This window comes from Glycomyces sp. MUSA5-2, from assembly GCF_037034145.1.
Taxonomy (GTDB): domain Bacteria; phylum Actinomycetota; class Actinomycetes; order Mycobacteriales; family Micromonosporaceae; genus Glycomyces; species Glycomyces artemisiae.
Genome location: NZ_JBAGKG010000008.1, coordinates 1 through 112,236, shown reverse-complemented (window position 1 = coordinate 112,236; position 112,236 = coordinate 1). Strand labels below are relative to the sequence as shown.

The 112,236-nt window shown below is 72.5% G+C and carries 107 protein-coding genes and 1 pseudogene (1 of these 108 only partly in view); 52 read left to right on the top strand and 56 right to left on the bottom strand.

The annotated features are described in order from the left end of the window. The 3 genes in view from WA640_RS22835 to WA640_RS22825 are tightly spaced (each overlapping or abutting the next) and all read left to right on the top strand, a layout consistent with a single transcriptional unit that may run on beyond the window. On the top strand, positions 1-340 hold the 3' end of the coding sequence (locus WA640_RS22835; protein WP_335990818.1) for a CPBP family intramembrane glutamic endopeptidase. It extends 497 nt beyond the left edge of the window; the window shows 340 of its 837 coding nt (coding positions 498-837); its start codon lies off the left edge, out of view; the stop codon is at positions 338-340. Next, the gene (locus tag WA640_RS22830) at positions 340-1,479 is read left to right on the top strand and encodes a sensor histidine kinase (protein WP_335990968.1); all 1,140 of its coding nucleotides are present in this window, start codon (positions 340-342) and stop codon (positions 1,477-1,479) included. Before WA640_RS22835 ends, WA640_RS22830 begins: the two co-directional genes overlap by 1 nt. Beyond that, entirely contained in the window at positions 1,476-2,132 is a 657-nt protein-coding gene (locus tag WA640_RS22825; RefSeq protein WP_335990816.1) for a response regulator transcription factor, read from the top strand. Before WA640_RS22830 ends, WA640_RS22825 begins: the two co-directional genes overlap by 4 nt. A 5-nt stretch (positions 2,133-2,137) precedes the next feature. Here WA640_RS22825 and WA640_RS22820 read toward each other — a convergent pair whose 3' ends face one another. Next, entirely contained in the window at positions 2,138-2,698 is a 561-nt protein-coding gene (locus WA640_RS22820; RefSeq protein ID WP_335990814.1) for an NUDIX domain-containing protein, read from the bottom strand. A gap of 155 nt (positions 2,699-2,853) precedes the next feature. Here WA640_RS22820 and WA640_RS22815 point away from each other — a divergent pair, with 155 nt between their 5' ends. Then, a complete protein-coding gene (locus WA640_RS22815; RefSeq protein ID WP_335990812.1) occupies positions 2,854-4,818 on the top strand; it encodes an ABC1 kinase family protein in 1,965 nt (654 codons plus the stop codon). Between the two features lie 39 nt (positions 4,819-4,857). Here WA640_RS22815 and WA640_RS22810 read toward each other — a convergent pair whose 3' ends face one another. From WA640_RS22810 to WA640_RS22795, 4 genes are all read right to left on the bottom strand, one after another. Next, positions 4,858-5,298 (bottom strand): SRPBCC family protein, encoded by a 441-nt coding sequence (locus WA640_RS22810; protein ID WP_335990811.1) that lies wholly within the window; start codon positions 5,296-5,298, stop codon positions 4,858-4,860. 4 nt (positions 5,299-5,302) lie between these two features. After that, a complete protein-coding gene (locus WA640_RS22805) occupies positions 5,303-5,671 on the bottom strand; it encodes an ArsR/SmtB family transcription factor (RefSeq protein ID WP_335990809.1) in 369 nt (122 codons plus the stop codon). Further along, the gene (locus WA640_RS22800; RefSeq protein ID WP_335990808.1) at positions 5,668-6,129 is read right to left on the bottom strand and encodes an SRPBCC domain-containing protein; all 462 of its coding nucleotides are present in this window, start codon (positions 6,127-6,129) and stop codon (positions 5,668-5,670) included. Before WA640_RS22800 ends, WA640_RS22805 begins: the two co-directional genes overlap by 4 nt. A gap of 92 nt (positions 6,130-6,221) precedes the next feature. Next, entirely contained in the window at positions 6,222-6,767 is a 546-nt protein-coding gene (locus tag WA640_RS22795) for a hypothetical protein (RefSeq protein WP_335990806.1), read from the bottom strand. Between the two features lie 59 nt (positions 6,768-6,826). Between WA640_RS22795 and WA640_RS22790 the strand changes: the two genes are divergently transcribed. Together WA640_RS22790 and WA640_RS22785 are read left to right on the top strand one after the other, a co-directional pair. Beyond that, positions 6,827-7,678, top strand: a complete 852-nt coding sequence (locus WA640_RS22790; RefSeq protein WP_335990804.1) for a class I SAM-dependent methyltransferase — start codon at positions 6,827-6,829, stop codon at positions 7,676-7,678. A gap of 23 nt (positions 7,679-7,701) precedes the next feature. Then, positions 7,702-8,679, top strand: coding sequence for a DMT family transporter (locus tag WA640_RS22785; RefSeq protein WP_335990803.1), 978 nt, complete (start codon positions 7,702-7,704; stop codon positions 8,677-8,679). Here WA640_RS22785 and WA640_RS22780 read toward each other — a convergent pair. The 18 genes from WA640_RS22780 to WA640_RS22695 all read right to left on the bottom strand — a co-directional run bounded on the left by WA640_RS22780 (position 8,622) and on the right by WA640_RS22695 (position 28,312). Continuing rightward, positions 8,622-9,032, bottom strand: a complete 411-nt coding sequence (locus WA640_RS22780; protein ID WP_335990802.1) for a VOC family protein — start codon at positions 9,030-9,032, stop codon at positions 8,622-8,624. The genes WA640_RS22785 and WA640_RS22780 overlap by 58 nt on opposite strands. A 49-nt stretch (positions 9,033-9,081) precedes the next feature. Further along, on the bottom strand, positions 9,082-9,828 hold the full coding sequence (locus WA640_RS22775) for an AraC family transcriptional regulator (RefSeq protein WP_335990800.1): 747 nt from the start codon (positions 9,826-9,828) through the stop codon (positions 9,082-9,084). 23 nt (positions 9,829-9,851) lie between these two features. After that, positions 9,852-10,370, bottom strand: coding sequence for an acyl-CoA thioesterase (locus tag WA640_RS22770; RefSeq protein WP_106366209.1), 519 nt, complete (start codon positions 10,368-10,370; stop codon positions 9,852-9,854). A gap of 52 nt (positions 10,371-10,422) precedes the next feature. After that, a complete protein-coding gene (locus tag WA640_RS22765) occupies positions 10,423-11,895 on the bottom strand; it encodes an aldehyde dehydrogenase (NADP(+)) (protein WP_335990796.1) in 1,473 nt (490 codons plus the stop codon). Positions 11,896-11,903: 8 nt separating this feature from the next. Beyond that, positions 11,904-12,905 carry a proline racemase family protein gene (locus WA640_RS22760; protein WP_335990794.1) on the bottom strand — a complete coding sequence of 334 codons (1,002 nt, stop codon included), beginning with the start codon at positions 12,903-12,905 and terminating at the stop codon, positions 11,904-11,906. A 59-nt stretch (positions 12,906-12,964) separates the two neighbouring features. Beyond that, positions 12,965-13,882 (bottom strand): dihydrodipicolinate synthase family protein, encoded by a 918-nt coding sequence (locus WA640_RS22755; RefSeq protein WP_335990792.1) that lies wholly within the window; start codon positions 13,880-13,882, stop codon positions 12,965-12,967. After that, on the bottom strand, positions 13,875-15,269 hold the full coding sequence (locus WA640_RS22750; protein ID WP_335990791.1) for an FAD-dependent oxidoreductase: 1,395 nt from the start codon (positions 15,267-15,269) through the stop codon (positions 13,875-13,877). Before WA640_RS22750 ends, WA640_RS22755 begins: the two co-directional genes overlap by 8 nt. Continuing rightward, positions 15,266-15,595: a (2Fe-2S)-binding protein gene (locus tag WA640_RS22745; RefSeq protein ID WP_335990790.1), complete on the bottom strand. Its 330-nt coding sequence runs from the start codon at positions 15,593-15,595 to the stop codon at positions 15,266-15,268. Before WA640_RS22745 ends, WA640_RS22750 begins: the two co-directional genes overlap by 4 nt. After that, entirely contained in the window at positions 15,592-16,776 is a 1,185-nt protein-coding gene (locus WA640_RS22740) for an NAD(P)/FAD-dependent oxidoreductase (protein WP_335990789.1), read from the bottom strand. The genes WA640_RS22745 and WA640_RS22740 overlap by 4 nt, the downstream gene beginning before the upstream one ends. A gap of 96 nt (positions 16,777-16,872) precedes the next feature. Then, positions 16,873-17,550 carry a GntR family transcriptional regulator gene (locus WA640_RS22735; RefSeq protein ID WP_335990788.1) on the bottom strand — a complete coding sequence of 226 codons (678 nt, stop codon included), beginning with the start codon at positions 17,548-17,550 and terminating at the stop codon, positions 16,873-16,875. A 76-nt stretch (positions 17,551-17,626) separates the two neighbouring features. Then, positions 17,627-20,284 (bottom strand): beta-L-arabinofuranosidase domain-containing protein, encoded by a 2,658-nt coding sequence (locus tag WA640_RS22730; RefSeq protein WP_335990786.1) that lies wholly within the window; start codon positions 20,282-20,284, stop codon positions 17,627-17,629. Further along, positions 20,281-21,681 (bottom strand): aminopeptidase P family protein, encoded by a 1,401-nt coding sequence (locus WA640_RS22725; RefSeq protein ID WP_335990784.1) that lies wholly within the window; start codon positions 21,679-21,681, stop codon positions 20,281-20,283. The genes WA640_RS22730 and WA640_RS22725 overlap by 4 nt, the downstream gene beginning before the upstream one ends. Then, complete coding sequence (locus WA640_RS22720; RefSeq protein WP_335990783.1) at positions 21,678-22,967, bottom strand: alpha/beta fold hydrolase; 1,290 nt, start codon at positions 22,965-22,967, stop codon at positions 21,678-21,680. The genes WA640_RS22725 and WA640_RS22720 overlap by 4 nt, the downstream gene beginning before the upstream one ends. Then, entirely contained in the window at positions 22,964-23,821 is an 858-nt protein-coding gene (locus WA640_RS22715) for an ATP-binding cassette domain-containing protein (RefSeq protein ID WP_106366220.1), read from the bottom strand. The genes WA640_RS22720 and WA640_RS22715 overlap by 4 nt, the downstream gene beginning before the upstream one ends. After that, positions 23,818-24,654 carry an ABC transporter ATP-binding protein gene (locus WA640_RS22710; RefSeq protein WP_335990782.1) on the bottom strand — a complete coding sequence of 279 codons (837 nt, stop codon included), beginning with the start codon at positions 24,652-24,654 and terminating at the stop codon, positions 23,818-23,820. Before WA640_RS22710 ends, WA640_RS22715 begins: the two co-directional genes overlap by 4 nt. After that, positions 24,651-25,649, bottom strand: coding sequence for an ABC transporter permease (locus WA640_RS22705; RefSeq protein WP_335990781.1), 999 nt, complete (start codon positions 25,647-25,649; stop codon positions 24,651-24,653). Before WA640_RS22705 ends, WA640_RS22710 begins: the two co-directional genes overlap by 4 nt. Further along, complete coding sequence (locus tag WA640_RS22700; protein ID WP_335990779.1) at positions 25,646-26,620, bottom strand: ABC transporter permease; 975 nt, start codon at positions 26,618-26,620, stop codon at positions 25,646-25,648. Before WA640_RS22700 ends, WA640_RS22705 begins: the two co-directional genes overlap by 4 nt. A 6-nt stretch (positions 26,621-26,626) precedes the next feature. Further along, the gene (locus WA640_RS22695; RefSeq protein ID WP_335990778.1) at positions 26,627-28,312 is read right to left on the bottom strand and encodes an ABC transporter substrate-binding protein; all 1,686 of its coding nucleotides are present in this window, start codon (positions 28,310-28,312) and stop codon (positions 26,627-26,629) included. 277 nt (positions 28,313-28,589) lie between these two features. Between WA640_RS22695 and WA640_RS22690 the strand changes: the two genes are divergently transcribed. Next, complete coding sequence (locus tag WA640_RS22690; RefSeq protein ID WP_335990777.1) at positions 28,590-30,719, top strand: alpha-galactosidase; 2,130 nt, start codon at positions 28,590-28,592, stop codon at positions 30,717-30,719. On the opposite strand, the gene WA640_RS22685 is transcribed toward WA640_RS22690, so the two are convergent. After that, on the bottom strand, positions 30,716-31,327 hold the full coding sequence (locus WA640_RS22685) for a TetR/AcrR family transcriptional regulator C-terminal ligand-binding domain-containing protein (RefSeq protein WP_335990774.1): 612 nt from the start codon (positions 31,325-31,327) through the stop codon (positions 30,716-30,718). The two genes, WA640_RS22690 and WA640_RS22685, sit on opposite strands and share 4 nt — an antisense overlap. A gap of 89 nt (positions 31,328-31,416) precedes the next feature. On the opposite strand from WA640_RS22685, the gene WA640_RS22680 reads away from it, so the two are divergent. After that, positions 31,417-32,451, top strand: coding sequence for an aldo/keto reductase (locus WA640_RS22680; protein WP_335990771.1), 1,035 nt, complete (start codon positions 31,417-31,419; stop codon positions 32,449-32,451). A 41-nt stretch (positions 32,452-32,492) separates the two neighbouring features. Here WA640_RS22680 and WA640_RS22675 read toward each other — a convergent pair whose 3' ends face one another. From WA640_RS22675 to WA640_RS22665, 3 genes are all read right to left on the bottom strand, one after another. Then, entirely contained in the window at positions 32,493-33,872 is a 1,380-nt protein-coding gene (locus WA640_RS22675) for a cellulase family glycosylhydrolase (RefSeq protein ID WP_335990769.1), read from the bottom strand. 83 nt (positions 33,873-33,955) lie between these two features. After that, on the bottom strand, positions 33,956-34,957 hold the full coding sequence (locus WA640_RS22670) for a HEAT repeat domain-containing protein (protein ID WP_335990767.1): 1,002 nt from the start codon (positions 34,955-34,957) through the stop codon (positions 33,956-33,958). Further along, positions 34,957-35,607, bottom strand: coding sequence for a HEAT repeat domain-containing protein (locus WA640_RS22665; protein WP_335990765.1), 651 nt, complete (start codon positions 35,605-35,607; stop codon positions 34,957-34,959). Before WA640_RS22665 ends, WA640_RS22670 begins: the two co-directional genes overlap by 1 nt. A 142-nt stretch (positions 35,608-35,749) precedes the next feature. Between WA640_RS22665 and WA640_RS22660 the strand changes: the two genes are divergently transcribed. From WA640_RS22660 to WA640_RS22650, 3 genes are read left to right on the top strand one after another with little or no spacing between them, the layout of a single operon-like run. Then, positions 35,750-37,114, top strand: a complete 1,365-nt coding sequence (locus WA640_RS22660) for an MFS transporter (RefSeq protein WP_335990763.1) — start codon at positions 35,750-35,752, stop codon at positions 37,112-37,114. Between the two features lie 33 nt (positions 37,115-37,147). Beyond that, the gene (locus WA640_RS22655) at positions 37,148-37,696 is read left to right on the top strand and encodes a Chromate resistance protein ChrB (protein WP_335990761.1); all 549 of its coding nucleotides are present in this window, start codon (positions 37,148-37,150) and stop codon (positions 37,694-37,696) included. Further along, positions 37,696-38,856, top strand: a complete 1,161-nt coding sequence (locus tag WA640_RS22650; RefSeq protein WP_335990759.1) for an MFS transporter — start codon at positions 37,696-37,698, stop codon at positions 38,854-38,856. The genes WA640_RS22655 and WA640_RS22650 overlap by 1 nt, the downstream gene beginning before the upstream one ends. 3 nt (positions 38,857-38,859) lie before the next feature. On the opposite strand, the gene WA640_RS22645 is transcribed toward WA640_RS22650, so the two are convergent. Beyond that, a complete protein-coding gene (locus WA640_RS22645) occupies positions 38,860-40,218 on the bottom strand; it encodes a UDP-N-acetylmuramoyl-tripeptide--D-alanyl-D-alanine ligase (protein ID WP_335990757.1) in 1,359 nt (452 codons plus the stop codon). A 117-nt stretch (positions 40,219-40,335) separates the two neighbouring features. Here WA640_RS22645 and WA640_RS22640 point away from each other — a divergent pair, with 117 nt between their 5' ends. The 4 genes from WA640_RS22640 to WA640_RS22625 are packed head-to-tail and all read left to right on the top strand — an operon-like array spanning position 40,336 to position 43,385. Continuing rightward, a complete protein-coding gene (locus WA640_RS22640; RefSeq protein ID WP_335990754.1) occupies positions 40,336-41,310 on the top strand; it encodes an NAD(P)-dependent oxidoreductase in 975 nt (324 codons plus the stop codon). Then, the gene (vanA, locus tag WA640_RS22635; RefSeq protein WP_335990752.1) at positions 41,303-42,340 is read left to right on the top strand and encodes a D-alanine--(R)-lactate ligase; all 1,038 of its coding nucleotides are present in this window, start codon (positions 41,303-41,305) and stop codon (positions 42,338-42,340) included. The genes WA640_RS22640 and vanA overlap by 8 nt, the downstream gene beginning before the upstream one ends. Continuing rightward, on the top strand, positions 42,337-42,957 hold the full coding sequence (gene vanX, locus WA640_RS22630) for a D-Ala-D-Ala dipeptidase VanX (RefSeq protein ID WP_335990750.1): 621 nt from the start codon (positions 42,337-42,339) through the stop codon (positions 42,955-42,957). The genes vanA and vanX overlap by 4 nt, the downstream gene beginning before the upstream one ends. Further along, a complete protein-coding gene (locus WA640_RS22625; RefSeq protein WP_335990748.1) occupies positions 42,951-43,385 on the top strand; it encodes a GNAT family N-acetyltransferase in 435 nt (144 codons plus the stop codon). The genes vanX and WA640_RS22625 overlap by 7 nt, the downstream gene beginning before the upstream one ends. Here the strand turns inward: WA640_RS22625 and WA640_RS22620 are convergent. Then, positions 43,365-44,480, bottom strand: coding sequence for a sensor histidine kinase (locus WA640_RS22620; protein WP_335990746.1), 1,116 nt, complete (start codon positions 44,478-44,480; stop codon positions 43,365-43,367). The genes WA640_RS22625 and WA640_RS22620 overlap by 21 nt on opposite strands. Beyond that, a complete protein-coding gene (locus WA640_RS22615; RefSeq protein ID WP_106366239.1) occupies positions 44,473-45,144 on the bottom strand; it encodes a response regulator transcription factor in 672 nt (223 codons plus the stop codon). The genes WA640_RS22620 and WA640_RS22615 overlap by 8 nt, the downstream gene beginning before the upstream one ends. 91 nt (positions 45,145-45,235) lie before the next feature. Here WA640_RS22615 and WA640_RS22610 point away from each other — a divergent pair, with 91 nt between their 5' ends. Continuing rightward, positions 45,236-45,724, top strand: coding sequence for a D-alanyl-D-alanine carboxypeptidase family protein (locus tag WA640_RS22610; RefSeq protein ID WP_245889081.1), 489 nt, complete (start codon positions 45,236-45,238; stop codon positions 45,722-45,724). A 3-nt stretch (positions 45,725-45,727) separates the two neighbouring features. Here WA640_RS22610 and WA640_RS22605 read toward each other — a convergent pair whose 3' ends face one another. After that, on the bottom strand, positions 45,728-47,074 hold the full coding sequence (locus WA640_RS22605; protein WP_335990741.1) for an MFS transporter: 1,347 nt from the start codon (positions 47,072-47,074) through the stop codon (positions 45,728-45,730). Positions 47,075-47,155: 81 nt separating this feature from the next. Between WA640_RS22605 and WA640_RS22600 the strand changes: the two genes are divergently transcribed. Continuing rightward, positions 47,156-47,677 (top strand): winged helix-turn-helix transcriptional regulator, encoded by a 522-nt coding sequence (locus WA640_RS22600; protein ID WP_335990739.1) that lies wholly within the window; start codon positions 47,156-47,158, stop codon positions 47,675-47,677. Here WA640_RS22600 and WA640_RS22595 read toward each other — a convergent pair. Continuing rightward, on the bottom strand, positions 47,668-48,612 hold the full coding sequence (locus WA640_RS22595) for a helix-turn-helix transcriptional regulator (RefSeq protein ID WP_335990737.1): 945 nt from the start codon (positions 48,610-48,612) through the stop codon (positions 47,668-47,670). The two genes, WA640_RS22600 and WA640_RS22595, sit on opposite strands and share 10 nt — an antisense overlap. Positions 48,613-48,719: 107 nt before the next feature. On the opposite strand from WA640_RS22595, the gene WA640_RS22590 reads away from it, so the two are divergent. The 7 genes from WA640_RS22590 (at position 48,720) to WA640_RS22560 (ending at position 54,508) form a co-directional block, all read left to right on the top strand. Continuing rightward, the gene (locus tag WA640_RS22590; RefSeq protein ID WP_335990735.1) at positions 48,720-49,115 is read left to right on the top strand and encodes a RidA family protein; all 396 of its coding nucleotides are present in this window, start codon (positions 48,720-48,722) and stop codon (positions 49,113-49,115) included. Positions 49,116-49,203: 88 nt separating this feature from the next. Beyond that, on the top strand, positions 49,204-49,443 hold the full coding sequence (locus WA640_RS22585) for a hypothetical protein (protein ID WP_146148210.1): 240 nt from the start codon (positions 49,204-49,206) through the stop codon (positions 49,441-49,443). A gap of 133 nt (positions 49,444-49,576) precedes the next feature. Further along, entirely contained in the window at positions 49,577-50,608 is a 1,032-nt protein-coding gene (locus tag WA640_RS22580) for a FecCD family ABC transporter permease (RefSeq protein WP_335990731.1), read from the top strand. Continuing rightward, entirely contained in the window at positions 50,605-51,720 is a 1,116-nt protein-coding gene (locus WA640_RS22575; protein WP_335990728.1) for a FecCD family ABC transporter permease, read from the top strand. Before WA640_RS22580 ends, WA640_RS22575 begins: the two co-directional genes overlap by 4 nt. Continuing rightward, positions 51,635-52,576: an ABC transporter substrate-binding protein gene (locus tag WA640_RS22570; protein WP_335990727.1), complete on the top strand. Its 942-nt coding sequence runs from the start codon at positions 51,635-51,637 to the stop codon at positions 52,574-52,576. The genes WA640_RS22575 and WA640_RS22570 overlap by 86 nt, the downstream gene beginning before the upstream one ends. A gap of 103 nt (positions 52,577-52,679) precedes the next feature. Further along, complete coding sequence (locus WA640_RS22565; RefSeq protein ID WP_106366252.1) at positions 52,680-53,150, top strand: hypothetical protein; 471 nt, start codon at positions 52,680-52,682, stop codon at positions 53,148-53,150. A 149-nt stretch (positions 53,151-53,299) separates the two neighbouring features. Further along, positions 53,300-54,508, top strand: coding sequence for an RNA-guided endonuclease InsQ/TnpB family protein (locus tag WA640_RS22560; RefSeq protein ID WP_335990726.1), 1,209 nt, complete (start codon positions 53,300-53,302; stop codon positions 54,506-54,508). Between the two features lie 26 nt (positions 54,509-54,534). On the opposite strand, the gene WA640_RS22555 is transcribed toward WA640_RS22560, so the two are convergent. From WA640_RS22555 to WA640_RS22470, 18 genes are all read right to left on the bottom strand, one after another. Further along, positions 54,535-55,389, bottom strand: coding sequence for a hypothetical protein (locus WA640_RS22555; protein ID WP_335990723.1), 855 nt, complete (start codon positions 55,387-55,389; stop codon positions 54,535-54,537). A gap of 21 nt (positions 55,390-55,410) precedes the next feature. Next, a complete protein-coding gene (mnhG, locus tag WA640_RS22550) occupies positions 55,411-55,809 on the bottom strand; it encodes a monovalent cation/H(+) antiporter subunit G (RefSeq protein ID WP_335990721.1) in 399 nt (132 codons plus the stop codon). Beyond that, positions 55,806-56,069 carry a monovalent cation/H+ antiporter complex subunit F gene (locus WA640_RS22545; RefSeq protein ID WP_106366255.1) on the bottom strand — a complete coding sequence of 88 codons (264 nt, stop codon included), beginning with the start codon at positions 56,067-56,069 and terminating at the stop codon, positions 55,806-55,808. The genes mnhG and WA640_RS22545 overlap by 4 nt, the downstream gene beginning before the upstream one ends. Beyond that, positions 56,066-56,650: a Na+/H+ antiporter subunit E gene (locus WA640_RS22540; RefSeq protein ID WP_335990718.1), complete on the bottom strand. Its 585-nt coding sequence runs from the start codon at positions 56,648-56,650 to the stop codon at positions 56,066-56,068. The genes WA640_RS22545 and WA640_RS22540 overlap by 4 nt, the downstream gene beginning before the upstream one ends. Then, on the bottom strand, positions 56,647-58,170 hold the full coding sequence (locus WA640_RS22535) for a Na+/H+ antiporter subunit D (protein WP_106366257.1): 1,524 nt from the start codon (positions 58,168-58,170) through the stop codon (positions 56,647-56,649). Before WA640_RS22535 ends, WA640_RS22540 begins: the two co-directional genes overlap by 4 nt. Then, positions 58,167-58,610, bottom strand: a complete 444-nt coding sequence (locus WA640_RS22530; protein WP_335990715.1) for a Na(+)/H(+) antiporter subunit C — start codon at positions 58,608-58,610, stop codon at positions 58,167-58,169. The genes WA640_RS22535 and WA640_RS22530 overlap by 4 nt, the downstream gene beginning before the upstream one ends. Next, positions 58,607-61,441, bottom strand: a complete 2,835-nt coding sequence (locus WA640_RS22525) for a Na+/H+ antiporter subunit A (protein WP_335990713.1) — start codon at positions 61,439-61,441, stop codon at positions 58,607-58,609. Before WA640_RS22525 ends, WA640_RS22530 begins: the two co-directional genes overlap by 4 nt. Positions 61,442-61,649: 208 nt before the next feature. After that, the gene (locus WA640_RS22520) at positions 61,650-62,081 is read right to left on the bottom strand and encodes a universal stress protein (protein WP_335990712.1); all 432 of its coding nucleotides are present in this window, start codon (positions 62,079-62,081) and stop codon (positions 61,650-61,652) included. 67 nt (positions 62,082-62,148) lie between these two features. Beyond that, positions 62,149-63,177 carry an LLM class flavin-dependent oxidoreductase gene (locus WA640_RS22515; protein WP_335990710.1) on the bottom strand — a complete coding sequence of 343 codons (1,029 nt, stop codon included), beginning with the start codon at positions 63,175-63,177 and terminating at the stop codon, positions 62,149-62,151. 2 nt (positions 63,178-63,179) lie between these two features. Beyond that, the gene (locus WA640_RS22510) at positions 63,180-64,211 is read right to left on the bottom strand and encodes an aldo/keto reductase (protein ID WP_335990709.1); all 1,032 of its coding nucleotides are present in this window, start codon (positions 64,209-64,211) and stop codon (positions 63,180-63,182) included. Positions 64,212-64,233: 22 nt separating this feature from the next. Continuing rightward, a complete protein-coding gene (locus tag WA640_RS22505; RefSeq protein ID WP_335990707.1) occupies positions 64,234-65,445 on the bottom strand; it encodes a hypothetical protein in 1,212 nt (403 codons plus the stop codon). Positions 65,446-65,482: 37 nt separating this feature from the next. After that, complete coding sequence (locus WA640_RS22500) at positions 65,483-66,385, bottom strand: LLM class flavin-dependent oxidoreductase (RefSeq protein WP_335990705.1); 903 nt, start codon at positions 66,383-66,385, stop codon at positions 65,483-65,485. After that, positions 66,382-67,623, bottom strand: a complete 1,242-nt coding sequence (locus WA640_RS22495; protein WP_335990703.1) for an LLM class flavin-dependent oxidoreductase — start codon at positions 67,621-67,623, stop codon at positions 66,382-66,384. The genes WA640_RS22500 and WA640_RS22495 overlap by 4 nt, the downstream gene beginning before the upstream one ends. Positions 67,624-67,633: 10 nt before the next feature. Beyond that, positions 67,634-69,256 (bottom strand): ABC transporter ATP-binding protein, encoded by a 1,623-nt coding sequence (locus tag WA640_RS22490; RefSeq protein ID WP_335990701.1) that lies wholly within the window; start codon positions 69,254-69,256, stop codon positions 67,634-67,636. Then, positions 69,253-70,086 (bottom strand): ABC transporter permease, encoded by an 834-nt coding sequence (locus WA640_RS22485; protein WP_335990699.1) that lies wholly within the window; start codon positions 70,084-70,086, stop codon positions 69,253-69,255. The genes WA640_RS22490 and WA640_RS22485 overlap by 4 nt, the downstream gene beginning before the upstream one ends. Further along, on the bottom strand, positions 70,083-71,033 hold the full coding sequence (locus WA640_RS22480) for an ABC transporter permease (protein WP_335990698.1): 951 nt from the start codon (positions 71,031-71,033) through the stop codon (positions 70,083-70,085). Before WA640_RS22480 ends, WA640_RS22485 begins: the two co-directional genes overlap by 4 nt. 54 nt (positions 71,034-71,087) lie before the next feature. Beyond that, positions 71,088-72,800 (bottom strand): ABC transporter substrate-binding protein, encoded by a 1,713-nt coding sequence (locus WA640_RS22475; protein ID WP_335990697.1) that lies wholly within the window; start codon positions 72,798-72,800, stop codon positions 71,088-71,090. Positions 72,801-72,962: 162 nt separating this feature from the next. Further along, on the bottom strand, positions 72,963-73,868 hold the full coding sequence (locus WA640_RS22470; protein WP_335990696.1) for a LysR family transcriptional regulator: 906 nt from the start codon (positions 73,866-73,868) through the stop codon (positions 72,963-72,965). Between the two features lie 132 nt (positions 73,869-74,000). On the opposite strand from WA640_RS22470, the gene WA640_RS22465 reads away from it, so the two are divergent. The 11 genes from WA640_RS22465 to WA640_RS22415 are packed head-to-tail and all read left to right on the top strand — an operon-like array spanning position 74,001 to position 83,629. Beyond that, on the top strand, positions 74,001-75,233 hold the full coding sequence (locus WA640_RS22465) for an acyl-CoA dehydrogenase family protein (RefSeq protein WP_335990695.1): 1,233 nt from the start codon (positions 74,001-74,003) through the stop codon (positions 75,231-75,233). Between the two features lie 45 nt (positions 75,234-75,278). Next, entirely contained in the window at positions 75,279-76,385 is a 1,107-nt protein-coding gene (gene sfnG / locus WA640_RS22460; protein ID WP_335990692.1) for a dimethylsulfone monooxygenase SfnG, read from the top strand. After that, positions 76,382-77,575: an SfnB family sulfur acquisition oxidoreductase gene (locus WA640_RS22455; protein WP_335990690.1), complete on the top strand. Its 1,194-nt coding sequence runs from the start codon at positions 76,382-76,384 to the stop codon at positions 77,573-77,575. The genes sfnG and WA640_RS22455 overlap by 4 nt, the downstream gene beginning before the upstream one ends. 11 nt (positions 77,576-77,586) lie before the next feature. Beyond that, positions 77,587-78,720: an LLM class flavin-dependent oxidoreductase gene (locus WA640_RS22450; RefSeq protein WP_335990689.1), complete on the top strand. Its 1,134-nt coding sequence runs from the start codon at positions 77,587-77,589 to the stop codon at positions 78,718-78,720. A 23-nt stretch (positions 78,721-78,743) separates the two neighbouring features. Further along, positions 78,744-79,238, top strand: a complete 495-nt coding sequence (locus tag WA640_RS22445; protein ID WP_335990688.1) for a flavin reductase family protein — start codon at positions 78,744-78,746, stop codon at positions 79,236-79,238. A 40-nt stretch (positions 79,239-79,278) separates the two neighbouring features. After that, positions 79,279-79,863 (top strand): sugar O-acetyltransferase, encoded by a 585-nt coding sequence (locus WA640_RS22440; protein ID WP_335990687.1) that lies wholly within the window; start codon positions 79,279-79,281, stop codon positions 79,861-79,863. After that, on the top strand, positions 79,856-80,410 hold the full coding sequence (locus WA640_RS22435) for a TetR/AcrR family transcriptional regulator (protein ID WP_335990685.1): 555 nt from the start codon (positions 79,856-79,858) through the stop codon (positions 80,408-80,410). Before WA640_RS22440 ends, WA640_RS22435 begins: the two co-directional genes overlap by 8 nt. A 13-nt stretch (positions 80,411-80,423) precedes the next feature. Further along, positions 80,424-81,401: a phosphotransferase family protein gene (locus WA640_RS22430; protein WP_335990684.1), complete on the top strand. Its 978-nt coding sequence runs from the start codon at positions 80,424-80,426 to the stop codon at positions 81,399-81,401. Next, a complete protein-coding gene (locus tag WA640_RS22425) occupies positions 81,398-82,741 on the top strand; it encodes an MATE family efflux transporter (RefSeq protein WP_335990683.1) in 1,344 nt (447 codons plus the stop codon). The genes WA640_RS22430 and WA640_RS22425 overlap by 4 nt, the downstream gene beginning before the upstream one ends. Positions 82,742-82,799: 58 nt before the next feature. Beyond that, entirely contained in the window at positions 82,800-83,222 is a 423-nt protein-coding gene (locus WA640_RS22420) for a hypothetical protein (protein ID WP_335990682.1), read from the top strand. Then, entirely contained in the window at positions 83,219-83,629 is a 411-nt protein-coding gene (locus WA640_RS22415; protein ID WP_335990681.1) for a hypothetical protein, read from the top strand. The genes WA640_RS22420 and WA640_RS22415 overlap by 4 nt, the downstream gene beginning before the upstream one ends. A gap of 47 nt (positions 83,630-83,676) precedes the next feature. On the opposite strand, the gene WA640_RS22410 is transcribed toward WA640_RS22415, so the two are convergent. Together WA640_RS22410 and WA640_RS22405 are read right to left on the bottom strand one after the other, a co-directional pair. Then, a complete protein-coding gene (locus WA640_RS22410) occupies positions 83,677-84,159 on the bottom strand; it encodes a hypothetical protein (RefSeq protein ID WP_335990680.1) in 483 nt (160 codons plus the stop codon). Between the two features lie 99 nt (positions 84,160-84,258). Beyond that, the gene (locus WA640_RS22405; RefSeq protein ID WP_335990679.1) at positions 84,259-84,831 is read right to left on the bottom strand and encodes a PadR family transcriptional regulator; all 573 of its coding nucleotides are present in this window, start codon (positions 84,829-84,831) and stop codon (positions 84,259-84,261) included. A gap of 145 nt (positions 84,832-84,976) precedes the next feature. Here WA640_RS22405 and WA640_RS22400 point away from each other — a divergent pair, with 145 nt between their 5' ends. The 3 genes from WA640_RS22400 (at position 84,977) to WA640_RS22390 (ending at position 88,485) form a co-directional block, all read left to right on the top strand. Then, positions 84,977-85,837 carry an SDR family NAD(P)-dependent oxidoreductase gene (locus tag WA640_RS22400; RefSeq protein ID WP_335990678.1) on the top strand — a complete coding sequence of 287 codons (861 nt, stop codon included), beginning with the start codon at positions 84,977-84,979 and terminating at the stop codon, positions 85,835-85,837. A 123-nt stretch (positions 85,838-85,960) separates the two neighbouring features. After that, positions 85,961-87,748 (top strand): hypothetical protein, encoded by a 1,788-nt coding sequence (locus WA640_RS22395; protein WP_335990676.1) that lies wholly within the window; start codon positions 85,961-85,963, stop codon positions 87,746-87,748. Between the two features lie 38 nt (positions 87,749-87,786). Further along, entirely contained in the window at positions 87,787-88,485 is a 699-nt protein-coding gene (locus WA640_RS22390; protein WP_335990675.1) for a hypothetical protein, read from the top strand. Positions 88,486-88,488: 3 nt separating this feature from the next. Here WA640_RS22390 and WA640_RS22385 read toward each other — a convergent pair whose 3' ends face one another. Beyond that, the gene (locus tag WA640_RS22385; protein ID WP_335990673.1) at positions 88,489-88,677 is read right to left on the bottom strand and encodes a YbdD/YjiX family protein; all 189 of its coding nucleotides are present in this window, start codon (positions 88,675-88,677) and stop codon (positions 88,489-88,491) included. Further along, positions 88,674-90,818, bottom strand: a complete 2,145-nt coding sequence (locus tag WA640_RS22380; RefSeq protein ID WP_335990671.1) for a carbon starvation CstA family protein — start codon at positions 90,816-90,818, stop codon at positions 88,674-88,676. The genes WA640_RS22385 and WA640_RS22380 overlap by 4 nt, the downstream gene beginning before the upstream one ends. A gap of 342 nt (positions 90,819-91,160) precedes the next feature. Here WA640_RS22380 and WA640_RS22375 point away from each other — a divergent pair, with 342 nt between their 5' ends. The 6 genes from WA640_RS22375 (at position 91,161) to WA640_RS22350 (ending at position 100,432) form a co-directional block, all read left to right on the top strand. Continuing rightward, entirely contained in the window at positions 91,161-91,820 is a 660-nt protein-coding gene (locus WA640_RS22375) for a hypothetical protein (RefSeq protein ID WP_335990669.1), read from the top strand. Positions 91,821-91,829: 9 nt separating this feature from the next. Continuing rightward, a complete protein-coding gene (locus WA640_RS22370; RefSeq protein ID WP_335990666.1) occupies positions 91,830-92,594 on the top strand; it encodes a hypothetical protein in 765 nt (254 codons plus the stop codon). Positions 92,595-92,852: 258 nt separating this feature from the next. After that, positions 92,853-95,603: an AfsR/SARP family transcriptional regulator gene (locus WA640_RS22365; RefSeq protein WP_335990665.1), complete on the top strand. Its 2,751-nt coding sequence runs from the start codon at positions 92,853-92,855 to the stop codon at positions 95,601-95,603. A 74-nt stretch (positions 95,604-95,677) separates the two neighbouring features. Beyond that, positions 95,678-97,060 carry a 3' terminal RNA ribose 2'-O-methyltransferase Hen1 gene (locus tag WA640_RS22360; RefSeq protein WP_335990664.1) on the top strand — a complete coding sequence of 461 codons (1,383 nt, stop codon included), beginning with the start codon at positions 95,678-95,680 and terminating at the stop codon, positions 97,058-97,060. A gap of 7 nt (positions 97,061-97,067) precedes the next feature. Then, entirely contained in the window at positions 97,068-99,620 is a 2,553-nt protein-coding gene (locus WA640_RS22355) for a polynucleotide kinase-phosphatase (RefSeq protein ID WP_335990662.1), read from the top strand. Positions 99,621-99,631: 11 nt separating this feature from the next. Continuing rightward, positions 99,632-100,432, top strand: a complete 801-nt coding sequence (locus WA640_RS22350; RefSeq protein WP_335990660.1) for a nucleotidyltransferase domain-containing protein — start codon at positions 99,632-99,634, stop codon at positions 100,430-100,432. On the opposite strand, the gene WA640_RS22345 is transcribed toward WA640_RS22350, so the two are convergent. After that, positions 100,404-100,952 carry a hypothetical protein gene (locus tag WA640_RS22345; RefSeq protein WP_335990658.1) on the bottom strand — a complete coding sequence of 183 codons (549 nt, stop codon included), beginning with the start codon at positions 100,950-100,952 and terminating at the stop codon, positions 100,404-100,406. The genes WA640_RS22350 and WA640_RS22345 overlap by 29 nt on opposite strands. Positions 100,953-101,083: 131 nt before the next feature. Here WA640_RS22345 and WA640_RS28910 point away from each other — a divergent pair. Together WA640_RS28910 and WA640_RS22335 are read left to right on the top strand one after the other, a co-directional pair. Next, positions 101,084-101,719 (top strand): annotated as a pseudogene (locus WA640_RS28910) (alpha-ketoglutarate-dependent dioxygenase AlkB family protein); the annotation flags it as partial. Between the two features lie 849 nt (positions 101,720-102,568). Beyond that, a complete protein-coding gene (locus tag WA640_RS22335; RefSeq protein ID WP_335990655.1) occupies positions 102,569-103,483 on the top strand; it encodes an EamA family transporter in 915 nt (304 codons plus the stop codon). 1 nt (position 103,484) lies between these two features. Here WA640_RS22335 and WA640_RS22330 read toward each other — a convergent pair whose 3' ends face one another. Further along, positions 103,485-104,069: a DJ-1/PfpI family protein gene (locus WA640_RS22330; protein WP_335990654.1), complete on the bottom strand. Its 585-nt coding sequence runs from the start codon at positions 104,067-104,069 to the stop codon at positions 103,485-103,487. Positions 104,070-104,167: 98 nt separating this feature from the next. Between WA640_RS22330 and WA640_RS22325 the strand changes: the two genes are divergently transcribed. The 6 genes from WA640_RS22325 to WA640_RS22300 all read left to right on the top strand — a co-directional run bounded on the left by WA640_RS22325 (position 104,168) and on the right by WA640_RS22300 (position 112,217). Continuing rightward, positions 104,168-105,139: a GlxA family transcriptional regulator gene (locus WA640_RS22325; RefSeq protein WP_335990653.1), complete on the top strand. Its 972-nt coding sequence runs from the start codon at positions 104,168-104,170 to the stop codon at positions 105,137-105,139. 99 nt (positions 105,140-105,238) lie between these two features. Beyond that, positions 105,239-105,598: an ArsR/SmtB family transcription factor gene (locus tag WA640_RS22320; protein ID WP_106366295.1), complete on the top strand. Its 360-nt coding sequence runs from the start codon at positions 105,239-105,241 to the stop codon at positions 105,596-105,598. A gap of 84 nt (positions 105,599-105,682) precedes the next feature. Next, entirely contained in the window at positions 105,683-106,933 is a 1,251-nt protein-coding gene (locus tag WA640_RS22315) for an MFS transporter (RefSeq protein WP_335990651.1), read from the top strand. A 164-nt stretch (positions 106,934-107,097) separates the two neighbouring features. Then, positions 107,098-107,844, top strand: a complete 747-nt coding sequence (locus tag WA640_RS22310; protein WP_335990650.1) for a hypothetical protein — start codon at positions 107,098-107,100, stop codon at positions 107,842-107,844. Positions 107,845-108,035: 191 nt separating this feature from the next. Next, positions 108,036-110,069 (top strand): glycoside hydrolase family 36 protein, encoded by a 2,034-nt coding sequence (locus tag WA640_RS22305; RefSeq protein WP_335990649.1) that lies wholly within the window; start codon positions 108,036-108,038, stop codon positions 110,067-110,069. Positions 110,070-110,105: 36 nt separating this feature from the next. Then, on the top strand, positions 110,106-112,217 hold the full coding sequence (locus WA640_RS22300) for a beta-galactosidase (RefSeq protein WP_335990647.1): 2,112 nt from the start codon (positions 110,106-110,108) through the stop codon (positions 112,215-112,217). Positions 112,218-112,236: the final 19 nt, after the last annotated feature.

The window sequence follows — 112,236 nt, the reverse complement described above, 5'->3', positions numbered from 1 at the left end:
CGCGATCGAGGCGGGCGGGATGCTCGGCGCGGCGTACATCGCCACGCGGCGACTGTGGCTGCCTATCGGGCTCCACTTCGGATGGAACATCGCGGCGTCGGCGATCTTCAGCACCGAGGTCTCGGGGAACGGGACCCCGCAGGGGCTCCTGGACGCCGCGACCTCCGGCCCGATCGCGATCAGCGGCGGCGACTTCGGCCCCGAGGGCAGCGGGTACGCGGTGTTCGCGGGCACGGTGCTCACCATCGTGTTCCTGTGGATCGCGAAGCGCCGCGGCACCATCGTGCCGATGCGCCGCCGCGACCGCGCCCAGGCCGCCGCCGCTACACTGCCCCGGTGATGCGATCCCTCCCGGACCGGTGGCGCCGCCTCGACGTCGCGGTCCGGGACCTCCCCCTCGGGCTGCTGCTGGCGGCCCTGTCGTTCCTCCCGGTGCTCCGCGGCCACGAGACGCAGGTCGGCGACCTGCCGGGCCGGCCGCTCGACACGCTCGGGTTCGCGATCCTCGCGCTCGAATGCCTGCCCCTCGCTCTGCGCAGGCGCCTGCCGGGCGTGAGTCTCGGGCTGGTCGCGCTCGGGTTCGTCCTCGCGTCGCTCGGGAGCTACCACACGGTCGCGGGCACGGCCCTGGCGATCGCGCTGCTGAGCGCGGGCGCGCATCTGGAGCGGTTCCGGCGCACCGCGATCGGGGTGCTCACGATCGTCTACGTGGCCCTGGCGTTCGCGCTCGCGGGGCTCGGGTCGACCGAGGGCGTCGGCGGGTTCGCGACGTTCTACGTGATGCTGGCGGTGACGTGGGGCGTCGGGGCGTGGCTGCGGTCGACGCGGGCGGCCGAGGCCGAGCGGCGCCGCCATGTCGCGGCGGAGACGCGGGCCGCGGAGCGGACGCGGATCGCGCGAGAGCTCCACGACGTGGTCACGCACCACGTGACCGCGATGGTCGTGCAGGCGGAGGCGGCCCGGTACCTCACGGCCGCACCGGAACGCCTCGACCAGGCGCTCGAAGCGGTCGGCGAGACCGGCCGCCGCGCCGTCACCGACCTGCGGCACCTCCTCGACCTCCTCGAACCGGGCCGCGGGGCCGAGCCGCGCACGCCGCCCGTGGGCAGGCTCCTCACGCTCGTGGAGCAGACGCGGCAGGCCGGGCAGCCGGTCGAGTTCACCGAGGAGGGCACGCCCGCGGCGTCCACCGGCAGCGCCGACCTCGTCGCGTATCGGATCGTCCAAGAGGGATTGACGAACGCGCTCAAGCACGCCCGCAGCAGCCCGACGCGGGTCCTGGTGCGCCACCGGGACAGCGACATCACGGTGGAGGTGGCGACGGGCCGGTCCGGTCCGGGCCCGGCCGCGCAAGGCTCCGGGCGGGGTCTGGCGGGGCTGCGGGAGCGGGTGGACCTCCTCGGCGGGGACTTCGACGCGGGCGAGACCGAGGGCGGGTTCGCGATCCGGGCGCGCATCCCGGCAAGGGGCGCTTCGTGACCGCGCCGATCCGGGTCCTCGTGTGCGACGACCAGATGCTCATCCGCACCGGCCTGGTCACGATCATCGACGCGCAGCCGGACCTGGCGGTCGCGGGCGAGTGCGGCGACGGGCAGTCCGCGGTGGACCTGGCGCGGCGGCTGCGGCCCGACGTGGTCCTCATGGACGTGCGCATGCCCGTCCTCGACGGCATCGAGGCGACCAGGCTCCTCGCGGGCGCGGCGGTCGAGGACCCGGTCAAGGTCCTGGTGGTGACCACGTTCAACCTCGACGAGTACGTGTACGAGGCCCTGCGGGCGGGCGCGAGCGGGTTCCTCCTCAAGGACGCCCCGCCCGCCCAACTGCTGCAAGGCATCCGGACCGTCGCCACTGGCGCGGCCCTCCTCGACCCGGAGGTGACCCGCGCGCTCGTCGGCAGGTACGCGGCCCGCATCCGCCCCGCAGGCGGGCCCGCGGACATCCCGCTGACCCCGCGCGAGCTGGAGGTGCTGCGGCTCATCGCCGACGGCCGCTCCAACAGCGAGATCGCCGCGGCCCTGGTCATCAGCCCCGAGACGGTGAAGACGTTCGTCTCCCGCATCCTCGCCAAGCTCGGCCTGCGCGACCGCGTGCAGGCCGTGGTCTACGCCTACCGGCACGGCCTCGCCGCCTGAAGCGGCTACCAGCGGATGTGGATCGGGGTCTGCGGAGGCCCTTCGGCGAGCAACCGGCGCACCAGGTCGGGCAGGCCGCGCGGGAGGATGCGCACCGGGGCGGCGTCCATGGCGTCGGGGTCGAGCCACGCGTGCGGCGTGGCCGCCGGGGTGCGGGCGGCGTCGGTGCGCAGCAGGAAGAATACGTCGTCGGCGGCGACGAACTCGCCCGTCGCGATGCGCTGCTGGAGGCTGTAGCAGGTGGCGACCGGGGTGCCGAGTTCGCTTGGGGCCGTCTGGAAATCGAGTTCCTCGGCGAGCTCGCGGGCGGCGGCCTCGGCGGGGGTCTCTCCGGGTTCGATCGCGCCGCCGGGGGTGTGGAAGTAGCGGTCGCCGACGTCGCGGATCTTCGCGGGCCGGTCCAGGAGCAGCACGCGGCCGTGGTGGTCGAGGAGCACGGCGCGGGCGGTCTTGCGGCGGATCGTGGTGCGGCCGCCGGACTCGGTCTCGACCGGGGCACTGTATTCCAAGGCGCGATCCGGTGCGGGTTCGGCCGCGGTCGGTCGCGGCACTTCTGCGATGGTCATGGGACTCAGCGTAAACGCGGTGTCCGACATGCGCTTGTTCGAACCGCGGCGTCCGATTGCGCGGGGTCCGCGACACGCGGCGCGCGGCGGCACTCGATGGACCGTCCGGCGTAGCCTGTGCTGTCGAGCACCGTCCCGTCCGGAAAGGCCGATCCATGAGCGAGTTCCTGCTGTCGGTGTTCGGCGTCGCGTTCAACACCGCGGCGGTCGCGTACGTCGCGACCCGGCTGCTCGACGTGCGGTACACGCTGTGGCGCCTGGTCGTGGTCTCGGTGTGCGGCTACGGCGTCATGCAGTACGGGCTCCTCCCGTCCCTCCTGGCGCCCTTCCGGTTCCGCGAGCCCACCGCGGAAGAGATGCCAGGGACGTTCGCGGTGTGGGTCCTCGCGCTCGTCACCGCGCCCGTGATCGCGATGATCCTGCTGGTGATCTGGGAGGCCGTGATCCCCACGGGCGCGGTGCCGCCCGCGCGCACCTGGTTCAAGGGACTGCGCACCCGGACGCGGCGGACCCGCCGGTACCTCCAGATCCTCGCCATCGCGGCCCGCCACGGCCTCATCGGGCTGCTGCGCGGCAGGCGGCTGGCGGCCCAGGATGCCGAGATGGCGCGGGCGCTGCGGCGCGCGCTCGACGACGCCGGCGTCACGTTCGTGAAGCTCGGGCAGATCCTCTCGACCCGCCGCGACCTCCTTCCGGCCGTGTACATCGCGGAGCTGTCGAAGCTCCAGGACCAGGCCGCGCCGGTCCCCGGGACGAGCGCCGTGCGCCTGGTCGAGGCCGCCGCGGGGGCGCCGATCGGCGAGGTGTTCGCGGAGTTCGACCCCGAACCCGTTGCGGCGGCGTCGATCGCGCAGGTCCACACCGCGGTCCTCCACGGCGGCGAGGCCGTCGTGGTGAAGGTGCGGCGGCCCGGCGCTGACGTCACCGTGGAGCGCGACCTCGACATCATCCGGCGCCTCGCGCGCAGCCTCGACCGCCACACTTCCTGGGGCCGTTCGATGGACGTGCTCGGGCTGGCCGCCGGGTTCGCCGAGGCGCTCCGCGAGGAGGTCGACTTCACCGTGGAGGCCCGCAACCTCGCGCAGGTCGCCGCCGCGCACGACCGGCGGCAGGCGGAGGTGCGGGTGCCGCGGCCCTACGCGGACCTCTCCGACGAGCAGGTGCTCGTCATGGAGCGCCTGCCGGGCGTCCCGCTCGCTTCTGCGTCGCTCGCGGACCGGGGCCTCGACGGGCGCGTACTGGCCGCAGCACTCCTGCGGGAGCTGCTGGACGAGATCATGGTCGACGGGATCTTCCACGCCGACCCGCACCCGGGGAACCTCATGCTCCTGGACGACGACCGGATCGGCCTCATCGACTACGGGTCGGTCGGGCGCCTCGACCGGGAGCTGCGCGCCTCGTTCGAGGCGATCCTCCAGGCCGTGGACCGCCAGGACGGGCCCGCGCTCGCCGACGCCCTCGTCGGCGTCTCCAGCCGCCCCGACGAGCTCGACCAGACCGGGTTCGAGCGGGCCCTCGGCTCGTTCATGGCCCGCCACCTCGTGCCCGGCGCGGCCCCGGGCATCCGCATGTTCACCGAGCTGTTCCGCATCATCGCCAAGTACCGCATCGTGATCCCGCCCGAGCTCGCCGCCGTGTTCCGCACGCTCGCCACCCTCGAAGGGTGCCTCACCGCGATCGACCCGGGCTTCGACCTCATCGCCGAAGCCCGCGACGTCGGCCAGCGCTACGCCGAGCGGCGCCTGCGCCCCGCCGCAGTGCAGGACCTCGTCATCGAGGAGGTCCACGACCTGCTCCCGGTGCTGCGGAAGCTCCCGCGGCGGTTCGACCGGCTCCTGGCGTCCGTCGAGTCGGGGCAGCTGTCGGTGAACTTCCGGCTCTTCGCGAAGTCGGAGGACCGCCGCACGGTGACCGCGTGGCTGCACCAGGTGCTCCTGACGGTCCTCGCGGCGGCCTCCGGGGTGATGGCGGTGATGCTGCTGGGCAACGAGTCCGGGCCGATGCTGACCGCGACGTTCACACTGTTCCAATTCTTCGGGCTCTCGCTGCTGCTCATCGCGTCGGTGATGGCGCTGCGGGTGCTGGCGGACATCTTCACGAAGCGCTCGCGCGAGGACTAGGCCCCTCCCGCGGACGGGAGGGGCCGGCCGGGCGGGCGGTCACCAGTTGTCGTTCTGGACGTCGTGCGGGGCGGGGTCGCCCTTGCCGTGCTCGACGAGCGCCTTGAGGCTCAGGAGGAACACGGCCCACTTGGTGGAGCAGTGGTGCATGAACTCGATCGGCTCGGCCCAGCCCTCGTGCTTGAACAGGACGATCCCCCAGCCGTTCTCGTCGCGCAGGTCCCAGTGGACGCGGGTGCCGATCCACTCGGGGGTCCCGCCGACCACCTCCCAGAGGACGCGCTTGCCGGGCTCGGATTCGAGGACGCGCATGTCGAAGCCGCCTGCGGGGAAGCGGAAGGCGATCACGCCGCCGGGCTCGGTGGAGCCGGTGGTGTCCTCGGTCCACCAGCCGCGCAGGCCGTCGATCGTGGCGAGGGCCTCGTAGACGTCGTCGGCGGTGCGGCCTTCGGCGGCGATGCGGTGCAGGATGTCGACCATGGTCTTACTCCTTTTCGGTGCGTTCGGTTTCGGTGTCGGGTTCGCCGGTGCGCTGGATGGTCTCGGCGATGCGCTTGATGCGGTCGAGTCGCGAGTCCCATGCGGAGCCCACGGCGTTGAGCTGGGCGACGGCGCGCGCGAGCTGCGCTTCGTCGACGCGGTAGCGGCGTTCGCGGCCCGCGGCGGCGCCGTGCACGAGGCCGGCCCTGTCGAGGACGGCGAGGTGCTTGGCGACGGCCTGGCGGGTCACCGGGAGCTGCTCGCTGAGGCTGGTGGCGGTGCCGGAGCCCTCGGCGAGGAGCCGGTCGATCATGCGGCGGCGGGTCGGGTCGCCGACCGCCGACCACAGGTCGTCGTCGACGGCGGTGCTCATCGCGCGGCCTTCGCAACCGCCGCGGGCAGCCGCGGGACGAAGAAGTCCCAGCCCCGGACGTGGGCCGCGTACTCCTCGGCGGCGACGGCCTCGGCCCAGCCGCGCTCGCGGAAACCGGTCTCGGTCATGCGCAGGAGGGTCCCGGCGCCGACGGGTTCGAGCTCGAACGTGACGAGGAACGAGTTCCCCTTCGCGGCCTCCTCGCCTTCGGCGTGCGTCCACCGGAACGCGAACATCCGCGGCGGTGCTGCGTCCACCACCGTGAACTGCTCCCACTGCACGGTCCCGTCGCCCTGCCGGAATCCGATCCGCCCGGCCTTCCCGGGGACCGCCTCGTATTCGGCCTCGTCGGGCCACCAGTCCTTCACGTGCTCGGGGTCGCTGACCACCTGGAAGACGACCTCCGGCGTCGCGTCGATCCGGATCTCCCGCTCGATCGTGCCGTACTCCTCGTTCATGTCCTTCTCCTAACGTGCAACCTTTGGTTGCCTTTCAAGATAGCAGGGGTTCGCACAACGCGCAACGTTTTGTTGCATATTTTTCGCGAGGGCTACTTCCGCGGGTGGTCCGCGGTGCACCAGACCTCGGCGTCGGCGATGAACGCGCTGGACATCGGCCCGGCCTCGTCCACCCGCGGCCCGCCGGGCAGCGGCTCGCCGCCGACGGCGATCACCGCCTCGCGGCACGGGATCCAGACCGTCGAGAGGATATGCGGGACCCCGCCCAGGTCGTAGTCGTCCTTGCGGGTCAGGTACCGCTCGATCGGCCCGGAGATCGCGACCGACACGTCGTCGGCCGCGGCCGTCAGGCCCGTGGCGAGGTCGAGGTCGAAGGACACCTCGGCCGTCGTGAACTCCGGCTCCGACCAGGCGATGTCCCCGGTCAGCTTGATGTACCGGTTGAACTCCGTCCCCAGCCAGCGCCCCAGCTCCGGGTCGGGCCCGATGATCCGAACCCGGCCGGGCACGGCGAGCACCAGCGCGTGCCCGGGGCCGCGCACCGACCAGTCCACCCGCCACACCGAGGCGTACGCGACCGCCCGCCCGCCGTCGAACACCGTCGCGCACGGGTTGGCGCCCATGAGAAGCAGGGTCATGGGGCCACGATAGACCGGGCGGCCGGCCAGCACGCGCCCGCTTCAGTAGGGTGGCCGTTGTGGCGAATGAATCGATGCGGCAGAACTGGACCGACGGGGCCTCCTGGTGGGTGAAGAACGAGGCGGTGTTCGACGCGGTGTTCGCGCCGGTGACCGCCGCGATCATGGAGCGGGCGCGGCCGGAGGCCGGGCAGCGGGTACTCGACGTGGGCTGCGGGAGCGGGACGCTGCTGGAGCGGAGCGTCGCGGCCGGGGCTTCGGCTGCGGGCGTTGACATCTCGGAGGGGATGGCCGCGGCGGCGAGGCGGCGCGTGCCCGAGGCGGCCGTGGTCGTCGCCGACGCGCAGACCGCCGACCTCCTCGCCGAACTCCCCGGCGACCCGTTCGACCTGGTCGTCTCCCGGTTCGGGGTCATGTTCTTCGACGACCCCGAGGCCGCGTTCGCGAATATCCGCAAGGCGACCGCGCCCGGGGCGCGGCTCGTGTTCGCGTGCTGGCGGAGCGCGGCCGAGAACCCCATGTTCGGCATGGGGTCGAGCGTCCTCAGCGCGCGGCTCGACCCGCCGCCCGGACCCGAGGAGCCCGGCGCGCCCGGGCCGACCGCGTTCGCCGACCGCGAGCGGCTCGCCGCGATCCTCGAAGACGCCGGATGGGTGCCGCGGATCGAGGCGTTCGACTTCACGGTCGACTACGGCTACAACGGGACCGACGGCGTCGAGGAACGGCTCACCAGCGTCGAGAGCGGCGGCGTCGGGCGCATGGCCCGCGAGCAGCTGGTCCCCCGCATCGGCGAGGACGGCTGGGCCGCGCTCCTCGACGAGGTGCGCTCCGAGCTGCGGCGCCACCTCGTGGACGGCGTGCTGCGCTTCCCCGGCGCCGTGTGGCTGGTCGACGCGGTCAACCCCGACTGAACCTGCGATGAGAGCCGAACCCCTTGAGCACCAATAGACCCACGTGGGTCGCCGTCGCGGCCCTCGTCGGCGCGACCTTGTTCTGGGCCGGGAACTACGTGATCGGCCAGCGCGCCGTCGAGGCGATCGACCCGCTCAGCCTGGTGCTGCTGCGCTGGGCGCTCGCGTTCGTGCCGCTGCTGGTGATCGCGCAGCTCGTGGAGCGGCCGCGCTGGCGGGAGGTCGCGCGGGCGTGGCCGTGGCTGCTCGCGTTGAGCGCCTTCGGGATCGTGGGCTACAACCTGCCGCTGTACGCGGCGCTGGAGCACACCGACGCGTTCAGCGCGTCGCTGGTGAACGCGTTCAATCCGGCGCTCATCACGCTCGCGGCGGCGGTGTTCCTGTGCGAGCGGCTGACGCCGCTGTCGGTGGGCGGGGTGCTCATCGCGCTCGCGGGGGTGCTCGTGGTGCTCAGCGACGGGGACCTGGGATCGCTGTTCCACGGCGGGTTCGGGACCGGCGAGCTGCTCATGCTGGTGGCGATCACCGCGTGGACGGCGTACACGGTCCTGGGGCGGCGGGCGCCGCGGCTGCCGCCGGTGACGTCGACCGCGGTCCAGTCGGGGGTGGCGGTGGTCGTACTGGCGCCGTTCAGCCTTGCGTCGGGCGGGCCGGCATGGCCGGGGACGGGGGCGGCGCTGGGGTCGCTGGTGTTCATCGTGGTGTTCCCGTCGGTGCTGTCGTACCTGCTGTGGAACCATGCGCTGACGGTGGTCCCGCCGGGCCGGGCGGGCGTGTTCCTCAACCTGATCACGGTGTTCACGGCGGTGTTCACGATCCTCGCGGGCGAGCCGTGGACGGCGGCGCAGGTGGCGGGCGGCGCGGTCGTCATCGGCGGCGTGGTGCTCACCAACTGGAAGGCGTTCCGCGGGACCGGGGCGGACTCCGGTCCCGCCGCGGGTCGCTACTCGGGCTCGCCGGGCATCGCGGAGGGGTCGAAGGCGAGGAGCTCCCACGAGTGACCGTCGGGGTCGTCGACGGCGCGGTTGTAGAGCCAGCCCATGTCCTGGGCGGGGCGCGGCTCGGTGCCGCCCGCGGCGAGCGCGGCCTCGACGAGCCGGTCGACCTCCGCCTTGGACTCGACGCTGAGGGCGTTGATGACCTCGACCGGGCCAGAGGCGATCTCGCGCTTGGTGAACCCGGAGAACTGCTCGTGGGTCATGAGCTGCAAGGCGATCGCGTCGCTGAGGACGACCTGCGCGGAGGTCTCGTCGGTGAACTGCGGGTTGAGGGTGCCGCCGAGGGCGAGGTAGAACGCCTTGGACGCTTCGAGGTCGGCGGCGGGGAGGTTGAGGTAGATCTGGGTGAACGCCATGACGGCCTCCTTGACTCGTTTCGGCCGGTCGTTCCGGCCTGATACGAATCTAAGGCCGCACCTGGGCGCCCGTCTTGTACAGAAGCGACAGCATCTCGTCGGGGTCGGGTTTCTGGAGCTGGGTGGCCTTGCGGCCGACGAAGCGGGTCATGGACCGGGCGAGGTGGGGCTGGTCGTGGTAGCCGACGAGGTGGACGACCTCGGCCGCGGGAGTGCCCGCCTGGAGGAGCATCGCGGCCTGGCGGGCGCGCTCGATCTGGCGGATGGCCCCTTGGGTGAGGCCGGTGGCGGCGGCGACGCGGCGCTGCACGGACCGGGGCGTGACCAGCAGGGGCGTGTCCCCGGCGAGGACGTCGGCGACGAGCGGGTCGCGCACGAGGAGCCCGGCGCGGACGAGCCGTTCGGCGAAGGTCTCGGCGTTCCCGTAGGCGGGGATCTCCCATTCGGCGCCTTCGAGGACGAACGTGCGGTCGGTGGCGTGCGGGCTGTCGACGCTGGTGTCGACGAGGGCGCCGACGGGAAGGTGCCGCAGGTGGGCGCCGTGGCTGAAGATCATGCCGATGGCGCCGTCCATGCCGCCGCCCATGGGGACGACGGTGGGGCGGGTCTCGGGGCCGCGCACGGACACGCTGGTGACGCCCTCGGCGGTCCACGCGATGAGCTCCCAGTTGGAGTTCGCGACGGACACCATGCGGGTGGGCGCGGGCGCGCCGGGTTCCACCCGGTAGACGCGCTCGACGTACGGGGAGTCCGAGGGCCGGTGTTCGAGCCCGGGGATCGGCGGGTCCTGAGCCACGTTCCCGATGCTACCGGCGTTCGTCAGCTCCCGTTGATGCGCGAGGCGGCGGTCAGGTCGAGGAGCCACTGCGGGACCTCGGAGTCCGGGAAGCCGCCCGCGAGCGCCTCCAGCTCGTCGTGCTCGACGGACCCTCCGCCGCGCTTGAGGAAGCGGGTGCGCACGTACGCCTGGGCGTAGAGGGTGTCGCCGGAGCGGAAGGTCTGCTCGATGTAGCCCCAGCGGTCGTCGAAGCCGAGCACGCGGGTGTGGACCTCGAACCGCTGCCACGGCTGGAGGGACTTGCGGTAGGTGATGGTCTGCCCGGCGACCACCGGGTACCAGCCCGCGTCCCGCATCTTCTTGAGGAACCCGGCGCGGTGCATGAGGTCGAGGCGGCCCACGTCCATGATCGTCAGGTACCGGCCGTTGGTCATGTGCCCCAAGGGGTCGAGGTCCGTGGGGACGACCCGGAACGGCGTCACGGCGGTGTCCCACAGCCCGATCGGCCCCCGGCGGCGGGCGCGCAGCCACAGGTTCAGCAGCCGGAAGTACAGGTTCACGAGCGCACCGCCGTCGAGAGGAGGACCGATAAGTTACCCGAGGGTAGCAAAGCTAGATCGCACGGTCGCCCCAGGCGGCGGATTCGCCCGCGGGGGCGACGGCCTGCGGGACCCGCCACGGGTTGTCGTCGCGGAGGGCCGGCGGGAGGGCCTCGGCGGGGGCGTTCTGGTAGGCGACGGCGCGCACGAAGCGCTTGATGGCGGCGGTGCCGACGCTGGTGCCGCCGGAGGTCGTGGCGGGCCAGGGGCCGCCGTGCTGCATCGCGGGGGTGACGGCGACGCCGGTGGGCCAGCCGTCGAACAGGACGCGGCCCGCGCGGCGGGCGGCGGTGCGGACGAGGGCGGTGACATCGTCGCCGTCGGCCCGGTGGACCGCGACGGTGAGCTCCCCTTCGAAGAGGGTGTCGAGCAGTTCGGCGTAGTCGGTGCCTTCGGGGGACTCGACGAGGATCGTGAGCGGGCCGAAGCACTCCCCCAGGAGCGCATCCGGGTGGGGCCGGAAGTCGGCGAGCGGGACGGCCGCGATCGTGGGCGTGACCCAGCCCTGGCCGTCCTCGTCGATGCGGACCGAGCCGGGGGCGACGAGGCGCACGCCCGCGGCCGACAGGATCGCCTCGCGGCGGTGGAGGTAGCCGTCGGCGATGCGCGGGTCGAGCATCCGCTGCTCCTCGGCCGCGACGGCGGCCGTGATCTCCTTGTCGAGGCCGTGGTCGGCGGGGAGGAACACCAGGCCGGGCTTGGTGCACAGCTGTCCGGCGGAGCCGCCGACGCTCGCGGCGAGGCCCGCGGCGAACTCGGGGCCGCGCTCGGCGATGGCCGCGGGGGTCGCGAAGACCGGGTTGACGGAGCCGAGCTCGCCGTAGAACGGGATCGGTGCGGGGCGCGCGGCGGCGATGTCGGCGAGGAGGCGGCCCGCGCGCAGCGACCCGGTGAAGGACGCGGCCTTCACCAAGGGGTGCTTCAGCATCGCGGTGCCCTCGTCCTGGCCTTCGATGAGCTGCAAGGTGCCCGCGGGCAGCCCGGCGGCGGCGAGGGCCGCGGCGCCGACCTCGGCGGTGCGGCGGGACAGGCGCGGGTGGCCCGGGTGGGCCTTGACGATGACGGGGTTGCCCGCGGCGAGCGCCGATGCGGTGTCGCCCCCGGCGACGGAGAACGCGAACGGGAAGTTCCCGGCCGCGAAGTTGAGGACCGGGCCGATCGGTTCGTTGCCGCTGCGCACGTCGGGGCGCGGCCCGAGCGCGAACTCCGGGTCGGCGCGGTCGATCCGCACGTCGAGGTACGCGCCGTCCAGGATCGTGTCGGCGAACAGCCGCAGCTGCACGGCGGTGCGCTTGAGCTCGCCGCGCAGGCGGGCCTCGGCGAGCCCGGTCTCCTCCATCGCCAGCGCGATGAGCTCCTCGGCGTTCTTGGTGAGCGCGTCGGCGAAGACCACCAGTGCCTTGGCGCGCACGGCGGGCGGGACGTCGGCGAGCGCGCGGGCGGCCGCGTCGGCGGTCCTTGCAACGGTGTCGATGCTGGTCGTCATCTGCTCTCCTAGAACTGGAATCCGGTCGGGAACGGGTCGGTCGGGTCGAGCATGTACTGGGCCGTGCCGGTGATCCAGGCGCGGCCGGTCACCGTGGGGACCACGGCGGGCCGGTCCCCCACGGTGGTCTCGCGGACGAGCCGCCCGATGAAGCGCGAGCCGATGAACGACTCGTTCACGAAGTCGGTGTCGAGGTCGAGTTCCCCGCGGGCCCACAGTTCAGCCATGCGCGCGGACGTGCCGGTGCCGCAGGGGGACCGGTCGAACCAGCCGGGGTGGATCGCCATGGCGTGGCGCGAGTGCTTCGCGTCGGAGCCGGGGGCGATGAACTCGACGTGGTGGCAGTGGTCGAGGCCCGTGATCTCGGGGTGGAGCGGCGGGGCGGTCGTGTTGATCGCGTCCATGATCGCGAGCCCGGCCTTGAGGATGTCCTGCTGGCGGGCCCGGTCGAAGGGCAGGCCGACGGCGTCGAGGTCGACCATGGCGTAGAAGTTGCCGCCGAAGGCCATCGAGTAGGGGACGGTGCCGTACCCGGGGACCTCGACAGCAGCGTCGAGGGTGTCGACGTAGCTGGGGACGTTCTCGATGGTGACCGAGGCGGCGCGGCCGTCCTCGACGGCGACGCGGGCGGTGACGGGCCCGGCGGGGGTGTCGAGGCGGATCTCCGTGACCGGTTCGGTCACGGGGACCATGCCGGTCTCGACGAGGACGGTGGCGACGCCGATGGTGCCGTGCCCGCACATGGGCAGGCACCCGGAGACCTCGATGTAGACGACGCCCCAGTCGCAGTCGGGGCGGGTGGAGGGCTGGAGGATCGCGCCGCTCATCGCGGCGTGGCCGCGCGGCTCGTTCATGAGGAACAGCCGCAGGTCGTCGAGGTGCTCGATGAAGTGGAGGCGCTTGTCGTTCATGGTGGCGCCGGGGATGACGCCGACGCCGCCGGTGACGACCCTGGTGGGCATGCCCTCGGTGTGGGAGTCGACGGCGCTGATGACGCGGTTCGTTCGCATGTTCGTCCTTCCGCTGGGGCGCCCTGTACGGCAGTGTGCACCGTACAGGGCGCGGGGCGTCACCGCGAGGCGGCGAAGTCCAGGGCGCGGCGGGTGTCGCGCACGACCTGGTCGTGCTGGGCCTGGGAGAGGGGGCCGCGCGGCGGGCGGGTGGCGCCGCCGTACGAGTGCCCGGCGATGTCCATCGACAGCTTGATGGCCTGCACGAACTCGGTCTTGGAGTCCCAGCGGAACACCGGGACGAGCCCTGAGTAGAGGTGGCGGGCCTCCTCGATGCGGCCTTCCTGCACGAGCGTGTAGATCTCGACGGCCTCGGCGGGGAACGCGTTGGGGTACCCGGCGAACCAGCCGGTGGCCCCGACGACGAGAGACTCGAAGAGGAGGTCGTCGGCCCCGGCGATGACGTCGATGCCGCAGCGCTCCTTGATTTCGAGGACGCGGCGCACGTCGGTGGAGAACTCCTTGATCGCCACGACGTTCTCCAGCTCGTAGAGCTCGGCGACGAGGTCGGGGACCAGGTCGACCTTGGTGTCGATCGGGTTGTTGTACATCATGATCGGCAGCCCGACCTCGTTGACCTTGGCGTAGTGCTCCAGGACCTCGCCGCGGTTGGCGCGGTAGATCGTGGGCGGCAGGAGGAGCACGCCGTCGGCGCCGTCCTCCTTGGCGTACTCGGCCCACTGGACGGCCTGGTGCCAGCCGACGCCGTGGACGCCCGCGACGACGAGGCCGCGGTCCCCGACGGTCTCGACGGCGACCTGGACGACCTTGCGCCGCTCCTCGTCGGTGAGCGAGGAGTACTCGCCGAGGGACCCGTTCGGGCCGACGCCGCGGCAGCCGTTGCGCATGAGGAAGTCGCAGTGCTCGGCGAACCTGTCGTAGTCGACGGCGAGGCCGCCCGGCGCCTTCGGGTCCTCCTTGAAGGCGAGGGTGGTGGCGACGATGACGCCTCCGAGGTCGAAGTTCTTGCTAGACATGGGTGTCCTTCCCACAGGTGGTGGCCGGCGCGGCGAGGTCGCCGAGCCTGATGGGCGCGGCCAGGGGCCGCCGGTCGGTGGTGTCCTCGGCGCGGGCGGGGTCTGCGCCGGTGAGCTCCTCCACGGTGCGTCCGCACATGCGTGCCTGGCAGATGCCCAGTCCCGCACGGGAGGTGAGCTTCAGGGAGCGCAGTGAGGCCTGGTCCGTCGCGGCCGCCGCGTCGCGGAGGGGCCCGTAAGCGACCTCTTCGCAGCGGCAGACGACGGTGTCGTCGCGAAGCCACGACGTCCACCCGCGGCGGATGCCGTGGGCGGCGTCGATGCGACGCGCGAAATCGGTGGTGGCGGTGCGCCGCTTCAGGTCCGCGGCGGCGGCGGGGGCTCCCGCGGCGCGGGCCCCGGCGATGCGGCCTTCGACCAGCGCCGCGTCGACGCCGCCGATGCCGGTGATCTCCCCTGCGGCGTAGACGGATTCGACGCTGGTGCGCTGGTCGGCGTCGACGGCGACGAAGCGGTCGGGGCCGATGCGGCACCCGGCGGCGATCGGCAGTTCGAGGCGGGGCGTGAACCCGTGGGAGACGCAGACGGCGTCGGCCGCGAGGGTCCGCTCGGTGCCCGGGATCGGCGACCAGTCGGGGTTCAGGCGGGCGGTGACGACCTGTTCGACGCGGCCGTCGCCGCGGGCCTCGATGACGGCGCGGCCGAGCCGGTACGGGACGCGGCGGCCGAGGTGGTGCGCGGCGTACCCGGCGAGTTCGCCGCCCTTGCGGGCGGCGCCGAAGAGCCGCCAGGGCCGCGGGAGCCAGCCTCTGGCGAGCACGGCGGGGCGGGCGGCCTCGTAGACGCCGACCACGTGTGCGCCTGCGGCCGTGAGGGACTGGGCGACGGGGAGCAGGAACGGTCCGGCCCCGGCGACGACGGCGCGGCGGCCGACGGCGACGCGCTCGCCTTTCGCGAGCGCCTGGGCGGCCCCGGCGGAGAACACGCCGGGGAGGTTCCAGCCGGGGAACGGGAGCGTGCGGTCGTGGGCGCCCGTGGCGAGGACCAGCGCGTCGGGGGTGAACGTGCGGGCCGCGCGTCCGCCCGCGTCGGCGGGGCCGATCAGGACGTGGACGGCGATGCCGTCGGCGGTCTCGATGGCCCACACCTGGGCCTCGGTCACCACTTCGACGCCCGCGAGGCTGCCGCGGAGGCGGTCGAAGGCGGCCCAGCCGTGGTGGAGGCGGGCCTCGCGCTGCGCGGGTCGCTGCGGGGGCAGGTGGCGCCAGTACTGGCCGCCGAGGCCGTCCCCTGAGTCCAGGAGGGTGACGCGGGCGCCCGCGTCGCCCGCGGCGACCGCGGCCGAGAGCCCGGCCGGGCCCGCGCCGATGACGAGGACGTGGGTCATTGCGCTCCCTCCTGGTCGTTCGCAGTGGCGCTGTCGTCTTGCGTCGCAACGCTGTCGCCGTCGTTCGCGCGGCGCAGGCACAGCCGCACGTCGGATTCGCCGTTGACGGTGGCGATGCAGTCGAAGCACACGCCGATCCCGCAGAACACGCCGCGGCGGCGGCCCGCGGTCGTGGTGCGCCATTCGGTGGCGCCGTGCGCGAGGAGGACGCCCGCGATCGACTGGCCTTGCAGCCCTTCGATGCTCGTGCCGTCGACGGTGATGCGCAGCGGCTTCGGCTCGTCGGGGCGGATCGGGTCGGTCTCCCAAGGGACGATCGCGCTCATGCGGCGCCTCCCGTCAGATGGGCGGCCAGCGACGGCCGGGACGGCTGGAACGGGGCCGGGTCGAGCGCGGGCGCGGCCCCGGTGAGCTGGGCGCACAGGAGGTCGCCGGTGACGCCCGCGAGGCCGATCCCGGCGCCTTCGTGGCCGGTGGCGTACCAGAGCCCGAGGTGGCGGGGGTCCTCGCCGACGACCGGGAGGTGGTCGGGCACGTAGGGGCGGAAGCCGCCGTACGCGCGGATCACGGGCGTGCCCGCGAGGAACGGGAACAGCCGCAGCGCGCGCGCCGCGACCTCGGCGAGCACGTTGACGCGCAGCCGGTCGTCGAAGCCGATCTGCTGGCGGCTCGATCCGATGAGGACGGTCCCGCCGGGGGTGGACTCGACGACGCTGGAGGTCTGGAGGTCGGCGTCGGCGGACTGGGTGGCGCCGAAGTAGTCGCCGTCGTAGACCTTGTGGAACACGCGCTGGGCCATGCGGGCGGTCACCAGGACCATGCCGCGGCGGGGGCGCACCGGCAGGTCCGCGCCGAGGACTCCGGCGACCTCGCCGGACCAGGGCCCGGCCGCGACCACAACCGCCGACGTGCCGATGGTCTCGGCCGCGGTACGCACGCCGGTGATCCGCTCGCCGTCGCGGACGAGGCCGATCACCTCCTGGTGCGCGAGGACCCGGACTCCGGCGCGGCGCGCGGAGGCGAGGAGCGCCTCGGTGGCGACGACGGGCTGGAGCTGCGCGTCCTGCGGGTAGTGGACGGCGGCGGTGATGGCCGGGTTCAGGTGGGGCTCAAGGGAGAGCGCTTCGCCAGGCGTCAGGTGCGCGACCTCGACGCCCGCGGCGGCCTGGCCGTTCGCGAAGGCCCGCAGCGGTTCGGCGCCCTCCTCGGTCGTGGCGACCACGACGCCGCCCTTGCGGTCGTACTCGATGTCGGGGAACCCGGGACCGAGTTCGTCGGCGAGGGACGCGGCGAGGTGCGGCCAGTGGCCGGCGGCGAGCATCGCGAGGTCGAGCTCCGGGCCGGGGGCCTTGTCGGAGACGAGGAGGTTGCCCTCGCCGCGCGCGCTGGTGGCGCTGGCGGGGGCGCCGCGGTCGACGACGGCCACGCTCAGGCCCGTCCGGGCGAGCGCCCGCGCGCACGCGGCGCCGACGATGCCGGCGCCGATGACGACGACGTCTGCGTTCACGTTCCCTCCTTGTAATATGTCACATATTTCAACAGTGCCGGGCCGTCCTCTGTACACGACCCTGCACCGGAGTGCCGCCGCCGACAGGCGAACGGCCTAATCCGCCGCTGGTTCCTCCGCTTTGCCCGCCCACCAGCCGACGGCGTGGCCGATGTGCTGGCGCATGAGCTCCTCGCACGCGTCGGCGTCGCCCGCCACGAGGTGGTCGAGGAGCCGGTGGTGCTCGGCCGCGGAGACGTCGAGCATGCTCGTCTCCACGAGCGAGACCAGGCCGACCAGGCGGGTGCGGGCCCGCAGCTCGGCGATGGTCTCCACGAGCACCGGGTTGCCGAGGATCGCGGTCAGCTCCAGGTGGAACTTCTGGTCGGCGAGCAGGTACGCGGTGAGGTCGCCCGAGCGGGCGCCCGCGACGATCTCGTCGGCCTGCGTGCGCAGCTCGGCGAGCCGCTCGGTCGGGAACGCGGCGGCGAGGCGCGCCATCGCGGGCGGCTCCAGCAGCAGCCGGATCTCCACGATGTCGTGCAGCAGGTCGTCGCTCACGGCCGTGACGCGGAAGCCCTTGTTGCGCACCGGCTCCACGAACCCGCGCTTCTCCAGGTCGAGGATCGCCTCCCGGACCGGCGTCGCCGACACGGCGAACTGCTCGGCCAGGCGCGGCACCGTCAGGAGCGCCCCGGGCGCGAGCTCGCCGGAGATGATCGCCGTCGACAAGGTCCGCTCCACGCGCGCGCGCAGGCTTTCTCCCGGTTCGAGGCGATTGTCAGAGGTCAACATGATGGTTCCGCTCCCCACATGGCGCACTGGCCGCGCCGCCGTGCAGTGTACGCGATGCCGGCGACGATTCCGCTGGTCATGGCCGATCACGCTTTCCTGGGATGACGAGGCGCCGCCGCGGCTCCTCGTTCCCGGCGCGGTCGGTCGCGGCGTACTCGATCACCTGCGGCTCGTCGTCGATCGCGCGCGTGAACGCCTCCTGGAACGTGCCCCAGAACGTGCCGGGCCCCTCCCACTGTATGCGCTCCACACCGGACACGCCGTCGTCGGCGTGGAGTGTGATCTCCACGCTCGCACCGAGGTCCTTCACGACGGCCCGCGAGACGGGCGGCGCGGTGTCGACGCTCAGTTCGCGGCTCACGGCGCCCGTGCGGCCTTCGGCGTCGGTCACGCGGGCCTCTATGCGGTGGACGCCTTCCTCCGTGACGGCGACGGGCCCGGTGTACGGGGCCCAGTCACCGCCGGAGAGGCGCAGTTCCAGCTGAAGGTCGCCGTCGGCGCCGTCGATGTCGAAGCCGCGCAGGCGGATTCGCGGCGCGGTGGTATACCAGCCGGAGGGCGCGGGCTCGTCGAGGACCTCGATGGCGACCGCAGGCGGTATCTTGCCAGTGTCAAGAACGGTGGGGACGTCGGCGGGGTCGACGGCGCGGGGCGTGCCGGTGGCGCCGTCGAACGCGGCCGCGGCGGCGAGCACGGTCGCGAGTTCGTCGCGGCCCAGGAGCCCTTCGGCGCGCACCCGGGCGGCCGTGTCGGCGGCGCGGGCGAGGAACGCGGTCCGGTCGGCGAAGGACCCGGGGGCCCACAGCTCGTCGAGGAAGGTGGACCCGTCGGCGCGCTGGCGGTTCGGGACGCCGGTCCCGTTGCCGCCGAACGCGATCTCGGCGTCGGCGGACCGCAGGTACATGTGGTACCTGCCGTCCTCGCCGTTCCAGCACGGCTCGAAGGCGATGCCGTCCAGTTCGATCGCGCCGTCGCGGCCCAGTTCGGCGAGGAGTTCGGCGCCGGTGCGGCCGGTGATGAGGCTCCCGTCGAAGGCGCGGCGGCCGTTGAGGGGGAACGCGAGGCCGGTCGTGGCGTCGGACTTGGCGAGCAGGAGCGTCGCGCCGAGGAACAGCGCGCACTGGCGCGGGTCGTCCACGGCGGCTTCGGTGTGCAGCGAGACAGGCGTGGTCAGGGCGAGTTCGTCGCCGTCCTGCCAGGCGCGGGTGACCGCGGCGTACTCCCCCGCGGGCGGGGCGTCGAGGCGTTCGCCGTTGAGGCGCAGTTCCGGTTCGCCTGCGGCCCAAGCGGGGACGCGGAGGCGCACCGTGCGCTCGGTGCCGTCGCCGGAACCGGAGAAGCGGAGCGACACGGACTCCCCCAGCGGGAAGCCGGAGCGCTGCGAGACGTGCAGGCCCGCGTCGGCCCAGTCGAGGTCGGCGTCCAGCGCGAGGTTCGCGTAGAGGCCGTCGGGGGCGGCGAGGAAGACCGTGTCCTGGTACTTGACGTGGTTCTCCAGGCCGGTGCCGCCGCAGCAGGTGCCGACGTTGTCGTACTCGCGCAGCGCGCCCGGGTGGACCGGGAACATGTACGTGACCTCGGGGCTGGTGTCCGAGCGGACCGCGCGGCGCGAGCCGAGGATGTGGTTGAGGACCGTACGCTCGTAGTAGGCCATGTAGCGGGGGTCGCGGGTGTGCGCGAAGAGGCGGCGCGCGAGCTTCAGCAGGTTGTAGCTGGCGCAGGTCTCGGCGTTGCGGTGGCCGACGTCGCCCGCGACGGTCTCGGGCGGGCCCCACAGCTCGCTCTCGCCGGTGCCGCCGTGGGCGTACGTGCGGCCGGGCACGACCTGGTCCCAGATGCCAAGGGCCGCATCGAGATAGCGGCGCTCACCGGTCTGCTCGTACTCGTCGACGTAGCCGATGAGCTGCGGCAGGTGCTGGTTGGCGTGCATGTCGGTGAGCACGTCGGTGCGCGAGGCGCCCGCGTCGAGCAGGCGGTCCTGGTCGAAGAACGCCGCGGTCTCCAGGAAGCGCGGCTCCTCGGCGGCGGCGCTGAGCCGGGCCATGGTCTCGTTCATGCCGCCGAACTCGCCCGCGATGTAGAGCGACCACATGCGCTGGCGCCGTTCGGGGTCGAGCCGCGAGAGGCGGCCGTGGACCCAGCGGCCCATTCCGACGGCGAGGTCGAGGGCCTGCCGGTTGCCGACGAGTTCGTAAGCGTCGAGCAGCCCGGCCATGATCTTATGGCAGGTGTAGTAGGGAGCCCAGATCTCCCCGTACGGCGCGAAGTCCTCCAGGCGGGTGAACTGCCATTCGCCGTACGCGGCGAGGAAGCCGTAATGCGAGTACCGGCCCGTGGCCGCCAGCGCGGCCTGGACCTCGCCGAGCCCGGCCACGAACGCGTCCACTTTGGCCTGCAGCACGGAATCGTCCTCGCCCGCGGCGGCGATGGCGAGCATCGAGAGGAAGTGGCCCGCGTAGTGGCCGCGCAGGAGGTTCGCGGTCTGGGCGTGCTCGCGGCCGGGGTAGTCGTGCTCGCCCCAGGCGTCTTCGCCCGGATGGCCGAAGTCCTCCCAGTTCCCGGGCGGGAGGGCCCCGCGGGTGTCGAGTCCGGCGTTGCGGCGGAAGACCGCGAGGAGGCGGTCCACGGGGTAGGCGCGGGCGAGGTGGAGCAGTTCCGTTCGGGCGCGGGCGAAGACGCTGCCGTCGTGGATGCGGGCGGCGCCGAGGGGGAAGGGCTGCAACAGGTCGGTCATTGCTGCGCCTTCGTCCAGGTCTCGATGCCGTCGGCGTCGATGGGGAGGGCCGCTGAGAGCACTTCGGAGCCGGTGTCAGTGACGAGCACGTCGTCTTCGAGGCGCACGCCGATGCCGCGCAGTTCCGGCGGGACGGTGAGGTCGTTGGCGTGGAAGTACAGGCCGGGTTCGACGGTCATGACGACACCTGGTTCGAGGTCGGCGCCCATGTAGTCCTCGTACTCGGCCTTGGAGCAGTCGTGGACGTCGAGGCCGAGGTGGTGGCCGATGCCGCAGGCGAGGTAGCGGCGGTGCTGCTGGCCTTCCGGGGAGAGCGCCTCGTCCACGGACACCGGGAGGAGGCCCCAGTCGTGGAGGCCGGTGGCGATGACCTCCATTGCGGCGTAGTGGAAGTCGAGGTACTCGGTGCCGGGCTTGATCTGCGCGAGCCCGGCGCGGTGGGCCCGCTCCACGAGGTCGTGGACTTCGCGCTGGCGGGGGCTGAAGGTCCCGGAGGCGGGGAGGGTGCGGGTGACGTCGGCGGTGTAGAGGCTGCGGGCCTCGACGCCCATGTCGAGGAGGAGCACCTCGTCGGGCAGGACCGGGCCGTCGCAGCGGACCCAGTGGAGGGTGGGCGCGTGGGGGCCGGAGCCGACGATGGTGGTGTAGCCGGTGCCGTTGCCGAAGGTGCGGGCGTGGCGGTCGAAGGTGCCTTGGAGCCAGCGCTCGCCGAGGTCCTCAGTGATGGCGCGCGGGATCTCGGCGGCGACGGCGGCGAAGCCCGCGACGGTGGCGTCGACGGCCTCGCGCAGCTGCGCGATCTCCCAGTCGTCCTTGATCATCCGCAGTTGCGAGAGGCGGCGGTCGAGGAGCGGGGAGGGTTCGAGGCCGAGCGCGGCGGCCTGGGTGGCGGTGGCGAGGGCTCCGGTGAGGTCGAGGCCGTCGAGGTCGGCCAGCGGTGCGACGGCGAGGCCGAGGGCGTCGGCCCATTCGGGCAGGCCCGGGGAGGCGCCGACCCAGAGTTCGCCGTGGGCGGCGTTCGCGAAGAACCCGGTGTCGCCGGGGCGGAACGGCGGGGGCATGAACAGGCGGGCGTCGTGGCCGCCGGGCCGCGGGGTCATGACGAGGACGGCGCCTTCGATCTGGGCGCCGGTGAGCCACGTGAAGGAGCTGTCGGCGCGGAAGGCGTAGTCGTTGTCGTCGTTGCGGACCGGCGCGGTCCCGGCGGCGACCGCGATCGTCTCGCCGGGCAGGCGGGCGCTGAGGCGGTCGCGGTGGGCCGCGGCCGCTTCGGGGGCGCCGGGGACGGGGGTCGCGGGGACCGGTCCGGTGCCCCAGCCGGTGGCGATGTACTCGGTGAACGCGGGGGTCTCGGTCAGCTTCGGGTAGCGGGTGCCCGCGTACGGCGGCCGTGTCATCGGCGTTCTCCTCCTCGGTCGCGGACCAGGCCGCGCAGGCGGGTGAGGACCCGGCCCGACCCGATGCCGTCGTGCTCGAACTCGTTGGTCACCCACGCCTGGGCGTTGCCGAGGCCGCCGAGGGTGTCCAGTTGCAGGCCGGAGTCGACGTACATGTCGTCGAAGTAGACGACCGCGGCGACGGGGACCTCGTTGGCGGCCAGGCGGTCGGGGTCGAAGACGCGGCTCCACTCGCGGCGCTCGGCGAGGGCGTGCACTGCGGGTGCGAAGCCGCGCAGGAGCCGGACCTCCTCGAACATCCACGGGAACGCCATCTCGCCGGTGAACGGGAGCGGGCGCACGTCTTCATTGAACTCGGGGCGGCGGTCGCGCTCGCGCTGCGCGGCCCACGCGGTGGGGCCGTTCGGGCCGTCGCCGTAGATGGACTCCTGGAGGGTCCAGAAGAGCGGGTTCGCGGCGGAGGAGGTCCGGGCGAGGACGTCGGCGAGGAAGCCTTCGGAGAGGCGGCCGTCGCGGATGAACGCGTGCTCCACGAGCCAGTGCATCCGCTCGAAGCCGGGCTTCATGCCGAAGTCGATCCCGAGGGACTGGAAGCGGCGCACGGTGAGCACGTCGCCGTCCGGCAGGAGCACCGGCTCGGCGGCGAGCCGGTCGGCGATGGCCGCGACGGCGTCGGCGTCGTGCGGGTAGCGGCGGTAGTACTCGGCGGTCTTGGCGGCGACGCGGTCGAAGGTGCGGCGGTAGACCTCGTCGGCGCTCATCGGGTTGCCGGGGATGCCGCCGCACACGTACGCGGCGGCGAGCGCCTCGGGCGCGTGCGAAAGGTAGGCGAGGGTGAGCCAGCCGCCGTAGGACTGCGCGAGGGTCGTCCACTTGCGACCGCCGTAGACGTGGGCGCGCACGTGTTCGAGGTCGCGCACGATCGAGTCGGCGCGGAAGCACGCGAGGTAGTCGGCTCCGGCCTCGGCGTCCCCGAGCTCGGCCACGATCTGCGCGTCGAGCGGGGTGCTGCGGCCGGTGCCGCGCTGGTCGACGAGGACCACGCGGTAGTCGTCCAGGGCCTCCTCGATCCAGCCGTCGGCCTTGAGGGGCCGCGGGTTCGCACCGCCGGGGCCGCCCTGGAGGTAGGTGAGCAGCGGCAGGTCGGCGCCGCGCTTGTCGGGGTCGACGAGTTCGCGCACGAACACCTCGATCGTGCCGCGGGACGGGTCGGCCCAGTCGAGCGGCACGTCCACGTACCGCTCGCTGACCCGCATGCCCGGCATCGAGTACTCCACTGTGGTCATGCTTCCGCCTCCTGTCGCTCCCGCCGCGCCGCCTCGTTGCGGCGCCGTGCGGCGTCCCATTCCGGCCTGATCCTAGGGACGGCCGCGAGGAGCTTGCGCGTGTACGGGTCCTGCGGGTCCTCGAAGACCCGGTCGCGCTCGCCGGACTCGACGATCCGGCCCTCGTTCATGACCGCGACGCGGGTCGCGATCTGCCGCACCACCGCCAGGTCGTGCGCGATGAACAGGTAGCTGAAGCCCTCCTCGTCCTGAAGGCGCCGCAGGAGGTTGATGACCTGCGCCTGCACCGACACGTCGAGCGCCGAGACGGCCTCGTCGGCGATGATGAGCCTCGGCGAGACCGCGAGCGCGCGGGCGATGCCGATGCGCTGGGCCTGCCCGCCGGAGAACTGGGCGGGGAAGCGCGCCGAGTGGTCGGGGTTGAGGCCGACGCGCTCCATGAGCGCCTTGGTGAACACCCGCGCACCGCCGGGGACCGGGCGCTTCTGGTAGACGAGCGGGGCGGTGACGATCCGCTCGACGGTGTGCTTCGGGTTCAGGGACGAGTACGGGTCCTGGAAGACCACCTGCACTTCGCCGCGGTACGCGTGGAGGTCCTTCCCGGTGAGGGCGTGGACCTCCCGCCCGGCGAACTCGATGGTCCCGGCGGTGGTGTCGATGAGCCGGGCGATGAGGCGCGCGGTGGTGGACTTCCCGGAGCCCGATTCGCCGACGAGCGCGAGCGTCTCGCCGGTGCGCACTTCGAGGGACACGTCGTCGACGGCGCGGAGCGTCGCGGTGCGGCCCAGGAGGCCGTTGCCGCGGATCGCGAACTCCTTGACGAGGTTGCTCGCGCGGAGCAGGGGTTCGCTCATCGGTCCTCCTCTGACGTGGTGCGCAGCAGCCCGATCTCGTCGTCGATGCGGGGGACGGCGTCGAGGAGCATGCGGGTGTAGTCGGCCTGCGGGTCGCAGAAGACCCGCTCGGCGGTGCCCTGCTCGACGAGGTCGCCCTCGCGCATGACGACGATCTGGTCGGCGACCTCGCTGACGACGGCGAGGTCGTGGGTGATGAGGATGAGCCCGGCGCCGGTGTCACGGCGGATCTCGGCCAGGAGGTCGAGGATCTGGGCCTGGACGGTGACGTCGAGGGCGGTGGTGGGCTCGTCGGCGATGATGAGGTCGGGCTCCATGCTCAGGGTCATCGCGATCATGACGCGCTGGCGCATGCCGCCGGAGAACTGGTGCGGGTAGTGGTCGACGCGGCGGGCGGCGTCGCGGATGTGGACGCGTTCCATCGCCTCGATCGCCACGTTGCGGGCCTCGCGGCGGGTGACGCCGGTGCGGTGCGAGCGGTAGGCCTCGGCGATCTGGGTGCCCACGGTGTAGTACGGGTTGAGCGAGGACAGCGGATCCTGGAAGACCATGGCGATGCGGTCGCCGCGGATCGCCTGCATCTCGCGTTCGCGCAGGGTGGTGAGTTCCCTGCCGTCGAGTTCGATGGAGCCGGTGCGCTTGGCGCCCTTGGGGAGCAGGCCCATGATGGCGAGGCTCGTCATGGACTTGCCTGAGCCGGATTCGCCGACGATGCCGAGGGCGCCGCCGCGCGGCAGGTCGAAGGCGAGGTGCTTGACGACGTCGGTGTGCCCGGCGGCTGTGGTGAAGCCGACGGTGAGGTCGCGGACGCGCAGGAGCGGGTGGCCGGTCATGCCGCGCTCCCCACGCGCACCCGCGGGTCGATCGCGGTGTACAGCAGGTCGACGACCATGTTGCCGACGACGACGAGGAACGCCGCGAGGAGCGTGACGCCCATGATGACGGGCTGGTCGTTCTTGGTGATCGAGTCGGCGGCGAGCTTGCCGACGCCGTTGAGGCCGAACACGGTCTCGGTGATGAGGGCGCCGCCGAGGAGCCCGGCGAAGTCCATGCCGAAGATCGTGACGATCGGCGTGAGGGCCGGGCGCAGGGCGTGGCGCCGCCAGACGAGGCCGGGGCTGAGGCCCTTCGCGCGGGCGGTGCGCACGTAGTTCTCCTGGAGGGTCTCGATGACGTTGGCGCGGGTGAGCCTGGTGTAGACGGCGGCGGCGCCGATGGAGAGCACGATCCAGGGCATGAGGAAGTTCATGAACCACTGGAGCGGGTCCTCGCTGAACGGCACGGCCTGCGGGAACGGGAGCCATCCGAGCGTGACGACCAGGAGGAACTGGAGCGACAGGGCGAGGACGTAGTTCGGGACGGACATGCCGGTGAGGGTGAGGCCGGTGATGAACCGGTCAGTGAACTTGCCTTCGCGAACAGCGGAGACGAGCCCGGCGGAGACGCCCGCGAGGAGCCACAGCACCGCGGCGCCGATGGCGACCGTGGCCGAGACGGGCAGGCGCTGGAGGATCATGTCGGTGACCGGCTGGCTCGACTGGAACGAGTAGCCGAGGCAGGGCGCGACGCATTCGACGGCGTTCGCGCCCGTCCCGTAGGTGCGGCCGACGAACAGTCCCGACAGGAACGTCCAGAACTGCTGCCAGAACGGCTGGTCGAGGCCGAGGTTCGCGCGGATCTGGTCGATGGCCTCGGGCGTGCAGTTCTTGCCGCAGATCTGCACGGCCGGGTCGGGCGAGAGCACGAAGAAGATCACGTAGGTGAACAGGCACACCAGGAACAGCACGACGGCCATGCCCAGCAGGCGGTTCGCGAGGAAGCGGATCATGAGCGGGCCTCCCCGGACTCGGCGATCTTCTTGATGCGGTCGCCGAGGACGGTGAACGACAGCACCAGCAGGAACAGGAACGCGCCCGGGAACAGGAAGTACGCGGGGTCGACGGCGTACCAGGACACGGAGGAGGCGATCATCTGGCCCCACGAGGGGGTCGGCGGGACGACGCCCACGCCGAGGAACGAGAGGCCGGCCTCGGTGCCGACGTACCCGGGGACCGCGAGCGTGGTCATGACGATGATCGTGGAGGAGAGGTTCGGGAGGATCTCCTTGAAGATGATCTGGGCACTGGAGGCGCCCGAGGCCTTCGCGGACTCCACGAACTCGCGCTGCTTCAGGGACATGGTCTGGCCGCGGACGATCCGGGCCAGGTAGGGCCAGCCGAAGAACGAGATGACGACGACGAGGAGGGCCTGCCGGTTCTCGGCCGGGAGCGCGGAGAGCACCGCGATCATGAAGATGAGGGCCGGGAAGGCCATCAGGAACTCCATGATCCGGGAGATCACCATGTCGGTGCGCCCGCCGAAGTACCCGGCGATGAGGCCGAAGACGACGCCGAGGGTCGAGGTGAGCGCGGTCGCGAGGAGCGCGATCGTCATCGACACCCTGGCGCCGTAGACGATCCGCGCGAAGATGTCGCGGCCGTTGCCCGGTTCGACGCCGAACCAGTGGTCGGCCCCGATGCCGCCGCCCCACCCGAGCGGGAGCCCGCCGAGGTTCGGGTCCACGGCGGACTGGTCGAACTCCAGGGGGCCGTAGCCGGAGAGCTTGACCAGGAGCGGGGCCGTCAGTGCCATCAGGACGACGACGAGGATGTAGGCGGCGCAGGCGACCGCGGCGCGGTCGCGCATGAAGGCGCGGACGAGGCGGCGCCCTGAGGCGGGCGGCGAGGACGACGCGGGGTCGCCCGTCGCCTCGCCGCCCGCTGCGCCTTCAGCTTCGAGTTCGGTCGGAGTGAAGGTCATCGGAGATCAGCCCGCGGACGGGTCCTTGAGCCCGACGATGGTCAGGTCCGTCATGCTCGTGTTCGGAATGTAGTTGGCGATGTTCTCGCCGGGCAGGAACACGCTCGGCTCTTGGAGCAGCGGCACCATCGGGGCGAGGGCCATGACCTGCTCGTCGAAGTCGCCCCACGCCTCGTTCGCGGCGTCGAGGTCGGTCATCGCGCGGATCTCGTCGATGCGCGCGTTGATCTCCGGGTCGTCGAACAGCCCGATGTTGGTGTTGCCCTTCTCGGTGATGACGCGGCCGTCGACCAGCGGCGGGACCATGGTGGAGGAGCTGGAGGGCCAGTCGGGGCACCAGCCGGTGATCGCGGCGTCGTGCATCTGCGAGGGCGTGCCGATCGTCTCGTAGTACGTGGACGTGTCGATGACGTTGAGCTGCACGTCCACGTTGATCTTCGCGAGCGCCTGCTGGATCGACTCGGCCTGCGCCTGCATGATCGGCTGCGACCGGATGTCGAGGGTGAACGAGAAGCCGTCTTCGAGGCCGACGGACGCGAGGAGCTCCTGCGCCTTCTCCGGGTCGCCGTTGTTGCCTTCGCTCGGGTAGAGGTCGAAGTCCTTGTGGCCGTTCACCGCGTCGGGGATGATCGTGGTGGCCGGGAGGGCGAGCTGGTTGCCGCCCGAGGCGGTCTGGAGCGAGGTGCGGTCGATGGCGTAGTTCATCGCCTGGCGCACTTCGAGCTTGTCGAACGGCGCCTCGGTGGTGTCCATGCCCATGTAGGTGACGCAGTACGCCTCGGCGGTCTCGACGCGGTCGGCGAGGTCCGGGGACTGGAGCCGCGCGAGGGTCGCGGGCTGGACCTTCCCGGAGATCGCGTTCTGGTCGGCGCCCTGCCCGGCGATGAGCCGCTCGTCGATCGTGGCCCCGTCGAGGCCGATCTCGAACTGCCACGCGTCGGGGTAGGCCTTGCGCACGTCGTCGGTGTCCGGGTCCCAGTGCTCGTTGCGCACCAGCTTGATGAGGCTGCCGGGCGTGTACGTCTCCAGGGTGTACGGGCCGGAGGCGACGATGTCGTTGATGAACTCGTCGCCCGCGCCCGTGCCGACCGGGAACGGCACCGCGTTCGGCTGCGCCAGGACGCTGTCGAACTCGGGGAACGGCTCGATGAGGTGGAAGACGATGGTCTTCTCGTCGGGGGTCTCGATGCCGGGGTGCTCGCCGGACTGGTACGGGCCCAGGTAGTCCTCGGGGGCCGCGATCGTGTTCTTCAGCCACGGCGAGCCGATGCCGATCTCGGGGTCCCACGCGCGGGAGATGCCGAAGGCGAGCTCGGTGGAGGTGATCGGGTCGCCGTTGTCGAACTTCAGGCCGTCTTTGAGAGTGTAGGTCCAGGTGAGGCCGTCTTCGGAGGCGGTGCCGAGGCTCTCGGCCATGTCCGGGACGATCGCGTTGGGGTCGTCGGCGTCGCCTGCGGCCTGCATGGTGAGGCCGCGGTAGACGAGCCGGTAGAACGCGTTGACGCCGCCGTCCCAGCCGCGGGCCGGGTCGAGGTAGGAGAAGTCGGCGTTCTGGAGCATGTGGATGGTGCCGCCGGAGACCGGGTCGTCGCCCGCGGTGCCGGAGGCGTCGTTCTGGCCGCCGGAACAGCCGGTGAGGAGGAGGGCCGCGGCGAGGAGTGCCGCAGGCGCCCTGGTCTGTTTCTTCAACATGAGGGAAGTCCTTCATTCGTGCGCCGAGCGACGGGCCGCAGACCCGGGGGGCGGGCGTTCACGGAACCGTCTGGCCGAGGCCGCCGTGGCGTCGGTTCGCAGTAACATATCACATATCACATATCACTGACTTGGGCTCGGCATTCGCCTCCGAGCAGGTCGAACGGGAACCCCCTCGCGTTCGCTGTGCTTTGGAAGACCCAGGCAGCTACGGTTGGGCGCCGATGGCAAGCGCTAGTCCGCCTTGTTCTGGACCCCACTGTTCCGAAGGAGCACCGTGAACACACCGACCCTCCTGCGCCGCGACGGCGTGGCCCTCGTCCTGGCCGCCGCGGAGGCGGGCCTGCCGCCCGTGCTGCACTGGGGCCGCGACCTCGGGCCGCTCGACGCGGCCGACCTCGCCGCCCTCGACGCCGCGACCGGCCGCCAGACCCGGCCCGGCACCCTCGACGCCGCCTGGCGGGTGCCGCTCGTGCCGCAGGAATCGGACGGCTGGGCCGGGCGCCCGGCCCTCCTCGCCACCCGCGACGGCCGTCCGCTGTTCCCCCGCTGGGACGCGACGGTGGAGCGCGCCGGGGACGCGGCGGTCGCGATCACCGCGGTCGACGCGGACGCGGGGCTGACGCTGCGGACCCGCTTGGAGATAGGCGCGGGCGGGCTCGTGCTCCTCGACCACGAGGTGACGAACGACGGCGCGGGCGAGGTGGAGGTGGCGTGGCTCGAAGCCGTGCTGCCCGTGGCGAAGTCGGCCGACCACCTGACCGCGTTCTCGGGCCGGTGGGCCCGGGAGAAGGCCCCGCTTACCACCGAGATGCCGCGCGGCGCCACCGTCCGGGAGTCGCGCCGCGGGCGCGGCGGGCACGACGCGCCGTGGGTGACGTTCGCGTCGGCGGGCCTGCCGCGCAACCGGACCGGCGAGGTCTGGGCCGTGCACCTCGGCTGGAGCGCCGACGTGCGCCACCGCACCGACCGGATCACCGAGCACGGCACCGCCCTCGGCGCCGGGGAGCTCGTGCGGCCCGGCGAGATCCGGCTCGCGCAGGGCGGGTCGTACCGGACGCCGACCGCGTACTTCTCCTACGCGGACAACGGGCTCGACGGCGTCGCCGACCGGTTCCACACCTGGATGCGCGCGCGGCCGCAGCACCCGAGGACCGCGCGCCCGCTCGTGCTCAACACCTGGGAGGCGGTCTACTTCGACCACGACCAGGCCCGCCTGGAGCGCCTCGCGCGCCGCGCCGCCGAGGTCGGCGTGGAGCGGTTCGTGCTCGACGACGGCTGGTTCCACCTGCGCCGCAACGACAGGGCCGGGCTCGGCGACTGGGTCGTGGACCCGGCGGCGTGGCCCGAGGGCCTCGAACCGCTCGCGGAGCTGGTGCGCTCGCTCGGCATGCAGTTCGGGCTGTGGTTCGAGCCGGAGATGGTGAACCTCGACTCCGATGTCGCACGGGCGCATCCGGAGTGGATCCTCGCCAACCCGGCGTCGGTGCCCGCGCCCGAGGGCCTGTCGTGGCGGACCCAGTACGTGCTGGACCTGGCGAACCCGGACGTCTTCGAGCACCTCCGCTCGCAGATCTCCACTCTGGTCGAACGGCTCGGCATCGCGTTCATCAAGTGGGACCACAACCGGGACCTCGTGGAGCCGCTGCACGACGGCGCGCCCGGCACACACCTCCAGACGCTCGCGGCGTACCGGCTCATCGACCGGCTCAAGGCCGACCACCCGGGCCTGGAGATCGAGTCGTGCTCCTCCGGCGGCGCCCGCACCGACCTGGGCATCCTCCAGCGCACCGACCGCGTCTGGGCCTCGGACTCGAACGACCCGGTCGAGCGCCAGGACATCCAGCGCTGGACCGAGCTCGTGCTCCCGCCGGAGATGATCGGCGCCCACGTCGGCCCCTCCCCCGCGCACTCGTCGGGCCGGGCCACGTCGCTGCCGTACCGGATCGCGACCTCGCTCCAGGGCTCGGCCGGCTTCGAGTGGGATATCTTGTCCTGCACCGAGGAGGAGACCGCCCGGATCACCGAGTTCGCCGCGCTCTACAAGGAGCTGCGCGGCCTCCTCCACACCGGCTCGGTGGTCCACCCCGACACCCTCGACCCGGCGCTCCGGGTCCGCGGCGTCGTGGCGGCCGACAAGTCGGAGGCGGTCTTCACCGTCGCCACCGTCGCCTCACTTGAGGAGGCGCTGCCCGAGCGGCTGCGCCTCGACGGCCTCGACCCCGCGCGGCGCTACAAGGTCGACGTGCGCAGCGAGATCGGCGAGGCGAAGTGGGGCTGGACGACCCCGCCGTGGCTCGCGGGCGAGCCCCTGGCGGTGCCCGGCTCGGTCCTCACCGGCATCGGGCTCCAGCTCCCGGGCCTGTGGCCCGTGCAGGCGTTCCTGATCCACCTGACCGCGGTCTAGACGACGTAGGCGCCCGAGCGGGCGGCGGCCGCGGTGGCGGTCGCCGCCCGCTTCGCCGTGTCCGGGTCGAGCGGGTCGCCGGAGACGAGGAAGCGGTAGTAGAGGGGCGCGGAGAGGGCGCGGATCACCTCGGCGGGGTCGGTGGCGGCGGGGACGTCGCCGCGGGCGGCGGCCGTGGTGACACACGGGGACCACTCGTCGATGCGGACGCGGTAGAAGCGGTGCAGGGCGGCGGCGGCCTCGGGGTCGGAGGCCGCGGCGGCGATGAGGGCCTTGAAGAGCGGGCCCTGCCGGGCGTCGGTGAGGGTGTCGAGGATGAGGTCCGCGAGCGCGGCCAGGTCGCCGTCGAGGGTGCCGGTGTCAGCGCGGGGCTGGGAGGACTCGGCCATCTCGGCGAGCATGTCGGCGACGAGGCCGTGGACGGTGCCCCAGCGGCGGTAGACGGTGGTCTTGCCGACGTCGGCGCGGCGGGCCACCTCGGCGAGGTCGATGCCGCCGATCCCTTTGTCGGCCAAGGCGTCTCCGGCCGCGCGGAGCACCGCTCCGCGGACGCGGGCGGTGCGGCCGCCGGGCCGGGCGGTGCCGGGGGCACCAGTGGCCTGATTCATAACGGGACTCCAGTTGCGTTAAGTGCGGTTGCTGAGCTAGCTTAGACCTCACGTTAACGGAACTGTAGTTCCTTTAGAAGGGATTCGCCATGGAACACCGCCGCCTCGGCCGCTCCGGCCTCCACGTGCCCGCCCTGTCCTTCGGCGCCGGGACCTTCGGCGGCTCCGGGCCGCTGTTCGGTGCCTGGGGCGACACCGGGGTCGCGCAGGCCCGCCGCATGGTCGACATCGCGTTGGACGCGGGGATGGCCATGTTCGACACCGCCGACGTCTACTCGGACGGCGCATCGGAGGAGGTCCTCGGCGCGGCCCTCAAGGGCCGCCGGGACAGAGCGCTCGTCTCCACGAAGGCCGGACTGCCCGTGGGCGAGGGCGCCAACGAGGCCGGATCGTCCCGAGCCCACCTGACGCGGGCCGTCGAGGCCGCGCTGCGGCGCCTCGACACCGACTACATCGACCTGTTCCAGCTGCACGCCTTCGACGCCCGCACCCCGGTGGAGGAGACCCTCGCGGTCCTCGACGACCTCGTGCGGGACGGGAAGATCCGGTACGTAGGCGCCTCGAACTACGCCGGATGGCAGCTCATGAAGACCCTCGACGCCGCCGACCGGGACCGGCGGCCCCGCTTTGCGGCGCACCAGGTCTACTACTCGCTCGTCGGCCGCGACTACGAGTGGGAGCTCATGCCGCTGGGCCAGGACCAGGGCGTCGGGGCGCTCGTGTGGAGCCCGCTCGGCTGGGGGCGGCTCACCGGGAGGATCCGGCGCGGGCAGCCCGTGCCCGAGGGCAGCCGCCTGCATCAGACCGCGCAGTTCGGGCCGCCCGTGGAGGACGCGCACCTCTACGGCATCGTCGACGTGCTCGACGAGATCAGCGCCGAGACCGGGAAGACCGTGCCGCAGGTCGCGATCAACTGGCTCCTGCGCCGCCCCACCGTCGCGTCGGTGATCGTCGGCGCCCGCGACGAGGAGCAGCTGCGGCAGAACCTCGGCGCGGTCGGATGGGAGCTCGACGCCGGGCAGGTCGCCCGGCTCGACGAGGCCAGCGCGAAGACCGCCCCGTACCCGTACTACCCGTACGAGCGGCAGGAGGGCTTTGCGCGGCTGAACCCGCCCGTGGTGTGAGCGGCGAGGGCCCGGTCCGATGGGGACCGGGCCCCTGCCGGTTACGGGAGGTTCGCGATCACGAAGGGCGCGTGGCCGTGCAGGTAGCCGTCCCACCCGCCCGTGAGGGGGGCGCCGGAGGACAGCAGGTTCGTGGAGTCGGGGCCGACGTCCAGTTTCCATGCGGTCCAGGAGATCTTGTTCGCGGACATCCAGTCGACCCAGCGCTGCGCCTCGTCGAGGCAGACGCGGCCGTCGAGGCCGCCGTCGGCGGCGCTGGCGCCCCATTCGGTGACGAACAGGGCCAGGCCCGCGTCGATCGCGGCGTCGGCCTTGTCGCGGTTCCACTGGGCGTGCGTGCACGAGTAGAAGTGGAGCGTGTACATGAGGTTGGTGCCGGACACCGGGTTCTGGGCGGCGACGTCGACGTCCTGCGACCAGGTCGGGGTGCCGAGCACGATGAGGTTGTCGGGGTCCTGCGCGCGGATCGCGGCGACGACGGCCTCGTGGTACGGCTTGACCGTGCCGGTCCAGGAGACCTGCTCGGGCTCGTTGTAGGGCTCCCAGATGATGTTCGGGAGGTGCCCGTAGCGGTCGGCGAGGTCGGCGAAGAACGCGACGGCCTCGGCCTGGTGCTGGTGCGCCTGGTGCGCGTGGAAGTCGACGATCACGTAGACGCCGGCCTCGGCGGCGTTCTGGATGACCTTCTCCACTTCGGTCTTCCAGCCCTGCGGGTCGTCGAGGTACGCGCCTTCGGGCTCGACGCCCATGGCGACGCGGAAGACCTCGATGTTCCAGTTGTCGCGCATCCACTCCAGGGCCTGGAGGTTCTGGGCGTACGGCTGGGTCTGCCAGTGGAGCCACATGCTGGAGACGCCGCGGAGCTGGATCTGCGCGCCGCTCTCGTCGCACATGCCCGCACCGCAGACGTGGAGCTCGCCGTGCTCCTCGACGGGGGTGCCCGCGGGGGCCGGGTCGGTCGGTTCGGGGTCGGTGGGCTCGGGTTCGGTGGTCTGCTCGCCGCTGCCGTCGCCGCAGGCGACGCCGTCGACCTTCACGTTGCTGATCTCGCCTGAGCCGCCGCTGGCGGTGAAGCCGAAGACCTCCCGGGTCTGCCCCGCGGCGATCGCGCCGTTCCATCCCGCGTCGGATGCGGTGAAGTGCCTGCCGCTCAGGGATTGGCTGGAGACGTTCCAGGCGCTGATGCCGGAGACAGCGTCGGTGAAGTCCCATTCCACGGTCCACCCGTCGAGCGCTTCGCCCGCGGTGATGCTCACGTTGGCCTGGAAGCCCGTGCCCCAGTCGTTGACGACGTCGTATTCGACGTCGCATCCCGCTGCGGCGCTGGCGTTCTGGGCGGCCGCGACGGTGAGCGCGCTCGCGCTCAGTGCGGCGGTGACCGCGGCGAGGATCGCCGCCGTCCGTCGTCTTCGCGTCTTCATATGCCGGTCCTTGGGTCGAGGAGCGGGAGCGCGGTAGCGCTCCCAATAAGCATATTGAAGTTTGCCAATCTATTGCCGCGGCGTCAAGCCTCGCCGCGCTCCCGGGCCGCGACGACGCCCGCGAGGGCCGCGGCCGTGCGGGCGACCGTGGCATCCGGGTCCGAGGCGAGGGGCCGGAGCAGGTCGAGCGCGAGGCCCGGCGGGAGTTCGGCGAGGGCCTGGACCAGGCGCAGCCGCGCCGCGGGCGCGGCAGAGGCGAGGGCGTCGGCGAAATCGTAGGCGATGGCCGCGGCGGGCCCGGGGTCGGCGGCGAGCGCGCCGAGGACTTCGGCGGCGTCGACGTCGTTGGCGCCCTTGACGATCATGTCGACGAGGACCGGGATCGCGGCGGCGCTCCCCCGGGCGCCGAGCGCGAGGGCGGCGCGGGCGCGCACCGCAGTGTCCGCATCGTCCAGGACGGTGTCGAGCGCCGTGGAGGACTCGTCGCCGGGGATCTCGGCGAGGGCGGTGGCCGCGCGCAGCCGCACGGCGGCGTCCGGCGATGCCAGGCCGGGGACGAGGCTCGCGACGACGCCGCTGTCGGCGCGGGCGAGGGCCCACTGGAGGGCCCCGGCGACGTGCGGGTCCGCTTCCGCCAGCACGGCTTCGGCGAGCAGGGCGGCGGGCAGTTCGGCTTCGAGCGCGGCCTGCTGGCGGCGGGCCGCGCTCGCGGAGCCGAGGCCGCGGAGCAGCTCCACGATGCGGAGCACGTCCTCCCAGCCTTCGGGGTCGGAGGCGTCGACGGCCTTGAGCCGCTTGAGGAGTTCGCGCTCGCGGGCGAGGCGCTCCTCGGCGGCGGCGGTGAGGTCGGCGATGAGCGCGGCGGGCGCGAACCCCGGGTCGTCGAGGACCGCGCCGATCTGGCGCAGCGACAGGCCCAGGGTCCGCAGGCTCTCCACGTGGAAGATCCGCCGGATGTCGGCGTCGGCGTACTCGCGGTAGCCCCCGGTGGTGCGGCCGGTCGGCCGCACCAGGCCGAGGTTGTCGTAGTGCCGGAGCATCCTGGTGGAGACGCCGGAGCGGCGCGCGACCTCGCCGATGAGCATTACGCCCCCGGTTCCCGGCCGCCGAGCGCGGCGAGCCGCTTCGCGGCGTCCACGGCGGGCTCGAACGCGGCGTCGGGGTCGCGCAGGAGCCGCTCCGTCGCCGCCGCGTGGGCCGCCACGACCGGGTCCTCGTTCGCCATGGCGGCCTGGAGGACCGGCTCGGCGTGCTCGCCGAGGGCCGCGAGGGCGCGGCTCAGGCTGCGCTGCACTTCCCGCTCACCGCGCCCGAACTGGGCGGCCAGCTCCTCGGCGAGCGCGCGCTCCCCGCCGTCGGGGACGAGGACCACGGCCGCGCGCCAGGCGGCGCGGGCGACCTCGTCGTCCCCGTCGCGCAGCAGGTCCCGCGTGATCGCGGGCCAGGCGCGCGCGTCGCCGACCTTCGACAGCGTGTGCAGGGCCTGGGCACGGGCCTGCGCGTTGGGCGAGGCGAGCTCGGCGAGCAGCAGCGGGACGACGGCGTCCGCGGGCAGCCGCGTCAGCGCCCAGGTGAGCATGTCGCGGACGTAGAAGTCCGGCTCGACCGCGCACCGCGCGATCAGGGCCTCGGCCAGCGCCGGGTCGGGCTCGGTGCCCGCGGCGAGGGCGGCCTTGAGCCGCACCGAGGCGTCGCGAGCGGCGAGCGCGCCGGTGAGCGTGCGTGTCGTCTCCATGGGGACCACCTCCGCCGTCAAGTGAAGACCTTGCCATCGTGTCAATGTCAAGCGGTTCGCGGGGGAATTCGCGGCGGACCGATGAGTCCGGGGCGCGGACGCGGTCATAGGGGGAGACACTGGATCGAGAGAGGACCGCATCATGAGCCTGCCGCCCGCGCCCCCCGGTGGTTTCCGGACCTTCCTGCACGTGCTGGTCAACACGGCCGTTGCGAACGTGACCACGAGCTTCCTGTGGTTCGGGCTGACGTTCTGGATCTACGTGGAGACGCGGAACGTGATCGCCTCCGCCGTGGTCGCCGCCTCGTACATGATCTTCGTGTCGCTGTTCGGCATGTTCTTCGGCACGCTCGTGGACCGCTTCCAGAAGAAGGCCGTGATGCTGTGGGCGACCCTCGCGGCGCTCGCGGTGTTCATCCTCGACGCGGCGTTCTTCTTCGCGGTCGGCGAGGAGCGGATGCGGGACCTGTCGCTGCCGTGGTTCTGGATCTTCACGGTGGTGATGCTCGCTGGCGCGGTCGTGGAGCAGCTGCGCGGGATCGCGCTGTCGACGACGGTGACGCTCCTGGTCCCGGCGGACCGGCACGCGAACGCGAACGGCCTGGTCGGGACCGTTCAGGGCGTGGCGATGCTGGTGACGAGCGTGTTCAGCGGCCTGGCGATCGGGTTCCTGGGCATGGGCTGGACGATGATCATCGGCATCGCCGCGCTCGCGCTGACGCTGCTGCACCTGGTGCCGCTGGCGATCCCCGAGGAGCGCAAGGCCGGGAGCGAGGCGCCGGGCTCGCTGGTGGACCTGCGCGGCGGCTGGCTCGCGGTGCGGGCGGTGCCGGGCCTGGTGGCGCTGGTGCTGTTCACGACGTTGAACAACCTGTTCGGCGGGGTCGCGATGGCGGTCATGGACCCGTACGGGATCGACATGTTCGGCGTCGAGGGCTGGGGGATCTGGTTCGCGGTGGCGTCGACGGGGTTCATCGCGGGCGGCGCGGTCGTCGCCAAGCGGGGCATCGGGAGCAACCCGATCCGCACGATCCTGCTCGTGGTGATCGCCCTGGGCCTGGCGGGCGCGCTGTCGGCGGTGCGGGAGCTGGGGTGGCTGTTCATCCTCGGCGTGTGGGTGTTCATGGCGCTGATCCCGGCCGCGGAGGCCGCGGAGCAGACGGTGATCCAGCGGGTGGTGCCGTTCGAGAAGCAGGGCCGGGTGTTCGGGTTCGCGATGACGTTCGAGGCCGCGGCCGCACCGGTGACGGCCCTGGTGATCGCGCCGGTCGCGGAGCTGCTGGTGATCCCGGACATGCGGACCGACGCGGGGCGGCGGCAGTGGGAGTGGCTGCTCGGGACCGGGGACTCGCGTGGCATCGCGCTGATCCTGCTCCTCGGCGGGCTCGTCTGCGCGGCGCTCGCGGTCCTCGCGATGCTCGCGCCGCAGTACCGGCAGCTGAGCGCGAAGTACCGTGCGGCCGTTGAGGAGTCGCAGGCCGAGGAACCGGAGCAGGTCGCCGCCTAGGAGGGCGGTGTAACGGCTGCTACATTTGCAGCTGTGACGAGTGGTGATCGGTGGCTGGTGCTGCTGGTGAAGGTGCCCGCGGCGCCGTCGAAGCACCGGGTCGGGGTCTGGCGGGAGCTGCGCCGCATCGGCGCGCTCTCGCTGGGCCAAGGGGCTTGGGCCGTACCGGATCTGCCGGTGTTCGGCGAAGGCGTGGACCGCGCGGTCGCGCTCGCCGAGCGCGCCGGGGGCGAGGTCGTGGTCCTGGAGGCGAGCGGCCGGGCCGGGCAGGACGCCGAACGGCTCGCGGCGAGGTTCACCGCGGCCCGCTCCGAGGACTGGACCGAGTTCCTCGCCGAGTGCGACAAGTTCGAGGCGGAGATCGCCAAGGAGATCCGCATCGGCAAGCTCACCCTCGCGGAGCTCGAAGAGGAGGAGCAGAGCCTCCAGCGGCTGCGCCGCTGGCACCGCGATCTGACGGCCCGCGACGTCTTCGGCGCACCCGAGGCCTCCGCTGCGGCGGAGCGGCTCGCGCAGTGCGCGGAGGTCTGCGACGGGTACGCCGAGCAGGTCTTCACCGCCCTTCACGGGGGCGGGAGCTGATGGCGCGCACCACGATGGGGCCGCTGTACCTGGCGGGGTTCACCACCGCGTTCGGCGCGCACGGCATCGCCTCCGTGCTCGGCGCCGAATCGGACGATATCGGCCTCACGCTCCTGGGCCTCGGCGCGGTCCTGGCGCTGTACGACGTCGCCGAGGTGATCCTCAAGCCGGTCTTCGGGGCGCTGTCGGACCGGATCGGCGCGAAACCGGTGATCGTCGGCGGACTCGCGGCGTTCGTGCTCGCTTCGCTCGCGGCCCTGATCGATCCGACGCCGCTCGTGTTCGCGCTCGCGCGGCTCGGGCAGGGCGCGGCGGCCTCGGCGTTCTCCCCCGCCTCGTCGGCGGCGGTCGCGCGCCTCGCGGGTCGCGAACGACTCGGCCGGTACTTCGGGCGGTACGGCGCGTGGAAGAGCCTCGGGTACGTGCTCGGCCCGCTCATCGGCGTCGGCCTGACGCACCTGTTCGGCATCGAGGCGGTCTATGTGGCCCTCGCGGTGCTCGCGGCCGTCGCCGCGGTCTGGACGCTCGCGTCGCTGCCCGCCCTGCCGGTCGTACCCCGACCCCGATATACCCTTGTCGACCTGGTCAGGCAGACCACCGAGCGTGGATTCCTCGTGCCGACCGCGCTGCTCGCGACCACCACGGCGGTGCTCGGCGTCGCGGTCGGGTTCCTGCCGCTCCTCGCGGTCCGGCTCGACCTGCCCGCGCTCACGGGCGCGGCGGCGGTCGCGGTGCTGGCGCTGGCGTCGACGGCGGTGCAGCCGTTCGTGGGGCGGCTGCGCGACGCGGACCGGATCACCGACCGCACCGGGACCTCGGCCGGGCTCGCGCTCGCGGCGGTCGCGCTGGGGCTCATCGCGATCGCGCCGCACTGGTCGACGCTGCTCGGGTCGGCGGTGCTGCTGGGCGTCACCGTCGGATCGGTCACGCCGCTGGCGTTCGCGCACCTCGCGGCGGCCACGCCCGAGGAGCGCATGGGCCGCACCATGGGCAACGCCGAACTCGGCCGCGAACTCGGCGACGCGGGCGGCCCGCTGCTCGTCGGCGCGATAGCCACGGCCGCAACGCTTCCGGTGGCACTGGGCGCATTGGCGGCGCTGAGTCTCGCCTCGGCGGGGCTGGCCCGGTTCGGCCTCGTGCGGCGCCGGCCGGTCGGCTGACGGTCAAGAGCGGGCGAGCGCTTCGACCGCGTCCGCCACCTCGTCGAGACCGGCCGCTCGGGAGGCCTTGACGAGGACGACGTCACCCGGGGCGAGGCGGTCGCGGAGCCAGTCGGCAGCGGTCCCCTTGTCCGGCAAGGCGACCGCGCCCTCCCCCGCACCCTCGGCGATGAGGCGGGCCTCCTCGCCCACCGCGACCACGATGTCGGCCCGGGCGGCCGCGTAGGCGCCGATGCGGCGGTGCTCCTCGTCGGCGGCCTCGCCGAGTTCGGCCATCTCCCCCAGGACCGCGATGCGCCGACCGCCCTCGATCACCGCCAGCGAGTCGAGCGCCGCCAGACACGAATCGGGGTTGGCGTTGTAGGAGTCGTTGAGCAGCACCACGCCGTTGCCGAGTTCGCGCAGTTCCATGCGCCACTTCGAGAGCGAGGCGGTCGCCAGCGCCTTCGCGGCCGCGTCCAGCGGCACGCCCGCCGCGAGTCCCGCAGCAGCGGCCGCGGCGGCGTTGAGCGCCTGGTGGGCGCCCGTGACCGGGAGCGCGACCCGGGCCGTCCCCTCCGCGGTCCGCAGCGCGAAGGTCGGGCGGCCGAGGCGGTCCAGGGTCAGGTCTGCTACGCGCACATCGGCTTCCCGCTCGCGGCCGAAGGTGAGCACCGGCCCGTCGGTGAGGGCGCGCATCGCGGCGACGCGCGGGTCGTCGGCGTTGAGGACCGCCGTGCCGCCCGGTGCGAGTCCCTGCACGAGTTCGCCTTTCGCCTTCGCGATGGCGTCGCGGGTCTTCATGTAGCTCAGGTGCGCCTGGCCGACGTTCAGCACCACGCCGATGTCGGGCGAGGCGAGCGTGGCGAGGTCGGCGATGTCGCCGCGCCGCCGCGCGCCCATCTCCAGGACCAGGTGGCGGGTGCCCGCGTCGGCGCGGAGCATCGTGATCGGGGTGCCGAGCTCGTTGTTCAGCGACCCGGCCGTGGCGACCGTGGGCGCGGCGCTGCCGAGCACCGCCGCGATGAGGTCCTTGGTGCCCGTCTTCCCTTGGGAGCCGGTCACTCCGGTGACGGTGAGGCCGCCGTGCAGGAGCGCCACCACATGGGCGGCCAGGGCCTGGAGCGCGTCCTGCGCGTCGTCGACGACCACCGTGGGCAGCGCGGTCGGGCGGGAGCCGAGGACCGCGACGGCGCCCGCGTCGCCGGCCTGGGCGGCGAAGTCGTGGCCGTCGGCCTGGTCGCCCGCGAAGGCGACGAAGAGGCCGCCGGGGGCGGCGTCGCGGCCGTCGAGGACGGCCGGGGCGGTGACCTCGACGGCGGGGTCGCCCGCGACGGTCCCGCCGGTGATCGCGGCGATGTCGCCGAGGTCGAGCGGGATCATGCGGGGGCTCCGGTGCGGTTCGGTGTCATGCGGGGAAGTCAAGGCCGCGGGGGGTATCGCGGGCGTATGGAAATCCGCATACGCCCTGACAACACGGACGGGTCGAGACTCCTCGCCATGACCGAAAGCGAACCCGCCCGCATCGCCGTCTTCGGGTGCGGCCCGGACGAGGCCGACGCGTTCCGCGCCCTGGCCGACCGGATCGACCCGGTGCTCACCGACGCGCCCGTCTCGGAGGCCAACGTCGAGCTGGCGTCCGGGGCCCGGTGCATCAGCATCGGGCACAAGACCCGTGTGTCGAGCGCGACGCTGCTCGCGCTCAAGCGCGTCGGCGTCGAGTACATCTCCACCAGGAGCGTGGGCTGCAACCACGTGAACGTGAAGTACGCCGAGAGCATCGGCATCACCGTCGAGAACGTCGCGTACTCGCCCGACAGCGTCGCCGACTACACGCTGATGCTCATGCTCATGGTGCTGCGCAACGCCAGGTCGGTGGTGCTGCGCGCCGACGTCCACGACTACCGGCTGTACGAGGAGCGCGGCCGGGAGCTGCGGGACCTCACCGTCGGGGTGGTCGGGACCGGGCGGATCGGCGCGGCGGTGCTCGACCGGCTGCGCGGGTTCGGGTGCCGGGTGATCGCGTTCGACAAGCGGCCCAAGGCCGACGCGGAGTACCTGCCGCTGGACCGGCTGCTGCGCGAGAGCGACGTGGTCACGCTGCACACGCCCCTGAACGCGGGCACGCACCACCTCCTCGACCGCGGCCGCATCCACCGGCTCAAGCCCGGCGCGGTCGTCGTCAACACCGGGCGGGGCCCGCTCATCGACACCGAGGCGCTGGTCCCGGCCCTGGAGGCGGGGAGGCTCGGCGGCGCGGCGCTCGACGTCATCGAGGGCGAGGAGGGCGTGTTCTACGCCGACCGGCGGGAGCGGCTCGTCGGGAACAACGCGCTGGAGCGGCTCCAGAAGCTGCCGAACGTGATCATCAGCCCGCACACCGCGTACTACACCGACCGGGCGCTGCGCGACACCGTGGAGCACTCGGTCGCGGGCTGCCTTCGCTACGAGGAGAAGAGGAATCAGCATGGCTAGGCTCAGGATCGGCATCCTGTTCGGCGGGGCTTCCGAGGAGCACCCCGTGTCGGTGAAGTCGGCGCGGGAGGTCGCGAAGCACCTCGACACCGCGAAGTACGAGCCGCTGTACGTCGGGATCACCGAGGGCGGCGAGTGGCGGCTCTGCGAAGGGCCCGAAGGGGACTGGGAGCGGGACTCGCGCCCGGCGGTGCTCTCGCCCGACCGCGGCGCGCACGGGCTGCTGGTGCTGGACCACGGGAAGTACGAGGAGGTCCGGCTCGACGCGGTCGTGCCGGTCCTGCACGGCCGGTACGGCGAGGACGGCTCGGTCCAGGGGCTCCTGGAGCTGTCGGGGATTCCCTACGCGGGCTGCGACATCGCGGGTTCGGCGCTGTGCATCGACAAGTCGCTGACGTACCTGGTGGCGCGCAGCGCCGGGATCGCGGTGCCGGAGTTCCGGATCGTCGCCGAGGGCGAGGAGCCCGACCCGGCGTCGCTGACGTACCCGGTGTTCGTGAAGCCCGCCAGGTCGGGGTCCTCGTTCGGGGTGAGCAAGGTGTCCGGGCCGGAGGAGCTGGCCGGCGCGATGGCGGAGGCGCGGCGGTACGACGCGAAGGTCCTCGTGGAAGAGGCCGTGGACGGCGCGGAGATCGGGTGTGCGATCCTGGGCAGCGGCCCGGACCTGGTCGCGGGCGAGGTGGACCGGATCGCCCTGACGCACGGGTTCTTCCGGATCCACCAGGAGGAACGGCCCGAGACCGGCTCGGACAACTCGGTGGCGATCGTCCCGGCCGACATCCCGGCCGCGTCGCGGACGCTCGTCCAGGAGACCGCGAAGGCCGCGTACCGGGCCCTTGGCTGCAAAGGACTGTCGCGAGTGGACATGTTCCTCACGGAGGACGGCGGGGTCGTCCTCAACGAGGTGAACACCCTGCCGGGCATGACCTCCTACAGCCGCTATCCGCGGATGATGGCGGCGTCGGGGCTGGACATGGGGGCGGTGCTCGACCGGATGATCGACTTGGCGCTGACGGGAACGGGGCGTTGAGGGACGGCTTCGCCTTCGTCGACGAGGCGCTCCCGGGCGTCCGCTGGGACGCCGTGTACGCCGGGCCGCGCAACTTCACCGGGCGGCCGGTCGAGGGGTACCTCGCGGACCGGATCGCCGGGACCGTGGAGCTGTGCGCCGCGCTGGAGCGGGTCCAGGAGAAGGCGGCTTCGCTCGGCTTCGGCCTGCACCTGTGGGACGCGTACCGGCCGCAGCGCGCCGTGGACGCGTTCCTGCGCTGGGCCGAGGAGCCCGAGGACGGCGCGGCGAAGGCGCGGCACTACCCGAACATCGGGCGGCACGAGATGGTGTCGCGCGGCTACGTGGCGCCCCGCTCGGGCCACAGCCGCGGGTCCACGGTGGACCTGACGTTCTTCCACCTGGACACCGGCGAACTGGTGCCGATGGGCGGCGGACACGACCTCATGGACCCGGTCTCGCACCACGGCGCCGAGGGCGTGGCGGAGGTCGAGGCGGCGAACCGCCGGGACCTCAGATCGGTCATGGAGTCGTGCGGGTTCCAGGCGTATCCGTGGGAGTGGTGGCACTACACGCTCCGGGACGAGCCGTACCCGGAGACGTACTTCGACTTCCCGATCGAGGAGGGGCCGTGCTGATCCGCAAGGCGCGCAAGGAGGACGCCGCGGCGCTCGCGGTCCTGCTCGGGCAGCTCGGCTACCCGCAGGACGAGGCGTCGGCGACGGCCCGGATCGCGCAGTGGGACGCCGACGATTCAGGGGCGGTCCTGGTGGCCGACGACGGGGACGTGCTCGGCGTGATCGCCGTGCACGTCGCGCCGTTCTTCGAGCGCGAGGGCTCCTGGGGCCGGATCGTGGCGCTCGTCGTCGCCGAACAGGCCCGCGGGCGCGGGGTCGGGGCGCGGCTCGTCGCAGCGGCCGAGGACTTCGCCGCCGCGCGCGGGTGCGTCCGGATGGAGGTCACCAGCAGCGACCGCCGGACCGGCGCGCACCGCTTCTACGAGGGCCGCGGGTACGAGAGCCAGGCCGGGCGGTCGTCGCGGTTCCTACGGCCGCTCGGCGGGTAGGCGGACCGTGGCCGCGAGCCCCCCGCCCGCACGGGGGGCGAGCGTCAGCGAGCCGTCGTGGGCGCGGGCGATGCTGTCGGCGATCGCCAGGCCCAGGCCGATGCCCACGTGGTCGGTGCGGGTGCGCCCGCTCCCCCGCTGGAACCGCTCGGTGAGCGTCGCGACCAGTTGCGGCGCGAGGACCCTGCCGGTGTTCTCGACGGTGAGGTACGCGTCCCCGGCGTCGACGCCCGTGGCGACGCGGACCTCCCCGCCCTCCGGCAGGTTGTGGACGATCGCGTTGTGCAGCAGGTTCACCGCGAGCTGGAGCAGCAGCGAGTAGGAGCCGCTCGCGGGCGCGGCGTCGCCGGCGACCTCGACGGACACACCGCGGCGCTCGGCGAGCTCCAGCAGCGACTCCGCGGCCTCCTCGGCGGCGAGCGAGAGGTCCACGTGCTCCTTCGCGAAGGCCCGCTGGTCGGAGCGGCTGAGCAGCAGCAGGGCCTCGGTGAGGTCGATCGCGCGGGCGTTCATCAGGTGCAGGCGCTCGATGAGCTCGGCGGGGTCGCGCGAGGGGTCGGAGCGGGCCACTTCGAGCATCGTCTGCGTGATGGCGAGCGGCGTGCGCAGCTCGTGGGAGGCGTTGGCGGCGAACCGCTGCTGCTCGGCGACGTGCGATTCGAGCTGCGCGAGCATCGAGTCGAAGGAGTCGGCGAGCTCGCGGAACTCGTCCTGGCGGCCGGGCAGGCGGATGCGGTGGCCCAGCGCGCCGCCCGCGGCCTCGCGGGTCGCCTCGGTGATGCGGGTGAGCGGCGCGAGCATCCGCCCGGCGAGGAACCAGCCGCCGCCGAGGCCGAGCAGCAGCAGGAACACCAGGGACGCGAGGGCCTTCGGCGCGAACGCCCGCCACAGGTCGATCCGCCCGGGGATGAACAGGCCCGGCCCGATGACCCCGTCGGGACCTCTGGTGCCGCGCACGGTGATCGCCTCCATCGGCACGTACCGCAGCAGGAACAGCCACACGATCGCCAGCAGCAGCGAGCCCGCGACCACGAGGAACAGGGCGTAGGAGATGGTGAGCCGCAGGCGGACCGACAGGCCGGGCTTCCTATCCACGGCCGGGCTCCTCGATCCGGTAGCCGACCCCGGCCACGGTGGCGATGACCCACGGCTCGCCGAGGCGCTTGCGCAGCGCCGAGACGGTGATGCGCACGGCGTTGGTGAACGGGTCGGCGTGCTCGTCCCACGCCTTCTCCAGCAGCTCCTCGGCGCTGACCACGCCGCCCTCGGCGGCCACGAGCACTTCGAGGACCGCGAACTGCTTGCGGGTGAGCGCCACGTACTTCCCGTCGCGGTAGACCTCGCGGCGGAACGGGTCGACGCGCAGGCCCGCCAGCTCGCGCACGGGCGGGCGGTGGTGGGCGCGCCGGCGGTCCAGGGCCCGCAGCCGCAGCACCAGCTCCCGGAACTCGAACGGCTTCGTCAGGTAGTCGTCGGTGCCGAGTTCGAACCCGGACGCCTTGTCGTCCAAGCGGTCCGCGGCGGTGAGCATGAGGATGCCCATGCCGGTGCCCGAGGCGACGATCTCGCGGGCGACCTCGTCCCCGGAGGGCCCGGGGATGTCGCGGTCGAGGACCGCGATGTCGTAGGAGTTGACGCTCAGCAGCTCCAGGGCCGTGTCGCCGTCCCCGGCGATGTCGGCCGCTATGGCCTCCAGGCGGAGGCCGTCGCGGATCGCCTCCGCGAGCAGGGGTTCGTCCTCGACGATCAGTACGCGCATAAGGAACACGATGCTACGGGCCCGCGCCTATCGCCCGCATATCGAAAAGCGCATACGGCCCCATAACCGCGCAGTCCGTTCACTGGTGGGCATGACCCACTCGACGATCTCGCCCGCGCGCCGGGCCCTGGGCGCCCCGCACGGCGCCGTCCCCGCCGGGACCACCGTCTTCGACGACGTCCCGGCCGTGGCGAACCTCGACCCGGACCTCCTCGCGGCCCTGCGCCGCGCCGCCGCGGCCGCCGCGGGCGACGGCGTGGTCTTCCAGGTCAACGGCGGCTGGCGCTCCCCCGCCTACCAGGAGGAGCTGCTCAGCGAGGCCGTGGCCGAGCACGGCTCGGCGGAGGCGGCGGCCCGCTGGGTGTCCACGCCCGAGACGTCAGCGCACGTCGCGGGCCGCGCGATCGACCTCGGCCGGGACGCCCGCGCCTGGCTCTCGCTCTACGGGGCCGCCTACGGGCTGTGCCAGATCTACCGCAACGAGCCGTGGCACTTCGAGCTGCGGCCCGACGCCGTCGTGCACGGCCCGCCGCCGATGTACCCGGACCCGTCGCACGACCCGCGCACGCGCCGCGGGTGAGGATCAGGCCCGGCGCGACAGGAGCGCGAACCCGGCCGCGGCGGCGACCGCGAGGGCCGCGCAGGTCCACAGCGCGCCGTCCGTGCCGGTCGCGTCGACCAGGGTGGCGACGATCGGGATGCCCGCGGCCGTGCCGATGTAGCGCATCGTGTTGTTGACGCCCGAGCCCATGCCGCCGCGGTCGGCGGGCACGGAGTCGATGCTCAGGCGCGTCAGCGCCGGGTTCGCGGCGCCGTAGCCCGCGCCCGCGACGAGGAGCGCGGGCGCGGCGTGCCACCAGGACCAGCCGTCGGACAGGCCGGTCAGCAGGGCCGAGCCCGCACCGGCGACGACCAGCGCGAGGACGAGGAGCATCGCGGGCGTCAGGTTGAACCGCTTGACCTGCAAGGAGACCACGAACGCGGCGGTGGACCAGAGCGCGACGACCACGGCCGTCTCGACGGAGCCGAGGACCGAGTCCGACTGGTACACCGTCGGCAGGTAGCTCATCATGCTGATGACCGCGATGCCAGTGGCGAGCGCGCCGAGCGAGGCGATGAGGAACGCCGGGCGGGCGAACAGGCCCGGGTCGAGCATGGGCTCGCGGGCGCGGAGCTGCACGACGATGAACGCGGCGGAGCAGACCGCGGCAGCGGCGAGGAGCGCGACGACGACCGGGTCGGACCAGTCCTGGCGGCCGAGGGTGAGGCCGGACATGAGCGCGGCGACGCCGAGGCCGAGCGTGACGGTGCCCGCGATGTCGGCGCGCCGCGGGTGCTCGGCGCGGGACTCGGGGAGGACGAGGCGCCCGGCGACCGCGAGGGCCGCCGCGGCGGCGGCGTACAGCCAGTAGGGGCCGTTCCAGCCGAGCGCGGCGTCGAGGCCCGCGGCGAGGACCGCTCCGGCGCCGACGCCGAGGCCCATCATGGCGCCGTAGACGGCGGTGGCACGGCGGCGCTCGTCGGGGCCGGTGAAGACGGCGCCCATGATGCCGAGGCTGGCGGTGAGGAGGGCGGCGCTGGCGGCGCCCTGGATGACGCGCGCGGTGGCGAAGACCGCGGTGTTCGGGGCGAGGGCCGCGAGGAGGACCGCGGCGGCGAAGAGCCAGGCGCCCGCGGTGAGGACGCGGCGGCGGCCGTGGTTGTCGGCGAGGTTCCCGGAGGTGAGGAGGGGGACGGCGAGGCCGAGGGAGATGGCGTTGATGATCCAGGTCTGGCCGGTCTCGCCCGCGTGGAGGTGGGCGGCGGTCTGCGGGGCGAGGATCAGGGGCGTCGAGTAGTTGAGGATGACCAGCAGCGGCGCCGCGCAGAGGAGGGCGAGGACCGTGCCGGTCCTGGTGGTCGGGCGGGTCGGGGCGAGGGTCGCCGTCATGGGTGCTCCTTGGTTCGGTCAATGAACTCACCGGAGCCTAGCACTGTTGGTTCAGTGAACGAACCGGGGTACGATGCGGTCATGGCACTCGGCAAGGACTACCTGGGGCAGGACTGCTCGCTGTCCCGCTCGCTCGAACTGCTCGGCGAGCGCTGGACCCTGCTCGTGGTCCAGAACGCGATCTACGGCGTGCGCCGCTTCAGCGACTTCCAAGTGCGCCTGGACATCCCGAAGGCCGTCCTGTCGGACCGGCTCGCGCGCCTGACCGAGGGCGGGGTCCTGGAGAAGCGCCCCTACCAGGCGTCCCCGCCGCGGTACGAGTACGTGCCGACCGACGCGGGCGTGGAGCTGTGGCCGGTGGTGTACCAGCTGGGGGTGTGGGGCTACAGGCACATCGGCGGCGAGCCGCCGCGCCTGTTCCGGCACGCCGAGTGCGGGACCGGGCTGCTGCCCTCGACCGAGTGCCCGCAGTGCGGACCGGTCCACCCGAGGGACGTGGAGATGTACCCGGGCCCGGGGCCGAAGCGCACCGACCGCGTGAGCCAGGCGATGAACCGGCCCAGGCGCCTCCTCGAACCGCTCGTGCTCGAACCTCAGGCGTAGCGGGCGGCCAGCGCGGCGGCCCGGTCGCGGAGGGCTTCGCGGAGCGAAGCGGGGGCGAGGGCCTCGGCGTCGGGTCCGAGGCCCCACAGGGCCCATTCGGCATGGCGCGCATCCTGGAAGGCCACTTCGAGGCGGAGCCGTCCGTCGGGGTCGGGGATCTCGGTGAGGACGGCGACCGCGCCGTCGAGGAGTTCTTCCCGGCGGGCGGGGTCGACGCGGACGAGGACGTGCAGCCGGTCGTCGGCGAGGAAGCGGGCGGCCCGCTCGCGCCAGATGCGGTCGAGGTCGACGCGGTCGGGCCGTTCGGCGGGCTCGTCGAGCGCCTCGGCGGCCTTGATGCGGGAGAGGCGGTAAGTACGGTCGGCGCCGGAGCGGGTGGCGAGCAGGTAGGCCTTGCCGCGCACGGTGACCAGGCCGATGGGGTCGACGGTGCGCCGCTTCGGGTCCTGTCCGGCGGCGGCGTAGTCGATGCGGAGCCGCTTCCCGGCGAGCACGGCGCGGCGGACGGTGTCGAGGACGGCGGGATGCACGTCGTCGGTGGCGGCGCGGCGCGAGAGCAGGTCGGTGCCGGGTTCGAGGAGGAACCGCTGCGCGGCGTCGTTCGCGTCGGCGCGGTGGGGTTCGGGGAGGGCGTCGACCACTTTGCGCAGCCCGGAGGCGAGGGCCGGGCCGAGGCCGAACGGGCCCGCGGTGAGCAGCGCGAGGGCCTCGTCGCGGGTGAGGCCGGTGAGCTCGGTGCGGAAGCCCGGGAGGAGCGCGAAGCCGCCGTGGCGGCCGCGTTCGGCGTAGACGGGGACGCCCGCGGCGGAGAGGGCCTCGATGTCGCGCAGGACGGTGCGGGTGGAGACCTCCAATTCGGCGGCGATGGCGTCGGCGGTGAGGCGGCCGCGCTGGCGCAGGAGGAGGACCAGGGAGACGAGTCGGTCGGCGCGCATCGCGACATCCTACTGGAATACCTGACACAGGGTGTCGTGTATTCCTGGGAGGCTCCTTGTCGCGGCGCCGAACGGCGGCGCCGATCCGATGAATGGAGTGTGTGGCAATGGAACGGACCGCGGTGAACCCGGTGGAGTGGTCGCTGGAGCTGGGCTTCAACCAAGGCGAGCTGGTGTCGGGGCAGACCCGGACGCTGTACTGCGCGGGGCAGACCTCGACGGGGAAGGACGGGCGGCCGGAGCACGAGGGCGACATGGCCGCGCAGCTGGCGCTGAGCCTGGACAACCTGGAGGCGGTGCTCGCCGGGGCGGGGATGTCACTGCCGGACCTGGTGCGGCTCAACGTGTACACGACCGATGTGGACGAGCTGCTGCGGCACTACGGGGTGCTGGCGGGGCGGCTCGCCGCCGCCGGGGCCGCGCCCGCGTCGACGCTCCTCGGGGTGGTGCGCCTGGCGGCGCCGGGCCTGATGGTGGAGCTGGAGGGGACGGCGACCGCCTAGGGGGTGCGGGGCGGTACAGCTGTCTGTACCCGCGTTTCACCAGGTGAGGGCATTGGGCGCGAGGGCGTTCCGCCGTACCGTCGTAGCCATGGACACGACATCTGGAGGAGCCATGAACGACTTCCGCACCGCCCCGCCCCGGGCCGCCGTCAGCCACGACAAGATCGTCAACCGGGCGCTGTGGGCCGGGTTCATCGGAGGGGCCGTGCTGAACGCGTTCATCCAGATGATCGGCCTGGCGCTGCTCGCCATCCCGTTCGGGGTGCTCGCGCTCGCCAGCGGCGTCGGATTGATCGTGCGCGCCGTCGTGCGGCCCAAGCAGCGGTAGACCGCCCGTTGGCTCGCGCGTTCGGGCCGGTTCCGACCGGCCCGAACGCGCAGCACAGGCCCCAAACGTACGGTCCCGTCACATCAAGGCACCGCCCGCCGGGAACGAGGTTAGCCTCTCCTAATATCGGCTGGTGCCCGTCGCCCTCTCCGTTCCCCGGCCCGCCGCCACCGCCCGCGGCCGGGCCGCCGTGTGCGCTGCGGCGTCGGTCCTGCTGGGGCTCATCGTGATCGCCTCGCTCGCATTCGGCGCGCGCGACCTCTCCCCCGCCGAGGTGTGGGACGGCCTCACCCGCGCCGACCCGATCGCAGCGTCGGTCGTGTGGGACCAGCGCGTGCCGCGGACCCTCGTGGGCCTGCTCGCCGGGGCCGGACTCGCGGTCGCCGGGGTCCTCATGCAGACCCTCACCCGCAACCCGCTCGCCGACCCGCGGATCTTCGGCGTCGCCGCCGGGGCGAGCCTCGGCGTGGTGCTCGGCATGAGCGTCCTCGGACTCACCGGCATGGGCCAGTACGTGTGGCTCGGCATCGCCGGGGCCCTCGTCGCCGGGGTCGTCGGGTACGCCGTCGCGACCCTCGCGACCCGCGCCGCCGGCGGCGGGACCGCCACGTACGCGCTCACCGGGGCCGCGATCGACGCGAGCCTCTCCGCGGTCGTGTACGCCGTCCTCGCCACGAACGTGCAGTCCTTCGACCGGTACCGGTTCTGGGCCGTCGGGTCGCTCGCCGGACGCGGCGCCGACATCGCGATCGGCATGGCGCCGTTCCTCATCGCCGGGCTCCTCCTCGCGTTCCTCGCCGCCCGCGGCCTCGACGGCCTGCAACTGGGCGCCGAGACCGCCGCCGGGCTCGGCCACCGCGTGGGCCTCGTGCGCGGGACCGCCGCGGTCACCGTCGCGCTCCTCACCGGCGCGGCCGTCGCCGCCGCGGGCCCGGTCGGGTTCATCGGGCTCGCGATCCCGCACCTCGCCCGCTGGGCCGTGGGCGCGGGCCACCGGCCGCAGCTCGCGCTGAGCCTCCTCCTCGGGCCCGCGATGCTCCTCGCCGCCGACGTCATCGGCCGCGTCATCGTCCCCGGGGAGGTCCCCGCCGGGATCATCTGCGCCGTGATCGGCGCGCCGCTGCTCATCGCGCTCGTGCGGCGCGCGAGGACGGTGCACGCGTGAGCGAGGTGCAGCTCCCCGGGCGGTCCGTCGTCCGCGTCGGCAACCGTTCCATGACGTGGCACCGGCGCAGCGCGCTCATGAGCGCGGTCCTGTTGGCCGTGCTCGCCGGGGCCGTGGTCGTCTCGCTGTGCCTGGGCCACACGTACATCACGTTCGCCGACGTGTGGGCGACCCTCACCGGAACCACCGGCTACGACCGCACGGTGGAGGTCCTGCGCCTGCCGCGCACCGTCCTCGCCATCGCAGCCGGGGCCGCGCTCGCGCTCGGCGGCGCGCTCATCCAGTCCGTGGCCCGCAACCCCCTCGCGAGCCCCGACATCGTCGGCGTCACCGCCGGGGCCGGGCTCGCCGCGACCGCCGCGCTCACGTTCGGGCTCGGGTACGCGCTCCTCGCGCCGGCCGCGCTCGCGGGCGGGCTCGCCGCCGCCGTCCTCGTGCTGCTCGTGGCCGCCCGCGGCTCCCTCGCGGCCCCGCGGTTCGTCCTCGCGGGCGTCGCCGTCGCCGTGCTCCTCAAGTCCGGCATCCAGATCCTGCTCATCTCCGCCGACGCCATCGACGCCCAGCGCGCCCAGATCTGGCTCATCGGCACCCTCGGCGGCCGCGGCTGGACCGAGGCCGCGTTCCTCGGCGTCTTCCTCGCCGCCGCGCTGCCCGCGCTCGTGTGGGCGCAGCGGGCCCTCGACACCACCGACCTCGACGACCCCACGGCCACCGGCATCGGCGTGCGCGTCACCGGGCAGCGCATCGGCCTCGCCGTCCTCGGCGTCGCGCTCGCCTCAGCGGCCGTGTCGCAGGTCGGCGCCGTCGAGTTCGTGGCCCTCGCCGCCCCGCAGATCGCGCGGCGCCTCGCCCGCACCCCCCGCCCGCCGCTGCTGGGCTCGGCCCTCACCGGCGCGATTCTGCTCGTCCTCGCGGACTGGCTGGGCCGCACCGCGTTCGGCGACTACCAGATGCCCGCCGGGGTGCTCACCGCCGCGCTCGGCGGCCTCTACCTGCTGTACCTCCTCCTGACGAAGGGAACCCGAAATGAGAAGACGACTGGCCGCCTCCGCCTTGGCAGCCGCCTGCGCGCTCGCGCTGGCCGCGTGCGGCACCTCCGACCCGGCCGCTGAGCGGAACGACGCCGAGGGCGAGACCCGCACCATCGAGCACGCCATGGGGACCACCGAGGTCCCCGCGGACCCGCAGCGGGTCGTCGTCCTCGACACGGACAAGATCGACACGGCGCTGTCGCTGGGGATCACGCCGGTCGGCGCGGCCCGCGCGAGCGAGTCCGAGCTGCCGACCTACCTCGGGGACCTCTCGGGCGTCACGGTCGTCGGCACCAGCGCCGAACCGGACCTGGAGGCCATCGAGCAGCTCAAGCCCGACCTGATCCTCGGCTCGAAGTTCCGGCAGGAGGCGTTCTACGACGAGCTCGACGCCATCGCGCCCACCGTGTTCACCGAGCTGGTCGGCCTGACGTGGAAGGAGAACTTCCTCCTCGACGGCGAGGCGCTCGGCAAGCAGGACGAGGCCGGGCAGCTCCTCGCGGACTACGAGGCCCGCGCGGGCGAGTTCGGCGGGTCGCTTGAGGAGGCGATCGCGACCGAGGTGAGCATCGTGCGGTTCATGCCCGACCAGATCCGCGTGTACGGCCCCGACTCGTTCTCCGGCATCGTCCTCGGCGACGTCGGCCTGGCCCGCCCTGAACTCCAGCAGCTGAACGGGGCCGAGGACCGGCGCTTCGCCGAAGTGTCGGCCGAGGAGGTCGACACGCTCGGCGGGGACGTGGTCTTCTACTGCGCGTACGGAGACGACGGCGACGCGCAGCTCGCCGAGTACACCGGCGGCGCGCTGTGGCAGTCGATCCCCGCCGTGCAGGAAGGGAACGCGCACCAGGTCGACGACGAGGTCTGGATGACCGGCATCGGCGTCACCGCCGCGGGGATGATCCTCGACGATCTGGAGACGTACCTCGGCGCGTGACTCCCGGGATCGTGCCGCCCGGGGCACGCGGCGGCGGATCGCTGGCGAACGGGGCTTAAGGTTCACATCGCAAGCAACCGACGCTTACGAGATTGGCAGTATCATGAGCGACTTCTCCATCGACTCCGCAGGCGACGACTCGTACTCGACCGACGAGTACGAGACCGAGTCGACGGACACCTACTCCGCCGACGACTCGACGTCGTACTCCGAGGACACCTACTCGGACGACGTGTACACCGCGACCGCCGACACCGACATGGACGGCGACGGCGTGCTCGAATCGGTCTCGTACGACAACGACGGCGACGGCTTCAACGAGACCGTCGAGTCCGACACGGACGACAACGGCTGGGTCGACACGGTCTACACCGACGCCGACGCCGACGGCTACTCCGAGACGCTCCTCGTCGACACCGACAACGACACGTTCCTCGACACGTACGCCACCGACACCGACCTCGACGGCTACGTCGACACGCTGGAGTCCGACACCGACGGCGACATGGTCATCGACACCGTCGCCACGGACACCGACGGCGACGGCACCTTCGAGACCGTCGAGTCGGTATAAACCAACCACTCCGGACACGATCGGCGCGGCACCCCTTCCTGCTCGCAGTCCCGCTTCGCGGGACTGCGAGCAGGCGTGATCGAGCCCATATCACCCAATCGAGCGCCGATATGGCCGCGCTGTTGTACACAATGTCTATCGTTGTACACGTGGGCAAACAAGTCGTGCAGGTGAAGCTGGCGCCGACGCTAGAACAGTCGCAGGCATTGGCCGCAACGCTGCTCGCGGTCAACGGGGCCGCAAACTGGACTTCGCGGACTGCTTTCGCCCACGGGGTACCGCGCGAATACGAGCTGCGCAAACGCACCTATGCCGAGCTCAGGACGGAGCACGGACTCGGATCACAGGTCGCGCAGCTGGTCATCAAGAAGACCTGCCACGCCTACGCCACCATCGCCGGTCTCATCAAGGCCGGACGGCTGCAAGGCAAACCGGCCGAGAAGGCGAGGTCGAAACCGGTTGAGTTTCGTCCTGATGCGGCGCAAGCATTCGATGACCGCTGCCTGTCCTGGCAGTACGACACCCGGACAATATCGATCTGGACCCTTGAGGGTCGGATGCGCGGCATCCCCTTCACAGGCCATCCGGATCATCTCAAGGTCCTTGCTGCGCACCGCAAAGGCGAATCTGACCTCGTATTCCGCAATGGGAACTGGTACCTCATCGCCACGGTTGAGGTCCCCGATGCCGAGCAGCACACCAGGCCCGTCGATTTCCTCGGTGTGGATATGGGCATCGCCAACATCGCCACCACCTCCGACGGCGACAACTACGCCGGAGCCGGGCTCCGGCGCTACCGCAGGCGCATGGCGAAAGTCCGCGCTGAACTCCAGGCCAAAGGCACGAAATCGGCGAAAAGGAAGCTCAAGGCCCGCTCGCGCCGTGAGGCGCGAGCGGTCAAGGACAACAACCACCGGATCGCGAAGCAGCTCGTAGGATCGGCTGAACGCACCGGTCGCGGCATCGGCATAGAAGACCTCGCCGGAATCCGCGACCGGGTACGGCTCCCAGCCGCCCAGCGAGGCGAGCTCAACTCGTGGTCCTTCCACCAACTCCAGACCTTCATCGCCTACAAGGCGAAACGAGCCGGAGTGCCCGTCGCGGTCGTCGACGCACGCAACACCTCCCGTCGATGCCCGCGATGCGGGCACACCGCCAAGGCCAACCGGCCGAACAGGAACCACTTCAACTGCGTCGGCTGCGGACTCGCTGGGCCAGCCGACCTGGTAGCCGCGGTCAACATTCGCCACCGCGCACGCACCACCTGGGCTGTCGTCAACCAGCCTATTGTCGCCGACACGCCGCAGCCAGCGGCGGACACGAGCGACAAGCCCCGGACCTCAGTCCGGGACAGTTGACTGCCGCGCCGTCGTCGTCTCCGGGATCAGACCGAAGCCTCGGCGAGGACGTCGGCGATCATGCGGTGGCCCTGGGCCTCGAAGTCGGCCTCGCCGACGAGGTGCGCCCAGCAGGCGGTGCCGATCGCGGAGCGCACGCGCTGACGGAACCACGCGCCGGGCTCGCGCGGGTCCGCGCCGTAGCCGGAGACGAACGCCTCCTCGGCGCCGGGATGGAGCAGGAACTCCTTGACGGCCAGGCGCTCGAAGTCCTCGGCCGCGGGGCGGAGGTCGGTGCGGCCGAAGTCGATCACGCGGAGCACGCCGCCGTCGAGGAGCCAGTTGCGGGTCTGCCAGTCGCCGTGGGACGGCGCGCAGACGGCGCCGGCGGCGGGCCAGGAGCGGACCAGCGCCGCCAGGTGCGCGGCGGTCCCGGGCGCGATCCGGTGGGGGCGTTCGAGCCAGGCGAGGGCCTTCGCGTTCATGCGGGCCTCGTAGCCGGGGTCGTCGACGGCGGCCTGGTCGTGGAACTCGCGGAGCAGCGCCCCGGCCTGCTCGTAGACGGCGGGGTCCGCGGCCGCGGGCGTGTCCTTGACGAGCGTCCCGGGGAGGTACTCGGTCACCAGGATCTTCGCGTCGGTGTCGGCGTGGAGCATCCGGGCGGCCCGGCCGCGCCGGACCCACGGCCCGGTCCACTCGCGGTGCGCGCGGATCTCCCGCGCGATCGACAGGTCGGAGGCGCCGCCCGCCTTCACGACGAAATTCCGGCCGCCGGACCGGACGCGCAGGACGGCGGTCTCGACGAGGCCCCATCCCATGTCGGCCTCGACGGCGGCGCCGGGGAGCCAGGTCCCGACCAGGTCGCGCTGGCGCTCGGAGAGCGCGTTCAGGGCTTCGGTCACCGGGCCCAGCCTAGTGCCGGGTCACTCGGGCGGAGTGGCGGGGAAGCGGCTCGGCTTGTCGTCGGGCTTGTCGCTGAAGCGGTCCAGGTGCGGGGCGAGCTCGTCGGTGAGGAGCAGGTCGGCGCGGGTCTGGCCGTCGCGGTAGGCGGCGCGGCCGACCATGTGGGCGGCGACGGGCGCGGTGGCGAGCTGGAAGACCGCGATGAGGACCATCGTGGTGATGTCGACGACGGTGGCGATGCGGATCGCGCAGCCCGTGAGCATGAGCAGCAGCCCGAGGACCTGCGGTTTCGCGGCGGCGTGCATGCGGCTCAACAGGTCGGGGAAGCGCAGCAGGGCCACGCCCGCGGCGAGGCTGAGGAGGGCCCCGGTGACCATGAGGACCGCGGCGACCGCGTCGAGAACGCCTTGGAGGGTCATGAGTCCTGCTCCCGGCTGACGAAGCGGGCCACGGCGACCGAGCCGGTGATGCCCAGGAGGGACACCACCACGAGGACCGGCAGGGCCGTGGGGTCGCGGCTGAACGCGGCCTCGGCGAGGATCGCGGTGGCGGTGATCGCCAGGAGCACGTCCGTGGCGACGATCCGGTCCAGTGTGGTGGGTCCGCGGACGATGCGGACCAGGGTCATCGCGCATGCGGCGGTGAGCAGCACGGCGATGGCGACGGCGGCGTAGGTCATGCCGGGCGCTCCTCGCGGTCGGTGGGCACGGGCGCCTCGACCAGGCGCAGCTCCGCGTCGGATCCGATGGCGCGCACCAGCCGCGCCTCCAGGTGCAGGACCTCGGCGCGCAGGCGCTCCAGGTGCGCGGCGTCGCGGACCCCGAGCATGTGGATGTACAGGGTCCCCGTCTGGTGGTCGGCCTCGGCGATGAGGCTGCCGGGCACCAGCGAGACGGCTTCGGCGACGAGCGTCATGTTCAGGTCGGACTTGACGCGCAGCTCGACGGCGACGATCGCGCTCTGCGGCTCGCCGCGCCGGAACGCCAGGAACGCGACCTGGAAGCTCGCCACGGTGAGGTCGAAGAAGAAGCGCGCGAAGAACTTCACCACCGCGACGGGCCGCAGCCGCCCGCCGAACTTCACCGGCGGCAGCGGGAACACGACGAGGAGCGCCACGGCGATCACCGCGCCGGTGATCGTGTTCAGCCACGTGAACGCGCCCCACAGGAGGTTCCACACCAGGACCAGGCCGATGACGGCGATGGCCCTGCTGCGCAGACGCTCGCGCTTGGTCAGCGCACTCGGTCGCTGGGGGCTCATGGGGCACCGTCCGGGAAGACCGCCTCGATGTACGGCGTGCGGGTGATGAGGTCGGCCGCGGCCTCGGAGGTCACCGCGAACAGCGGCCCGGCCACGACGGTGAGCGCGACGCTGAACGCCACCAGCGCGATCGTCGGCGCGACCATGAGCTTCGGCAGCATCGCCCCACCGTCGAAGTCGGCGTCGTCGCGCGGCATGTCCGGGTGCGGCGTGCGCCAGAACGCGAGGTTCCACACCCGCCCGATCGCGTACAGCGTCAGGAGGCTGGTGAGGACCCCGCCCGCGACGACCGCCCACACGAGCGGACCGGAGGCGTCGACGCCCGCTTGGAGCAGCCCGAGCTTCCCGAGGTAGCCCGAGAACGGCGGAATCCCGGCGAGGTTGAGCGCGGGGATGAAGAACAGGACGGCCAGGACCGGCGCGATCTTCCCGAGCCCGCCGAGCCGTTCGAGCGCCGTGGAGCCGCCGCGGCGCTCGACGAGCCCCGCGGCGAGGAACAGGGTCGTCTGGATCGTGATGTGGTGCGCGATGTAGAAGATCGCGGCGCTCAGGCCCGCTTCGGTCGCGAGGGCCACGCCGAACAGCATGTACCCGATGTGGCTGATGAGCGTGAACGACAGGAGCCGCTTGATGTCCGACTGCGCGACGGCGCCGAGGATGCCGATCACCATGGTGAGCAGGGAGATCACGAGGAGGACGTCGCCGATGCGCCCGTCGGGGAACAGGAGCGTCTCGGTGCGGATGATCGCGTACACGCCGACTTTGGTGAGGAGCCCGGCGAAGACGGCGGTGACAGGCGCGGGCGCGGTGGGGTACGAGTCGGGCAGCCACGCGCCGAGCGGGAACACCGCGGCCTTGATGCCGAACGCCAGCAACAGCATCCCTTGGAGGAGCAGCCGCAGGTTGTCGGGCAGTTCGTCGAAGCGCCCGGCGAGCTGGGCCATGTTGAGCGTCCCGGTGGCGCCGTAGACGAGGCCGAGGGCGCTCAGGAAGATCACCGAGGACAGGAGGCTGACGACGACGTACGTGGTGCCCGCGCGGATGCGGTTCTCGGTGCTGCCCAAGGTGAGGAGCACGTAGGAGGCGACGAGGAGGATCTCGAAGCCGACGTACAGGTTGAACAGGTCGCCCGAGAGGAACGCGTTCGTGACGCCGGCGGTCAGCGCCAGATACGTGGGGTGGTAGACCGACATCGGCGTCTCCTCGTCGCCGTCGGCCGAGCCCTGCCCGATCGAGTAGACGAGGACGCACAGCGTGACCGCGGTGGAGACCACGAGCATGAGCGCGGCGAGCTTGTCGGCGATGAGGACGATTCCCAGCGGCGGCGGCCAGCCGCCGACCGCGACCACCTGCGGGCCCTCGGTCACGGTGAGCGCCAGCAGCATCGAGGAGACCGCGAGGGTCGCGACGAGCGCGGTGAGGCTCACGGTGCGCTGGATCGCGGGGCGCCGGGCCATCATGAGCGTCAGCGCGGCCCCGAGCAGCGGGATGACGACCGGGAGCGGGACGAGGAAGGTCATCGGCCCTCCTTCCCCGGGGCGCAGTGGTACACCGGGTGCGGGAGGCCGTCGTCGCCGCTCTCCTTGGCGTCGGGGCCCTCGTCGCGTTCGGCGAGGTCGATGATGCGGCGGTCCTCGGCGTCGTCCTGGACCTCGTCGTGGCCGAGGAGCTGCTGGCTGCGGTAGGCGAGCGCGAGCAGGAACGCGGTGATGCCGAGCGTGATCACGATGGCGGTGAGGATCATCGCCTGCGGCAGCGGGTCGCTCATGCCGTCCTCGGGGGTCTCGCCGACGATCGGCGGGGTGCCGAACTCCGAGCCGGTGAGGATGAGGACGTTGACGCCGTTGCCGACGAGCACGACCCCGATGAGCACGCGGGTGAGCGTGCGCTCCAGCAGGAGCGTGACGCCCGCGCCGATGAGGACGCCGACGACGACCACGTAGACCAGGTTCGGGATCATGCGGGCTCCTTCTCGGGCGCGAGGGCCGGGGAGGGGTCTGCGGACTCGCCGTGGCGGTCGATCTCCGCGCCGAGGCTGCGGAGGATGTCGAGCACCAGGCCGACGACGACGAGGTAGACGCCGATGTCGAAGAACGTGGAGGTCACGAAGTGGATGTGGCCGAGCACCGGCACCTCGAAGTCGAGGATCGCGCTCTGGAGGACCGTGCCGCCGAAGGCGAACGAGGCGGCGCCGGTGCCGACCGCGACGAGCAGGCCGGTGCCGAGGAGGCGCCCGGCGTCGACGGGCGCGGCGGCGTTCAGCTCGGCGCGTCCGCCCGCGAGGTACCGGAACATGAGCGCGAGCCCGGCGACGAGGCCGCCCGCGAAGCCGCCGCCGGGGTGGTTGTGGCCGGTGAAGAGCAGGTAGATCGAGAACAGGACGATCGTGTGGAACAGCAGCCGGGTGACGACCTGGAGGATGATCGCCTGGTGGCTGCCGCTGGTCTCGGGCCGGGCGAGCCACTTGACCTGCTCGCCGGTCTTCGGCGGCGCGGGCCGGGAGCCGCCGCGGCGGATGAGGAGCCGCTCGCGGCCGAAGATGAGGCTCGCGACGCCGGTGGCGGCCACGAGCAGGACCGCGATCTCGCCCATGGTGTCCCAGGCGCGGATGTCGACGAGGATGACGTTCACGATGTTGTGCCCGCCGCCGTAAGTGACGGCGGGGTCGGGGAACTGCTCCGAGATGGGGGCGGCGGTGCGGCCGGAGACGGCGACGAACGCCATCGCGGCGGCCACCGCGCCGACGGCGACGCCGATGCCGACCCTGAAGCGCCGCACCAGTTTCAGGGGCCGCTCGGAGAAGCGGGCGGGCAGGCGGCGCAGGACCAGCACGAACATGACGATCGTGACGGTCTCGACGAGGAACTGGGTCAGGGCCAGGTCGGGGGCGCCGTGGAAGACGAACAGCATGGCGACGCCGTAGCCGGAGACGCCGGTGAGGATCATCGCGGTGAAGCGGCGCCGGGCCAGCGCGGCGGCGATGGCGGCGGTGACGATGACGGCGCCCGCGACCAGTTGCAGCGGCGTGTCGTACAGGCGGATCTCGTGCGGCCAGGGGCCGTCGAAGACGAGCAGGCCGCCCGCGAAGGCCACGAGGGACACGAGGATCACGCCGAGGTAGAACGGCAGCGAGCCGCGCTGGGTGCGGCCGGTGAGTTCGACTGCGGCGCGGTCGACGCCGCCGAGGGCCTGCTTGTAGACGGTGCCGGAGGCGAGCGGGAGCTTCACGGAGCGCCAGGCGCTGGTGCGGTGCGTGGCGAAGTAGACGCCGGTGCCGGCGAGGATCGCCAGGAGCGACAGGCCGAGCGCCGGGGTGAAGCCGTGCCAGAGGGCCAGGTGGTAGACGTGCCCGGTGTGCGGGTAGCGATCGGCGTACGGGGAGAGGAGCCCGTCGGCGGCGGGGGCGAGGAAGCCCGCGGCGAGGCCCGCGGCCGCGAGGAGCATCGGCGCGGCGAGGAAGCCGGGTCCGGCGGGGGCGGCGTCGGTCTCGGCGGTGTCGGGTTTGCGGGCGAAGGCGCCCCACAGGAACCGCAGGCCGTAGGCGACGGTGAGGGCGGCGCCCGCGACGAGGACGGCGAGCATGGCGCGGCCCTGCGGGCCGCCGCTCCAGAACGCGGCGAGCATGGCCTCTTTGGCGACGAAGCCGAGGGTGGGCGGGAGGCCGATCATGGAGGCGACGGCGACGACGGCGGTGGCGGCGAGGAGGGGCCTGCGGTCGCCGAGCCCTGAGAGCGAGTAGATCTCGCGGGTGCCGGCGGTCTTGTCGATGATGCCGACGACGAGGAACAGCGCGGCTTTGAACATGGCGTGCCCGGCGAGGAGCGCGGCCCCGGCGAGCGCGGTGTCGTACGTGCCGGTGCCGAGGACGATCGCGATCATGCCGAGCTGGCTGACGGTGCCGTACGCGAGCATGAGCTTGAGGTCGGTCTGGCGCAGGGCGGTCCATCCTCCGAAGAGGAACGTGAGGGCGCCGCAGGCCCAGATCGCCTGCCGCCAGGGCAGGTCGGCGGCGAACGCGGGGGTGAGCATGCCGATGAGGAAGACGCCGGCCTTGACCATGGCGGCGGCGTGGAGGTAGGCGCTGACGGGGGTGGGGGCGGCCATGGCGCTGGGGAGCCAGAAGCTGAAGGGGAAGACCGCGGATTTGGAGAGGGCGCCGAGGAGGATGAGGACGAGCGCGGCGACGAGGTAGGCGCCGCCCGGAAGGTCGGCGACCACTTCGGACAGGCGGTAGGTCCCGGCGTGCTGGCCGAGCATGATGAAGCCGACGAGCATGGCGAGCCCGCCGAGGGTGGTGACGAGGAGGGCCTGCATGGCGGCCCAGCGGCTGGCGCTGCGGGCGGGGTCGTGGCCGATGAGGAGGTAGGAGAAGACCGAGGTCAGCTCCCAGAAGACGTAGAGCAGGAGCAGGTCGTCGGCGACGACGAGGCCGAACATGGCTCCGGCGAAGGCGACGAAGACGGCGGCGAAGCGGCCGAGTCCTTCCTCAGTGGAGCCGAAGTAGTGGGCGCTGTAGGCGAGGACGAGGGTGCCGACGCCGCTGACCAGGAGGACCATGATCCACGGGAAGGCGGTCATGCGGAACGCGAGTTCCTGGTCGAGTTCGGGCACCCAGGGGTGGGTCTCGGTGAGGGCGCCGCCGAGGCGCATGACGCCCGAGTGCGTGAGGGCCCAGACGAAGGTCGCCGCGGGCGCGGCGGCGACGGCGTAGAGGGCGCGGGGGCCCAGCATTCGGACGAGGGCGGGCGCGGCGATCGCCGCGATGGCGTGGCAGGCGAGTAGGACTAGCAAACGACCCCCGGGAAGATTCAGTTGGCCCGACCCTATCCGCTCGGGAGCGGCGGACGCCAAATTCGGCGCGCAAGAAATCGGATTGTCTACAGGGTCCGGCGCGGGGAGCTGTGCGTCCGTCCGAAAGGCGCGCAATAACATGCGCGCTCATCGCGTTCCGTGCGCGCCTTCGCGCACGTGCGTGACGCCCGTCTCCCCGCGCCCTGTGTCACTCCGCGGCGCGGATCACGACGACCGGGCAGTCGGCGTTGGTGACGCAGTGGAGGCTCACGGACCCCAGGAGCGTCCCCTTGATGCCGCCCTGTCCGCGGCTGCCGACCACGAGGAGGTCGGCGGTCTTCGACTGCTCGATGAGGACCTTCGCCGGGTGCCCGAGGGCCGCGGTGCGTTCCACGACGAGGTCCTCGCGTCCGTCGAGCGCCGCGTCCACCGACTCGTTCAGGGCGCGCTCGGCGGTCTCGGTGAAGCTCTCCCCCGGGACGGCCTCGACGGCGGTGCCGTAGACGACCGGGGGCTGCCAGCCGTACACGGCCGCGACGGCGGCCCCGGTCTTCTCGGCGTACCGCAGCGCCCAGGCCAGCGCCTCCATCGACACCGGCGATCCGTCGACGCCGACCACCACTCGCTCGGTCTGTTCCATCCGGCCTCCTTCGGTCGCTTCGGGCCTTCCGGGTTCAGGCCCTCGGGCCCACAGGGTATGCGAGAGGTCAGTGTTGCGTGGAGGGACGCCAGCCGAGGCGCGGGGCGAGTTCCGTGGCGGTGTCGGTGAGGAGCCGCACGTGCTCGTCGAAGTCGGGGACGCCGGGGACGAAGCTGACGAGCAGGTCGGTGGCGTGCTCCAGGGCCGGGTCGGCGGCGAGGTCGGCCGCGAGGCCCTCGGCCGGGCCGAGGAGGGTGCGGTCGCCTTCGAGGTAGTCGGCGACCGAGAGGCCGCCGACGTCGCGTTTGGCGGCGAACCACTCCTGCCAGCGCCGCACCCCGGGCGTCACGAGGCGCACGGCCTCGTCGCGGTCGGGGTGCGGGTAGACGGCGCGGGAGACCTGGACGCGCGGCGGCGCGGCCGAGGACCAGGCGGCGCGGTAGGCGCTGATCGTGTCGGCTTGGTGCGCTTGGGCTTCGAGGAGGGTGCCGCCGCGCCAGGCGGTGGCGCGGGAGAGCTGGAGGCCGTCCCCCGCTTTCGCGGCGGCGGCCGCACTGGCGAAGGCGACGGCGGGGTCGCTGGAGGTGGCCTGCCACAGGCGGGACCGCACGCCGGTGCCGGGCGGGTGGAGGACTTCGCCGAGGCCGTTGAGGGCCTTGCCGTCGAGCACGTCGTGGAGGTGCTTCACGGCGGTGTCGAAGAGGCGGTGGCGTTCGGCGAGGTCGCGGCCGAAGGCCTCCCAGGCGCCGGGGAAGGGCCCGGAGCCGACGCCGAGTTCGAGCCGCCCGCCGCTGAGTGCGTCCGCTGTGGCCGCGTCCTCGGCGACCCGGAGGGGGTCTTCGAGCGGGAGCACGAGCACGCCGGTGCCGAGGCGGATGCGGCTCGTGTGCTGGGCGATCGCGGCGAGCACGACCAGGGGCGCGGAGACGTGCTCGTTCCCCTGCCGGAAGTGCCGCTGGATCACCCAGCCCGAGTCGTAGCCGAGGGTTTCGGCCGCCTGGAACAGCCCGATCGCGTCCCGGTAGGCGGTCGCGGGGTCCTGGTCGGCGTCGAGGTGGAGGAGGAAGCCGAGGCGCTCGATCCTGCTCGCGGACATGCTCAGCCCCGGGCCCGGCGCAGCGCGGACGGCTGGAGCGACGGGGTGTCGCGGCCGGTGTCGCGTTCGAGGAAGTGCGTGCCGGGGGCGACGATCGCGTCGATCCGGTCCAGGACCTCGTCGCTCAAGGTCACATCGGCGGCCTTGAGGTAGGCGTCCAGGTGCTCCTGGGTGCGCGGGCCGATGATGACGCTGGAGATCGCGGGATGGTTGAGCGCGAAGGCGATCGCGAGGTCCACGAGGGTGAGGCCGTGGCCCTCGGCGAGGGACGCGAGCGCATCGGCGGCAGCGAGCTTCCGCTCGTTCTGCGGGGCGTCGACGTCGAAGCGGCCGGGGATGAGCCCGGCCCGCGCGGACTCGGGCTGCGGGCCGCCGACCCGGTACTTCCCGGAGAGCCAGCCCGCGGCGAGGGGCCCGTAGGAGATGACACCGACGCCGTACTTCTGGACGACGGGGAAGACCTCGCGCTCGACCGTGCGGATGAGCAGGGAGTACGGAAGCTGCTCGCTGTGCGGGGCGATGAGGCCGTGCTTCTCGGCGAGCCAGTGGGCCTCCACGAGCTGGTGCGCGGGGAACACGGAGGTCCCGTAGTAGCGGATCTTCCCGGCCCTGATGAGGTCGTTCAGGGTCTGGAGGGTCTCCAGGAGGTCGGTGTGCGGGTCGGGCCGGTGGGCCTGGTACAGGTCGATGCGGTCGGTGCCGAGGCGGCGGAGGCTGTCCTCGACGGCCTGGGTGATCCAGCGGCGCGAGTTCCCCTTGTGGAGCGGGTTGTCGCCGATCTGGCCGTGGAACTTCGTGGCGAGGAACAGGTCGTCGCGGCGGTCCTTGATCGCCTTGCCGACGACCTCTTCGGAGCGGCCCTGGGTGTAGACGTCGGCGGTGTCGACCGCGTTGATCCCGGCGTCGAGCGCGGCGTGGACGATGCGGATGCTCTCCGCTTCCTCCTGGGCGCCACCGAAGTTCATGGCGCCCAAGGTGAGCGGAGTGAGCGGGACGCCGGTGCGGCCGAGGGTGCGGGTGGCTTCGAGGGTCATGTGCAGAGGTCCTTTCAGGAGTTCAGAAGAGCCCGGTCGTGGGCGGTTCCTCGCCGGTGATGCGGTAGGCGCCGGCGACGGCGGCCTTCCACTGGCGCGGGTTGTGGTTGGCGACGGTGCGGGCGTTGCGCCAGTGCCGGTCGAAGCCGAGCGAGCGGTTGGTGATCGAGCCGCCCGCGACGTCGAAGACGAGCTCGGCGGCCTTCAGCGCGGACTCGATCGCGATGACGCCGGTCTGGGCCACGGTGACCGAGGCTTCGGCCCCCGCGGCGCGGGCCTCGGCGCCGGTGAGATGCCGGGTGGCCTCGATCGATTCCGCCGCGAGCAGGACCACCGACCGGGCGGCGTGGGCGCGGGCCGCGATCTGGCCGACGGTCTCGCGCACGTACGGGTCCTCGCTGGAGACCGCGGCACTGGAGTGCTTGATGGGCCGGGCCTTCTCGCGCGCGAACCACGTGGCGTCGTCCAGTGCGGCGGCGGCGATCCCGGCTTCGACGGCCGCGAGGTAGAGCTGCGCGAACGCGCCGAGCCACGGGATCTCCAACTGCGAGTTGTCGCGGGCGACCACCTCGTCGGCGGCCAGGCGCACGGCGTGGAGGCGGGTGGTGCCGCTGGCGGTGAGGCGCTGGCCGACGGCGTCGAAGTCGTCGAGGCGCTCGACGCCGGTGCGGTCGACCGGGACGGTGAAGCCGTACACGGTGCCGTCCTCGCTCTTCGCGGACCCGGTGAACCAGTCCGCGTAGAGCCCGCCCGTGGAGTAGTACTTCTCGCCGTCCACGATCCAGCCGTCAGGGTTGTCGAAGGCGCTGTCGCGGTGGAGGAGGGTGTTGACGGAGCCGCTGGCCCCGCCGGAGCGCTCGTTCGCGGTGCCCGCGAACAGGTGTCCGTCGCGCAGGCGGGCGAGGGTGACGGCCCGGTGCGGGAGGTCGCGGCGGGAGGCGACCTGGTTGGCGGTCAGGAAGCTCGACCGGAGGGCCTGGGCCACATTGGAGTCGGCGCGGGCGATGGCGATGACGAGGTCGGCCACGTCGCGCACGGTCCCGCCCGCGCCGCCGTCGGCGGTGGCGATCCCGGTGAGGGTGATGCGCTCGGCCGCAAGGGCCTTCACCTCCTCGAAGGCGTACTGGCGTTCGCGCTCGCGCTCGGCGGCCCCTTCGTGGAGCCGGTGGAGCACGGGCGCGACGGCGGCGCGGATGCCCGCCACCGTGTATTCGGCGGTGTTGTCGGAGGTCATGCGATCGCCGTCCTTTCAATCTGCGGGGCGGATTCGGTCACGACGCCACCGCTTCGCGGAGGCCGAAGGCGGCCCGCAGGGTCGGGTGATCAGCCGGGTCGACCAGGAGCGGGACCAGCTCCCGCAAGACCGCCGACACCGCTTCGAGGTCCCCGGCGGGGACGAGCTCGAAGCCGTCGAGGCGGTCGGCGCCGGCCCAGGAGCGCAGGTCGGCGGCGAGGCCGGTGGCGTCGGTCAGGTCGGCGATCGGGACGCGGCCGACAAGTGCGGCCTCCGAGCGCGGCAGGCCCGCGGCGCGGAGCGCATCGGCAAGGGCCGCATCGGCTCCGGGTGATTCCGCGCGGTCCACGACGATGGCGTCGGCGCGTTCGGCGGCGGTGATGAAGCCGAGTCCGGCGAGGTCGGCGACGAGCACCGGGCGGCCCTGCACCGACGAGGGGCCGTCGATGGGGCCCGCGACCTTGTACAGCGGGCCTTCGTGGCCGATCGGGTGGATCAGCTCGTCGTCGACGAACAGCGCCGCCTCCTGGTCCCCGATGAGGGCCTCGCGCGGGAACGACTCCCACAGCCGCGCCAGCACCGCCGCGTACTCGCGCCAGCGCTCCGCCGGATGCGCGGTGGCCGGGCCCGAGACCTCGTCCCCCGCACCGGGAACGAGCACCGCGCCGAAGCGGCCGCCGGTCGCGCGGTCGAGCGACAGGAGCCGCCGGGCCGCGTTGTACGGCGCGTTGCCGGTGGTCGCCAGCTCCGGGACGAACGGGATGCGGTGCGTCCCTGCCAGATACGCAGCGGCCACAGTGGGCTCGATCGCGCCGGGCTCGTCGCGGAGCCGGATCGCGGCGACGCCGGTCTGCTCGGCGAGCGCGGCGGCGGCGCCCGCGTCGGCGAGGGTCAGGCCGGTCTCGCCGACCGCGAGGGAGAGTTGGACGAACGTGCTCATGCTGCCTCCAGGGCGGGGACGGGGCCGGGCGCGGCGGGGGCCGCGGGCAGGCCGAGGCCGAGGTGCGAGCGCAGGGTCGAGCCCTCGTACTCGCGGCGGAACAGGCCGCGCCGCTGCAGCTCGGGGACCACGTGGTCGGCGAAGTCGTCGAGGCCGGAGGGGAGCACGTCGGGCATGACGTTGAACCCGTCGGCCGCGCCGGAGCGGAACCACAGCTCGATGTCGTCGGCGACCTGCTCCGGCGTGCCGGTGACGATCCGGTGCCCGAAGCCGCCGCCGAGCTTGCGCAGGAGCTGGCGCAGCGTCGGGCGTTCGCGCTCCACGATGCCGCGGACCATGCGGTAGAAGGTCTGCGAGCCGCCGGCCTCGTCGGGGTCGAGGAGCCGGTCGAGCGGGAACGGCTCGTCGTCGTCCAGCTCGCCGACGTCGAATCCGACCTGGCCCGAGAGGCGCCCGCGCGCGTACACGTCGGGCAGCAGGTCGTCCAGGAGTTCCCTGCGGGCCTTCGCTTCCACCTCGGTCGAGCCGATCACGGTGGAGAGCCCGGGGAGGACGACGATGCCGTCGGGGCTGCGGCCGTGGGCGGCGGCGCCCGCGCGCAGCTCGGCGCGGAACGCCTTGGCGTGGTCGAGGTCCTGGTCCGCGGAGAACACCACTTCGGCGACGCGGGCCGCGAGGCGGCGGCCGTCGCTGGAGCCGCCCGCCTGGACCACCACGGGGCGGCCCTGCGGCGACACGAGGGAGGTGCGGGCGGCCCAGGAGGCCACGGCGTGCTCGGTGAACGCGGCGGCGCGCTGGTACCGGTAGGCGTGGGCCTGCTCGGCGTTGCGACCGAAGTTGCGGGCCGCGACGGGCCCGGCCGTGGTCACCACGTTCCAGCCGAACCGGCCGCCCGAGGCGTAGTCGAGGTCGCCGAGGCGCCGCGCCAGCTCGTCGGGGTCGTTGTAGGACGACGAGAGGGTGCCGATGAGGCCGATCCGCTCGGTCTGCGCGGCGATCCGGGCGAGCACGGTGGACGGTTCGAGGTTGTTGCCCGCGCGGTGGCGGATCGCCGGGTCGAGGAGGGGCCCGTCGGCGAGGAACACCGCGTCGAGCTTCGCGGCCTCGGCTTTCTTCGCGATCGAGGTGTAGTGGTCGATCGTGTAGCTGGCGAGGGGGTCGGTGCCCGGGAGCCGCCACGAGCCGCCGAAGACGCCCGCGTTGAGGATGTTCACGTTGAGGTGCAGTTGATCTGGCATGGTCGGCTCCTTATCGGACGGTGGCGGGTCTGGCGCCGGGGACCGCGGCGAGGAGTTCGCGGGTGTAGTCCGCCTCGGGGGCGGCGAGCACGGCTGCGGCGGGGCCGGACTCGACCACGGCGCCTTCGCGCATCACCGTCACGTCGTCGGCGATGAGGCGGACCACCCCGAGATCGTGGGTGACGAACACGTACGCGAGCCCGAACTCCCCCTGGAGGTCCACGAGCAGCCGCAGGATCTGCGCCTGCACCGACACGTCGAGGGCGCTCACGGCTTCGTCGAGGACGAGCACGTCAGGGTTCGGCGCGAGCGCCCGCGCGATGGCGACGCGCTGGCGCTGCCCGCCGGAGAGCTCGGCGGGCAGGCGGCCGAGGTGCGACTCGTCGAGGGCGACCGCTTCGAGGAGCTGCACCACGCGGGCCCGGCGGTCGCCGGGGATCTGCAAGGCGCGCAGGGGTTCGGCGATGATGCGTTCGACGGTGAAGCGCGGGTCGAGGGAGGTGAACGGGTTCTGGAACACGAACTGGAGGTCGCGGCGGACCTCGCGGAGGGCCTTGTGGCCCAGGCCGGTGAGCTCGCGGTCGCCGAGGTGGACTGTACCGGTGTCGGGGGCGTCGAAGCCGACGAGGATGCGCGCGAGCGTGGACTTGCCGGCGCCGGACTCGCCGACGATCGCGTGGGTGGTCCCGCGCCGCACGGCGAGGTCGACGCCGTCGAGGGCGCGCAGTTCGCGGCGGCCGCGCCCGCGCAGGCGGTAGGTCTTGGCGATGCCTTTGGCGTGCAGGACGATCGAGTCGTCCTCGGGGCGGGTCCCGGTGGCGGGTTCGAGGCGGCCGGTGTGGCGCGAGGGGGCCGCGTCGAGAAGGCGGCGCGTGTACGGGTCGGCGGCGTCCTCGATGATGCGCGCGGTCGGGCCCTCTTCCACGATCGATCCGCCCTGCATGACGGCGATCCGGTCGGAGCGGTCGAGCGCGACGCCGAGGTCGTGCGTGACCAGGAGGATGCCGATGCCGAGATCTTCGCGGAGTGAAGCGAGGTGGTCGAGGATGCGGCGCTGCACGGTGACGTCGAGGGCGCTCGTGGGCTCGTCGGCGAGGATGAGCTTCGGCTTGCCCGCCAAGGCGATCGCGATCAGGGCCCGCTGCTTCATGCCGCCCGACAGCTCGTGCGGGTACTGGGCGAAGACACGTTCGGCGTCGGCGAGTCCGGCGGTGCGCAGGCTCTCCAGGGCCGCGTCGCGCCACGCGGAGGCGTCGCGGCGCTTCGGCTCATTGAACTTGACCGCTTCGATGACCTGCTGCCCGATCTTCTTGACCGGGTTGAGCGAGGTGTTCGGGTCCTGCGGGATGAAGCCGACGTAGTTGCCGCGCACGAGGGCCATGCGGCGGTCGCTCCAGCCGGTGACGTCCACATCGGAGTACTGGACGGTGCCGGAGCTCTGGCGGGCCGCGGGCGGCAGGAGCCCGAGCGCGGCCTGCACAAGGGTGGTCTTGCCGGAGCCGGACTCGCCCACGAGGGACACGAACTCCCCCGGTTCGACATGGAGGGACGCGTCGCGGACGGCGGGCGTCCAGCGCCGCCCGGCGCGGTACTCGACCGTGAGGTTCCGGAGGCGCAGCAGCGGGTCGGTCATCGTCGCGGGTCCTTCCTGAGCGAGGTGGAGATGCGGTGCGCGGCGATCACGACGAGCGCGAGCGCGGTGCCGGGCAGGATCGAGATCCACGGGTGGACCGCCACGTAGTCGCGGCCCTCGGCGACCAGGAGGCCCCATTCGGGCTCGGGCGGCGGGGAGCCGTAGCCGAGGAACCCGAGCGAGGCCACGGCGAGGACGGCGGTGCCGACCTCCAAGGCCGCCAGGGCGATCACCGAGCTGAGCGAGTTGGGCACGACGTGCCGGGCGAGCACCGCGAGGCGGCCCGCGCCCGCGCCGTACGCGGCCTTCACGTAGTCCTGGCCGACGACGGCGAGCACTTCGGAGCGCATGACGCGCGCGAACGAGGCGATCGAGGAGATGCCGACCGCGAGCGCGATGTTGTTGGCGCTGTAGCCGAGGACGGAGACCACGACCATGGCGAGCAGGAGGCTCGGGATGGCGAGGAAGACGTCCACTACGCGCATGATCGCGTTGTCCCAGAGCCTCCCGAAGTACCCGGCGACCAGGCCGATCACGGTGCCGATCCCGAAGGCGACGACGACGGCGAGGAGCGTCGCGGTGAGCGTGGTGCGGGCGCCGTAGACGCAGCGGGCGTACAGGTCGCGGCCGAGCCGGTCGGTGCCGAACCAGTGGTCGGCGCTCGGGGGCGCGAAGCTCGCGGTCGGGTCGCCGGTGTAGGGGCTGAAGCTCGTGAAGAGCTGCGGGAACAGGGCCCAGCCGATCGCGAGGGCCACGACGACCCAGGCGGCGACGAGCACGGGTTGGCGCAGGATCTCGCGGGTGGCGCGGGGCGCGGTGAGCACGGTCATCGAGCCTCCAAAGCGAGCGTGGCCCGCAGGCGCGGGTCCAGCAGCGGGTAGACGAGGTCGACGGCGAGGTTGATGAACGCGAAGCTCGCGGCCACGAGGACCACGATCCCCTGCACGAGCGGCACGTCGAGGGTGTTGATCGCGGTCTGCGTGAGCCGTCCGACGCCTTCGCGGGCGAACACGGTCTCGGTGATGACCGACCCGGCGATGAGGTTCCCGAAGGTGATGCCGGTGATGGTGAGCGCGGGCAGGCTGGCGTTGCGGAAGACGTCGCCGGTGACGATCTGCTCCCGGGTGGCGCCCTTGGCGCGGCTGATGGTCACGTACCCGGATTCGAGCTCGGTGGTGAAGCGGCGCACCAGGAGCTGCGCGATGGGCCCGGAGACGGGGATCGCGAGCGTCACGAGCGGCAGGACCAGGCTCGCGGGGCCGTCGGAGCCGAACGCGGGGAACCAGCCGAGCTTGAACGCGAACACCTGGAGCAGCAGGATGCCGGAGAGGAACACCGGGACCGAGACGGCGGCCGAGGGGAGCGATTCGACGAGGTTGCGCAGCCAGGGCCGCCGCGTGGAGGTCGCGGTCAGGGCGATGCCGTAGGCGATGAGCGCGGCGAGCGCGAGGGCCCCGGCGGAGAGCAGGAGCGTGCTCGGGAGGACGCCGAGGACCGCTTCGGTGACGGGCTTGCCGGACTGGACGGAGTTGCCGAAGTCCCCGGCGAGGGCGCGGCCGAGGCGCTCGAAGTACTGGACGAGCACGGGTTCGTCGAAGCCGTAGTTGGCGGCGACCTGCTCGCGCACCTCGGGCGGGATCGTGTTGAGCTCGGCGGGGTCGAACAGGAGGTCCTCGGGGTTCGCGGGGAGCACGAACAGCAGGATGAACGTGAGGGTGAACGCGGCCCAGACCACGAAGAGGGCCCGGCCGGTCTTCAAGGCGGCGTACCGGAGCACGGTGGTTCCTTTCCGGACGGTCGCGGCGGCCGGGGGCCCGGCCGCCGCGGCGCGTCACTCGGACTTCCAGGCGTCCACGAAGTGGTTGCGGGACTGGGCGTCGAAGACGATCCCGTGGACGTAGGGTGCCTGGGCGATCACCTGGGACGGGTTGTAGACCGGGCTGACGAGGGCGTACTGCTCCAGCAGGAGGTCCTGGGCGGCCTTCGCGTATTCATTGCGGAGGTCCGGGTCGAGCGTGGTCTCCAGCTTCCCGAGGACCTCCGAGACCTGGTCGGCGTCGATGCCGGGCGAGTCGGCGGTGATGTAGGAGGCGTTGCCGAGCGCGGGGTTGTAGACGAGGTTGAGGACGGCGGGGTCGTTGCGGGACCGGTTGGCGGCCACCACGTTCCAGTCGGTGGCGGCCGACGCGAACGCGGCCGTGTAGTCCGGGATGGGGACGACGGTGAGCTGGAGGTCGATGCCGATGGCCTGGAGGTCCTGCTGGATCGACTCGTACGCGGGCTTGTTCACGACGAGGTTGTTGATCCCCAGGAGCTTCACTTCGAGGCGCTTGCCGTCCTTGGTGCGGATGCCGTCGTCGCCGGGGGTCCAGCCGGCCTCGTCGAGCAGGCGCGCGGCCTCGTCGGGATCGTAGCGGAGCACGGAGTCCGAGTAGTCGGCGTGGCCCTGGACGGAGGGCGCGAGCACGGAGTCGGCGATCGAGTAGCTGTCGGTGAGGACGGTCTGCTCGACGGCCTCGCGGTTCCAGCCGAGCTGGATCGCCTTGCGCACGTTGACGTCGTTCGTGGGGAACAGCGAGGAGTTCAGGTTGAAGAAGATGGATGTCCCGGAGACGCCGCGGCTGATGATGTCGAAGCCCTGGTCGGCGAGGGGCTGCTCGTCGGTGGTGCCGACGTCGAGGGTCGCGTCGAGTTCGCCGGAGACGAGCGAGCCGGTGCGCACGCTGGCCTCGGGGATGGTGTTGAAGACGACCCGGTCGAGGTAGGCCTCGCCGTCGTGGCCGAGCGCGGTCGGGGCCCAGTCGTAGCCCTCGCGCTTCACGAGCACGGTCTTGACCTGCTCCTCCCAGGACTCGTAGACGAACGGGCCGGTGCCGATGATCTTGAGCGGGTCGGTGCGCTCCTCGGCGCTCAGCGCGAGCGTGGAGAGCGAGAGGAATCCGGGCTGGGCGTTCGCGGTGAAGGAGCTGGCCTGGAGGAAGCTCGCGAGCGGCTGCTCGAAGCGGATGACGGCCGTGTACGGGTCGGGAGTGAGGGTCTCGATGTACCCGGGGAGGAGCTGGGCGCCGTTCGGGTTGATGCCCAGGGCCTCGTCGCCGTGCACGTACTGGTCGAAGTTGGCCTTGACGACCTCGGAGTCGAAGGGCGTGCCGTCGGAGAAGGTGACGTCGTCGCGGAGGTGGAACGTGAACTCGGTGAGGTCGTCGTTGTACTCCCAGGACTCGGCGAGCCACGGCGTGATCTCGCCGGTGTCGGGGTCCTGCCAGGTGAGCTTGTCGGTGATGTTGTTGCCGATCGTGGATTCGGCGTAGTTGGTGCCCCACTGCGGGTCGGGGCTGCGCTGGTAGTCGATGAGCGCGAATTCGAGGGTGCCGCCGCTGACCGGACTGCCTTGGTCAGCGGCGGCGGTGTCGTCGCCGGAGGCGCGGGTGGCTCCGAGCCACGCGATCCCGGCGACGAGGACGAGGGCCGCGGCCCCTGCGATCCAGGGCCATTTGGGTTTGGGCTTCTCGGCGGCGGCGATGGTCTGGCTGAGTTCGGACATGGGAGTGCTCCAGTGGGCTCGGTGCCGGGGATGGGTTCTGGCTGGTCGGGGCGGTCAGCGCCGACAGAGCGCACCGGCGATGCGCGCGAGGTCGATCTCGCGGCGTGAGTACAGGAGCGTCGTTCGCATATACTCGACCTTACCGATAGGATTAGTCGAGAATCAAGGGTGAGTTGCGCCATAGGCGGCCGAGCGGGCCGCCAGGAGCGCCGCCAGCTCGTCGACGGCGGCCGGGAGGCGTGCGGCCTTCCGGCGCAGCAGCCACATCGCGACCGGGGTCCGGTCGTCCTTGATGGGCCGCACGGTGATGAGGCCGCCGCGGGCGAGCGGGTCGCCGTGGACGGAGTAGTCGGGCAGGATCGTCGCGCCCAGGCCCTCGGCGACGAGCATCTTCCCCATCTCGGCGCCGTCCACGCTGTGCCACACCGCGGGCAGGCGGGAGCCGAAGAGCCGCATGGCGAACCGGTGCATGACGTAGCCCGCGCGCATCCCCACGAAGGTCTCCCCGCGCAGGTCCTCGGCGCTCACCTCGGCCTGCGCGGCGAGCGGGTGCGCGCCGGGCAGGACCGCCACGGGCCGGCCCCGCTTGAGTTCGGCCCCTTGGAGGTTCGCGGGGAAGGCGGGGTCGCCGAGGACGTTCACGAGGCCGAGGTCCAGGGAGCCGTCGGCGAGCCCGGCCTCGATCTCGTCCTGCTGGAGGGCGCGGACTTCGACGCGGGCGCCGGGGCGGCCAAGCCGAAAGTCGCGGATGGCCGGGAGCAGGAGGCTCGCGGTGCCCGCGTTGACGGTGCCGACGCGGATCGCGCGGGCCGCGGTGGTCGCGGCGGCGGACTGGAGCCGGTCCACGGCATCGAGCACGCCGACCATGTGCTCCAGGAGCTCCTTGCCGCGCAAGGTGATCCGCGCGCCGTCGCGGCGGCGCTCCAGGAGCGTGACGCCAAGTTCGCGTTCGAGCTTGCTCACGGCCTCGCTCAGCGCGGGCTGCGAGACGTGCAGGTGCTCGCTCGCGCGCCGCAGCGACCCGTGCCGCGCGACCGCCGCCACGTACTCCAGTTGTTCGATGCGCATCCGCCGCCCGCCTCCGGTCTTCGGTGCGGCCGATGGGGTTCAAGGCCGAACCGATGGTCGAGAGCTGTTCCTCGGAACCATTTCCTAGTAACTTGATAGGAAAAGACTACTCCGTGGAAGGGGTTCAGCACAATGACGAACGGACAGGACGCGCCCGACTGGTCGACGCGGCCGACGACGCCCGAAGGATGGGTCGAGCGGGCCCGGGAGGTCGCCGCGCGGCTCGCGGTCGACGCCGTGGAGCGCGACCGGGAGGGCGCGACTCCCTACGCGGAGGTCGAGCTGCTCAAGGACGCCGGGCTCGTCCCGCTCCTCGCCCCCGCCGAGTACGGCGGCGGCGGGCAGGACTGGACCACCGCGTACCGCGTGATCCGGGCCGTCGCCGCGGGCGACGGGTCCATCGGGCAGCTCCTCGGCTACCACTACCTGTGGGCCTGGGCCGCAAGGCTGGTCGGCACCCCCGCGCAGATCGAGGCCGTCGAGCGCCAGGCCGCCGAGGAGGGCTGGTTCTTCGGCGGGGCCGTCAACCCCCGCGACGACGACCTCGTCATCCGCGAGGAGGGCGGCGAGCTGGTCTTCAACGGCCGCAAGACGTTCTCCACCGGCGGGAAGGTCTCCGACGTCACCGTGCTCGAAGGGGTCCTGGAAGGCACCGACAAGCACATTTTCGCGATCGTCCCCACCGACCAGGACGGGATCGTGTTCGCCGGGGACTGGGACAACCTCGGCCAGCGCCTAACCGAGTCCGGCTCGGCGGTCATCGAGGACGTGCGCGTGCCGTGGGCGGCCGCCGCCGGGTACGTCGCCCGCGCCGACGGGTACGAGTTCGTGCCGCGCACCTACAACACGCTGAACGTGCCGCTGATCCAGCTGGTGTTCACCAACTTCTACCTGGGGATCGCACAGGGCGCGCTGGAGACGGCCGCCGCGTACACGCGCGAGAAGACCCGGGCGTGGCCGTACGCGGCGGACCGGAAGGAGCGCGGCGTCGACGAGTTCTACGTGCAGGAGGCGTACGGGGACCTCCAGTCGAAGCTGTGGGCCGCGGAGGCGCTCGCGGAGCGGGCCGCGGGGCTCATCGAGGCGATCAATGCGCACGCCGACGACGTGACGCCCGAGGAGCGCGGCGAGGCCGCGGTGGTCATCGCCGCGGCGAAGCAGACCGCGATCGACGCGGGGCTGGAGATCGGCACGCGGATCTTCGAGGTGACGGGCGCGCGGGCGAGCGCGAACGCGGTGGGCCTGGACGTGTTCTGGCGCAACATCAGGACCCATTCGCTGCACGACCCGGTGGCGCACAAGCGGGCCGAGGTGGGCCGGTACGCGCTGACGGGCGAGCTGCCCGAGCCGACCTGGTACACGTGACCGTCCTTTCCTGACAGTTTCCGATCCCCTTTTCTGGAGCCGCACATGAGCACACCGTCAACCGAGCCGCTGCAATTCGCGTACTGGGTCCCGAACGTCTCGGGGGGCCTGGTGGTGTCGAAGATCGAGCAGCGCACCGACTGGAGCTACGAGTACAACGTGAAGCTCGCCCGCCTCGCCGAGGAGTCGGGGTTCGAGTACGCGCTCTCGCAGGTCCGCTACATCGCCTCGTACGGGGCGGCGTACCAGCACGAGTCCACGTCGTTCAGCCTCGCGCTGCTGCTGGCGACGCAGCGGCTCAAGGTCATCGCCGCGGTCCATCCGGGGCTGTGGCATCCGGGGGTCCTCGCGAAGTGGATCGCCACCGCCGACCAGCTGTCCGGGGGCCGGGCGGCGGTGAACGTCGTCTCGGGCTGGTTCAAGGACGAGTTCACAAAGCTCGGCGAGCCGTGGCTGGAGCACGGCGAGCGGTACCGGCGCTCCGAGGAGTTCATCCGGTACCTCAAGGAGATCTGGACGAGCGAGCACGCGGAGCTGAACGGGGACTTCTACCGGCTGCACGACTTCGACCTGAAGCCCAAGCCCGTCGCGGCCGAGGGCAGGCCGCACCCGGAGGTGTTCCAGGGCGGCAACTCGGTCGACGCGCGCGGCATGGCCGGGCGGGTCTCGGACTGGTACTTCGCGAACGGGAACTCCCCCGAGGGCGTGGAGGCGCAGATCCGGGACGTGCGGGAGGTGGCCGCGGTCCACGGGCGCACGGTCCGCTTCGGCGTCAACGGGTTCCTCATCGCCCGCGACACCGAGGCCGAGGCGCGGGCGGTCCTGCGGGAGATCGTCGACAAGGCCGACCGCGAGGCCGTCGAGGGCTTCGGGGCGGCCGTGAAGCAGGCCGGGCAGTCCACCGGGGACGGCCAGGGCATGTGGCAGGACTCCGGGTTCGAGGACCTCGTGCAGTACAACGACGGGTTCCGCACCGGCCTGATCGGCACGCCCGAGCAGATCGCGCACCGGATCATCGAGTACAAGCGGCGCGGCGCGAACCTGCTGCTGCTCGGGTTCCTGCACTACCTGGAGGACGTGGAGTACTTCGGGCGGCACGTGCTGCCGATCGTGCGGGAGCTCGAAGCGGCGGAACTGGAGCGGGTGCCGTGAGCGACCCCGTCTGTACCGTCCTCGACGCCGCGGCCGCGCTCGGCGCGGCGTCGGGGCTCGCCGGCGAGTTCGCGGCGGGCGCCGCCGAGCGCGACGCCCGCCGGACCCTCCCGTACGCCGAGGTCGACCGGCTCGCGGCCTCGGGGCTCCTCGCGATCACCGTGCCGCAGGAGCACGGCGGCGCGGACCTGCCGACGTCGGTGGTCGCGGAGGTGTTCCGGCGCCTGGCCGCGGGCGACCCGAACATCGCGCAGATCCCCCACAGCCACTTCGTGTACGTGAACCAGCTGCGATTGCAGGGCGACGGGGCCCAGCAGCGGCGCCTGTTCGCCGAAGTGCTGCGCGGCAAGCGGTTCGGGAACGCGCAGACCGAGTTCGGGACGAAGCACGTGCGCGACCACCGGACCGCGCTGACCCCGGACGGGGAGGGCCGGTGGCGGCTCAACGGCACGAAGTTCTACTGCACGGGCGCGCTGTTCGCCGACTGGATCCCGGTGCTCGCGCACCTGGGGATCGACGGGCCGATGCACGTGGCGTGGGTGCGCCGCGACGCCCAGGGCGTCGAGGTCGTGGACGACTGGGACGGCATCGGGCAGCGAACCACCGCGAGCGGCACGATGCGGCTCCAGAACGTCGCGGTCACCGACGAGTGGATCACCCCCTATGCGGCCACCTTTGAAGGGCCGCAGACGTACGGGGCGTTCGCGCAGGTCCTGCACGCGGCGATCGACGCCGGGATCGGCAGGGCCGCTTTGGAGGAGGCCGCGGAGTTCGTGCGCACGAAGTCGCGGCCGTACCCGGACGCGGGCGTCGAGCGGGCCGCGGACGACCCGCTGACAGTGCGCGCGTTCGGGGAGATGGAGCTGGCGCTGCGCGGCGCCGAGGCGCTGCTGAAGGAGGCGGCGTCCGCTGTGGACGAGGCGAACGCGGACCTGACGGAGGAGTCCGCGGCGCGGGCGTCGCTGGCGGTCGCGGCGGCGCGGGCGGCGACCGCGAAGGCCGCGGTCGACACCGCGAGCCGGGTGTTCGAGGTCGCCGGGACGCGCAGCGCCCTGGCGGGACTGAACCTGGACCGGCACTGGCGCAACGCCCGCGTCCACACCCTGCACGACCCGGCGGCGTGGAAGGTCCAGCACCTGGGCCGGTGGGCCCTCGACGGGGCGCCGCCGCCGCGCCACGGCCAACTGTGAGGAGAGAAGCGTTGAGCGCGTTGCAGTTCCACTGGTTCCTGCCGACGAACGGCGGGGACGGACGGCAGGTCGTGGACGGCGGCCACGGGGTCGGGGCGGGGGCGTCGGCGCGGCCCGCGTCGGTGTCGTACCTGGGCCAGGTCGCGCGGGCGGCCGAGGACAACGGGTTCGCGGCGGCGCTGACGCCGACGGGCGCGTGGTGCGAGGACGCCTGGGTGTCCACGGCGATGCTCTCGCAGGTGTCGGCGCGGCTGAAGTTCCTCGTGGCGTTCCGCCCCGGGATCGTCTCGCCGTACCTGGCCGCGCAGATGGCGGGCACGTTCCAGCACTTGACGGGCGGGCGGCTGCTCCTCAACGTCGTCACCGGCGGCGAATCGCATGAGCAGCGCATGTACGGCGACTTCGAGGACAAGGACGCCCGCTACGAGCGGTGCGGGGAGTTCCTGCACATCGTGCGGCGCCTGTGGGCCGGGGAGACCGTCGATTTCGAGGGGAAGCACCTGCGGGTCGAGGGCGCGCGGCTCGCGCAGCTCCCCGATCCGGTGCCGGACGTCTACTTCGGCGGGTCCTCGCCCGCGGCCGGGCTCGTCGCGGCCGAGCACGCGGACGTGTACCTGACCTGGGGCGAACCGCCCGCGGCCGTCGCGGAGAAGGTGCGCTGGATCAGGGGGCTCGCGGGCGGGCGGCCGATCCGGTTCGGGCTGCGCGTCCACGTCATCAACCGCGACACGTCGGAGGAGGCGTGGGCCGAGGCGGACCGGCTGCTCGCCGGGATCGGCGAGGACGACATCGCGCGCGTCCAGGCGGGCCTGCGGCGCTCGGAGTCCGAGGGCCAGCGCCGGATGCTCGACCTCAACGGCGGCAGCAAGTCCGGCCTGGAGATCCATCCCGGGCTGTGGGCCGGGATCGGGCTGGTGCGCGGCGGGGCGGGGACGGCGCTGGTCGGCTCGCACACCGAGGTCGCGGACCTCATCGAGGAGTACCGGGAGGTCGGGATCGAGGAGTTCGTGCTCTCGGCCTACCCGCATCTGGAGGGCGCGTACTGGTTCGGCGAAGGCGTCCTGCCGGAGCTGGAGCGGCGCGGCCTGTGGTCGCATCCGGCGCCGCCGCGCGCCCGGCCCGCGGCCGTCCCGTTCGCGAGCTGAATCGACCCCCTAGGAGGCACCCCATGTCCCTGACCACCAACCAGGACCTCGACCCGCGACGGCTGCGGGAGGCGTTCGGCGCCTTCCCGACCGGGGTGGTGGCCGTGGCCGCCGCCGTGGACGGGCGGGTGACCGGCCTGGCGGCGTCCTCGTTCACGTCGGTGAGCCTGGACCCGCCGCTCGTGTCGTTCTCGATCGCGACGTCCTCGAAGACCTGGCCGGACCTGCGCCGGGCCCGGCACCTGGGCCTGACGGTGCTCGCCGACCACCACGGGGCGGTGTGCCGCCAGCTCGCCGGGGACCCGGCGACCCGGTTCGCGGGGCTCGCGGTGAGCGCCACGGAGGACGGCGCGGTGACCCTCGACGACGGGCTGGCGCGCTTCGACTGCTCCGTGTACCGGGAGGTCGAGGCGGGCGACCACGTGATCGTGCTGCTGCGGCTCCACGCCGTGGAGCACTCGGACGCGACGGGGCCGCTGGTGTTCCACCGCAGCGGGTTCCGCAGCCTCGCGAACTGAGGTGTGGACGGTCGTACACTCCTAGTGTACGGTCGTCCGCATGACCGACCACTTCGCCGGGGACGACCGGACGATGCGCGAGCGGATGCTCGCCGGGGACTTCTACCTCGCCGACGACCCCGAACTGGAGGCGCTCATGGCGCGCGCCGCGGTGCTTGCCGAGCGGTACCGGGCCGATTTCACCGAGGACTACGAGGCGGCGCGGAAGCACCTCGCCGAACTGCTCGGGGAGCTGGGCGAGGGCGTGTTCATCCGCCCGCCGCTGTACGTCGACTACGGGTCGAACCTCCGGATCGGGGCGCGGTCGTTCGCGAACTACGGGCTCGTCGCGCTCGACGTGGCGCCCATCGTCATCGGCGAGGACGTGCAGATCGGCCCGAACGTGCAGCTGCTGACCCCGACGCACCCGGTCGAGCCGGGCCCGCGGCGCGACAAGCTGGAGGCGGCGAAGCCGATCACCATCGGCGACAACGTGTGGATCGGCGGCGGCGCGATCGTCTGCCCCGGCGTCACGATCGGTGAGAACACGGTGGTGGGCGCGGGCGCGGTGGTCGTGAAGGACCTGCCCGCGAACGTGGTCGCCGTCGGCAACCCCGCCAAGGTGATCCGGACGATCGGTGGGTGAGCCGCGGCCGCGGCGCCGCGACCCCGACCGGCGCGAGCGGATCATCGCCGCGTGCCTCGACGTGATCGCCGAGGCGGGCGTCGCGGGCACCTCGCACCGGAAGGTCGCCGCGGCCGCCGACGTGCCGCTCGGCTCGATGACCTACCACTTCACCGGGATGGACGAGCTGCTGCGCGAGGCGTTCACGCGGTTCGCGACCGGCGTCAGCGACGGGTTCGAGGCGGCCATGGCCGCGGCCGACGGGCCGGAGGAGGCCGAGGAGGCCGTGGTCGCGGTCATCACCGACGGCGTGTTCGGCTCCCAGCGGGACCTGGTCCTCACCCACGAGCTGTACACGCTCGCCGCCCGCGAGCCCGCGTTCCGGGCCCTCACCAACGCCTGGATGGCCCGGTCCCGCGCCGCCCTCGAACGCCACTTCGACCCCGCCACGGCCCGGATGGTCGACGCCCTCATCGAGGGCCTCACCATCCACCGCGCGCTCGACACCGAGCCCCACGACCCGGGTATCGTCGCCGAAGCCGTCCGGCGGATCACCCGTCCCCGCTGAACAGGAGCCCCCGATGGAGAGCATCACCAAGAACCGCCAGACCCCGGAGACGCTGCGCGCCATGATCGCCCGCGCCTACGGGCCCGAGCAGGTCCCGGACGGGGACGGATTCGCCGAGGAGCTGGGGCACGGCTGGTTCAACGTCGCGTACCGGCTGCGCCTGCGCGACGGGTCGCAGGTCGTCCTCAAGATCGCGCCGCCGCCGGGCGTCGAGGTCATGACGTACGAGCGCGGCGCGATGGACATCGAGCTGGCCTCGCTCGCGCTCATCCGCGAGCACACCGACGTGCCGGTGCCCGACGTGCACTTCGCCGACGCGAGCCTGGAGCTGTGCGACGCCCCGTACTTCTTCATGCCGTACATCGACGCGGAGAACATCGGGATCATCGAGGACTCGCTGTCCCCGCAGGCGCTCTCGGCCTACTGGGAGCAGTTGGGAGCGCTCAATGCGAAGCTCAACGCGGTCAAGGGCACCGGGTTCGGGCCGCTCCTGGACCCGCGGTTCGGCACGTGGCGCGAGGCGTTCACCGCGATGTTCGGGAACGTCCTCGCCGACGGCGAGCGCCGCGGCGTCGACCTCGGGCACGGCTACGACACCATGCGGGTCCTCCTTGCGCGCCATGCCGACAGCCTCGACGAGGTGACCGAGCCGCGGTTCTGCGAATGGGACCTGTGGCCCAGCAACGCCATGGTCGCGGACGGGCGGATCGTCTGCATCATCGACCACGAGCGGGCGTTCTGGGGCGACCCGCTCATGGAGGCCGGGTTCTGCGGGGCCGAGCTGCCCGCGATCTCCGACGCGGAGTCCTTCGCGCACGGCTGGGGCCGCGGCCCCTTGACCGCGACCGAGCGCATCCGGCGCCGCCTCTACGGGCTGTACCTGCTGCTCGTCATGGTCGTCGAGACCGACTACCGCGGGCACACCGACACGAAGCAGTACGACTGGGCCCGAGCGGAACTCGACGGGCTCGTCGCCCGGTTCGAGGCGTGAGCACCCGGACGGAGGGCGTCGGGGCGCTGGCCGACGCCCCCGTCGGCCGGCTCCTGTGGCGCGGCACCGCGCAGGCGACGATGTCCGTGGGGATCTACGGGATCTACGCGCTCACCAACGCCGCGTTCGTCGCCCACGGCGTGGGCCCGACCGCGATGGGCGCGGTCAACCTCGTCGCGCCCGTGCTCCTCGTGCTCAGCGCCCTGTCGACCACGGTCGGCGCGGGCGGTGCGTCGCTGGTGTCGCGGGCCCTCGGCGCCGGGGACGCGGCCGGCGCGGCGCGCGCGGCCGGGAACGCGTTCACGCTGTTCTGGACCGGCGCCCTCGCGATGACCGTGGTCGGCCTGGCGTGCCTCGAACCGCTGCTCACCGCGCTCGGGGCCGAAGGGGGGATGCGCGGGTACGCCCGCGACTACGCCGTCGTCATCCTCGCCACGACGCTCGTCGGGACCGGGTTCTCCAGCCTCATGCGAGCCGAAGGGCGCCTCCGGTTCGCGACGATGCAGTGGGTCGTGCCGGTCCTCGTCCAGATCGTCCTGGACCCGGTCCTCATCTACGGGTTCGACATGGGCGTGCGCGGCGCGGCCCTCGGCACCGCGGGCGGGCAGGCCGTCTCGGCCGCGATGGCCCTGTGGTTCTTCTTCTGGCAGCGCGAGCGGCCCTACCGCGTGCGCGCCGCCCACCTGCTCCCCCACTGGCCGACCCTCCGGGCGCTCCTAGGCGTCGGCTCCCCGTCGATGCTCGCCGGGCTCGGCGCCACGGCGCTGACGCTCCTGGTGAACAACCTCCTCGTCACCGCCGCCGCGGTCACCGCGTACGCCGTCGCCGCGCGCGTCCAGGTCTTCGCGGTCATGCCCCAGCAGGGCATCAGCATGGGCATGCAGCCGATCGTCGGGTTCAACACGGGCCGCGACCGGCCCGACCGGGTCCGGCGCACCCGCGTCCTCGCCCTGCGAACAACCGTGGCGTACAGCGCCGCCGCGGCCGCGCTCACCGCGGCCCTGGCCGGGCCGATCACCACCGCGCTCCTCGGGTCCCCGTCGGCGGACGCCGCAACCGCCTTGCGGCTCATCGCCATCGGCATCGCCGCCTCCGGCGTGCCGCTCCTGGTCTCCGCGTACTTCCAGGCCGTGGGCGCGCCCCTGCCGTCGTACCTCATCTCGATCGGCACGCTCCTCGCCCTCAAGATCCCCGCCGTCCTCGCCTTCAGCGCCGCGGGCCCGACGGGCGTGTGGACCGGCCTCGCGGTCGGCGACCTCGCCGCCGCGGCGGCCGCGCTGGTCCTGCTGCGGGTGTTCGCGGTTGTACGCCCCGCGCGGGCCGTACCTCCCGCGATGTAGGGCGATTGACGACTCGGGGGCGATACCGGGCGGCGAGCGCGGCGGCAGACTGGCCCGCGTGAAACTGGTCTTCCTCGGGTGGACGCGCTTCGTCGTGGTCCTCCTCGTCCTCCAAATCGGACTCGCCGGGTGGGGCGCCGTCTCCACCGGCGGCGAGCGCATCGAGCGGTTCATCGTCCACGCGGGCAACGGCGGCATGCTCATGTTCTGGCTCCTGATCTCCACGGTCCTCGCCCTCATCGCCCGCCCCGGCCTCAAGGCCGTGCTGCTGACCGCGTTGTCCACCTTCATGATCTGGATGCAGGGCGCGCTCGCGTACGGCTTCGGCACCGACGGGGTCCCGGGCGGCGTCGGCATCGCCCTCCATGCGACGAACGGCCTCGGCGTCCTCGTCATCCAGCTCGTGGTCGCGCGGCTCGCGAAGCGCGCGCTCGACGCCAAGCGCGCCGAGAAGGCCCTCGCGAAGGCGGTGCCCGCATGAACCGGCCCTTCGCGATCCTCCTGCGCGCCTGGATGATCCTGCTCCTGGCGCTCCTGGTCGTGCAGTTCGCGCTGGCCGGGTTCGGCGTCGGCTACGGCGGCGGCATCGGCCCCGGCTTCGAGCTGCACTTCCGCAACGGCGACGCGCTGCTGTACCTGTACGCGGTCGCGGTGGTCCTCGCGCTCGCCGCGCGCCTCGGCGCGAAACCGGTGTGGCTCACCGTGTTGGGCACGTTCCTGGTCCTCCTCCAGCACGGCATGGCCCTAGTCAACGTGCCGGGGACACTCTGGGGTCAGTCGCTGTTCCTGGTCCACGCGCTCAACGGGCTCGCACTCATCCTGCTGACGTTCGGGATCGGGCGAGTCGTGAAGGGCCGCATGCGAAGCGGCGCGCCGGTGAGCGGCTGAAAGGGCGCTCTCCGCGGGCCGAAACCCGCGGAGAGCGCTCTCTCTTGTCAGCAGCGGCAGATGACGATGCCCGCATCGAAGGCCGCGTTGCGGTCCCGCGGCTCCTCGCCGTGGCCCCAGCCGTCGGTGTGCGCCTTCTCGTGCGCGCCCACGCGGTCCCAGTCGTTCTGGCCCGCGCCCCAGCGCTCCATCTCGCACTTGTCGTAGACGATGTACCAGTCGCCCTCGGACCACCAGGTGGCGTAGGCGAGGACGTTGTCGTAGCAGTCGCCGCCGTAGTAGGTCGGCACGTTCCCGTCGAGGTCCGGCGGGTAGGTGTGCCCCTTGTCGCCGTGGTTGAGCGTGCCGAGATCCGCTTCAGCGGCGGCCTCCTGCTGCTCGGGCGTGGGGTCGGTGATGACGCTCAGCGTCAGGACGTTGCCGAGGTGCTCGTGCTCGTGCTCCTCGGCGGCGGGCGCCGGGGCGTCCAGCGCCAGCGTGAACATCAGGGCCAGCGTCCCGGCGGCGGCGAAGAGGGTCTTCAGGGGCATAGGCGCTCCTTCGGGGGAGGGTGGAATTTCATTAAGGTTTGCATACAGATACAGACCTGTCAATGAATCTCGTCCCTCTTTGCCCTGGTTCGCGACTTGCTACCGCTCGGCCTCGGACTCCTCGGAAGCAGCGCCCTCGGCAGCAGGGCCGGGCGGCGGGACGGTCTGCGCCCACTCGGCCCAGTCCGCAAGGGCCTCATAGAGTCTGATCCCGGCCTCGATGGTCATGCGCATGGACTTCACGGACGGCGCGTCGCCGTAGTCGCCGCGGTCCTTCGCCGCCGCGTACTCGCGGAACCCGGCCGCCGCGGCCCGGTAGAACGCCGCCTCCGACGCGAGGTGCTCCCCCAGGTCCTCGGGTTCCATGAGCCAGTAGAAGAGCGAGCGGAGCAGGGATTCGAGCCGGGCGGTGTGGTCGACGGGCTCCTCGGTGAGCCAGCGCCGCACCTCGGCAAGGCCCTCGGGGGTGATCGCGTAGACCTTGCGGCCCCGCGGGCCCTCGCTGTCGACGGCGATGAGCCCGGCGTCGGCGAGCTTGCCGAGCTCGCCGTAGATCTGCGGATGCTTTGCGGGCCAGATCATCTGGAGCTGCTTCTCGAAGCGCTGCGTGAGGTCGTACCCGCTCGCGGGGGAATCGGCGAGCAGCCCGAGCAGGGCGTACCGCAACGACATCGCTGTCCTCCTGACGTCGGCCCCGGCCCTCGGAGCTCGGATGAGTCTAGCCGCCGGCCCGGGAGGCGGGTTGACGCCCGAACATTCGACATGTAGCTTTGTACACGTCATAGTTTACATGTTCCTGCTTACTTCTGGAGCGATCATGAACGACACCCCTGCGGTCCTGCTGACCGGCGCGAACGGCGGCATCGGCACTCCGGCCGCGCTCGAACTGGCCCGCCGCGGCTTCCTCGTCTACGCGGGCATGCGCCGCACCGGCCACGGCGCCTTCGACGGCGCCGACGGTATTCGCGAAGTGGCGCTCGACGTCACCGATCCGGGCTCAGTGGCCGCCGCAGTCGAGCGGATCGCGGCCGAGCACGGCTCGCTGCACGCGGTCGTCAACAACGCGGGCGTCATCGTGCAGGGCCCGCTCGAACTCGTGCCCGACGACGAGCTGCACCGCCAGTTCGCCGTCAACGTCTTCGGCCCGGTCCGCGTCGTCAAGGCCGCGCTGCCGCTGCTGCGCGCGGGCCGGGGCCGGATCGTGAACGTGGGCGCGCCGACCGCGTACCTGCCGATGCCGATGAACGGCCCGATCTCCGCGAGCAAGGCCGCCCTGCACTCGCTGACCGCGTCGATGCGCGGCGAACTGGCCGCGTGGGGCATCCCGACTTCGGTCGTGGTCCCCGGCCTGGTCGACACCCAGGTGTTCGTCAAGGCCGCCGAGGCCCAGCGCGCCGCGTCGGTCCCGCCGGAGCGCCAGGCGCTCTACCGGAACCACCTTGCGGCGGTGGAGAAGGCGGGCGCGAACCAGAAGCCGGAGCCGACGACCGGCACCGTCCGGGCCATCGCCGCCGCGGTCACCGACCGCCACCCGAAGGCCGAGTACTTCAGCAGCCCCAACGCCCGCATCCTGTCCAAAGTGCTCCCGCGCCTCCCGCGCCTGATGCGCGAGGCGGCGATCCTCGGCGCGATCGGCCTGCGCGGGATCACCGCCCCCGCGGCCGATCTGGTGCACTGACGCGACGAGAACGAGGCCGGGCACTGCCCGGCCTCGGCGCGCTTCGCCGGGTTTACACGAGCCCAGTAATATGTTACATATTACTGACACCGCTCGACCCCCATCAGACTCGGAGCGTGACAAGTGAAGACCCGCAATGCAAGTGCGCGCAGCGCCGGGATCGCGACCATGGCGCTCGCCTCCCTCCTCATCGGCGCGAGCCCGGCGCTCGCCGAGACCTCGGCGGTCGTGGAGGTCGGGGCGGACGGGACCGTCGCGGCCGACCCGTCGTTCGACGGCCCGCAGATCACCGAGGTCCGCGTCATCAACGAAGGGCGGTTCCTGGAGGTCTACTGGGACCGCTATGTGGACGAAGAGGCCGTCGTCAGCCCCGACAACCTGACGCTCGTCAACGGCGGCACCGAGATCACGCTCAAGGCGAAGCCCGCCGCCGGGACCACCGACACGATCTTCTTCGACAAGGACAACCGGCAGATCGCCGGGACCGACGCGAACAGCATGGCCCGCCTGCCGGAGGACCTGCACCTCGCCAGCATCGCCTACACCGGGACCATCGACCCCGACCAGCCGCTGACGCTCACCGTCACCGGCTCGGACATCGAAGACGCCCAAGGCCGGCCGGCCGCGGACGCCGTGTACTCCGGCGTCCCGATGCTCGACTACTACACCCAGGAGCGGACCACCGCCACAGGCATCACCGTCAAGGCCGCGCCACGCGTCGACCCGGCCACGCTGGACCTGGCCGCCGCGCAAGTGGACGTGCAGCTCGACAAGGGCGGCAACGGGATCGCCGAGACCATGGCCGACTTCGGGTGCTCGCTCGCGGTCTACGCCGCCCGCGAGAACGCCTACCTCGTGCCCGAGCACCGGGCCGGGTACAACCCGGAGTCCTACGACGTCGAGGGCTTCGGCGGCAGCATCTGGAACGGCTGCGTCTCCTCGATCTCCGAGCGGAACGTGCTGCGCACCAGGGGGAACGACAACCCGTTCCTGAACACCGCCTATCCGAACGAGAACATCCTCGTCCACGAGTTCGGCCACGCCGTGCGCCTCGTCGGCATCGAGACCCAGGCCGACGAGTCCCTCTCGGACGAGCTGTACGCCGTCTACGAGAACGCGTACAACACCGGCCTGTGGCCCAACACGTACGCGATCTCCAATATCGACGAGTACTTCGCCACGCTCTCCTCGATCTGGTTCGACGCCATGGCCGAGAAGCCCGACTGGTCCGACGGCGTGCGCAGCCCCATCAACACCCGGGCGGAGCTCCAGGCGTACGACCCCACGGCCTACGCGTTCTTCGCGAAGGTCTACCCCGCGGACCTGATCCTCCCGGCCCCCTGGGACGTCCCCGGCCCCGACGACTACCACGGCGACTACACCGAGGTACCGCAGCCGCCCGAGCGCGAGGCCGCCGAGGACGTCGACTTCCGCACCGACACCTTCCGGATCGCCACCGACAGCCTCGGCACCGAGTACCAGATCGACCAGTACGCGGGCGACGCCGAGCACCCCGAGCGCGACGTCGTCGTGTGGGCCAAGTGGGGCGACGGCGTCTGGAAGCTCGACCGCAAGCACGGCCGGTACACGATCAGCGCCGCGGACGGCAGCGGCGTCCTGTCGGCGATGTCCGACACCGAGGTCGCGTACCTCGGCGTCGAACCCGACAAGCACGATCCCGCGCAGCGGTGGGAGTTCATCGCCGCCGCGGCCACCGGGTCGAACCCGTTCGACGGCGTGCTCGTCAACGCCGCCAACGGACTCGCGCTCACCCTCGACGGCCGCGCCGGGTCCGGCACGTCCCTGACGCTCACCGACCCCGACGTCGGCACGAAGTGGATCCTGGAGGACACCACCCGCACCGAAACGCAGGGCACGGCCGCGTACCTCGTCCCCGACTGCGCGCGCTGACCGGAGACGACGGAGTTCGGCGCGGCTATGCTGCGGCCATGCCGAACTCCTCGTACCTGTGCGCGACCGACCTGAAGTCGCTCTACCCGTCCACCACCGACGCGTCCTTCACCCCGGAGACCGACGTCGTCGCCTACGACGTGCGCTGCGTGCCGCTCCTGTGGCTCGCCATGTTCCGCCCCGCCGACCTGGTCACCCAGTCGATCCTCATCGAGGCCGATCCGGACGCGGAGTACTTCGAGTTCGGCCCGGACGGCGACCTCGTGCCCGTCGAGGCCGACGAGGAGGAGCAGGACGAGATCGTGGAGGCCACCGCGCCGCTCACGACGAAGGAGCGGGCGCTCGCGCAGCTCGACGCCGCAGTCCCGGTCCTCAACCGGCTCTTCGCCTCCGAAGGCCCGCTGGACGGGCACGCGGCCATGCTCCGTCAGGCGGTCGCCGCCGCGCCCGGTGCCCACATCACCGTCGAACTCGACGAGATCGAGGGCCTGTGGGAGCCGGGGACCTTCCAGCCCGCGCTGCGCGAGGCGCTCGCGGCCCTGGACGGCGCGGCCGGCCCGGAGGCCGGCCGCGCCCGTCTCATCGAGCTCGCGCAGCTGCGCGCGGGGCGGCCGTTCCCGCCCGCGCGGCTGCTGCTCGACGGCACCGAAGGGGTCGAGGACGACGACTACTGGAACTTCGTGCGCCTCCTCGGCGCGAACTTCCACGCCGAGGTCCCTTGGGAGCCTTCGAACTAGGCGTCAGCAGCAGCGCGCCCGCGGGTGCTCGTCGCCGCGGTCGGTGCGCCACCGCTCGAACTCGCGCCGCGGCATGACCGGGACGCCCGGGTGGGCGAGCCGGTACCGCTCCACGTAGCGGTCGTAGGCGGTCTCGCCGGTGAGCTCCCGCAGGTACCACCGGACGAGACCGAGCAGGCGGCGCACCGTCACGGCCGGTCCTCGGCCGCGCCGGACTCCTCAGTGGACGACACGCGTCCGGCGGAGACGAGGAGCTTCGACTCGACGTACGGCGCCTCCGTCGACGGCAGCGGCTCGGTCGCCCGCACCGCGCGCCAGCAGATCCAGGCCGCGTTGAGGATGACGATCACCACCAGCAGCGCGAAGAACGCCGCGAGCACGCCGTCCACCGTGGAGTTCGTGACGACCGTGCGCATCTGGTCGAGGTCCTTCGCCGGGGCGAGCACGTCGCCCTGGGACAGCGCGTCGGCGTACCGCTCGCGCTGCGCGAAGAACCCGATCCGCGGGTCCTCGGAGAAGACCTTCTGCCAGCTCGCCGTCAGCGTGACCACGGCGACCCAGGCGAGCGGCACGGCCGTCACCCACGCCCATTTCAGGCGCCCGCTCTTGACGAGCACGGTGGTGGCGACGGTGAGGGCGATGGCGGCGAGCAGCTGGTTCGCGATGCCGAACAGCGGGAACAGCTGGTTGATGCCGCCGAGCGGGTCGTTGACCCCGGCGTAGAGGAAGTAGCCCCACGCGAGGACGACGACCGCGCTGGTCGCCCAGATGCCCGGCTTCCAGGAGACCCGGCCGAGGGGCTTCCAGACGTTGCCGAGGGTGTCCTGGAGCATGAAGCGGCCCACGCGGGTTCCGGCGTCCACGGTGGTGAGGATGAACAGCGCCTCGAACATGATGGCGAAGTGGTACCAGAATGCCTTGAGCCCGTCGCCGCCGAAGACCGAGGAGAGGATCTCCGACATGCCGACGGCGAGCGTCGGGGCGCCGCCGGTGCGAGCGACCAGGGATTCCTCCCCCACCGCGTCGGCGGCGGCTTGGAGGTCCTGCGGGCTGATGGTGAAGCCGAGGTTGGCGACGGCCGTCGACGCGGACTCCACTGTGGTGCCGAGGACGCCCGCGGGGGCGTTCATGGCGTAGTAGAGGCCCGGGTCGAGGATGCACGCGGCGATGAGGGCCATGACGGCGACGAACGACTCCATGAGCATGGCGCCGTAGCCGATCATGCGGACCTGGGACTCCTTCTGGATCATCTTCGGCGTGGTGCCGGAGGCGATGAGCGAGTGGAAGCCGGAGAGCGCGCCGCAGGCGATCGTGATGAACACGAACGGGAACAGCTTGCCGGAGAACACCGGTCCGGTGCCGTCCAGGGCGAAGTCGGTGATCGCCTCGGTCTGGAGGACCGGGGCGACGATGAGGACGCCGACGGCGAGGAGCCCGATCGTGCCGATCTTCATGAACGTGGACAGGTAGTCGCGGGGCGCCAGGAGCATCCACACCGGGAGCACCGCGGCCACGAAGCCGTAGATCACGAGGCAGAACACGAGGGTCTGCGGGCTGAGCGTGAACGCGTCGGCCCACGAGGAGGCCTGGACCCAGCCGCCCGCGATGATCGCGAGGACGAGCAGGGCGACGCCGATGAGGCTCGTCTCCAGGACTCTGCCGGGTCTGAGCGTGCGCATGTAGAAGCCCATGAGGAGCGCGATCGGGATGGTCATCGCGATCGAGAACGTGCCCCACGGGGACGCGGCGAGGGCGTTGACGACGACGAGCGCGAGCACCGCGAGCAGGATGATCATGATGGAGAAGACGCCGACGAGGGCGGCGGCGCCGCCGATCGGGCCGATCTCGTCGCGCGCGAGCTGGCCGAGGCTCCTGCCGTTGCGGCGCATGGAGATGAAGAGGACGACCATGTCCTGGACGCATCCGGCGAAGATGGCGCCGATGATGATCCACATGGTGCTGGGCAGGTAGCCCATCTGCGCGGCGAGGACGGGGCCGACCAGGGGCCCGGCGCCCGCGACGGCGGCGAAGTGGTGGCCGAGGAGCACGCGGCGGTCGGTGGGCTGGAAGTCCACGCCGTCGTCGAGGCGCTCGGCGGGCGTGGCGCGGGTGTCGTCGACCTGCAGGACGCGGTTGGCGATGAAGCGGGCGTAGAAGCGGTAGCCGATGGCGTAGGAGCCGAGGGCCGCGATGACGAGCCAGAATGCGGAGACCTCTTCGCCGCGGATCAGGGCGATGACGGCCCAGGCGATGGCCGCGGCGACGGAGATCGCCGTCCATATGAGGATGGAACGCCAGCTGGGCCGGGATCTGGTGCTGTCGGGGGTGGTCATGTCGTCCTCCGGAGGTTCGGCCGCGGGGGCCGGGAGCAGGGCAGGAGCCGGGCGTCGCGCGGCGGGCCGCCGCGCGGTGCCGGAAAGGCACTGTCAGGTAGGTAAATGCCTCGATTTCTCTTCGCGGTTGTGTGTGCTGCGTCTCGCGGGTGCCGCCGCTTCGGTATTGGTTTACCAGTATTTCGTCCGGATTTCCAGTGATCGCGCGTCGGACGCGCCGCGTCGTCCGGCCGATCGCGCGGAACCGCCGCGTGTACGTTTCGTGTACCGCCCGTGTACATCCCGTTCCCTACGCTGATCGAGGCCGCGTCGCCCCCTCGACCGGCCGGAAGGGAATGTCCGATGTCGATAATCTCAGCGAGGCGGTTGAGCTTCAAGGCGGTGTGCCTGGCCGTCGTCGCGTTCACGACCGTGGCGGTGACCGCCGGGGTCGCCTGGGCGGCGTTCACCGACAACATGTACCCCACGCCGTACGCGAACCTGGCGTGCCAGGACGAGAGCGGGCCCGACGGGAACGTCTCCTGCCTGACCGACAACTCCAGCCTCACCTACTACATGGACAGCGCCGGCACGAACATGCTGGAGACCGAGGACCGCAACGTCGTCATCTCCGTCATGAACAGCGTGTACGGGCCGACCGACCTCTCCGTCAGCCTCGACACCTCCCCCACGTTCTCCGGCAGCGCCGAGACCGACATCGTCTACGAGGAGAGCGGGATCGGCGTCCCCTCCGGCTCCGACGGCGTGACCTTCTGCAACGACGCGGTCGACGGCAACGGCCTGCGCTGCGACCAGCAGTACATCCGCATCCTCGGCGGCGGCAACTACGTGAAGGGCCTGACCTGCCACGAGACCGGCCACGCGGTGGGCCTGCTCCACGGCGACCAGGCGTCGCCGCTGACGAGCCGCACCAACGAGGCCCTCGGCTGCATGGAGACCCCCACCAGCAGCGAAGAGGGCCTCCAGGACAACAACATCGACAACATCAACGGCACCTACTGAGGAGGACCCATGCGCATTCGAACCAAGCTCGCAGCGGCCGCGGGCCTCGCGGTGGCGGCCGCCACCGGCATCGCCGTCGCGGCCCTCGCCGCACCCGCCGCGCAGGAGCAGGCGGCGCCCCAGGAGCAGGTGCTGCTCGCGCACGGCAGCGACCACCTGCCGAGCACCACCGCCACCGACTGGGTCACCTACGCCGACCACGTGGTCGTCGTGGAGGCCGTGTCCGAGACGGCGATCATGCCCGACCAGGAGGAGCTGGACCGCGGCGAGGGCATCATCGGCCGCACCGTCACGCTCGCGGTCGACGAGGTGCTCTGGTCGCGGGAGGGCGCCGCGCAGGCGGCCCCCGAGACCTGGGAGTTCTCGGCCCTCGGCTGGCACTTCCGCGACGGCGACGTCGACGGCGCGGTCGAGATGGGGCTCGACGGGTTCCCGCGCGTCGAGGTCGGCCACCGGTACGTCATGGCCATCCGCTGGGAGGAGGCCGTCTGCACCGCGGGCGGCGACTCGCTCCCGGCGATGTGGCGCGGCCTCGGCGAGGGCTCGGAGATCCCCTTCGACGGCGGGACGCTGGGCAACGGCGAATCCGAAGGGACCGTGCAGGACGCGGCGGCGTTCGCGACCGACCAGAACGCGCACGTCGACGTGGGCGTCGAGGAGATCCTGGTCGGCGAGGGCGCCGACGAGCTGGTCGCGGCGCTGGAGGACGCGAAGCCGGACGAGGCCGCGCTGTCCGAGGTGCAGGCGCTCACCGCCGCGAACTCCTGCGAGTGACCGGACCGCCTGCCGCCGAACCGAATCCGCAGTAGAACGGCTGCTCGGCCGTGCGCGCCCGGCCCCCCGCGGCGGGGGGCCGGGCGCGCGTGTCCGCCTGCGCCCGAAGCTGGATATAGTGGCCGCTGCCCCTTTCGGACTCGACCCCTAGCAGACCCTGGAGCCGAGTACGGGGAGCCGCCGCGGCCGCCGGGCGCGCGGCGAGGACACGCCCCCGCACGGACCACGGGGGCTCGATCCCGGTGAGGCTGTTGCGGTATGCGCTTCTCGGTACTCGGTCCGCTCCGGGTCGAGACCGGCGGGCGGACGGTCGCCCTCGGCGGTCCGCGCCAGCGCGCCGTGCTCGCGGCGCTCCTGACCGCCCCCGGCGAATCCGTCAGCCGCGCCCGCATCATGGACCTCGTCTGGGACGACCCGACCCCGTCGGCGGCGGTGAACCTCCGCGGCTACGTCTCGAAACTCCGTGCGGCCCTGCACGACCCGGCCGACCCCGAGCCGCGCATCGTGTGGGACCAGGGCCTGCGGCTGCGGGTCGCGCCCGGCGAGCTCGACGTGTGGGAGTTCGACCGGCACACCGCCGCGGCGCACCGGCTGCGCGACGAAGGACGCCTCGCCGAGGCCGCCGAGGCGTACCGGGCCGCGCTCTCGCTCGTGCGCGCCGACCCGTTCCAGGACGTCGAGGGCAGCACCAGGTTCGAGGAGGTGCGGACGCCGCTGCGGGAGCGCCGCGACCTCGCGTTCGAGCGGTACGTCGCCACCGGGCTCGAACTCGGGCGCCACGCCGAGCTCGTTGGCGAGCTGCGCGCATGGCATGCGCGCCAGCCGCTCTGGGAGCACCTCGCGGCGCAGCTCATGCTCGCGCTGTTCCGCTCCGGCAGGCGCAGCGAGGCGCTCGCGGTCTTCCAGGAGACCAGCGAGACCCTGGTGGACGAGCTCGGGACCGGGCCCGACCGCGAACTGCGGCAGATGCACCGGCGCATCCTCGCCGACGACCCCGGGCTCCAGGCGGCCACGCGCGGGCCCCGCGTCCCGGTGCCGCGGCAGCTTCCGGCCGCGTCGGCGCACTTCACCGGGCGCGCAACGGAACTGGCCGCATTGGACGGCCTGCTCGGGGACAGCGGCGAGGCGGTCGCGGTCCTGTCCGGGCCGGGCGGGATCGGCAAGACCGCGCTGGCCCTGCACTGGGCCCACCGCGTCGCCGAGAAGTTCCCCGACGGGCAGATCCACCTCGACCTGCGCGGCTTCGACCCCGCCGCCGCACCCCTCGCCGCGGGCGAGGCGCTGCGCACGGTCCTCGACGCGCACGGCGTCCCCGCCGAGCACCTCCCCGACGACACCGACGCCCGGTCCGCGCTGCTGCGCAGCGTCCTCGCCGACAAGCGCGTGCTCATGGTCCTCGACAACGCCCGCGACGCCGCGCAGGTGCGGCCGCTCCTGCCCGGCACCGCCGACAGCCTCGTCCTCGTCACCAGCCGCAACCGCCTCTCCGCGCTCACCGCCAGCGGCGCCAGGCCCCTCCACCTGCCGGTCTTGGACGCCGCCGACGCCGAGCGGTTCCTGCGCCAGCGGCTGCGCGACCGGCGGCCCGCCACCGAACCCGAGGCGCTCGGCCAGATCATCGCCTCCTGCGCCGGACTGCCGCTGGCGCTCGCGGTCGCCGCCGCGCGGGCCGTCAACGATCCGGCGTTTCCCCTTGCGGCCCTTGCCGAGGAGCTGCGGCCCGCCGAGCACCGCCTCGATGCGCTCGCCGACCCCGACGGGAGCACCGATCTCCGAACCGTCTTCGCCTGCTCCTACCGCGACCTCACTCCCGCAGGGGCGCGGCTCTTCCGGCTCCTCAGCGTCCATCCCGGACCGACGATCCCGCTCGCCGACGCGGCGGCCGTCGCGGGCGAGGCGCCGCGCGAGACCCGCCGCCTGCTCGCCGAGCTGACCCGCGCGAACCTCCTGGGCGAGCCCGTGCCCGGCCGCTACGGCTTCCACGACCTCACCCGCGCCTACGCCGCCGAACTCGCCGGAGCCGAAGGCCGCGACGCCGTCCACCGGCTCCTCGACCGCCTCCTGCACACCGCCCACGCCGCGAACCACCTCATCGACCCCAACCGCGACCCGCTCCCCCTCGCCCCCGCGCTCGACGCGGCCGCCGTCGGCGCGTTCGCCGACGCCGAGGAGGCCATGGACTGGTTCCACACCGAGGCCGCGACGCTCACGGCCGCAGTCGGACTCGCCGCCGACCACGGCTTCGACCGGCACTGCTGGCAGCTCTCCTGGACGATGCGCGACTACCTCGACCGCGGGCGCTGGCACGACCAGGCCGCCGTCTTCGGCACCGCGATCGGGGCCGCCCGCAGGCTCGGCGACGGCCCCGCCCAGATCAAGACCGGCCGCCTGCGCGCCGAGGCCCTGAGCTGCCTCGCCCGCCACGCCGAGGCCGGGGCGCTCCTCGACCGGACGCTGGCGCTGTGCCGCGAGCGCGGCGACCTCGTGGAGCAGGCGCACACGTTCTACGTGCGCGCCCGCGTGGAGCACCGGCAGGGCCGGTTCGCCGCGGCCGTCGAGTGCAGCATGCGGGCGCTCGACCTGTACGGCCAGGTGGGTCACGACATCGGCAAGGCCAACGCCCTCAACGCGATCGGCTGGAACCACACGCTCTCGGGCGACCACGCCGGGGCGATCGGCTACTGCCTGCGGGCGCTGGACCTCATGCGCGCCACCGGCGACCGCCACGGCCAGGCCGCGACCCTCGACAGCCTGGGGCACGCCCTCCGCGGGCTCGGGCGCCACGCCGAGGCCGTGGCGCACTTCAACGCCGCGCTGGACCTGTACCGCGGGCTCGGCAACAGCCACGAGGAGGCGTCCACGATCCTCAAGCTCGCCGACACCCACCACGCGACCGGCGACCGCGCCGCGGCCCGCCGCACCTGGGAGCGCGCCCTCGCGATCCTCGACGAGCTGAACCACCCCGACGCCCGCACCGTGCGCGAGAAGATCGCGTCGCTCGACCGCTGAGCGCCGGGCGGCCCTTGGGACGGGTGTCCGAAACCAGGTCGCTCCGGGTGCGGGGCGGGTGGCATGATCGGCGGGTGCTGCTGACGATCACGACCACCGCGAGGCCCGCGACCGACCTGGGCCGCCTGCTGCGCAAGCACCCCGACCGGGTGCAGTCGTTCGAGCAGACCTTCGGGACCGCGTGGGTGTGCTATCCGGAGGCGGGCGAGGAGCGGTGCACGGCCGCGCTCCTGCTCGAAGTGGACGCCGCGCGCCTGGCGCGGTCGCACGCGCGCGCCTCGGGCGACGCGACCCTCAAGCAGTACGTGAACGACCGGCCCTACGCGGCCTCGTCGCTGCTGGCCGTGGCGCTCGGGAAGGTCTTCTCCACCGCCCGGACCGGTGTCAGCGAGGAGCGGCCCGAGCTGGCCGCCGCCGCGATGCCGCTGGAGATCGCGCTGCCCGCCGTCCCGTGCACGGGCGGGCCGCGGCTCGTGCGGGACCTGTTCGAGCCCCTGGGCTGGGAGGTGCGGGCCGAGGCGGTGCCGCTGCCGGGGTTCGACGCGGACTCGCGGCACGTGAGCGTGCGCCTGCGCGGCGAGGTGCGCCTCTCGGACGCGTTGAGCCACTTGTACGTGCTGCTGCCGGTCCTCGACGACGCGAAGCACTACTGGGTCGACATCGGCGAGGTCGACAAGCTCGTGCGCTCCGGCGGCGAGTGGCTCGCCGCGCACCCGCTGCGCGGCCTCATCGCCGGCCGGTATCTCGCGCACCGGAAGTCGTACGAGCGGGCGGCGTTCGCCCGGCTCGAAGAGGTCGCGGAGGCCGTGGAGTCCGGGGCGGACATCGCCGAGGACGCGGACACCGCTGAGCAGTCGCTCCCGCTGCACCGCATCAGGATCGGCGCCGTCATGGACGCGCTCGCCGCGTCCGGCGCCGCCTCGGTGCTCGACCTGGGGTGCGGCTCCGGGAAGCTCCTCGCCGCGCTCCTGGACGATCCGCGGTACACCCGGATCACGGGCGCGGACGTCTCGTCCCGCGCGCTCGGCATGGCGGAGCGGGCGCTGCGGCTCGACCGGATGGGCGAGCGGCAGCGGCAGCGCCTCCAGCTCGTCCAAGGCTCGGTCGTCTACCGCGACAAGCGGTTCGCCGGGTTCGACGCGGCGGTCCTCATGGAGGTGATCGAGCACCTCGACCCCGGGCGGCTGCCCGCGATGGAGCGGGTCGTGTTCGGCGACGCCCGGCCGCGGACGGTGGTCGTGACGACCCCGAACGCCGAGTTCAACGCCCGGTACGGCCTGGGCGCGCACGAGATGCGGCACGCCGACCACCGCTTCGAATGGGGCCAGGACCGCTTCGCCGCTTGGGCCGAGGGAGTCGCGGCCCGGTACGGCTACCGGGTCCGGATCGAGGGGGTCGGCACCGTCGACCCCGAGGCGGGGACCCCGACGCAGATGGGAGTGTTCGACCGTGCCTGATACGACCGTGACTGACGCGACCGTGACCGAGCCGCAGACGATCAGCGTCCCCGAACTGTCCCTTGTCGTCCTCATCGGCGTCTCCGGGTCCGGGAAGTCGACGTTCGCCGCGACGCATTTCAAACCCACGCAGGTGATCTCGTCGGACTACTGCCGGGGCCTCGTCGCCGACGACGAGACCGACCAGGCCGCGACGGCCGAGGCGTTCAAGCTGCTCCACCACATCGTGGGGACGCGGCTGCGGCTCGGGCTGCTCACCGTCGTGGACGCCACGAACGTGCAGGAGCGCGCCCGAACCGAACTGGTCGACCTGGCGCGGTCGCACCACGTCCTCGTGGACGCGATCGTCCTCGACGTCGAGGCGTCGGTGGCCGTGGAGCGCAACGCCGCCCGGCCGGACCGGGACTTCGGCGAGTCCGTCGTGCGCCGCCACCACCGCGACCTCAAGCGCAGCCTCAAGCACCTGAAGAAGGAGGGGTTCCGGCGCGTCCACCACCTCGCCGGGGCCGAGGCCGCCGCCGCCGCGCGGGTCGTCACCGAGAAGTCCTGGAACGACCGCAAGGAGGAGGCCGGCCCGTTCGACCTGATCGGCGACGTGCACGGCTGCCGCGCCGAACTCGAAGCGCTGCTTGGGGACCTGGGCTGGACGATCGAGCGCGACGGGCAGGGCCGTGCCGTGGGCGCCGCGCACCCGGAGGGCCGCAAGGCGGTGTTCGTGGGCGACCTGGTCGACCGCGGGCCGGACACGCCGGGCGTGCTGCGCCTGGTCATGGGCATGGTGAAGGCCGGGACGGCGCTGTGCGTGCAGGGCAACCACGAGCACAAGCTCGTGCGGGCCCTGAACGGCCGCAAGGTGAAGGCGACGCACGGCCTGGCCGAGTCCCTCGAACAGCTCGGCGCCGAGGACGAGGCGTTCCGCGAGGAGGCGCGGGCCTTCATGGACGGGCTGCGGGCGCACCTGCTGCTCGACGGCGGGGCCCTCGTCGTCGCCCACGCGGGCCTGAAAGAGGAGTTCCACGGCCGCGCCTCGGGCGCGGTGCGCTCGTTCGCGCTGTACGGCGACACCACCGGGGAGACCGACGAGTACGGGCTGCCGGTGCGCCTGCCGTGGGCCGAGGAGTACCGCGGCGCGGCCGCGGTCGTCTACGGCCACACCCCCACCGTCGATCCCCAGTGGATCAACAACACGATCTGCCTCGACACCGGCTGCTGCTTCGGCGGGAAGCTCACCGCGCTGCGCTACCCCGAGCGCGAACTGGTCGCCGTCGACGCCGAGCGCGAGTGGTACGAGCCGGTCCGGCCCCTCGCTCCCGTTGCGGCCGAACGGGACGCGGCGACGCTCGACATCACCGACGTGGCCGGCGACCGGCACCTGGAGACCGGGCTGGTGGGCACGGTGAAGGTGCGGGCCGAGAACGCGGCGGCGGCACTGGAGGTCATGAGCCGCTTCGCGGACGACCCGCGGCGCCTGCTGTACCTGCCGCCGACCATGGCGCCCGTCGACGCCTCCGACACGGACGGCTACCTGGAGCACCCGGCGCAGGCGTTCGCGCAGTACCGCGGGCGCGCCGAGCGGGTGGTGTGCCAGGAGAAGCACATGGGGTCGCGGGCCGTCGCGCTCGTGTGCCGCGACCCTGAGACCGCGAAGCGGCGCTTCGGCCTCGACGCGGCGCCGTGGGGCGCGCTCCTGACGCGGACCGGCCGGGCGTTCTTCGAGGACGAGGCGCTCACGACCGGCGTGCTCGACCGCGTCGCGGCCGCCGCTGCCGCTGCGGGTCTGTGGGAGCGGCTCGACACCGACTGGATGCTCCTCGACTGCGAGCTGCTCCCCTGGTCGGCGAAGGCCCGGGACCTCATCGAGGACCAGTTCGCGGGCGTCGCGGCCGCGGGCCTCGCCGCGCTCCCGGCCGCTGCGGCGGTGCTGGAGGCCGCGGCGGCGCGGGGCCTGGACGTGGCCGACCTCGCCGCGCGGACCGATTCGCGGCGTTCCAATATGGAGGCGTTCGCGGAGGTGTACCAGCGGTACTGCTGGCCCACTGAGGGTCTCGACGGCGTGCGGCTCGCGCCGTTCCAGATCCTCGCCACGGAGGGCCGCAACCGCGCCGATCACCGGCACGACCGGCACCTGGAGTGGATCGACGCGCTCACCGCCGCCGACGGCTCGGGGCTGCTGCTGGAGACGCGGCGGCGGTTCGTCGCGCTCGGCACCGCCGACGAGGACGAGGCGACCCGGTGGTGGATCGACCTGTGCGCCGACGGCGGTGAGGGCATGGTCGTCAAGCCGGTCCTGGAGGACCGCCCGAAACTGCAACCGGGCCTGAAGGTCCGCGGCCGGGAGTACCTGCGGATCATCTACGGCGCCGACTACACCGACCCCGAGCGGCTCGCCGCGCTGCGCCAGCGCCGCTTGCAGCACAAGCGGTCCCAGGCGCTGCGCGAGTACGCCCTCGGCGTCGAGGCGCTCGACCTGACTGCCCGGAACGCTCCACTGTGGCAGATCCACCAGTACGTGTTCGCGGTGCTGGCCCTGGAATCCGAGCCGGTGGACCCGCGGCTGTGAACGGAGACGACATGACCGCCGGTCTCGACGCTGCTGCTCGCGCCAACGAGATCCTGCGGACCGAGGCGGGCTCGGGCGTCCACGGGCTCGCCATCGCCGGGGTCAGCGACCATGACGAGAACGGCGTCTTCATCGAGCCCGCCGAGCACGTCATGGGCCTTGCCGGGCCCCTCGACCACTACACATGGCGCGACCGCCCCGAGGGCCACCGGTCCCAGGCCGGGGACCGCGAATGCACCCTGTACTCGCTGCGGAAGTTCCTGCGCCTCGCCGTCGCGGGCAACCCGAACCTGCTGCTGGTCCTCTACGCGCCCAAGAAGTCCGTGTTCCGATCAACGCCCCTCGGCGACGAGCTGCGCGCCCTCGGCCCGGCGTTCCTCTCCCAGCAGGCGGCGCGCCGGACCGTCGGCTACCTCGACGGCCAGGTCGCGATGCTCCTGGGCCGCGGCCGCCAGAAGGACATGCCGAAGCGGCCCGAACTCGTCGCGGCCCACGGCTACGACACGAAGTTCGCGTCCCACGCCCTCCGGCTCGGCCTCCAGGGCCTGGAGATGACCGAGCACGCCCGCCTGACCTTGCCGATGCCCACTGAGCAGCGCGAACGCGTGCTCGCCGTCAAGTCCGGGGCCGTCCTCGACCTCGACGCCGTGCTCGCGGAGATCGCCGCGGTCCGCGACCGCATCGAAGCGCTCCTCGACGCCGGAACGACGCCGCTCCCCGCCGAGCCGGACACGGACCGCATCTCGGCGTGGTCGGTCGAGGCGCATCTGCGGCACTGGGCCGCTACCGCTCCCAGAGGGGATCGGCGTTGACGACCGCGAGCGCGAGCAGCGCATCGGCGGTCTCCTCCTTCGTCATGCCCGCGTTGTCGATCGCGCCCCCGCCGGTGACCACGACGTGCCCGCTCCTCGCGGTGAACCAGTAGTCGCTGAACGCCTCCGAATCCGCGTCGGCGAGCGCGTACGACGCCTGGTCCCACTCCGGCGACGGGTGCTCCTCCCCTTGCGCCCGGTCGGCGTACGCGTCGACGGCGCTCTCCTCGAACAGGTAGACGCTGAAGGTGACGTTCACGAAGTCGGCGTCGTCGATCCAGAAGAAGCACTCGACCGCGCTCGCGACCTCGCGCAGCGAGTCCGCGTCGGAGTCCCCGTTGTCGTAGACCGCGACCGCGGTGTCGAGGGCGTCGGTGTACACCTCGGCCTCGGTCCGCTCGAAGCCCGGCATCGCCGGGAACGCCTCAAGGACCTGCGCTTCGGTCGGGCACACGTCGGCGGTCGGGTGGAACTCGTACGGCAGCGCCTCCGCGTACTCGGCGGCGCTCGCCCCGGGCATCTCCGATTCCCAAGGGGCGGGCGGGCCTTGGCATCCCGCGGCGGCCAGCAGCCCGAGAACCCCTGCGATCAACACGAATCGGCGCACGATCCACCATATCCGGCGCCGTCAATCCCCTAGACTTGACGGCCGTGAGCGACGAGCTGTTCCCAAGGAGCCGGACCGAGGTGGCGCCCGGCGCCGTCCTCGTGCCCGACTGGCTCGACGCCGACGGCCAGCGAGACCTCGTCGCCGCCTGCCGCGAGTGGGCCCGGAACCCGGCGGGCATGCGCACGGTCCGCACGCCGGGCGGCGGCACGATGACCGCGAAGCAGGTGTGCCTCGGCTGGCACTGGCGGCCGTACGCGTACTCGAAGACCACCGACGATGGCGTCCCCGTCAAGCCGTTCCCGCCCGAACTCGGCGACCTCGCCCGCCGGGCGCTGGCCGCCGCGTACGGCGAGGCGCCGCCCGCGGTGTACGACATGGCGCTGGTGAACTTCTACGACGCCGACGCGCACATGGGCATGCACCAGGACCGGGAGGAGCGCTCGGACGCGCCGGTGGTCTCGGTGAGCCTGGGCGACACGTGCGTCTTCCGGTTCGGCAACACCGAGACGCGCTCGCGGCCGTACACCGACCTGGAGCTGCGCAGAGGCGATCTGTTCATCTTCGGCGGGCCCTCCCGCCTGGCGTTCCACGGCGTCCCGCGCATCCTCCCTGGCACCGCCCCCGCCGGGCTCGGTCTGACCGGGCGGCTCAACCTGACGCTGCGCGCGAGCGGGCTCGGGTTAGCCTCGGGTCCCATGACCCCGCCGAAGAAGCGTCCGATCCTGTTGCGGCCCTGGTTCGTCGCGTCGCTGGCCCTGGTGCTGGTGGCCGCCGGGGCCGCGATGTACTTCCGGCCGCAGCTCGATCCCCCGTTCTGCGCGGTGGACGCGCCGGACTGCGGGGGCGGGTCCTGCTGCGAGGGGACCGACGGGCCGCGCGAGCCGATCGACCCGACGCGGGTGCAGTTCCCTGACGCGGTCGACCTGACCGCAGGCGCCGCGCCGTTCACGGCCGAGGACGGCTTCGTCGCGGTCCCCGGCGCCCGCGACGTCTGGGTCCCGGATCTCGAACGCGACGGCTGGGAGCGGCGCGCCGACGTCGAGTTGGGCTTCGCTTCCGGTGGCGCGCAAGTGCAGTGCTTCGCGGCCGCGAGCGAAGGCGTCGTGTTCGACGACTTCCTGGACAGCCGGGACGTCTTCGACGCGGCCGCGGTCGCCAGGCGCGCGTCGCTCCCCGCGCTGTCGGAATACCGGCTCGCCGCCGAGCCCGGGTTCGGCCATTACAGCGCCGACGGGCTCGCGGTCCTCGCCGCCGAGGGCGAGTACACGTGGACGCGGACCGTCGACGCGGCGGGCGAGGCGAGCGACGAGGCGTGGACCGAGCGGTGGGGCCTCGTCGCGGTCTACCGGGGCATCGAGGACGCCGCGATCTGCACGTACGGCGGGCCCGAGAGCGAGGCCGACGCGCTGGACCACGCGAGGGACCGTCTCCTGGGCCTGCGCCGGACCGCCGACGCGAGCAGGCCACAGTGAAGGTCACGTCCATTTCCGTTTGTCACGCGCGGTCGGCGCGGTCATCATGGACCGATGCCCGTCCGCCATGTTCTGCTCGCCATGGCCGTCGCCGTGATGTGGGGTCTCAACTTCATCGCCATCGACGCCTCGCTCCAGCACTTCCCGCCGATGTTCCTCGTCGCACTCCGGTTCGCGCTCATCGCGATCCCCACGGTCCTGCTGGTCAAGCGGCCTGACGTACCGCTGCGCTGGCTGATCGGGTACGGGTTCGGCTTCGGCGTGCTCCAGTTCCTGTTCCTGTACTGGGGCCTGGCCGCGGGGATGCCCACGGGTCTGGCGTCGCTGGTGCTCCAGGCGTCGGGGCCGTTCACGATGCTGCTGGGCGCGACGTTCCTGCGCGAGCGCGTCTCCGGGCCGCAGCTGCTCGGCATCCTCGTCGCGGTCGGGGGCCTCGCGGTGGTCGGCTGGCAGCGGGCCGAGCACGCGAGCGTGATCCCGTTCCTCCTGACGCTCGCGGGCGCGCTCGGCTGGGCGATCGGCAACGTCGCGAACCGGCAGGCGCGGGCCGCGAACCCGCTGCACCTGACGCTGTGGATGTCCGTGGTCCCGCCGCTGCCGATGCTCGCGCTCGCGCTGGTCGTCGAGGGTCCCTCGCGGATCGCGTTCTCGCTCACCGACTACAGCGACCCGGGCGCGCTCGCGGCCGTGCTCGGGCTGCTCTACACCGTGCTCGTCGGCACGGTCGTCGGCTCCGGCCTGTGGACCTGGCTCATGTCCCGCCACCCGGCGGGCGTGGTCGCCCCGTTCTCGATGCTCGTGCCGGTCACCGGCATGACCGCGGCCTGGCTCATCCTCGGCGAGACCGTCACGCTCCCCGAAGCGCTCGGCGGCGTCCTGGTCGTCGGCGGCGTCCTTCTGGGAAGCATCCGCCGCCGCAAGCCGACCCTCCTCCCGCCGGTCACCGAGCCCGCGGCAGCGCGCGCCTAGCTCAGCGCCAGACGGTCCCCCGCCGGTCGTGCTCCATGAACTGCTCGATCCGCGCGGAGAGGCGAGGATCGCGGAGTTCGCGCTCGATCAGGTACAGCGCCAGGTCGAACGCGGACTTCGGGCCGCCGCCCGCGGTGATCACATCGCCGTCGTCGACGATCCGGGCGTCGATCACCTCGGTGTACGCGGCCAGTTCGGCGAACGCCGGGTGGTGCGTCGTGGCCCGGCGCCCGGTCAGCAGCCCGGCGGCGCCGAGGACCACGGACCCGGCGCAGACCCCGCCGAGGATCAGGCCGGGCCCGGCGAGACGGCGGGCCGCTGCGATCTGCTCCGGGACGGTCCCGTCGGCGATCACGTCGTGGATCCAGCCGCCGCACACCAGCAGCACGTCGGCCGAGGCGGGACGCCACGTCGGCAGGCCGGTGAAGCGGATGCCGTCCGCGCCGTCGATCACCTCGCCGTCCACAGAGGTCACCAGCGCCGCTTCGACGCCGGCGCCCTCGCGCGAGGCGATCTGGAAGACATGCAGGGCCATGACGGCGTCGACTTCCGAGACGCCGGGGTACATCAGGATTTCCACGCGCATGCGCCGCGCCTTTCTCAACGGGAGTGATCCGTTCATCGTGGCCCGGTCGGCGCCCGCGCACGAGCGGTGCGATGGACAGGTTCCATAGAATTCGCGCCATGCATGTGATCGCGGTCCTCGCACTGGACTCGGTCGTCGCCTTCGAGCTGGCGATGCCGGGCCAGGTGTTCGGGTCGGCCCGGTCGCTCGACGGCCGCGATGCCGCGCTGTACGAGGTCAGGGTCTGCGGACCCGATCGGGCCGTCCGCCTCAGCGCCGCCGGGACGCCCTTCGGGTCCATGTCGGCGCCGTTCGGGCTCGGGGCCTTGGACCAGGCCGACACGATCGTGGTCCCCGCCCACGACACGCCCGCGCCGCTTCCTCCTCGGGCGGCCGAGGCCCTGCGCCGGGCGCACGCGCAGGGCCGGCGCATCGCCTCGATCTGCACGGGCGCAGCGCTCCTCGCCGAGACCGGGCTCCTCGACGGCCGCACGGCGGCCACGCACTGGCGCCACGCCGCCGATCTGGCGGCCAGATTCCCGCGCGTGCGGTTCGACACCGCCGCGCTCTACGTTGACGGCGGCGACGTGCTCACCGGCGCAGGCGTCGCCGCGGGAGTCGACCTGTGCCTGCACATGATCCGCAGCGACCACGGGTCCGCGGTCGCGGCGGCCGCGGCGCGGCGGCTCGTCATGTCGCCGCACCGCGGCGGCGGCCAGGCCCAGTTCATCCCGACCGACGACGCGGTCACCGAGGACGGGTCGCTCGCCGACGTCATGCGCTGGATGACCGCGCACCTTCACGAACCGCTCACGCTCACCGCGATCGCCGCGCATGCGAGTCTCAGCGTCCGCACGCTCAGCCGCCGCTTCCGCGACCAAGCCGGGACCTCCCCCATGCGGTGGCTGCTACACCAGCGGGTCCAACGCGCCCAAGCGCTCCTGGAACGCACCCGCCTCTCGGTCGAGCAGGTCGCCGACCGCTCGGGCTTCGGGACCGCCGCGGCCTTGCGCCACCATTTCCAGCGCCAGGTCGCGATCACTCCGACCGAGTACCGCCACCAGTACGCGGTCGACCCCGTCGGCGACTGAGGGCCGCCGCCGGGCGCCCCGCGCCGGACACTGCCGTTGCGACGCGTGCCCGGGTCGCGGAAGGGGCCCGGGGGGACGGGGCGGACGTAGGATGGCGGCATGCCCGAACGCGAGACACCTGCTCCTGCAAAGCCCTTGCACCACGCCTCCCCCAGCGGCGAGCAGTTCGCCAATGCCGCATCGGTGTTCGCGCTCCTGGCCGACTCGACCCGCCTGCACCTGCTGTGGGTCCTCGCCCAGGACGAGGCCGACGTGTCCGCACTGACCGAGGCCACCGGCGCGGCGCGGCCCGCCGTGAGCCAGCACCTGGCGAAGCTGCGGCTCGCCGGGCTGGTGCAGCCGCGGCGCGAGGGGCGGCGGGCGGTCTACTCGCTCACCGACGGGCACCTGCGCAGGCTCGTCGTCGAGGCCCTGAGCCGCGCGGACCACCAGGTCACCGGGGAGCCCTGGCACCAGTAGGCTCGCACATATAGGCGACGTGTGCGCAAGTGCGCACATGATGGTACAGTCGGAGCATCAGCATCCCCGGACCGAGGACCCGCCGTGCTCTCCGTACTCCGCTCCCGCACCTACCGCCACCTGTTCGCCGCCCAGGTCATCGCCCTCACCGGCACCGGCCTCGCGACCGTGGCGCTGAGCCTCCTCGCGTACGACCTCGCCGGGGCGCAGGCGGGCGCGGTGCTGGGCACGGCGCTGGCGATCAAGATGCTCGCGTACCTCGTCGTCGGCCCGATCGCGACCGCCCTCGCTGAGCGCGTCTCGCGCCGGAAGCTCATGGTCGCCATGGACATGGCGCGGGCCGCGGGCGCGCTGGCGCTGCCGTTCGTTACCGAGGTGTGGCAGGTGTACGTCCTCGTCCTGGTCCTCCAGTCCGCGTCGGCGGCCTTCACGCCGACGTTCCAGGCCACCATCCCCGACGTGCTCACGAAGGAAGAGGACTACACGAAGGCGCTGTCGCTCTCCCGCCTCGCCTACGACCTGGAGAGCCTCTTCAGCCCAATGCTCGCCGCAGCCCTGCTGGCGGCCGTCTCCTACAACTGGCTGTTCACGGGCACCGCGATCGGGTTCCTCGCCTCGGCAGTCCTGGTGGTCTCGGTCGCGCTGCCGAAGCTCGCGCCCGCCGCGCACGGCGAAGGCCGGTGGGCCAACACCACCCGCGGGTTCCGTCTCTACGCCGCCACGCCGCGATTGCGCGGCCTGCTGCTGGCGCACCTGGCCGTGGCCGCCGCGACGGCGATGGTCGTGGTCGACACCGTGGTCCTGGTGCAGGACGTGCTCGGCCGCGATAGCGGCGACGTCGCCATCGCGTTGGGCGCCTTCGGCATCGGCTCGATGACCGCCGCGCTCGCCCTCCCGCGGCTGCTCAAGCGGGCCAAGGACCGGACTGTCATGGTCCCGGCCGCATTCACCCTCGCCGCGGGGCTGGCGCTCCTGACCGCCGCACTCGGCAGCGGCGTCCTCGGCTGGGCGGGCCTTCTCGCACTGTGGACGGTCCTCGGTATCGCGACCGGCGCGATCCTCACCCCGACCGGGCGGATCGTCACCGCCTCCTCCACGCCGACCGACCGGCCCGCCGCGTTCGCCGCGCAGTTCTCCCTGTCCCACGGCTGGTTCCTCCTCACCTACCCGCTCGCCGGATGGCTTGCCGCGCAGGCGAACACGGGAACGGCCGCAGCCGTCCTCGCCGCGGTGGCGCTCACCGCGGCCGTCGCCGCGCTCCTCGCCTGGCCCTCCCGCGACTCCGCCGCGGTCACCGCGGCGCGCGAGACCGAGCGGAAGGTCCTTGCCGCGTAGGCGCAATCATCAGACCTCTTTTTGTTTGGTGAGGAAGTCAAACATTGACATGTCTTCCGGGATATATAAGAATGTCCATGTATTAGGCCGGACTCCCACGCGCGGCGGCATCCGCGCGACGGGGTGGGAGCCGCACGGCCGTGCAGGCAGGAAGGAATGGTCAGATGAAAGCAGTCGGCAAGAAGGCCTTCGCGCAGACGGCGCTCGCCGTCCTCGTGATCGCCGGACTCCTGGGCTTCGCGACCCCGGCGCAGGCGCAGGTGTACTCCACGTGCGACCGCTGGGGCAGCTACACGCAGGGGTCCTGGACGAACTACAACAACATCTGGGGCGAGAACGCCGGGTCGCAGTGCCTCACGGTGAACAGCATCAAGTCCTGGTACGTCGACGCGACGCACACCGGCGGCGGGATCAAGTCGTACCCGAACACCTCGACCAGGCTCCAGACCCCGCTGTCGCAGCTGAACTCGGCGGGCTTCTGGTACAACACCTCCTCGGCGCCGGTCGGCGGCAGCGACCACTGGAACTGGACGAGCGACCTCTGGTCGACGAACAACCAGGACGAGATCATGGTCTTCACCGACTGGTCGGGGAACTCCGCGGGCGGCTGGGGCACCCAGATCGCGTCCAACGTGACCATCGGCGGCGTCCTCTACGCCTCCGTCTGGCAGGCCGACCCGGGCTGGAACGTCCTCCAGCTCATCCCGGCCCAGAAGACGACCACCGGCACCGTCGACGCCTCGGCCGTGTGGCGCTGGGCGGCGGACAACGGCCGGCTGCGCAACACCACGTTCGACACGATGCAGTTCGGCCTGGAGATCACCTCGACCAGCAACGTGCAGAAGCGCTACTCGCTCAACAGCTACAGCGCCTGGTGGAGCAACACCTCCGGCGGCGGATCGAACATCTGATCCGCGCCGTCGCGCCCCGTCCCGGACCCGCGGTCCGCGGCGGGGCGCGACCCGTTCGCCGATTCATTCGATCTATTCGACTCGCCAGTCGCGCGATCTCCGAGATTCGGCGCGGAATTCTGGACGTTCTCCCCTTGACGCTTCAGTCGCCACTACGGGATGATCGTAAAGATATGACCTTTGATGCATCGATGAGCGGAACCGAGTTCGCCTGGGACCGGCCCGGCCTGCACCTGCGGCTCGCGTACGACGACGGGCCCGTGCGCCTCGTCCGGCTCGCCGCGGGCCCCGAGGCGGCGTCCGCGGTGGCGCCCTGCCCGATCGTGGAGCTGCACACCGGAGGCCGCAACCGCGAGCACAATACCCAGATCTACGTGCGGTCGGCGACCGGGGTGCGGCTGCGCTACGTCGACCACGAGTCCGACGGGGACGTGCTGCGCGTGCGCCAGCGCGAAGAGGGCCGCGGCATCGAGGTCACGACCGCCTTCCGCGCCGCCGGGCCGGGGCTCCAGATCACGCAGACCGTGCGCAACACCGGCGACCGCGACCTCGTGCTCACCATGCTGACTTCCGCGGTCTTCACGGTCCCCGGGACCGGCTACGACGTGCTGTGGGGCCGCAGCGAGTGGCTCGGGGAAGGGCGCTGGGAGCAGCGGCCGGTCGCCGAGCTGCTGCCGGACCTGGCGTTCGCGCAGTTCGGGTACGCCGGCCGCGGGCATTTCGCGGTTACCAGCCACGGGTCGTGGTCGAGCGGCGAGGTGCTCCCGACGGGCGTGCTCGCCTCGGAGCACGGGACTTCGGTCGCGTGGCAAGTGGAGACGAGCGCGGGGTGGCACTGGGAGCTGTCGCGCGGGGCGGACTCGGTGACCGTGGGGGTCCTCGGGCCGACCGACCTGGAGCACCAGTTCGCCGAGCGGCTGGCGCCGGGCGGCGAGTTCACGAGCGTGCCCGCGGGGGTGGCCGTCGCCGACGGCGGCCGGGACGCGGCGTTCGCGGCGCTGACCGGGTACCGGAGGGCGATCCGGGTGCCGCGCACGGCGGACACGCGGCTGCCGGTCGTCTACAACGACTACATGAACACGCTCATGGGCGATCCGTCCATGGAGAAGCTGCTGCCGCTCATCGAGGCCGCGGCGGCCGCGGGCGCGGAGTACTTCTGCATCGACGCGGGCTGGTTCTCGGCGCCCGGGGAGGGCTGGTGGTCCGGTGCGGGCGAGTGGCGCGAAGGCGCCGGCCGGTTCACGGGCGGGCTGCTGGCGGTGACCGACGCGATCCGCCGCGCGGGGATGCGGCCGGGCCTGTGGCTGGAGCCGGAGGGCGTGGGCGTCGACTCGCCGGTCGCGGCGACGCTGCCGGACGAGGCGCTGTTCTGCCGGTACGGCGAGCGCGTCGTCGAGGGGAACCACTTCCAGCTGGACCTGCGGCATCCCGCGGCACGCGCGCTGCTGGACGAGACCGTGGACCGGCTCGTCGACGAGTTCGGGATCGGGTTCTTCAAGCTGGACTACAACGTCAACATCGGCGCCGGGACTGACGTCGGCGCGGCCGCGCCGGGCGCGGGGCTGCTGGGGCACACGCGGGCGCTGCGGGACTGGATCCTCGCGGTGCAGGAGCGGCATCCGCGGCTGCTGATCGAGAGTTGCTCGTCGGGCGGCATGCGCATGGACTACCACCTGCTGTCGGCCGTCCATCTCCAGTCCACGAGCGACCAGCAGGACTACCGGCGGTACGCGACGATCGCCGCGGCGGCGCCCGCGAGCGTCCTGCCCGAGCAGGCCGGGAACTGGGCGTATCCCGACGCGGGCATGACGCCGGAGGCGACCGCGTTCGCGATGACCGCGGGCGTCATGGGCCGCATGTACCTCTCGGGGTTCCTGCACGAGCTCGGCGACGAGCAGTCCGCGCTGGTCCGCGAAGCGATTGCGCTGCACCGGGACCGGCGCTCACGGCTCGCGGTCTCGCGCCCGGCGTGGCCGCTGGGGCTCCCCGGGTGGGACGACGAGGTGATCGCGCTGCTCCTTGAGGCCGATGCCGGGTCGCTGCTGGCGGTCTGGTCGCGCGGCGCCGCCGCCGAGATCGCACTGCCCGAGCTGCGGGGGCGCGTGGTGCGGCAGGTCTACCCCGCGTCGCTCCCGGAGTGGGAGTGGACGGACCGGGACGGCGTGCCCGTGCTCGACGTCCCGCCGGGCCCGAGCGCCCGGATCTTCGAAGTCGCCCCTCACTGAACAACACCCAGATCACTTGACGACTAAGGAAACCTGATGTCCGACTGGCCCCAGCCGATCCTGTTCGGCGCCGCCTACTACTACGAGTACCAGCCCGACGTCCTCGGCGGATTCGAGACCGAGAGCGCGAAACAGCGCCTGGAGGAGGACCTCGACCTCATGGCCGAGGCCGGGTTCTCGGTGATCCGCGTCGGCGAGTCCGTGTGGAGCACTTGGGAACCCGAGAACGGGCGCTTCGACCTCGACTGGCTCCAGCCCGTTCTCGACGGCGCGCTGGAGCACGGCATCGGCGTCGTCCTGGGCACGCCGACATACGCGGTGCCGCCGTGGCTGGCGCGCCAGTACCCCGAGATCGCCGGGGACCGCCGCACCGGGGAGCGCATCCCTTGGGGCGGACGGCAAGAAGTCGACTACACGCACCCGGGCTTCCGGTTCCACGCCGAGCGCGTGATCCGCAAGATCCTGGCCCGCTACGCCGACCACCCAGCCGTGATCGGCTTCCAGGTCGACAACGAGCCCGGTCTGCACCTCTTCTCGAACGAGGGCGTGTTCCAGCGGTTCACCGACTACCTGCGGCACAAGTATGGCGACGTGGAGACCCTCAACCGCGAATGGGGCCTGGTCTACTGGTCCCACAAGCTGTCCACGTGGGCGGACCTGTGGCGGCCGGACGGCAATGCGCAGCCGCAGTACGAGCAGGCGTGGCGGCGGTTCCAAGCCGAGCAGACCACCGAGTTCATCGGCTGGCAGGCCGACATCGCGCGCGAATACGCGCACGAGGACCAGTTCGTCACCACCTGCATCTCCTACGGCAGGCCCGGGATCGACGAGCGGGCCGTGGCCGAGCGGATGTCGGTCACCGCCGGGAACCCGTACTACCGGATGCAGGACTCGCTCGCGCTGCCGCAGGCGCCGGCCGACGACCGGCACTGGTCGCAGGAGGGGGTCTGGGCGCTGTACCGGTCCGCGGACGCGATGTACGGGGCGCGGCAGGAGCCGTTCCTCGTGACGGAGACGAACGCGCAGGCGATCGGCGAGTCCTTCCACAACATGCCCGCGTACGACGGGCAGTGGCGCCAGGCCGGATGGGCGCTGGTGTCGCGCGGGGCCAGGATGATCGAGTACTGGCACTGGCACACCCTCCACTTCGGCACCGAGACCTACTGGGGCGGCATCCTTCCCCACAGCCAGCGGCCCGGCCGGACCTACCGCGAGCTCGCGCGCCTGGGCGCGGAGCTGCGGAAGGCGGGCGCGGACCTGGACGGGCTGGTGCCGGACGTCGACGTCGCGGTCCTGCACTCCAAGGAGAGCGAGTGGGCGCTCGCGGCGCAGCCCGCGCTGGCGAAGCCGGGCGGCGGCGCCGACCGCGACTCGTTCCACACGATCGCGGGCGCGTTCTACAAGGGGGCGTTCGACGCCGGTCTTCAGACGCGGGTGGTCCACACCGAGCAGCTCGGCACGCCCGAAGCGGCGGTCGCGCAGTTCCCGGTCCTGGTGGCCGCAGGGATCTACGCGGCCGATGACGGCCTGCTCGACTGGCTCGGGCGGTACGCGGCGGCGGGCGGGCACCTGGTGCTCGGCCCGCGCACCGGGTACGCCGACGAGGAGGCGCGGGCCCGTCTGGAAGTGAAACCCGCGCGGCTCCACGAGGCGGCCGGGGTCTGGTACGACGAGTTCGCGAACCTGCCCGCGCCGGTCCCGGTGCGGGCCGCGGACGGCTCGCCGCTGCGCCTCGACGCGGCGGCCGGGGTGCAGTGGGCCGACGGCCTGATCCTCGAAGGGGCCGAAGCGCTCGCGGAGTACGAGCACCCGCATTACGGCCGGTTCCCGGCCGTGACGACGAAGGCGCACGGGCAGGGGCGGGTGACCTGCGTCGGCACGGTGCCCGACGCCGCGCTCGGCGCGGCGCTGTTCGCGTGGCTCGCCCCCGCCGGGGCATGGCGGCCGGACCACCCGAGCGTGAGGGCGACCAGCGGCGTGACGGCCGCGGGCGAGACGATCCGCTTCGTGCACAACTGGTCCTGGAACGAGACCGAAGTGGCCCTCCCGGCCGCGGCGGTCGACCTCCTCGGGGAGGTCGAATACGCCGCCGGCGCGTCGCTTCCCTTGGGCCCGTGGGACGTGAAGGTCCTCCGCGAAATGCGCTGAAGACCTGAAGCCCGTATAG

Coding starts and splice junctions, on each gene's coding strand:
- WA640_RS22615 (WP_106366239.1), bottom strand. CDS start 45,144: ATGCGCGTACTGATCGTCGAGGACGAACCCCTGCTCGCGGAGGCGATC.
- mnhG (WP_335990721.1), bottom strand. CDS start 55,809: ATGACCCTCCAAGGCGTTCTCGACGCGGTCGCCGCGGTCCTCATGGTC.
- WA640_RS22780 (WP_335990802.1), bottom strand. CDS start 9,032: ATGGCGTTCACCCAGATCTACCTCAACCTCCCCGCCGCCGACCTCGAA.
- WA640_RS22305 (WP_335990649.1), top strand. CDS start 108,036: ATGAGCGGAACCGAGTTCGCCTGGGACCGGCCCGGCCTGCACCTGCGG.
- WA640_RS22335 (WP_335990655.1), top strand. CDS start 102,569: ATGCCCGTCCGCCATGTTCTGCTCGCCATGGCCGTCGCCGTGATGTGG.
- WA640_RS22430 (WP_335990684.1), top strand. CDS start 80,424: ATGGAGAGCATCACCAAGAACCGCCAGACCCCGGAGACGCTGCGCGCC.
- WA640_RS22465 (WP_335990695.1), top strand. CDS start 74,001: ATGACGAACGGACAGGACGCGCCCGACTGGTCGACGCGGCCGACGACG.
- WA640_RS22540 (WP_335990718.1), bottom strand. CDS start 56,650: ATGAGCCCCCAGCGACCGAGTGCGCTGACCAAGCGCGAGCGTCTGCGC.
- WA640_RS22685 (WP_335990774.1), bottom strand. CDS start 31,327: ATGAATCAGGCCACTGGTGCCCCCGGCACCGCCCGGCCCGGCGGCCGC.
- WA640_RS22800 (WP_335990808.1), bottom strand. CDS start 6,129: ATGAACGAGGAGTACGGCACGATCGAGCGGGAGATCCGGATCGACGCG.
- WA640_RS22565 (WP_106366252.1), top strand. CDS start 52,680: ATGAGCGACTTCTCCATCGACTCCGCAGGCGACGACTCGTACTCGACC.
- WA640_RS22725 (WP_335990784.1), bottom strand. CDS start 21,681: ATGACACGGCCGCCGTACGCGGGCACCCGCTACCCGAAGCTGACCGAG.
- WA640_RS22595 (WP_335990737.1), bottom strand. CDS start 48,612: ATGCGCGCCGACCGACTCGTCTCCCTGGTCCTCCTCCTGCGCCAGCGC.
- sfnG (WP_335990692.1), top strand. CDS start 75,279: ATGAGCACACCGTCAACCGAGCCGCTGCAATTCGCGTACTGGGTCCCG.
- WA640_RS22735 (WP_335990788.1), bottom strand. CDS start 17,550: ATGTTGACCTCTGACAATCGCCTCGAACCGGGAGAAAGCCTGCGCGCG.
- WA640_RS22345 (WP_335990658.1), bottom strand. CDS start 100,952: ATGCCCGGGGCGAGCGCCGCCGAGTACGCGGAGGCGCTGCCGTACGAG.
- WA640_RS22745 (WP_335990790.1), bottom strand. CDS start 15,595: ATGAGCGCGATCGTCCCTTGGGAGACCGACCCGATCCGCCCCGACGAG.
- WA640_RS22805 (WP_335990809.1), bottom strand. CDS start 5,671: ATGAGCACCGCCGTCGACGACGACCTGTGGTCGGCGGTCGGCGACCCG.
- WA640_RS22810 (WP_335990811.1), bottom strand. CDS start 5,298: ATGGTCGACATCCTGCACCGCATCGCCGCCGAAGGCCGCACCGCCGAC.
- WA640_RS22670 (WP_335990767.1), bottom strand. CDS start 34,957: ATGCTCATCGGCGAGGTCGCGCGCCGCTCCGGCGTCTCCACCAGGATG.
- WA640_RS22755 (WP_335990792.1), bottom strand. CDS start 13,882: ATGTCTAGCAAGAACTTCGACCTCGGAGGCGTCATCGTCGCCACCACC.
- WA640_RS22320 (WP_106366295.1), top strand. CDS start 105,239: ATGCCCGAACGCGAGACACCTGCTCCTGCAAAGCCCTTGCACCACGCC.
- WA640_RS22510 (WP_335990709.1), bottom strand. CDS start 64,211: ATGACCCTCGAAGCCACCCGCACCCTCGGCCGCACCGGCGTCCCGCTC.
- WA640_RS22475 (WP_335990697.1), bottom strand. CDS start 72,800: ATGTCCGAACTCAGCCAGACCATCGCCGCCGCCGAGAAGCCCAAACCC.
- WA640_RS22765 (WP_335990796.1), bottom strand. CDS start 11,895: ATGACGACCAGCATCGACACCGTTGCAAGGACCGCCGACGCGGCCGCC.
- vanA (WP_335990752.1), top strand. CDS start 41,303: ATGGCTAGGCTCAGGATCGGCATCCTGTTCGGCGGGGCTTCCGAGGAG.
- WA640_RS22410 (WP_335990680.1), bottom strand. CDS start 84,159: ATGCCCCTGAAGACCCTCTTCGCCGCCGCCGGGACGCTGGCCCTGATG.
- WA640_RS22815 (WP_335990812.1), top strand. CDS start 2,854: ATGAGCGAGTTCCTGCTGTCGGTGTTCGGCGTCGCGTTCAACACCGCG.
- WA640_RS22730 (WP_335990786.1), bottom strand. CDS start 20,284: ATGACCGACCTGTTGCAGCCCTTCCCCCTCGGCGCCGCCCGCATCCAC.
- WA640_RS22370 (WP_335990666.1), top strand. CDS start 91,830: ATGCGCATTCGAACCAAGCTCGCAGCGGCCGCGGGCCTCGCGGTGGCG.
- WA640_RS22700 (WP_335990779.1), bottom strand. CDS start 26,620: ATGACCTTCACTCCGACCGAACTCGAAGCTGAAGGCGCAGCGGGCGGC.
- WA640_RS22445 (WP_335990688.1), top strand. CDS start 78,744: ATGTCCCTGACCACCAACCAGGACCTCGACCCGCGACGGCTGCGGGAG.
- WA640_RS22830 (WP_335990968.1), top strand. CDS start 340: ATGCGATCCCTCCCGGACCGGTGGCGCCGCCTCGACGTCGCGGTCCGG.
- WA640_RS22680 (WP_335990771.1), top strand. CDS start 31,417: ATGGAACACCGCCGCCTCGGCCGCTCCGGCCTCCACGTGCCCGCCCTG.
- WA640_RS22365 (WP_335990665.1), top strand. CDS start 92,853: ATGCGCTTCTCGGTACTCGGTCCGCTCCGGGTCGAGACCGGCGGGCGG.
- WA640_RS22585 (WP_146148210.1), top strand. CDS start 49,204: ATGGACACGACATCTGGAGGAGCCATGAACGACTTCCGCACCGCCCCG.
- WA640_RS22640 (WP_335990754.1), top strand. CDS start 40,336: ATGACCGAAAGCGAACCCGCCCGCATCGCCGTCTTCGGGTGCGGCCCG.
- WA640_RS22405 (WP_335990679.1), bottom strand. CDS start 84,831: ATGTCGTTGCGGTACGCCCTGCTCGGGCTGCTCGCCGATTCCCCCGCG.
- WA640_RS22300 (WP_335990647.1), top strand. CDS start 110,106: ATGTCCGACTGGCCCCAGCCGATCCTGTTCGGCGCCGCCTACTACTAC.
- WA640_RS22505 (WP_335990707.1), bottom strand. CDS start 65,445: ATGACCTCCGACAACACCGCCGAATACACGGTGGCGGGCATCCGCGCC.
- WA640_RS22390 (WP_335990675.1), top strand. CDS start 87,787: ATGCCGAACTCCTCGTACCTGTGCGCGACCGACCTGAAGTCGCTCTAC.
- WA640_RS22695 (WP_335990778.1), bottom strand. CDS start 28,312: ATGTTGAAGAAACAGACCAGGGCGCCTGCGGCACTCCTCGCCGCGGCC.
- WA640_RS22415 (WP_335990681.1), top strand. CDS start 83,219: ATGAACCGGCCCTTCGCGATCCTCCTGCGCGCCTGGATGATCCTGCTC.
- WA640_RS22520 (WP_335990712.1), bottom strand. CDS start 62,081: ATGGAACAGACCGAGCGAGTGGTGGTCGGCGTCGACGGATCGCCGGTG.
- WA640_RS22440 (WP_335990687.1), top strand. CDS start 79,279: ATGACCGACCACTTCGCCGGGGACGACCGGACGATGCGCGAGCGGATG.
- WA640_RS22490 (WP_335990701.1), bottom strand. CDS start 69,256: ATGACCGACCCGCTGCTGCGCCTCCGGAACCTCACGGTCGAGTACCGC.
- WA640_RS22600 (WP_335990739.1), top strand. CDS start 47,156: ATGGCACTCGGCAAGGACTACCTGGGGCAGGACTGCTCGCTGTCCCGC.
- WA640_RS22330 (WP_335990654.1), bottom strand. CDS start 104,069: ATGCGCGTGGAAATCCTGATGTACCCCGGCGTCTCGGAAGTCGACGCC.
- WA640_RS22470 (WP_335990696.1), bottom strand. CDS start 73,868: ATGCGCATCGAACAACTGGAGTACGTGGCGGCGGTCGCGCGGCACGGG.
- WA640_RS22660 (WP_335990763.1), top strand. CDS start 35,750: ATGAGCCTGCCGCCCGCGCCCCCCGGTGGTTTCCGGACCTTCCTGCAC.
- WA640_RS22535 (WP_106366257.1), bottom strand. CDS start 58,170: ATGACCTTCCTCGTCCCGCTCCCGGTCGTCATCCCGCTGCTCGGGGCC.
- WA640_RS22545 (WP_106366255.1), bottom strand. CDS start 56,069: ATGACCTACGCCGCCGTCGCCATCGCCGTGCTGCTCACCGCCGCATGC.
- WA640_RS22795 (WP_335990806.1), bottom strand. CDS start 6,767: ATGACCCTGCTTCTCATGGGCGCCAACCCGTGCGCGACGGTGTTCGAC.
- WA640_RS22530 (WP_335990715.1), bottom strand. CDS start 58,610: ATGATCCCGAACCTGGTCTACGTGGTCGTCGTCGGCGTCCTCATCGGC.
- WA640_RS22610 (WP_245889081.1), top strand. CDS start 45,236: ATGACCCACTCGACGATCTCGCCCGCGCGCCGGGCCCTGGGCGCCCCG.
- WA640_RS22350 (WP_335990660.1), top strand. CDS start 99,632: ATGACCGCCGGTCTCGACGCTGCTGCTCGCGCCAACGAGATCCTGCGG.
- WA640_RS22325 (WP_335990653.1), top strand. CDS start 104,168: ATGCATGTGATCGCGGTCCTCGCACTGGACTCGGTCGTCGCCTTCGAG.
- WA640_RS22590 (WP_335990735.1), top strand. CDS start 48,720: ATGGAACGGACCGCGGTGAACCCGGTGGAGTGGTCGCTGGAGCTGGGC.
- WA640_RS22380 (WP_335990671.1), bottom strand. CDS start 90,818: ATGACCACCCCCGACAGCACCAGATCCCGGCCCAGCTGGCGTTCCATC.
- WA640_RS22310 (WP_335990650.1), top strand. CDS start 107,098: ATGAAAGCAGTCGGCAAGAAGGCCTTCGCGCAGACGGCGCTCGCCGTC.
- WA640_RS22570 (WP_335990727.1), top strand. CDS start 51,635: ATGAGAAGACGACTGGCCGCCTCCGCCTTGGCAGCCGCCTGCGCGCTC.
- WA640_RS22515 (WP_335990710.1), bottom strand. CDS start 63,177: ATGTCCGCGAGCAGGATCGAGCGCCTCGGCTTCCTCCTCCACCTCGAC.
- WA640_RS22650 (WP_335990759.1), top strand. CDS start 37,696: ATGGCGCGCACCACGATGGGGCCGCTGTACCTGGCGGGGTTCACCACC.
- WA640_RS22645 (WP_335990757.1), bottom strand. CDS start 40,218: ATGATCCCGCTCGACCTCGGCGACATCGCCGCGATCACCGGCGGGACC.
- WA640_RS22375 (WP_335990669.1), top strand. CDS start 91,161: ATGTCGATAATCTCAGCGAGGCGGTTGAGCTTCAAGGCGGTGTGCCTG.
- WA640_RS22400 (WP_335990678.1), top strand. CDS start 84,977: ATGAACGACACCCCTGCGGTCCTGCTGACCGGCGCGAACGGCGGCATC.
- WA640_RS22720 (WP_335990783.1), bottom strand. CDS start 22,967: ATGACCACAGTGGAGTACTCGATGCCGGGCATGCGGGTCAGCGAGCGG.
- WA640_RS22750 (WP_335990791.1), bottom strand. CDS start 15,269: ATGACCCACGTCCTCGTCATCGGCGCGGGCCCGGCCGGGCTCTCGGCC.
- WA640_RS22760 (WP_335990794.1), bottom strand. CDS start 12,905: ATGCGAACGAACCGCGTCATCAGCGCCGTCGACTCCCACACCGAGGGC.
- WA640_RS22675 (WP_335990769.1), bottom strand. CDS start 33,872: ATGAAGACGCGAAGACGACGGACGGCGGCGATCCTCGCCGCGGTCACC.
- WA640_RS22500 (WP_335990705.1), bottom strand. CDS start 66,385: ATGAGCACGTTCGTCCAACTCTCCCTCGCGGTCGGCGAGACCGGCCTG.
- WA640_RS22665 (WP_335990765.1), bottom strand. CDS start 35,607: ATGGAGACGACACGCACGCTCACCGGCGCGCTCGCCGCTCGCGACGCC.
- WA640_RS22485 (WP_335990699.1), bottom strand. CDS start 70,086: ATGACCGTGCTCACCGCGCCCCGCGCCACCCGCGAGATCCTGCGCCAA.
- WA640_RS22705 (WP_335990781.1), bottom strand. CDS start 25,649: ATGATCCGCTTCCTCGCGAACCGCCTGCTGGGCATGGCCGTCGTGCTG.
- WA640_RS22710 (WP_335990782.1), bottom strand. CDS start 24,654: ATGACCGGCCACCCGCTCCTGCGCGTCCGCGACCTCACCGTCGGCTTC.
- WA640_RS22495 (WP_335990703.1), bottom strand. CDS start 67,623: ATGCCAGATCAACTGCACCTCAACGTGAACATCCTCAACGCGGGCGTC.
- WA640_RS22605 (WP_335990741.1), bottom strand. CDS start 47,074: ATGACGGCGACCCTCGCCCCGACCCGCCCGACCACCAGGACCGGCACG.
- WA640_RS22820 (WP_335990814.1), bottom strand. CDS start 2,698: ATGACCATCGCAGAAGTGCCGCGACCGACCGCGGCCGAACCCGCACCG.
- WA640_RS22715 (WP_106366220.1), bottom strand. CDS start 23,821: ATGAGCGAACCCCTGCTCCGCGCGAGCAACCTCGTCAAGGAGTTCGCG.